Annotated in this window: 90 protein-coding genes, 6 tRNA genes and 1 pseudogene (1 of these 97 running past the window's edge); 34 read left to right on the top strand and 63 right to left on the bottom strand. The window is 41.7% G+C overall.

The window, feature by feature from the left end; translation table 11 throughout:
* The 7 genes from gltA to DW103_RS02230 form a co-directional block, all read right to left on the bottom strand.
* Positions 1 to 528 carry the beginning of an NADPH-dependent glutamate synthase gene (gltA, locus tag DW103_RS02260; RefSeq protein WP_122274049.1) on the bottom strand. It extends 945 nt beyond the left edge of the window, so 528 of the gene's 1,473 nt are visible here — the first part of the coding sequence; the start codon lies at positions 526 to 528; its stop codon lies off the left edge, out of view.
* 18 nt (positions 529 to 546) lie between these two features.
* Positions 547 to 1,344: a sulfide/dihydroorotate dehydrogenase-like FAD/NAD-binding protein gene (locus DW103_RS02255; protein ID WP_122274269.1), complete on the bottom strand. Its 798-nt coding sequence runs from the start codon at positions 1,342 to 1,344 to the stop codon at positions 547 to 549.
* A gap of 95 nt (positions 1,345 to 1,439) precedes the next feature.
* Positions 1,440 to 1,826, bottom strand: a complete 387-nt coding sequence (locus DW103_RS02250; RefSeq protein WP_122274048.1) for a co-chaperone GroES family protein — start codon at positions 1,824 to 1,826, stop codon at positions 1,440 to 1,442.
* Between the two features lie 207 nt (positions 1,827 to 2,033).
* Positions 2,034 to 2,627: a DUF4251 domain-containing protein gene (locus DW103_RS02245; protein WP_122274047.1), complete on the bottom strand. Its 594-nt coding sequence runs from the start codon at positions 2,625 to 2,627 to the stop codon at positions 2,034 to 2,036.
* 70 nt (positions 2,628 to 2,697) lie between these two features.
* Complete coding sequence (locus tag DW103_RS02240) at positions 2,698 to 4,050, bottom strand: MATE family efflux transporter (protein ID WP_122274046.1); 1,353 nt, start codon at positions 4,048 to 4,050, stop codon at positions 2,698 to 2,700.
* Positions 4,051 to 4,056: 6 nt separating this feature from the next.
* Positions 4,057 to 5,079, bottom strand: a complete 1,023-nt coding sequence (locus tag DW103_RS02235) for an ABC transporter ATP-binding protein (protein WP_122274045.1) — start codon at positions 5,077 to 5,079, stop codon at positions 4,057 to 4,059.
* A gap of 7 nt (positions 5,080 to 5,086) precedes the next feature.
* Positions 5,087 to 6,121, bottom strand: a complete 1,035-nt coding sequence (locus tag DW103_RS02230) for an iron ABC transporter permease (RefSeq protein ID WP_122274044.1) — start codon at positions 6,119 to 6,121, stop codon at positions 5,087 to 5,089.
* A 45-nt stretch (positions 6,122 to 6,166) separates the two neighbouring features.
* On the opposite strand from DW103_RS02230, the gene DW103_RS02225 reads away from it, so the two are divergent.
* Positions 6,167 to 7,429, top strand: a complete 1,263-nt coding sequence (locus DW103_RS02225; protein WP_233545588.1) for a DNA adenine methylase — start codon at positions 6,167 to 6,169, stop codon at positions 7,427 to 7,429.
* Between the two features lie 7 nt (positions 7,430 to 7,436).
* On the opposite strand, the gene DW103_RS02220 is transcribed toward DW103_RS02225, so the two are convergent.
* Complete coding sequence (locus DW103_RS02220) at positions 7,437 to 8,339, bottom strand: alkaline phosphatase (RefSeq protein ID WP_122274043.1); 903 nt, start codon at positions 8,337 to 8,339, stop codon at positions 7,437 to 7,439.
* Between the two features lie 166 nt (positions 8,340 to 8,505).
* Positions 8,506 to 11,043, bottom strand: a complete 2,538-nt coding sequence (locus DW103_RS02215; RefSeq protein WP_122274042.1) for an outer membrane beta-barrel family protein — start codon at positions 11,041 to 11,043, stop codon at positions 8,506 to 8,508.
* A 179-nt stretch (positions 11,044 to 11,222) separates the two neighbouring features.
* On the opposite strand from DW103_RS02215, the gene DW103_RS02210 reads away from it, so the two are divergent.
* The 4 genes from DW103_RS02210 (at position 11,223) to DW103_RS02195 (ending at position 15,644) form a co-directional block, all read left to right on the top strand.
* Positions 11,223 to 11,858, top strand: coding sequence for a SagB/ThcOx family dehydrogenase (locus tag DW103_RS02210; RefSeq protein ID WP_122274267.1), 636 nt, complete (start codon positions 11,223 to 11,225; stop codon positions 11,856 to 11,858).
* A gap of 231 nt (positions 11,859 to 12,089) precedes the next feature.
* Entirely contained in the window at positions 12,090 to 13,277 is a 1,188-nt protein-coding gene (locus tag DW103_RS02205) for a glycoside hydrolase family 130 protein (RefSeq protein WP_122274041.1), read from the top strand.
* Positions 13,278 to 13,416: 139 nt separating this feature from the next.
* Complete coding sequence (locus tag DW103_RS02200; protein ID WP_122274040.1) at positions 13,417 to 14,508, top strand: metallophosphoesterase; 1,092 nt, start codon at positions 13,417 to 13,419, stop codon at positions 14,506 to 14,508.
* Positions 14,509 to 14,513: 5 nt separating this feature from the next.
* The gene (locus tag DW103_RS02195; RefSeq protein ID WP_122274039.1) at positions 14,514 to 15,644 is read left to right on the top strand and encodes a metallophosphoesterase; all 1,131 of its coding nucleotides are present in this window, start codon (positions 14,514 to 14,516) and stop codon (positions 15,642 to 15,644) included.
* Between the two features lie 54 nt (positions 15,645 to 15,698).
* Here the strand turns inward: DW103_RS02195 and DW103_RS02190 are convergent, their stop codons facing one another.
* Together DW103_RS02190 and DW103_RS02185 are read right to left on the bottom strand one after the other, a co-directional pair.
* Positions 15,699 to 17,381, bottom strand: coding sequence for a S41 family peptidase (locus DW103_RS02190; RefSeq protein WP_122274266.1), 1,683 nt, complete (start codon positions 17,379 to 17,381; stop codon positions 15,699 to 15,701).
* A 47-nt stretch (positions 17,382 to 17,428) separates the two neighbouring features.
* The gene (locus DW103_RS02185) at positions 17,429 to 18,406 is read right to left on the bottom strand and encodes an adenosine kinase (protein ID WP_122274038.1); all 978 of its coding nucleotides are present in this window, start codon (positions 18,404 to 18,406) and stop codon (positions 17,429 to 17,431) included.
* 107 nt (positions 18,407 to 18,513) lie between these two features.
* On the opposite strand from DW103_RS02185, the gene DW103_RS02180 reads away from it, so the two are divergent.
* The 4 genes from DW103_RS02180 (at position 18,514) to DW103_RS02165 (ending at position 20,395) form a co-directional block, all read left to right on the top strand.
* Positions 18,514 to 18,587 (top strand) — tRNA-Asn (locus DW103_RS02180).
* Between the two features lie 38 nt (positions 18,588 to 18,625).
* Positions 18,626 to 18,699: transfer RNA gene (locus DW103_RS02175), tRNA-Asn, on the top strand.
* 38 nt (positions 18,700 to 18,737) lie between these two features.
* Positions 18,738 to 18,811, top strand: a tRNA-Asn gene (locus DW103_RS02170).
* A gap of 627 nt (positions 18,812 to 19,438) precedes the next feature.
* Positions 19,439 to 20,395 carry a TIGR02452 family protein gene (locus tag DW103_RS02165; RefSeq protein WP_122274037.1) on the top strand — a complete coding sequence of 319 codons (957 nt, stop codon included), beginning with the start codon at positions 19,439 to 19,441 and terminating at the stop codon, positions 20,393 to 20,395.
* 175 nt (positions 20,396 to 20,570) lie between these two features.
* Here the strand turns inward: DW103_RS02165 and DW103_RS02160 are convergent, their stop codons facing one another.
* Positions 20,571 to 21,509 carry a sugar phosphate isomerase/epimerase gene (locus tag DW103_RS02160; protein WP_122274036.1) on the bottom strand — a complete coding sequence of 313 codons (939 nt, stop codon included), beginning with the start codon at positions 21,507 to 21,509 and terminating at the stop codon, positions 20,571 to 20,573.
* Between the two features lie 171 nt (positions 21,510 to 21,680).
* Here DW103_RS02160 and trmB point away from each other — a divergent pair, with 171 nt between their 5' ends.
* A complete protein-coding gene (gene trmB / locus DW103_RS02155) occupies positions 21,681 to 22,439 on the top strand; it encodes a tRNA (guanosine(46)-N7)-methyltransferase TrmB (protein ID WP_122274035.1) in 759 nt (252 codons plus the stop codon).
* Between the two features lie 25 nt (positions 22,440 to 22,464).
* Positions 22,465 to 23,586, top strand: coding sequence for an Mrp/NBP35 family ATP-binding protein (locus DW103_RS02150; protein ID WP_122274034.1), 1,122 nt, complete (start codon positions 22,465 to 22,467; stop codon positions 23,584 to 23,586).
* Positions 23,587 to 23,640: 54 nt separating this feature from the next.
* Here DW103_RS02150 and DW103_RS02145 read toward each other — a convergent pair whose 3' ends face one another.
* From DW103_RS02145 to secDF, 3 genes are all read right to left on the bottom strand, one after another.
* The gene (locus DW103_RS02145; RefSeq protein ID WP_122274265.1) at positions 23,641 to 24,270 is read right to left on the bottom strand and encodes a cyclodeaminase/cyclohydrolase family protein; all 630 of its coding nucleotides are present in this window, start codon (positions 24,268 to 24,270) and stop codon (positions 23,641 to 23,643) included.
* 17 nt (positions 24,271 to 24,287) lie between these two features.
* The gene (gene hutI / locus DW103_RS02140) at positions 24,288 to 25,538 is read right to left on the bottom strand and encodes an imidazolonepropionase (RefSeq protein WP_122274033.1); all 1,251 of its coding nucleotides are present in this window, start codon (positions 25,536 to 25,538) and stop codon (positions 24,288 to 24,290) included.
* A 388-nt stretch (positions 25,539 to 25,926) separates the two neighbouring features.
* Positions 25,927 to 28,935 carry a protein translocase subunit SecDF gene (gene secDF / locus DW103_RS02135; protein WP_122274032.1) on the bottom strand — a complete coding sequence of 1,003 codons (3,009 nt, stop codon included), beginning with the start codon at positions 28,933 to 28,935 and terminating at the stop codon, positions 25,927 to 25,929.
* 162 nt (positions 28,936 to 29,097) lie between these two features.
* Between secDF and DW103_RS02130 the strand changes: the two genes are divergently transcribed.
* Positions 29,098 to 30,081: a DUF4468 domain-containing protein gene (locus tag DW103_RS02130; RefSeq protein WP_122274031.1), complete on the top strand. Its 984-nt coding sequence runs from the start codon at positions 29,098 to 29,100 to the stop codon at positions 30,079 to 30,081.
* Positions 30,082 to 30,088: 7 nt separating this feature from the next.
* Complete coding sequence (locus DW103_RS02125; protein ID WP_122274030.1) at positions 30,089 to 30,637, top strand: DUF4468 domain-containing protein; 549 nt, start codon at positions 30,089 to 30,091, stop codon at positions 30,635 to 30,637.
* 70 nt (positions 30,638 to 30,707) lie between these two features.
* On the opposite strand, the gene DW103_RS02120 is transcribed toward DW103_RS02125, so the two are convergent.
* From DW103_RS02120 to DW103_RS02100, 5 genes are all read right to left on the bottom strand, one after another.
* Positions 30,708 to 32,345, bottom strand: a complete 1,638-nt coding sequence (locus DW103_RS02120) for a flotillin family protein (protein WP_122274029.1) — start codon at positions 32,343 to 32,345, stop codon at positions 30,708 to 30,710.
* Between the two features lie 23 nt (positions 32,346 to 32,368).
* Entirely contained in the window at positions 32,369 to 32,863 is a 495-nt protein-coding gene (locus DW103_RS02115) for a hypothetical protein (protein WP_122274028.1), read from the bottom strand.
* A gap of 76 nt (positions 32,864 to 32,939) precedes the next feature.
* Positions 32,940 to 34,055 (bottom strand): endonuclease/exonuclease/phosphatase family protein, encoded by a 1,116-nt coding sequence (locus DW103_RS02110; RefSeq protein WP_122274027.1) that lies wholly within the window; start codon positions 34,053 to 34,055, stop codon positions 32,940 to 32,942.
* Positions 34,052 to 34,930 (bottom strand): rhomboid family intramembrane serine protease, encoded by an 879-nt coding sequence (locus DW103_RS02105; RefSeq protein ID WP_122274026.1) that lies wholly within the window; start codon positions 34,928 to 34,930, stop codon positions 34,052 to 34,054. Before DW103_RS02105 ends, DW103_RS02110 begins: the two co-directional genes overlap by 4 nt.
* Positions 34,911 to 35,621, bottom strand: a complete 711-nt coding sequence (locus DW103_RS02100) for a rhomboid family intramembrane serine protease (protein WP_122274025.1) — start codon at positions 35,619 to 35,621, stop codon at positions 34,911 to 34,913. The genes DW103_RS02105 and DW103_RS02100 overlap by 20 nt, the downstream gene beginning before the upstream one ends.
* A 186-nt stretch (positions 35,622 to 35,807) precedes the next feature.
* Between DW103_RS02100 and DW103_RS02095 the strand changes: the two genes are divergently transcribed.
* From DW103_RS02095 to DW103_RS02085, 3 genes are all read left to right on the top strand, one after another.
* Positions 35,808 to 36,080, top strand: coding sequence for an HU family DNA-binding protein (locus DW103_RS02095; protein WP_122274024.1), 273 nt, complete (start codon positions 35,808 to 35,810; stop codon positions 36,078 to 36,080).
* A 503-nt stretch (positions 36,081 to 36,583) separates the two neighbouring features.
* A complete protein-coding gene (gene argS / locus DW103_RS02090; RefSeq protein WP_122274023.1) occupies positions 36,584 to 38,377 on the top strand; it encodes an arginine--tRNA ligase in 1,794 nt (597 codons plus the stop codon).
* Positions 38,378 to 38,379: 2 nt separating this feature from the next.
* Positions 38,380 to 39,252 carry a VIT1/CCC1 transporter family protein gene (locus DW103_RS02085; protein WP_122274022.1) on the top strand — a complete coding sequence of 291 codons (873 nt, stop codon included), beginning with the start codon at positions 38,380 to 38,382 and terminating at the stop codon, positions 39,250 to 39,252.
* A gap of 9 nt (positions 39,253 to 39,261) precedes the next feature.
* Here DW103_RS02085 and DW103_RS02080 read toward each other — a convergent pair whose 3' ends face one another.
* The 8 genes from DW103_RS02080 to DW103_RS02045 form a co-directional block, all read right to left on the bottom strand.
* Positions 39,262 to 39,618 (bottom strand): DUF5056 domain-containing protein, encoded by a 357-nt coding sequence (locus DW103_RS02080; protein WP_122274021.1) that lies wholly within the window; start codon positions 39,616 to 39,618, stop codon positions 39,262 to 39,264.
* 2 nt (positions 39,619 to 39,620) lie between these two features.
* Positions 39,621 to 40,160, bottom strand: a complete 540-nt coding sequence (locus DW103_RS02075; protein WP_122274020.1) for an RNA polymerase sigma factor — start codon at positions 40,158 to 40,160, stop codon at positions 39,621 to 39,623.
* Positions 40,150 to 40,548: a DUF6249 domain-containing protein gene (locus DW103_RS02070; protein WP_147381163.1), complete on the bottom strand. Its 399-nt coding sequence runs from the start codon at positions 40,546 to 40,548 to the stop codon at positions 40,150 to 40,152. The genes DW103_RS02075 and DW103_RS02070 overlap by 11 nt, the downstream gene beginning before the upstream one ends.
* Positions 40,549 to 40,819: 271 nt before the next feature.
* Positions 40,820 to 41,632, bottom strand: coding sequence for a glucosamine-6-phosphate deaminase (gene nagB, locus DW103_RS02065; protein ID WP_122274018.1), 813 nt, complete (start codon positions 41,630 to 41,632; stop codon positions 40,820 to 40,822).
* A 17-nt stretch (positions 41,633 to 41,649) separates the two neighbouring features.
* Entirely contained in the window at positions 41,650 to 42,849 is a 1,200-nt protein-coding gene (locus tag DW103_RS02060; RefSeq protein ID WP_122274017.1) for an FprA family A-type flavoprotein, read from the bottom strand.
* A 37-nt stretch (positions 42,850 to 42,886) separates the two neighbouring features.
* Positions 42,887 to 43,729 (bottom strand): prolipoprotein diacylglyceryl transferase, encoded by an 843-nt coding sequence (gene lgt, locus DW103_RS02055; protein WP_122274016.1) that lies wholly within the window; start codon positions 43,727 to 43,729, stop codon positions 42,887 to 42,889.
* Positions 43,730 to 43,813: 84 nt separating this feature from the next.
* Complete coding sequence (locus DW103_RS02050; RefSeq protein ID WP_122274015.1) at positions 43,814 to 44,710, bottom strand: diaminopimelate dehydrogenase; 897 nt, start codon at positions 44,708 to 44,710, stop codon at positions 43,814 to 43,816.
* A gap of 339 nt (positions 44,711 to 45,049) precedes the next feature.
* Positions 45,050 to 46,042: a sugar phosphate isomerase/epimerase gene (locus DW103_RS02045; protein ID WP_122274014.1), complete on the bottom strand. Its 993-nt coding sequence runs from the start codon at positions 46,040 to 46,042 to the stop codon at positions 45,050 to 45,052.
* Between the two features lie 153 nt (positions 46,043 to 46,195).
* On the opposite strand from DW103_RS02045, the gene DW103_RS02040 reads away from it, so the two are divergent.
* A complete protein-coding gene (locus DW103_RS02040; RefSeq protein ID WP_122274013.1) occupies positions 46,196 to 47,137 on the top strand; it encodes a FimB/Mfa2 family fimbrial subunit in 942 nt (313 codons plus the stop codon).
* 79 nt (positions 47,138 to 47,216) lie between these two features.
* Entirely contained in the window at positions 47,217 to 47,606 is a 390-nt protein-coding gene (locus tag DW103_RS02035) for a hypothetical protein (protein WP_122274012.1), read from the top strand.
* 91 nt (positions 47,607 to 47,697) lie between these two features.
* On the opposite strand, the gene DW103_RS02030 is transcribed toward DW103_RS02035, so the two are convergent.
* Both DW103_RS02030 and DW103_RS02025 read right to left on the bottom strand, forming a co-directional pair.
* Positions 47,698 to 48,201: an outer membrane protein gene (locus DW103_RS02030; protein WP_122274011.1), complete on the bottom strand. Its 504-nt coding sequence runs from the start codon at positions 48,199 to 48,201 to the stop codon at positions 47,698 to 47,700.
* Between the two features lie 357 nt (positions 48,202 to 48,558).
* Positions 48,559 to 48,630 (bottom strand) — tRNA-Arg (locus DW103_RS02025).
* 165 nt (positions 48,631 to 48,795) lie between these two features.
* Between DW103_RS02025 and DW103_RS02020 the strand changes: the two genes are divergently transcribed.
* Positions 48,796 to 50,244 carry a glycoside hydrolase family 30 beta sandwich domain-containing protein gene (locus DW103_RS02020; RefSeq protein ID WP_122274010.1) on the top strand — a complete coding sequence of 483 codons (1,449 nt, stop codon included), beginning with the start codon at positions 48,796 to 48,798 and terminating at the stop codon, positions 50,242 to 50,244.
* A gap of 90 nt (positions 50,245 to 50,334) precedes the next feature.
* On the opposite strand, the gene DW103_RS02015 is transcribed toward DW103_RS02020, so the two are convergent.
* The 4 genes from DW103_RS02015 to recO form a co-directional block, all read right to left on the bottom strand.
* Positions 50,335 to 51,414: an Sb-PDE family phosphodiesterase gene (locus DW103_RS02015; RefSeq protein ID WP_122274009.1), complete on the bottom strand. Its 1,080-nt coding sequence runs from the start codon at positions 51,412 to 51,414 to the stop codon at positions 50,335 to 50,337.
* A gap of 45 nt (positions 51,415 to 51,459) precedes the next feature.
* Complete coding sequence (locus DW103_RS02010) at positions 51,460 to 53,217, bottom strand: RagB/SusD family nutrient uptake outer membrane protein (protein ID WP_122274008.1); 1,758 nt, start codon at positions 53,215 to 53,217, stop codon at positions 51,460 to 51,462.
* Between the two features lie 28 nt (positions 53,218 to 53,245).
* Positions 53,246 to 56,512, bottom strand: a complete 3,267-nt coding sequence (locus DW103_RS02005; RefSeq protein WP_122274007.1) for a TonB-dependent receptor — start codon at positions 56,510 to 56,512, stop codon at positions 53,246 to 53,248.
* Positions 56,513 to 56,664: 152 nt separating this feature from the next.
* Entirely contained in the window at positions 56,665 to 57,390 is a 726-nt protein-coding gene (recO, locus tag DW103_RS02000; RefSeq protein ID WP_122274006.1) for a DNA repair protein RecO, read from the bottom strand.
* Positions 57,391 to 57,854: 464 nt separating this feature from the next.
* Here recO and DW103_RS01995 point away from each other — a divergent pair, with 464 nt between their 5' ends.
* The 12 genes from DW103_RS01995 to DW103_RS01940 all read left to right on the top strand — a co-directional run bounded on the left by DW103_RS01995 (position 57,855) and on the right by DW103_RS01940 (position 74,915).
* Positions 57,855 to 58,481 (top strand): hypothetical protein, encoded by a 627-nt coding sequence (locus DW103_RS01995; RefSeq protein WP_122274005.1) that lies wholly within the window; start codon positions 57,855 to 57,857, stop codon positions 58,479 to 58,481.
* Positions 58,478 to 59,305, top strand: a complete 828-nt coding sequence (locus DW103_RS01990; RefSeq protein WP_122274004.1) for a nucleotidyl transferase AbiEii/AbiGii toxin family protein — start codon at positions 58,478 to 58,480, stop codon at positions 59,303 to 59,305. The genes DW103_RS01995 and DW103_RS01990 overlap by 4 nt, the downstream gene beginning before the upstream one ends.
* 820 nt (positions 59,306 to 60,125) lie before the next feature.
* Complete coding sequence (locus tag DW103_RS01985) at positions 60,126 to 66,521, top strand: YDG domain-containing protein (protein WP_122274003.1); 6,396 nt, start codon at positions 60,126 to 60,128, stop codon at positions 66,519 to 66,521.
* A gap of 139 nt (positions 66,522 to 66,660) precedes the next feature.
* Positions 66,661 to 68,286, top strand: coding sequence for a DUF4932 domain-containing protein (locus tag DW103_RS01980; protein ID WP_122274002.1), 1,626 nt, complete (start codon positions 66,661 to 66,663; stop codon positions 68,284 to 68,286).
* Between the two features lie 107 nt (positions 68,287 to 68,393).
* Complete coding sequence (locus tag DW103_RS01975; RefSeq protein WP_122274001.1) at positions 68,394 to 68,789, top strand: DUF2721 domain-containing protein; 396 nt, start codon at positions 68,394 to 68,396, stop codon at positions 68,787 to 68,789.
* 132 nt (positions 68,790 to 68,921) lie between these two features.
* Positions 68,922 to 68,993, top strand: a tRNA-Glu gene (locus DW103_RS01970).
* A 43-nt stretch (positions 68,994 to 69,036) separates the two neighbouring features.
* The gene (gene rpsT / locus DW103_RS01965; protein WP_122274000.1) at positions 69,037 to 69,291 is read left to right on the top strand and encodes a 30S ribosomal protein S20; all 255 of its coding nucleotides are present in this window, start codon (positions 69,037 to 69,039) and stop codon (positions 69,289 to 69,291) included.
* Between the two features lie 63 nt (positions 69,292 to 69,354).
* Positions 69,355 to 69,426: transfer RNA gene (locus DW103_RS01960), tRNA-Glu, on the top strand.
* A gap of 208 nt (positions 69,427 to 69,634) precedes the next feature.
* Positions 69,635 to 71,590: a DNA topoisomerase (ATP-hydrolyzing) subunit B gene (gyrB, locus tag DW103_RS01955; RefSeq protein WP_122273999.1), complete on the top strand. Its 1,956-nt coding sequence runs from the start codon at positions 69,635 to 69,637 to the stop codon at positions 71,588 to 71,590.
* 103 nt (positions 71,591 to 71,693) lie between these two features.
* Positions 71,694 to 73,472, top strand: a complete 1,779-nt coding sequence (locus DW103_RS01950) for a membrane dipeptidase (RefSeq protein WP_122273998.1) — start codon at positions 71,694 to 71,696, stop codon at positions 73,470 to 73,472.
* 11 nt (positions 73,473 to 73,483) lie between these two features.
* Positions 73,484 to 74,473 carry a M28 family peptidase gene (locus DW103_RS01945; RefSeq protein ID WP_122273997.1) on the top strand — a complete coding sequence of 330 codons (990 nt, stop codon included), beginning with the start codon at positions 73,484 to 73,486 and terminating at the stop codon, positions 74,471 to 74,473.
* Positions 74,474 to 74,486: 13 nt separating this feature from the next.
* The gene (locus tag DW103_RS01940) at positions 74,487 to 74,915 is read left to right on the top strand and encodes a SufE family protein (protein WP_122273996.1); all 429 of its coding nucleotides are present in this window, start codon (positions 74,487 to 74,489) and stop codon (positions 74,913 to 74,915) included.
* Here the strand turns inward: DW103_RS01940 and DW103_RS01935 are convergent.
* From DW103_RS01935 to DW103_RS01920, 4 genes are all read right to left on the bottom strand, one after another.
* Entirely contained in the window at positions 74,912 to 75,511 is a 600-nt protein-coding gene (locus DW103_RS01935; RefSeq protein WP_122273995.1) for a ribonuclease HII, read from the bottom strand. The two genes, DW103_RS01940 and DW103_RS01935, sit on opposite strands and share 4 nt — an antisense overlap.
* A 102-nt stretch (positions 75,512 to 75,613) precedes the next feature.
* On the bottom strand, positions 75,614 to 76,003 hold the full coding sequence (locus tag DW103_RS01930; protein WP_122274264.1) for a VanZ family protein: 390 nt from the start codon (positions 76,001 to 76,003) through the stop codon (positions 75,614 to 75,616).
* Positions 76,004 to 76,018: 15 nt separating this feature from the next.
* Positions 76,019 to 77,233, bottom strand: a complete 1,215-nt coding sequence (locus tag DW103_RS01925; RefSeq protein WP_122273994.1) for an aminotransferase class V-fold PLP-dependent enzyme — start codon at positions 77,231 to 77,233, stop codon at positions 76,019 to 76,021.
* A gap of 88 nt (positions 77,234 to 77,321) precedes the next feature.
* Positions 77,322 to 78,110, bottom strand: a complete 789-nt coding sequence (locus DW103_RS01920; protein ID WP_122273993.1) for a glycoside hydrolase family 16 protein — start codon at positions 78,108 to 78,110, stop codon at positions 77,322 to 77,324.
* Between the two features lie 187 nt (positions 78,111 to 78,297).
* Here DW103_RS01920 and DW103_RS01915 point away from each other — a divergent pair.
* Positions 78,298 to 80,125 (top strand): annotated as a pseudogene (locus tag DW103_RS01915) (glycoside hydrolase family 13 protein).
* Positions 80,126 to 80,177: 52 nt separating this feature from the next.
* Here DW103_RS01915 and DW103_RS01910 read toward each other — a convergent pair.
* The 8 genes from DW103_RS01910 to rimP all read right to left on the bottom strand — a co-directional run bounded on the left by DW103_RS01910 (position 80,178) and on the right by rimP (position 89,456).
* Positions 80,178 to 80,558, bottom strand: a complete 381-nt coding sequence (locus DW103_RS01910) for a VOC family protein (RefSeq protein WP_122273992.1) — start codon at positions 80,556 to 80,558, stop codon at positions 80,178 to 80,180.
* Between the two features lie 20 nt (positions 80,559 to 80,578).
* The gene (gene sufD / locus DW103_RS01905; RefSeq protein WP_122273991.1) at positions 80,579 to 81,922 is read right to left on the bottom strand and encodes a Fe-S cluster assembly protein SufD; all 1,344 of its coding nucleotides are present in this window, start codon (positions 81,920 to 81,922) and stop codon (positions 80,579 to 80,581) included.
* A 16-nt stretch (positions 81,923 to 81,938) separates the two neighbouring features.
* A complete protein-coding gene (gene sufC / locus DW103_RS01900; protein WP_122273990.1) occupies positions 81,939 to 82,691 on the bottom strand; it encodes a Fe-S cluster assembly ATPase SufC in 753 nt (250 codons plus the stop codon).
* Positions 82,692 to 82,756: 65 nt separating this feature from the next.
* Positions 82,757 to 84,202: a Fe-S cluster assembly protein SufB gene (gene sufB, locus DW103_RS01895; RefSeq protein WP_122273989.1), complete on the bottom strand. Its 1,446-nt coding sequence runs from the start codon at positions 84,200 to 84,202 to the stop codon at positions 82,757 to 82,759.
* Positions 84,203 to 84,244: 42 nt separating this feature from the next.
* Entirely contained in the window at positions 84,245 to 84,730 is a 486-nt protein-coding gene (locus DW103_RS01890; RefSeq protein ID WP_122273988.1) for a CvpA family protein, read from the bottom strand.
* A gap of 2 nt (positions 84,731 to 84,732) precedes the next feature.
* Positions 84,733 to 87,687 carry a translation initiation factor IF-2 gene (gene infB / locus DW103_RS01885; RefSeq protein ID WP_122273987.1) on the bottom strand — a complete coding sequence of 985 codons (2,955 nt, stop codon included), beginning with the start codon at positions 87,685 to 87,687 and terminating at the stop codon, positions 84,733 to 84,735.
* Between the two features lie 20 nt (positions 87,688 to 87,707).
* Positions 87,708 to 88,982 (bottom strand): transcription termination factor NusA, encoded by a 1,275-nt coding sequence (nusA, locus tag DW103_RS01880; protein ID WP_122273986.1) that lies wholly within the window; start codon positions 88,980 to 88,982, stop codon positions 87,708 to 87,710.
* A 6-nt stretch (positions 88,983 to 88,988) separates the two neighbouring features.
* On the bottom strand, positions 88,989 to 89,456 hold the full coding sequence (rimP, locus tag DW103_RS01875) for a ribosome assembly cofactor RimP (protein ID WP_199652942.1): 468 nt from the start codon (positions 89,454 to 89,456) through the stop codon (positions 88,989 to 88,991).
* A gap of 264 nt (positions 89,457 to 89,720) precedes the next feature.
* Here rimP and pnuC point away from each other — a divergent pair, with 264 nt between their 5' ends.
* The gene (gene pnuC, locus DW103_RS01870) at positions 89,721 to 90,311 is read left to right on the top strand and encodes a nicotinamide riboside transporter PnuC (protein ID WP_122273984.1); all 591 of its coding nucleotides are present in this window, start codon (positions 89,721 to 89,723) and stop codon (positions 90,309 to 90,311) included.
* Complete coding sequence (locus DW103_RS01865) at positions 90,295 to 90,933, top strand: thiamine diphosphokinase (protein WP_122273983.1); 639 nt, start codon at positions 90,295 to 90,297, stop codon at positions 90,931 to 90,933. The genes pnuC and DW103_RS01865 overlap by 17 nt, the downstream gene beginning before the upstream one ends.
* A 111-nt stretch (positions 90,934 to 91,044) precedes the next feature.
* Here the strand turns inward: DW103_RS01865 and DW103_RS01860 are convergent, their stop codons facing one another.
* The 17 genes from DW103_RS01860 to DW103_RS01785 all read right to left on the bottom strand — a co-directional run bounded on the left by DW103_RS01860 (position 91,045) and on the right by DW103_RS01785 (position 114,415).
* A complete protein-coding gene (locus DW103_RS01860; protein ID WP_122273982.1) occupies positions 91,045 to 91,389 on the bottom strand; it encodes a hypothetical protein in 345 nt (114 codons plus the stop codon).
* A 113-nt stretch (positions 91,390 to 91,502) separates the two neighbouring features.
* Entirely contained in the window at positions 91,503 to 92,981 is a 1,479-nt protein-coding gene (locus DW103_RS01855; protein WP_122273981.1) for a DUF3868 domain-containing protein, read from the bottom strand.
* An 8-nt stretch (positions 92,982 to 92,989) separates the two neighbouring features.
* Positions 92,990 to 93,547: a DUF3575 domain-containing protein gene (locus DW103_RS01850; RefSeq protein ID WP_122274263.1), complete on the bottom strand. Its 558-nt coding sequence runs from the start codon at positions 93,545 to 93,547 to the stop codon at positions 92,990 to 92,992.
* A 245-nt stretch (positions 93,548 to 93,792) separates the two neighbouring features.
* A complete protein-coding gene (locus DW103_RS01845) occupies positions 93,793 to 94,713 on the bottom strand; it encodes an Rpn family recombination-promoting nuclease/putative transposase (protein ID WP_122273980.1) in 921 nt (306 codons plus the stop codon).
* Between the two features lie 315 nt (positions 94,714 to 95,028).
* Entirely contained in the window at positions 95,029 to 97,587 is a 2,559-nt protein-coding gene (locus DW103_RS01840; protein WP_122273979.1) for a fimbrial protein, read from the bottom strand.
* A 57-nt stretch (positions 97,588 to 97,644) separates the two neighbouring features.
* A complete protein-coding gene (locus tag DW103_RS01835; protein WP_122273978.1) occupies positions 97,645 to 99,297 on the bottom strand; it encodes a hypothetical protein in 1,653 nt (550 codons plus the stop codon).
* Between the two features lie 25 nt (positions 99,298 to 99,322).
* On the bottom strand, positions 99,323 to 99,457 hold the full coding sequence (locus DW103_RS18580) for a hypothetical protein (protein ID WP_255418433.1): 135 nt from the start codon (positions 99,455 to 99,457) through the stop codon (positions 99,323 to 99,325).
* Between the two features lie 92 nt (positions 99,458 to 99,549).
* Positions 99,550 to 100,476, bottom strand: coding sequence for a hypothetical protein (locus tag DW103_RS01830; RefSeq protein WP_147381162.1), 927 nt, complete (start codon positions 100,474 to 100,476; stop codon positions 99,550 to 99,552).
* A gap of 238 nt (positions 100,477 to 100,714) precedes the next feature.
* Positions 100,715 to 102,184 (bottom strand): hypothetical protein, encoded by a 1,470-nt coding sequence (locus tag DW103_RS01825; RefSeq protein WP_122273976.1) that lies wholly within the window; start codon positions 102,182 to 102,184, stop codon positions 100,715 to 100,717.
* 15 nt (positions 102,185 to 102,199) lie between these two features.
* A complete protein-coding gene (locus tag DW103_RS01820) occupies positions 102,200 to 103,300 on the bottom strand; it encodes a hypothetical protein (protein ID WP_122273975.1) in 1,101 nt (366 codons plus the stop codon).
* A 225-nt stretch (positions 103,301 to 103,525) separates the two neighbouring features.
* On the bottom strand, positions 103,526 to 104,833 hold the full coding sequence (locus tag DW103_RS01815) for a fimbrial protein (protein WP_122273974.1): 1,308 nt from the start codon (positions 104,831 to 104,833) through the stop codon (positions 103,526 to 103,528).
* A 48-nt stretch (positions 104,834 to 104,881) separates the two neighbouring features.
* Positions 104,882 to 106,033, bottom strand: a complete 1,152-nt coding sequence (locus DW103_RS01810; protein ID WP_122273973.1) for a fimbrial protein — start codon at positions 106,031 to 106,033, stop codon at positions 104,882 to 104,884.
* A gap of 21 nt (positions 106,034 to 106,054) precedes the next feature.
* A complete protein-coding gene (locus DW103_RS01805) occupies positions 106,055 to 108,115 on the bottom strand; it encodes a DUF4906 domain-containing protein (protein WP_122273972.1) in 2,061 nt (686 codons plus the stop codon).
* Positions 108,116 to 108,133: 18 nt separating this feature from the next.
* On the bottom strand, positions 108,134 to 109,057 hold the full coding sequence (locus DW103_RS01800; RefSeq protein ID WP_122274262.1) for a FimB/Mfa2 family fimbrial subunit: 924 nt from the start codon (positions 109,055 to 109,057) through the stop codon (positions 108,134 to 108,136).
* Positions 109,058 to 109,091: 34 nt separating this feature from the next.
* Positions 109,092 to 110,399: a fimbrial protein gene (locus tag DW103_RS01795; protein ID WP_122273971.1), complete on the bottom strand. Its 1,308-nt coding sequence runs from the start codon at positions 110,397 to 110,399 to the stop codon at positions 109,092 to 109,094.
* Positions 110,400 to 110,737: 338 nt separating this feature from the next.
* Positions 110,738 to 112,003 carry a hypothetical protein gene (locus tag DW103_RS01790; RefSeq protein ID WP_122273970.1) on the bottom strand — a complete coding sequence of 422 codons (1,266 nt, stop codon included), beginning with the start codon at positions 112,001 to 112,003 and terminating at the stop codon, positions 110,738 to 110,740.
* Positions 112,004 to 112,411: 408 nt separating this feature from the next.
* Positions 112,412 to 114,415, bottom strand: coding sequence for a response regulator (locus tag DW103_RS01785; protein ID WP_370453450.1), 2,004 nt, complete (start codon positions 114,413 to 114,415; stop codon positions 112,412 to 112,414).
* Positions 114,416 to 115,343 lie beyond the last annotated feature (928 nt).

Genomic DNA, 115,343 nt, shown 5'->3' with positions numbered 1-115,343 from the left:
GGAACCGACAACTGCAACCTTGATTCCATTTTTCCGAGCCACTTCGGGTACGGAGATATTACCGCTTTCCCGTTCATAGTCGGCAGCGAAACGTTCCAGATAGCCGATTGCAACAGCAGGTTTCCCCATCTTCAGATGGATACACTTACTTTCGCATTGCTTTTCTTGCGGACATACACGACCGCAAACAGCCGGCAACGCACTTGTCTCTTTCAACACGCGGGCCGCTTCAAGAAATTCACCCCGTTCAATATTCTTAATAAATGTCGGAATACTGATATTAACCGGACAACCTTGCATGCAAGTCGGGTTCGGACAGTCCAGACAGCGCTGGGCTTCTTGTACGGCTTGTTCTTTTGTCAGACCCAAATTCACTTCTTCCAAACGGGTATGACTACGATATTCGGGGTCCAGTTCATTCATTGCCACACGGGGAATATCCGTGCGTTCTTTATTTTTTTTGCTCTTACGCAATGCTTCCCTCCAAGGTTCGGCACGACGAGCGGCGATTAATTCTTCTGTTGTCATTGATTTTCTGTGGCTTATTTACTTCTTTTCAATATCTTTATATGCTCCAAGACGCATCAGCATCTCATCGAAATCCACCTGATGGGCGTCAAATTCAGGGCCGTCCACACAGACAAATTTAGTCTTTCCGCCTACTGTAATACGGCAAGCTCCGCACATACCGGTTCCATCCACCATAATGGTATTCAAGGAAGCAACAGTCGGTATCTCGTATTTCTTTGTAAGAGCCGAAACAAATTTCATCATAACGGCAGGACCGATTGTTACGCAAAGATCGACTTTCTCACGATTGATTACGCTTTCCACTCCATTTGTCACCAGACCCTTTGTACCATAAGAACCATCATCCGTCATAACAATAACTTCATCCGAATGGGCACGCATTTGTTCTTCCAGAATTACGAGATCTTTCGTACGGGCTGCCAATACCACAATCACACGGTTTCCTGCCTTATGAAAAGCTTCGACGATAGGAAGTAACGGAGCAACCCCAACACCCCCACCGGCACAAACGACAGTTCCGACTTTTTCTATATGGGTGGCTTGTCCCAACGGACCTACCAAGTCTGTTATATAATCGCCTACGTTCAGTTCGCAGATTTTCTTGGAAGAACCTCCTACAGCCTGAATAACCAGCGTAATAGTCCCCTTTGTCGTATCCGCTCCCGCTATGGTAAGCGGGATACGTTCCCCTTTCTCGCCGACTTTTACAATAACAAAGTGACCAGCTTTGCGCGAACGGGCAATCAAAGGAGCCTCTACTTCCAGCTTCACTACGTTGGCAGAGAAATGTTCTTTACTTACAATCTTATTCATTATAATCGCTACTATTGATAGTTTATCTTGTTGATTGGTTTGCAAAAGTACATCAAAAAAGTAAATATTCTGGTATTTTGCCAAATAAAAAGCCTTTATTCGAACAATCCTTCGTCACGTATCAACATCAGCAAAGCCGAATGGGGAACAATCAAAAACTTCTCCTCATTAAAATTAATCTCATAAGCCGCACTCTGTAAAAAGACAGCCAAATCACCTTGACGAGCTTGTAAAGGCAAATAATGGACCGCCTCATCCTCTTTCTTCTCCCAAACCTCATGCTCCTCGCTTTGGGAAGGAAGCGGATAACCCGGACCAGCCTTGATAATATACCCGCTCTGAATTTTCTCACCTTGCTGAACCGTAGGCGGAAGATAAAGTCCTGATTTCGTCTGACTTTGCGGATTCTTTGGTTTGATAAGCACTTTATCGCCTACCATCAGAAATTTGTCTATGTCTTTTTGTTCTATCGTTAATTGCATGACTCCTTATATATGATTTATGAGAACAAATCTACAAAATATCTTTGTATCCGGGACAAATAAAAGAAAAACAGAATAGATTTTTACTATCCACAGACTTATTTCTAACAACCTACACCCAATTATTACAAAACCAAATGAAAACAAAAAAAAGAGTGCCAAAATTTTTTCAATCCCGACACTCTTTTCCCTTATTATCATTTTCTTTTAAAGGGGATGCCCTTTAAATACGTTTGACTGATCAGACGGATATAAGTAACCGGTGAATGAAACACGATTGCTGTTGAAATTCGGACTTACAGTTGCCGTACATTTATTCGTACCGTACACCATGCGAATCGTTACAGTTGCCGAAACAGCTACTCCCTGTACCATCATATTCAAAGTGACATTGCCTTTTTTGTCTGTCTTCATCACTACATTGGTAGCGGAACCATCCACTGTAATTCCTCCGATACCGTTAGGTCCGTTAACAACCCCGTTGAAAGCCAACTGGATGGTCGCTTTGTCTCCCTGCATCGATATAAAATTCGTACTGGGAGTAACATACGCAAAACGTCCGCGTTTAAACTCCACACGGTCTGCTTCCAACACAAAATCCTTATTGCTTAAGGCCTGTATACCTTGTTCAAACAATGCCATTTGTTCAGCCTCTTCCGCAAGCTTCTGTGCTTCTTTTGCTGCTTTCTTTGCAGCCTTCTCTGCGTCCTTCGCAGCCTTTTCGGCTGCTTTATCCTGCTGGGCCATCATTGTACCTGCACTAAAGAGCAGGACTGCCAGTAATAATAATACCTTTTTCATACATCATTATTCTTTTAGTTTTAACTTTTAGTCAACTATCATATAGAAGACAATCAAGCACTCAAAAGGTTCAATCCGACATCTTACTTTTCATGTTTTTAACATGATACCACAAAAATAACCAAGCAGTTGCAGCGGCTACAAAATCAGAGAATGGAGCTGCATACCAAACCCCGTCCAATCCCCAGAAATGAGGAAAAACCAAAATAGCCGGTATCAGGAATAACACCTGACGACTCAAACTCAAAAACATTGCTTTCCAAGCAATCCCGATACTCTGGAAAAACTGACTGATTGAAATCTGCGAACCAACCAATACGAATACAAACAAACTTATCCGCAAACCATTGGCTGTCACATCGAGCAATTCAGGGTCACCGGTAAATGCACGCGCTATTATTTTCGGAAACACGATACTGCACAAACAACCAATTCCCATAATAACCGTTGCCGTAACAATCACCAATCGAAGCGTCTCTTGTACCCGTTTGTACAGACCGGCACCGTAATTAAATCCGACAATCGGTTGCATTCCCTGCGCGATACCGATAATCAACATTACAAGCAACATGCCCACACTGGCGATGATACCATTTGCTCCAAGAGCCAAATCTCCCCCATGCTCCTTTAAAGCATAATTCTGGATAACGGTCACCAAGCTACCAGCCAGCTGCATGGCAAAAGGAGATACTCCAATCGTCAGAATAGTCCAAACGACATACCATTCCAGCTTAAAATATTTTACATGAAAACGGACAATACTTTCCTTGCTCACAAAATGGCTCATCACATACGTGGCACTGACAGCCATTGAAATAACCGTAGCAATTGCCGCCCCTTGAATCCCCATATCAAACCAGAAGATAAATATCGGATCGAGAATAACATTCATTACAGCACCAATCATCATTGTTATCATTGCCTTTTTCGGGTAACCGGAAGCACGCATAACGGCATTGAAGCCAAAACTTAGTGATGCTAATAAATTTCCCGGAATAGCAATATAAAGATAGTCTTCAGCATAAGGTATCGTCTGTTCACTTCCTCCAAACCAAAACAACATATCTTTCAGGAAAAGCATACTGGGGATAATGGTCAAAGCTGAAAAAATAAAAGTCAGCGTAAAAGCATTACCCAACACCTTTTCCGCCATTTCATTCTCTTTTCGCCCTAAATAAATGGAAACACGGGTCGCTGCACCAGCCCCGACAAGCATACCGAAAGCTTGTAGAAAAAACAAAATAGGAAATGTCAGCGTCAAACCGGCCATTGCCAAAGGCCCCACCCCCTGACCGATAAAGATACGGTCTACGATATTGTATAAGGAGTTTACCATCGTGCCTATTACGGCAGGTATCGCATAATGCAGCAATAACCGGCTAATTTTTTCATGTTCCAGTCGCGCAGTTATTTCGTTTGTCATAATCAATTATTCGTTTTTCTGTTTATTCATGCACTTTATTTCCTTTATCAACGCGGATACGTCCGGCATTACCTTCGTTTGCCCATCCGGAAATGTCATCTCCAGTTGACGAGCAGTCTGGCAATTGATATTCACCTGTCCGTCTTTTACGGGAGAAGGACGAAAACCGTTCCGTATCAGCGCATTCCCAACCCAATAAGAGACTATAAAATCCCCTTCCACTCCAATAGGTGAAGTTGGAGTTTCCGTATTCAGCTTTCCGGTCGACGGGTCGAACACAATTCCCTCTTTTCCGAAGAAAGATTCAAACGCACCACTCATAATAAGGTCTTCAGGTGTTCCGCAAGCCATCGGACGTCCCTTTTCCTGAAGCCACAAACAATCTCCCATTTGAATAGCTAAATCAAGGTCATGGGTTGACAACAAAATAGTTTTTCCCTGTTCCACTGCCAATTTATGCAGCAACACCATTGTTTCAATCCGGCTTGTCACATCCAGAAAAGCAGTCGGCTCATCCAGCAAAATAATCGGACACTGCTGAGCCAAAGCTTTAGCTATCATAGCTTTCTGCCGTTCTCCGTCGCTAAGTTCCGAGACATAGTTATGTGCTTTATGAGCAATTCCCGTCGCTTCCAGCGATTGCTCGACAATATCCCGATCTTGTTGCTTCAATTGACCGAAGAAACCCGTATAAGGATGACGTCCTAAAGAAACTAATTCGTAGACAGTTATACCGCCGGCATTCGTTTTTTCCGTTAACACAACACCTACAGTCAATGAAAAGTTGACTTGCGAATAATCCGACAAAGGTTTTCCCATCAAACATATCTCCCCGCCAAGAGGTGGCTGAAATCCGCATAAAGTCCGCAATAAAGTTGATTTTCCTGCCCCGTTTAATCCCAACAGGCAAGTCACCTCGCCGGAAAACAACCGTAAATTCAAACCTTCATGGACAGTCTTTCGTTTACCACCTTTCAACCGGTAACCGATACAAAGATTATTCGTTTCTATCACAGGTGTTTGCATCATAACCTCTTTAGTCAAAGTACTGAATATTTTTCCGGTTTACAATCACATAAATAATCACAGGAGCGCCCAACATTGGAGTAACCGCATTCAAAGGCAATATATTGTTCGTACCCGGCAGTACCATCAATAAGTTACAGAGTAAAGCAATGCAAGAACCGGTCAATAATGTAACCGGAACCAACATTTTATGATTGGAAGAACCGAGCATCAAACGTGCAATATGCGGAACAGCCAATCCGATAAAAGAAATCGGCCCACAAAAAGCAGTCGTTGTTGCAGTCAATAATCCGGTACACAACAAAATCAAGATACGGGTCCGTTTAATCTTAATACCCAAATTAGCCGCATACATTTCGCCCAGCAAAAGAGCATTCAGCGGTTTTATCAATAGGATGGCAAGAAACAGTCCTGCTAAAGTAAACAAAAGAAAATAAGGTAACTGTTGCAAAGAGACACCGGAGAAATTACCCAATCCCCACATCACAAAAGCATGAACCTTATCCGTCGACGCATAATAGTTCAAAACTGAAATAAGCGAAGAAGCCAAATATCCAATCATAATCCCGATAATCAGCAACATCACATTATTTTTCACTTTAGCCGAAAAGTAGATAATCAATCCCAATATGCAACCGGCCCCACAAAATGCAGCCATTATCACAGCCACATAACCGCTGATAGGCCAATCCGCAATCAAATTCATGGACCCGCCGAAATAGAGCAAAATAGCAGCCACTCCCAAGTTCGCCCCATCGCTAATTCCTAAAATAGAAGGCCCTGCCAGTGGATTACGGAATAACGTCTGCAATAATAAGCCACTGACAGCCAGCGAAGCTCCCGCCAAAAGAGCCGTTACTGCCTGTGGAAAACGAGACTGTAATACAATATTTTGCCAAGCCTGACGCTCCGTGTCATGCCCCATCAAAATATTGACAACACTCTCCACCGGTATGGAAACAGCTCCATATACCAAACCACCTGCAAACAAAACGAACAGGATACATACCAATAACGGATAAAAAAACAGGGCTTGTTTATTCATGACCGCAAAGATAATGCTTTTTAATTGTTCAATCGAATTGAACGTATGCAATCACTGATAAAACACCGGGAAGCTATTTCCAACGAAATTATCCGACAGGAAAATTTCTTGTATGGACGGTTCCAATATTATTGCTACATTTGCCGGGAAAAGAAACATCATTCACCTATGGCTAATCTTGCTGCTAATTTCAATCATCTGAAACCCCTCCTGAAATGGGCGGGTGGTAAAGAAAAAGAAATTAAATATATTGTTCCCTGCTTACCGGATACATTCACAAATTATTTCGAACCTTTTGTCGGAGGCGGTTCTGTTTATATGTCCCTGAATGCCGAACATTATTTTATCAACGACAAATCAGACGAACTGATTTCTTTATATCAGAACATAGCACAAGAGAATCCGGATTTCTACAAATATGTAGATGCCATTATCGATGCTTGGGACAATATGACGGATTATTTTCTGGCGCACAAGCATTTGGGAGAAACCTACAAATGCTATCGCTCCGACACCATTGCCCAAGAAGAGCTGAAGGAGACAATTAACTGGTATGTCAAGAAGGAAGATGGCTCTATTAAAGGGATTATCCCTTCGGACATCCTTTTCGACAAACAGGTTCTTATCAATGAATTCAAAAAAAACCTCGTACGGAAACTACTACGCATGAAGGTTATCGAAGAACAAAAGAACAAACTTCCCGATGAGGATTTATACAACAATATAGAGACTGCATTCAAAAGCGCCCTCTATATGTATTTCAGATACCTGTATAACCGGGAGGATATAAAAGAGAAATATCCGGAACTACACTCCGCCCTGTTCCTTTTCATCCGGAATTATTCCTATAGCGGAATGTTCCGTTACAATGACAAGGGAGAGTTCAACGTTCCTTATGGCGGTATCGGTTACAACGGCAAAACCCTCAAAAAGAAAAAGGAATATTACCAATCGAAACCATTACTCGACCACTTGCAGGATACAACCATCGAGAATCTGGATTTCGAAACTTTTCTAACCCGGCATAATCCGACGGAAAACGATTTCATCTTCCTGGACCCGCCTTACGACTCGGAGTTCAGTACCTATTCCCAAAACTCCTTTACCGAAAGAGAGCAGAGACGTCTGGCCAATTACCTGTACAACTGTCAGGCAAAATGGATGATGGTGATAAAAAACACCCCGCTCATCTCCTCTCTCTATTTCGATAGAGGACTAAACATTCAGGCTTTCGACAAAAAATACCTCGTCAGCTTTATGAACCGGAACGATAAAAATGCGGAACACCTCATTATTATGAATTACTAAGTATTTATCATTTAAATACCTGCTTCATCGGACGTCCAATCCAAACTTGCGGTTGTTTCAACCCAAAAATATAGGCGATAGTAGATGCACAATCAAATTGCATCATGCTTTCTGTAAATTCATATCCTTTCTTAACGCCCTTTCCGGAAATGATAAAAGCGGTTTCCATCTCGGCCATCGTTTTGCCTCCGTGCCCTTTATTAATACCACCATGGTCGGCCGTTACGATAAAGATTGTTTCATTCAGCATTCCGGCATCTTTGACAGCTTGGATAATCTCACCTATATAGCCGTCCAACTCAGTCAGCTTCCGGTAATAAGCCGGAGTATCATGCCCTTCGGAATGACCTACATGGTCCGGTTCGTCAAAAACAATATTGACTAATGTAGGATGTGCTTTCTTGATATAATCGACAGCATAACGGACTGTTGCTTTCGGATTTTCAGAAGCTTCGGCTACATGTTTGTCGTAATTCAGAGCCAACGTATCCACCACATACCGAATACCGTCCCATTCGCAAATACACCCGATTTCAGCTTTGGGTGCTGCTTGCCGGAGCAATCCGAATACGGTAGGGAAAATACCGTCTTTATCCACTACGCGCGAGGGCAATTCCGGTGTACGCGAACCCCATTCGGTATATCCGTGCAGTTCAGGTCCTGCTCCCATATACATTGAACCCCAATTGACAGCGCTCGAAGAGGGCAGAACCGAACGTTTTTTCAACGTATAAGAACCTTCGGCCATCAGCTTTTTCACATTCGGCATCTCGGCTTTTTCCACACTATAAGCGCCCCAACCGTCCAAACCAATCAAAACGACATGTTTAGCTTTCCACTTTGCGGCAAATGATGCATCGGCGCATAACATCAAACAAGCCAGAATCAAAATAAATTTTCCTGTTTTCATGTGTATCTCAAATAAAAGATTAATCTTTTTATCCCTTCTCGCTGAAGGGATAAACAAAAGTACACAAATTATTCCTTCACCACCCTACTTTTCTTGAAAATCAGCTAAACATAAAAAAATCCGGCGAAGATGTTTGCCGGATTTTCACATTTATCGATTTATATGTTTACATACTTTGTTCGCCACCGCTGCTGTCACTTTCGCCTCCCTTCATATCATCATTGCTAATGCCTCGGCGTACTTTCTTGATTTGTCCTTTCATCGAACCAAAACGATATGAGACGCTCAGACGGAATTCCCGGGCAGAACGCCAGTTGGTAGACTTATTCATAAAACCTACACCTTCAGTTGTATTCTCCCATTTCATATCTCGCCAGAAAGGGTTTTGCGCACTTAAGGAAACAGACAAATTCTTTTCCAGAAAATCTTTATTAATACTTAAACCTGCAAAATAAGAGGTGGAGCCTTTTCCCTGCAATTGTATCCAAGGGCTATAAGCCCCTCCATATCCGTTAATACGAAAATCTTTAGGCAAATTAAATTCCAATTGTGAAAATACATTTCCACTGAAACCACTGTTGGATATATTCAATTCCGGACTTTTCAAATCCGTGTAGTTTCCTCCACCGTTCACCGTTATTCGTATCAAAGGTATAGGATTCCAACTACCATAAAGATACAAGCCTATCTGCTGTCTCTTTCCGATGTTCCCATACGTACTCCAAAGAGCACCATTGTACTGAGAAAACGGATTATCAGAAGGGTAATCCGCTATCGTGGTATATTGATCTATCGCGTTATTCACAAATGTATAATTCAGACTCGCATTAAAATTGAGAGTCTGAGTAAAATTACCATAATTCAGGTTTACATTATTACTCTTTTCCGAATCCAAATTAGGATTACCCTGTGAAATATACTGCGGATTCACATCATTTATATAAGGGTTCAAGAACCATATACCGGGACGTTGAATACGCATATTATAACCTAAACGAAGCTGGGAAGCATCATCCAATTTGTAAGTCAAGACCGCATTGGGTACGACATCAAAATAACTTGTGCTGAAATCCATATCCGGTTTTTTAGCAAACTTCACGTTCAAACTTGTTCCTTCCGCGCGAACACCAGCCTTGACTCCAAACTTGTTGAAATTCAGGAGATAACCTAAATACACAGCATAAATATGCTGCGTATGGCGGAACTTACTATTATCACGTGAACGGTCTTCCCATATTTTCAAGGAATCATTATAAATTTGCTCTACCGTATTACTCTTGCTTTGCCGATTAATATATTTCACACCGGTTTCAAGCGTCTGATTTTTCCATATCGGAGTCGTATAATCAACCTGAGCGGTATGTTCCGTCGTGGAGGCATCATTTAGATTCAACTTCGGATATTCTTTTGCCAAATAATAATTTACTACATCGGATAATTCCGTCAAGCCTTCATTGTCATTCGGAGAAGTGCTGAAACGATAAGACAAGGTCAGCAATTCATCTTTTTTACTTGTAGAATGTTGGAAATCCACATTCATATCGGTCGAGCCGAAAGTTCTTTCAGAACTACTATTCCGCTTATATTTATAAAAAGGGTCCGACGAAATATGGCCGAACTCATCTATAGTGTTAAGCTCTGCCGAAAGTTCAGACAAGTTTGTCATGTTTCCGCGGAACAATCTACCGCTGACACTCAACAGGTTTAATGTATCAAATTCATAACTTGCTTGCAAATCGCCAAATTGGAAAGGCCCTTTATTTTTAGCACGTCCATTTTCTTTCAATAAAGTAGAAGACTGTGTCAAATTATCTTTATCCATCGTTCTCTCCGAGTAAGAATCATTCCAAGGAGAATTACGCTTATTATATCCATAATTGGCAGTAAGTCCCAGTTTGCCGGTTTTCAATGAGACATAGCCGCCACCACCGAAACTACCGAAAGTAGTGGCATTTGCACGTACAGTAGCAGTAAATCCTTCCAACGCATTTTTAGCTGTAATAATATTGATAATTCCACCTACACCTTCGGCATCATACTTGGAACCAGGGTCTGTGATGACTTCAATACTTTTGATTGAACTGGCCGGCATGCTCTTCAACACTTCGGAAGCATTCTCACCACTCAACAAATTGGAAGGTTTGCCGTTCATATGAATTTTATAATTAGAAGAACCTTTCAGCTGGATTTTCTCTTCCCCGTCAACCGTCAACATCGGAACCTTGCGGAACATATCCAAAGCGTTGCTGGTTGGAGTTTCGGGGTCATCTTCCAAACTATATGTCAGTTTATCAACTTCCACCTTCACCAAAGGTTTTTGAGCAATTACGGTTACTTCACCCAATTTCTGGGTATCGTCAGCCATAAAAATCTTACCGAAATCAAACGTTTTCTTGTTCTCGACCAGGGTAAATGTTTCATGTACCGTAATTTTACCCATCGATTCAATCGTCGCCACATACTTACCGGGTTTATCCATCGTGGCAGTGAATTTTCCATCCTCATCGCATGCCAGCAATTTCACAGAATTCTGCGGGTCAGACGCTAATACTATCCGCAAAGTAGCATAGGGAACAGACTCATTTATAAGAGAGTCGACTACTTGCCCCTTAATTGTAAAAGTAGCCGGAGCTGTACTACGCTGTGCAAAAACCGGCACAGACATAAACAGTATCAGCACAAAGTAAAGTAGTTTTTCTTTCATTGGAACTTGAGAATTTAGATATAATCAACTAAACAAATTAAAAACAGTGCAAATGTAAGCTTATCTATGAATCACCTGTTTATTTCCATTTTAAAGAATTGTAAAAGTTGTTTTTTGCTGTTTGTTTCCGACGTTTTTCTTCTAATTTTGCAAGATACCATCAAAAAGGAAAGATGTTTATGAGAAAATTAGTATTTATTTCCGTATCATTGTTTTTAATTATCACAATGCAAGCACAAGAATTAAAAGAAGTAAAGCTGAACGCACCGGATAAAAACCGGGGCACAGCTGTGATGAAAGCACTATCCGAGCGTCATTCGGACCGTGTATTCGACTCGAAGGAGTTAAGTCTGCAAGATTTGTCCGATTTGCTGTGGGCGGCAAACGGCATCAACCGTCCCGACGGGAAACGAACCGCACCTTCAGCCCTGAACAAGCAGGATGTAGATGTGTATGTAATCCTGAAAGAAGGAGCTTACTTATATAATGCACAATCGCACTCCCTGACTCCTATCGCACAAGGCGACCACCGAGCTGCCGTAGCCGGAGGGCAGGATTTCGTAAAAAGCGCACCGGTCTGTTTGGTACTGGTTTCCGACCTCTCCCGTTTCGGGGGTATCACGGAACAGAATAAACTGATGGGGGCCGTAGATGCCGGTGTTGTTTGTCAGAATATCAACTTGTTCTGTTCCGGAGTCGGACTGTCTACTGTTCCGCGTGCCAGTATGGACAAGGCTGCTTTAAAAACAATACTGAAATTATCCGACAGCCAGCAACCTATCATGAACAATCCGGTAGGATACCCGGAAAAATAAATAATCGTGTACCAATGTATATAAAAAATATCCTTGTCTATGCGCTTTTTCACCCTATGTTTTGCATCTTTAATGCCTACCTATTTACTGGCTGATAATTATCGGCCAGTTGGCTGACGATTATGAGCCAGCTGGCCGACGGTTATCAGCCAGTTGGCCGACAACTATCAACATATAAATAACAGCTATACTAATTACAAATAGTACCGTACTAAATAAAAAAAGCATTCCATGAAAAAAAGTATCTTATTCATTGGCCTGGCACTTCTGCCACTCGTTGGTTGTAACCAGGCTGCAAAAACGGCTGATGCCGGAACTCCGGCTGCCGCACCAAACGAAAACACAATCCCAGACTGGGCTTTTGGTGGTTTCGTCAGACCGGAAAAGGCAAATCCGATTATTACTCCCAATGCAGCCACCTTATTCGATTGTCCGATGAGAGGGGAAAAAATCGCCTGGGAAGAAAGTGATGTATTCAACCCGGCCGCAACCGTTAAAGACGGAAAGATTTACATTCTTTACCGGGCAGAAGACAATTCGGCCACCGGTATCGGCTCACGAACTTCACGTATCGGTCTGGCAGAATCGACAGACGGCATTCATGTTGAACGCCGGAGCACTCCTGTGATGTATCCGGGCAACGACAATATGAAAGAATACGAATGGCCCGGAGGATGCGAGGACCCGCGTGTGGCTGTCACGGAAGATGGGCTGTATGTTATGGCTTATACTTCCTGGAACCGAAAAGTAGCCCGCTTATGTATCGCCACATCGCGCGACCTGATTAATTGGGAAAAACACGGACCCGCTTTCGCAAAAGCATACGACGGACGTTTCAAAGACATGGGTTGTAAGTCCGGTTCGATGGTAACCAAAGTAGAAAACGGCAAACAAGTACTGACTAAAATAAACGGCAAATACTTCATGTACTGGGGAGAAGCACAGGTTTCGGCCGCAACATCCGACGATTTAATCAATTGGACTCCTGTCCTGAACGAACAAAATGAACTGGCAGCCGTTATCAAGCCGCGCGACAACTATTTCGACAGTGCCCTGACAGAATGTGGCCCGCCTGCAATCCTGACGGATAAAGGTATTCTGCTTTTTTATAACGGGAAAAACCAGAATGACGATAACAGACGGGATAAACGTTACACCGCCGGAGCTTATTGCGCCGGACAAATCCTGACGGATGCGCAAAATCCGATGAAATTACTTAAACGTCTGGATGTACCGTTCTTCCGTCCGATGGAGACATTTGAGAAAAGCGGACAATATGTGGATGGAACCGTATTCATTGAAGGATTGGTCTTCTTTAAAGACAAATGGTATCTTTATTACGGATGCGCAGACTCACAAGTGGGTGTAGCGGTTTATGACCCGGCAAAGAAAGTACCGGGAGATGTTATACCGGATTAAATTCCGCTTTACACGCAAAAAGAAAACAGATAAGCCGGCCTTTTCCTTATCAGAAGATAAGGCGGTTTATCTGTTTTTATTATTCAGACTGCCTTAAAACTAAATTTGTTTCCTTACTTTTGCGGAAAAATTAAAAACTATGCCAACATTTTTCGTTGTCCTTGCAGGCGTTTACCTGGCCGGAAACGTTTATATATTTACAAGAGGAGCGCAAGCTTTAGTCGCCCAACCTTTTGGAGTTAAAGTTTTGTTGACCGTTCTGTTCTGGAGTGGAGCTTTGTCATTATTCGGTAGCCTGATGGCCCGTAATGCAAAGATGCCGGTATTTCTGGCACATACGATGCATGAAATAGGGACAGGCTGGTTAATCTTTACCTTATACATGGTTTTATTCCTGATATTATTCGATTTACTCCGACTTGTCAACCTCCCGTGCAAATATGGGTTTTATTTATCTTTATTCCTGACACTTAGCCTATTAAGCTATGGATATTATCATTATCAACATCCTAAAACAGAAGTTTTCAACATAGTTATCAACAAGCAGCCGGAAGGAAATCAACAGCCTGTAAAAGTTGTAGCCATCAGTGATATACACCTGGGATATGGGACGGAAAAAGCGGAACTGAAACGATATGTGGATATGATAAACGCAGAAAAACCGGACCTGATATTGATTGGTGGCGACCTGATAGACAACAGTGTAGTTCCCCTTCACACGGAAAATATGAAAGAGGAACTGGCACAACTGAATGCACCGCTCGGCATTTATATGGTTCCGGGAAATCATGAATATATCAGCGGTATCCGCGCAAGCATGCAATTCATAAAAGAAACACCAATCTGCTTGTTACGCGACTCTGTCGTAACTTTACCGAACGGCATACAGCTAATTGGCCGGGACGACCGCAGCAACCGTTCACGTCGTTCCTTACAGGAATTAGCTGCGAACACAAATCCATCCAATGCTGTTATTCTATTGGATCATCAACCGTATAATCTCGGAGAAACACAGGCAGCCGGTGTCGATTTGCAGTTCAGCGGACATACACACCGCGGACAGGTATGGCCGCTTAGCCTGATTACCGACCATTTGTTCGAACAAAGCTACGGCTACCGGCAATGGGGCAACAGTCAGATATATGTATCCTCCGGATTATCGTTATGGGGACCACCTTTCCGCATCGGAACAAATAGCGAAATGGTTGTGTTCAATATTACATACAAATAGGATACATGAGAGTTTTTATTCAGTCCATAGTTGCACAATTATTACTGAATCCTTACATCTGTTGGCGGGGATATCAGGCAATACCGCCTAAAAAAGGCTGGCGTATCCCTTATCTCCTGTTTTTCATCATAGAACTGTCGGTTTTCCTTTTCGGCTTTTTCTTCCGTAACGTATTGCCGGACAAGGTGATGATTCCTATTCAATATTTCTGTAACACTTGGTATATCGCCTCTATTTATATCACACTTTCATTACTTGTATTGGAACTGTTACGCCTTGGAAACCGCTATTTCAACTGGTTCCCGAAATGGATAACGGCGCATTGGAAACAAACCAAGCTAACACTGTTTTTCCTGATTATCGCCGGAGTAACCGGACTGATGTTTCATGCTTATCATGTGGTTGAATATCCCCGTATAACCAACGTTTATCTGACATTGCCCAAGGGAAGCAGCAACCGCGACAGCATGACGATTGTAATGATGAGCGACCTGCATATCGGAGAAGTTATCGGTAAAAAGTTGGTACAACGATATGTACAAATGAGCAATGAACAACATCCGGATATGGTAGTATTGGTCGGCGATATCATCGATTATGAATCCCGCTTTGCAGAGAAAGCCCATATAGAAGAAGACCTGCAACAACTCAAAGCTCCATTGGGAGTTTACATTGTGTACGGAAATCACGAATACCGTGCCAACCGTCATGCCAAATACCGTTGGCTAAAGAAAACCGGAGCAACTCTCTTAGTAGATTCCGTTGCCATGCCGGATTCGTCTTTCTACCTTATCGGTCGCGACGATTATGTAAACAAAAGAAACCGGAAAGCACTTCACACATTGATGGCCGATTTGGATACAACCAAACCGGTAATCGTACTGGACCATCAACCCTGGTCGTTCGCTGAAATAGCAATGAATGGGGTAGACCTTGGACTTCATGGGCATACACACAACGGTCAATTATGGCCCTATCCCCTTCTGATGAAACTTATCTATGAATGCCCGTATGGTTACCATAAAAAAGGGCCGACACAATTTTACGTCTCTTCCGGCATCGGAATAGCCGGCCCCCCTTACCGGGTAGGGACGGTATCGGAGCTGGTGGTGCTACATATCAAGTTTGTCAACTAAATGACTCTAATCTTTATTTTTAAAGTTAACAATATGTGAAAAGCTCTCCTGAAGTCACTTTTCAGGAGAACTCAATGTTTTATTATATAAATCCGTATCACTCAAGACTTCCAATGCTTTATTCAATACTTTATCATCCTTCAGGCTTTCCAACAATACACCCTTCTGATAGTAATATCGTCTGACAATTTCGGAAGTCAACAGCTTCTTAATCTGCTCTTTATGACGGTCGAAGTCGCGTTCCAAGTCTGGTGTCAGTTTTTCTTCCAATGCTTTAAACATCGTGGAGTCGTTATCCATATATCCCTCAAACTCAGCCATTTCCTTCAAGCTCTTCAGCATCTTTTCACTCTGGCGGTCGTAGGTGAAATTTTTCTCTTTGGCAAACTGTTTGAAAGCCTCGAAATCCTCGTCCGTAACAGAAAATTCCTCTATAGCGGGAATCGTTTTATGATTCTGTGCCCAGTCGGAAATAAAATCCAACAGCACAAAGTCTGTCATCAGATAATACATGATAGTCGGAGTTTCCGGCTCTTCCACTTTGAAATCGGGTGTTATACCGCCCCCATCCCGTACGGGACGGCCTTTGGAAGTATAAAAAACAGAAGTCAGGCTATCGGGAATAGCTTCTACACGACCATCCGCCCTTCGGTGTGTATAATCCAGTTGTTGGATACAGCGACCACTGGGTATATAATATTTACTCATCGTAACCTTGATACTTCCGTTATAAGGCAATTCGCGCGGAGATTGTACCAATCCTTTTCCAAACGAACGTTCGCCAATCAATACGGCACGGTCCATATCTTGTAAAGAGCCGGATACGATTTCGGCAGCCGAAGCAGAGTTTCCGTTAATCAGTACAGCCATCGGCATCACGGTATCTATCGGTTCGTTAGAGGTACGGTACGTACGGTCCCATTGGCTAATCTTACCTTTGGTGGAAACGACTTCTTTCCCCTTCGGTACAAACATGCCGACAATCTGTGTAGCACTTTCCAGCAAACCGCCTCCATTATTCCTCAAATCGAGAATAAGCGATTTGATATGATGGTTATTCTTCAAGTCATCAAAGGCATTTTTCACCTCTTGGGCACTTTTATCGGTAAATCCTTTCAGATAAATATATCCGACGCCATCCCCCCGTACTCCATAATAAGTCACCTGGTTTTCCAAAATTTGCTTACGCATCAGTTCCACCTCACGGGGTTTCTTCTCGTACGGACGCTGTATTTTGAGCACCATTTTCGTGTTGGGGACACCTTTCAACAAGGCACTGACTTCGTCCGACGATTTATCCGTCACATCCACCGTATCGACAGCCAGAATGCGGTCGCCCGGTTTTAATCCAGCCAGAGCGGCCGGCATACCTTCAAAAGGTTCGATAATATATACTCCACCCTCTTTGCGTGCGCGGATATAGGAACCGATACCTCCATATTCGCCGGTAGTCATAAACTTCAGCTTATCCATTTCCTGCTCCGGATAATACTCCGTATAAGGGTCCAGCCCCTCCAACATGGCATCGATACCCCGGCGTACTGTCTTTTCCACATCTATGGAATCGACATAGAACATTTCTATTTCCTTTACGATGGCATTGAAAATATCCAGGTTTTTACTTACTTCAAAACGATTATCTTTTGAGACTTGCGCCTGCCCCGGCCGGATGTTTCCGAACAGAACAAAAAAACAAATCAGTGCTATAATTTTCTTTCCTTGCATTAGCTTACACATAGAATATTTAGTTAATTCACGACGTAAATGTATACAATAAACGGTTTTCAAGATAATATACGATTTACTTTTAACTTTATTTGTTCCCATTTATCATCCGGTATCTGTGCTCCAATTACCTCTATGATATATCCGGCCAGCAACGAACCGATACGGGCAGACTGTTCCAACGTCGCTCCGACAGACTGTCCATACAGGAAACCGGCAGCAAAATGGTCGCCTGCACCTGTCGTATCAACCGGCTTACCTCCTTCGGCAGGTACAGCTATAATTTTACCTTTACTTCCAACCAATGCGCCCTCTTTACCTAAAGTCACCAATGAAACTTCCACCTTTTCGGAAAGAACTTTGACAGCCTCTTGTGCTTTCAATCCGGTGAAAGCCTCCGCCTCGCTTTCGTTTGAGAAAAGAATGTCCACATATTCAGGAATAATCTCGTCCAGCAATCCCCGGAAAGCATTTACGATATTAAAATTAGACAAGTCTAAAGCCACCTTCAGTCCCAGCCTCTTCGCTTTCCGCATAGTAGAACGGACCAGTTCTTCATTCACCAACAGATAACCTTCTATATAAATACATTGATAGGAAGAAAGCATCTCATCCGTAATTTCATCCGGAGTAATAGTAGGAGCCGGCCCGAGGAAAGTACCCATCGTACGTTCTCCATCCGGTGAAATCAGTACCGTACAACTACCTGAAATACCGTCCGTATGAATAAAGTAGGGGATTACGCCCGCTTTACTCAACGCCTGTTCGTAATAGTCACCGACTGCATCGGTTCCTATTTTACCGATAAAACCGGTTTTAGCTCCCAAACAAGCCATCGCACGCATCGTATTACAAACGGAACCACCCGGAGCTTGGCTACGTTCCAGTCCTTCCTGTGTTTTGCGGATAGTAATCATCTGTTCCCGATTAATCATATCCATCGCTCCTTTTTCGATACCAACCTCGTTGAGCACCTTATCATTATCCAATTTCAACAACACATCAACCAATGCGTTTCCCAGACCTATCGTATTCATTTTTCTATTTTTTTTGACAAAGATATTGCATATTTCGAAAACATCCTGTACTTTTGCAGAGCAATTTCAGAAAGGGGTCTAAAACCTTCCAAATTGACAATAAATATTCTTCCTTAGCTCAGTTGGTTAGAGCATCTGACTGTTAATCAGAGGGTCCTTGGTTCAAGTCCAAGAGGAAGAGCAAAAGACATCGGGAAAGACTGAAAAAAGACATATTTTTCTTCCTTAGCTCAGTTGGTTAGAGCATCTGACTGTTAATCAGAGGGTCCTTGGTTCAAGTCCAAGAGGAAGAGCAAAAGACATCGGGAAAGACTGAAAAAAGACATATTTTTCTTCCTTAGCTCAGTTGGTTAGAGCATCTGACTGTTAATCAGAGGGTCCTTGGTTCAAGTCCAAGAGGAAGAGCGGTAAAAGAGATATTTCGAAAGAGGTATCTCTTTTTTTTCGCTATATCAGCACTCTATCGGTTGCTTATTAAACTTCTTTCGGAGCAGGAAGAGAACCGCTGTTTGATAGCGATAAAGAGCATTATAATCGAGAATACCGACGAATTCTTCGGCATGCGCCATTTCGTTCCAATAGGAGGAAACTTTTGTTCCCTGCTATGGAAACTTTTGTTCCAACAGAAGGAACATAGTGGAACATTTTTATATTTCTTCACATAGATGTGGCAGAAATGATAAAAATAATAAATCCTGTATTTCGAATGTTTTTGAAAAAGCAGAGGTGAATATAGCCGGCAGAAATCAAGGAATGTAATATTTCGTGGTAAGAAATGGGAAATAGTGGTAACAATGGTACCACTATTTGTAAACAAACAACTGCTACCACCACCAGCAAACAGCTTAATTACAGCAAAATAAAGAATAAGTGGCAGCAAAATAAAGTTTACCATAGAAAAAACTCTGTTGAATTTAAACGTTAAAACGATATTTGTCATGAAGCAGATTTTAGAAACCAATTTGTTACAAGAAGTGTATCATGTAATTAGAGAAACTGTATCTTTGTCTTTAACTTATAAATGTGAAAAAGATGAATACATTTGATAACGAAAAATGGAAAGCTGCATTTGCTTCATTATCTGAAGCTGTCAAAACACAGATGGATTATTCTGCGGCGATGAAAATACGTTCAATGCGGGCAGAAATATTCCAGCAAACAGTAGCAATCGTCAACGAAGGCAAGTATTTGGCTAAATCCGGGAAGTCAGTACATTTGCCCAATGATAGATTGATGATTGAAAGGACAGTGTTGTATTCATCTCCAATCCATCTGGATGAAAACAATTCACGACAAGAGAAAACGAAAGTGAAAGTTGAAAACTGTGACTGCCTACTTGCTGCCAAAGCATTGCTGGATGCCGGATATAACCCGGCAGTTCTGAATATGGCAAGTCGTCAAAATCCCGGAGGAGGAGTTTATAACGGAGCAGGTGCTCAAGAAGAAAACTTGTTCCGCCGAACCAATCTTTTCCGGTCAATGTTTCAATTCGCCCATTATGCCGCTCAATACGGGTTAAAGAAATCACCTTCTCAATATCCGCTGGATATGAATTTTGGCGGGGTATATACACCGGATGCAACCGTATTCCGAGGAACGGAACAAGATGGGTATCCACTATTGGATGAATATTTCCAAGTGTCATTTATTGCAGTTCCAGCAATGAACCGACCAGATTTAGACAAAAAGGGGCTCATAGCACCACACCTGACTGAGGGCGTAAAGAATAAGATGCGCACAATTTTTAGAATCGGATTGTTGATGGGACATGATGCCTTAATCCTTGGAGCTGCAGGATGCGGAGCTTTTAGAAATCCTCCAGTACATATTGCACGACTTTTTCATGAAGTGATGGAAGAGGAAGAATTCAAGGACAGATACAAACTGATTAGTTTTGCCATACTTGAAGATCATAATTCCGGGCATGAACATAATCCGGAAGGGAATTATATGCCATTCAAAATGGAATTTAGCAACAATGATTTGTAGGAAAGTAGAATGCAAAACATGAGATTTGATACTGAATAGCCATTGAACATACGAGTTTCTTTTCTTTTAAAATACAAGAAGGGGATATGTCGGATTTTGACACATCCCCTTATCCAAAACATGAAACTATTATAAAACTCTGATTATTTATGTTTCAGCAAATAATGATGAAAGATTACTTTTTCACAAACTTTGCATTGTTCAAGTATTCCGAGCTCTCACGTGCGGCCTTAAACACCTCCTCCATAATCTGGTCTTGTGTATATTTACTGCCGTCGGCATTCTTTTTCTCTCGCAAATATCCCGGAGTCTCGATTTCAACAACATAATCCTTCATTCCATTTTTGTAGAACTGATTGAAGATACCCTCGAAGTCGATTGTTCCGCTCGCACCAATAACGAAATCATCTTTTATGTGCAATAATTTTATACGTTTAGGATATTTCTTCAAATACTCCACGGGATTCTTATTGCCTTTTGTACACCAGTAAACATCCAGCTCGAAGCATACATATTTCGGATTCGTATTCTCAACGAGATATTCCCACATAACCTTGTCGCTATCTTTCAACTTGTTGAATTCACCGGAATGATTGTGGTATCCGAGTTTCAATCCGTACTCTGAAGCGATTTTACCCACGCGGTTGAAATAATCACACATACGTTGCACATCCTTCACTGTATAATCTACCCCGTAACTTGGAATGACAAAATACTTACCTCCGCACGCTTTCTGAATCTCAAAAAGCTGACGCCAGCGCTGCATAATTTCAGCTTCTTTAGATGCATCTTCCTGAATACCGGAGTGTGTAGAGATAATTTTAACACCATTCTTATCACAAAGAGCTTTAAACTCTTCAGCAGGAAGACCAAAGACCTTTGCGTCTCCACCCCACTGTACCAACTCAAAAACATTATAGCCCATACCGGCAAGACGTTCTACTGATGCTTTAGGATTCTTGTTCACTGCATCCATTACCGAATAAAGCTGAATACCGATTTTCTTATTGCTCTTTGCCGAAATCGTTTCGGGAGCTACAAACATGGCGATTGCTACAATCGCACAGGCAAAGGCCGTCAATGGTCTACAACACAGTCCAAATAATTTTCTCATAACTTTCTATTTATTAAATGAATAATGTAATTTCATGGTCTATTGAATCACCTGTTATATATTCTCTGCAAAGCTAACTCTTAATGGTCAAATATCAAAGATTAATTATAAACGAATACATCCTAAAGCGATTTATTTTTCCTTCGGATGTATTTGTTTTATCTTTGCAGCATGGGAAAGAATAAATTAGCAAAGTTTGACGATATGGCGGGGTATCCGCATGTCTTTCAATATCCGTTTGCCATACTTCAGGAGAAAGGTTTCGAACTGAAGGGGCATTGGCATGAACGTTTTTTTAAGAATGACAATCCGATTGTACTGGAACTGGGTTGTGGAAAAGGAGAATATACGGTAGGTTTGGGACGCCTGTTCCCGGAAAAGAATTTTATCGGTGTGGATATCAAGGGGGCACGTATGTGGACCGGAGCAAAAGAGTCGCTGGAAGCAGGGATGACAAACGTAGCTTTTTTGCGTACCAGCATCGAACTGATAGCCCAGTTCTTTGCTGCCGGAGAAGTGGCGGAGATATGGCTGACTTTCCCCGACCCGCAAATGAAGAAAGTAAACAAACGCCTCACTTCCACCCGCTTTATGAAAATGTATCGCGAAATCCTTGCCGGCGACGGTATTATCCATCTGAAAACGGACAGCAACTTCATGTACACCTACACCTGTGAAATGGTAAAAGCCAACCGATATCCGGTATTGTTCAGCACAGATGATTTATATCATTCAGACCTTGTAGACGATATCCTGTCCATCAAGACCTATTACGAACAACAGTGGTTGGACCGTGGGCTGAACATCAAATACATCAAGTTTGTTTGTGAAGAAAGAAAGGAACTGACCGAGCCGGATATAGAAATCGAACTGGATCCATATCGCAGCTTCAACCGCAGCAAACGTAGCGCATTGGCTTCAGGAAAATAGAAACAATATAAACACATAAATAACAATGGCAATTTATCCTAAACTAATCATGGACGCACTCGAAAAGGTGCGCTATCCCGGCACCGGAAAAAATCTGGTGGAAATGGGAATGGTAGAAGATAATATACGGATTGATGGCAACAAAGTGAGCTTTTCGCTTCTTTTTGAGAAACCGACCGATCCTTTTATCAAATCAGTAGTAAAATCAGCTGAAGCCGCCATTATCACTCATGCAGCCGAACTGGGAGAAAAAGGAATAGACATTAAAGGGAATATTGAAGTAAGAACCCGCCAGGCAGCCCGTCCGGAGCCGGACAAACTGCTACCTGAAGTGAAGAACATTATTGCCGTATCATCCGGAAAAGGAGGTGTCGGAAAAAGTACGGTTGCCGCCAACCTGGCTGTGGCACTGACTATGCAAGGCTACAAAGTGGGATTGCTGGATGCCGATATATTCGGTCCTTCTCAACCTAAAATGTTTCATCTGGAGGAAGCTCGTCCCTATATGGAAGAGGTGAATGGTCGGGAACTGATACAGCCTGCCGAAAACTATGGGGTAAAGGTGCTATCTATCGGCTTCTTTGTCAATAAGGAAGATGCCGTGCTCTGGCGCGGGGCCATGGCCAGCAACGCCTTGAAACAGCTCATAGCCGATGCCAACTGGGGCGATTTGGATTATTTTCTGATTGACCTGCCGCCGGGAACCAGCGATATTCATCTGACAATGGTACAGACATTGGCCATTACCGGAGCAATTGTAGTCAGTACCCCGCAAGAAGTAGCCCTTGCCGATGCCCGTAAAGGTATCAGCATGTTCTTGGGAGAGAAAATCAATGTGCCGGTCTTAGGACTGGTCGAAAATATGGCTTGGTTCACTCCCGCCGAACTACCGGAAAACAAATACTATATATTTGGCAAAGAAGGAGGTAAACGCCTGGCGGAAGAACTGAACATTCCGCTTCTCGGACAAATTCCCATCGTACAAAGTATCTGTGAAGGAGGCGACAACGGAAAACCTGTTGCGCTCAACCCGGACAGTATCACAGGCGCAGCGTTTCAAGCTTTAGCTGAAAATGTGGTAGACCAGATAGAATATCGGAATGAACACTTGGACCCGACTCGGCGAGTGGTTGTCTCTAAAAAATAAGGTTTATAGGAAAGGGGACACATGCCAGTCACGGTCCCTTTTCCTTAAAAAGATTCATTTTAGCAATACTGTTCTGGCCCAATCCAGCAACTTCCTTTCCACCCGGTTCGCCAGGGTTTCCAGTTCATCGGCTTTGCGCCTCATCCGCCTGACAAAATCCGTGTCATCGATAAAGCCTAAGTTTGTACGAACATCCAACAGTGACCCCAATACACAGGCACGGGCAGTCATCATCGCCACACAAGCATCGGCAGCAACATTCCGGTTGCCTTTATGTGCCACATAGATAATCGTTTCCATTACCGAGGCCACTTCCTCGGCTATATCCATCGGAAGTTGTACAGCTCCTTTGGTCGCATTCTGGATAGCCAGATTCCGTTGTGCCTCCTCTTTTTCTGTCTCCCGGGGAAGTTTAAATGCAGAAAAAAGACGATTGGATACTTCCGTATCACGTTCGATATAACGCATTAGCCGTTCCCGTATAGCGGCAGCTTCGATAGCAATCACCTTCATTTGTCCTTCCACTTCGGCATATTTCTTACGACCGATAGTCAGATTAGCCACCATTTCGGTCAATGCCGTTGCCAAAGCCCCATTAAGGGCTGAAACACTTCTACCCCCCGGAGCAGAGGGATTTCCCGCTGTTTCAGTCAGAAATTCTTTGATTGTCAGTTCTGTAAGCATAGTATTCATTTTTAAGATTAAACGATATAAAGTTCACCGTCTTTGATGACGGTGTCCACCACATTCATACCTATATGATAAGGGATAAATTTGTATGAGGGGAATTTAAGCAATACCATATCTGCTTTTTTACCCACATCTATACTCCCTATTTTCCCGGCACGTCCCAACGCGGCCGCACCATTGATGGTAAGTGCCGTCACTGCCTCTTCGGGAGAGAGTTTCATCTTGATACAGGCTAATGAAAACAACAAGGGAATAGAACAAGAGAAAGAACTGCCCGGATTAAAATCGGTAGCCAACGCCACTGCACAACCCGCATCAATCATTTCCCGTCCGCGGGCATAAGGTTCATCCAACGAAAAAGACGTCAGCGGCAATAAAGTAGCAACCACACAGGAACGGGCCAAGCGCTTAATTCCCGCATCCGAAGCATGCAAAAGATGGTCGGCACTGACAATTTTCAACTTCGCAGCCAACTCAGTTCCTCCGAAAGACCCTATTCCATCCGCGTGCATTTTCAGTTTAAAACGAAGACTGCGGGCCGCTCTTAGCAAGCGTTCACTTTGCTCAACAGAAAAGGCACCTTTCTCACAAAAGACATCACAAAATGTAACCGTACGCTCCGACCGGATATGGGGTAACACGTCTTTTATCACATAAGTTATATAATCGTCCGTGCGTCCTTCAAATTCAGGAGGGACAGCATGCGCCCCTAAAAAGGTAGAGACAACATCCATCGGATGTCTCTCATTCAAGTCATCCATCACCCGAAGCAAAGTAAGCTCGGTATAAAAATCCAAACCATAACCACTTTTCCCCTCAACAGTCGTAACCCCCATATTCAACATATCGTCCAAACGTTCGCAACCTAGATTGAGCAGCTTTTCATAAGCACATTTGCGGGTAGCATTCACAGTACTGACTATACCGCCTCCACGCGCCATAATAGACATATCACTATCGCCTTGCAGTCGCCAGGAAAACTCTTCTTCCCGATAACCATCGAACAGGAAATGAGTATGACTGTCTACAAAACCGGGCAGCAAAGCACGACCTTCCGCATCTATTTCCAGATATTCTTCCGTGTTTATTTGGCGAAGAACCTCTTTCGTCGTACCGACATGAGTAATAATGCCATTCGCAACCGCAACCGCCCCATCTTTTATAATATCCAATTCTGCCATTTCCGCACCTTTCTTAGCAGCAAAACCGGAACAGGTTACTACTTGCGAGGCATTTTTTATTAATAGTTTTTCCTCCTCCATATTTATCCATTATTCTTGCTTCCCACTACTGATTTATAAAAAAAACCTCCCACTACTGAAGGACAAGAGGCCTTATCAACTAAAGTCGCTCAGGAATCATCTTCTCTTCGTCTACCACCGAAAAGCCGTAATAACATACCTAAATCCAAGCTATCCCGAACGCATGATACAACACTATACGGATTACTAAGGCAAACCTCCATAGCACGACATTTTTTTAACAATGCTTACAATCTGTTACCAGATTAGCACTTAAAGAGGTCCACAAGTTATGACTTTCAGCCTGCATTAACAACTTCCTTTGTATGTTTAGAAGCATATCGTTATAAAACAAGAGAGGCTATCTCTTTACAGAAACAGCCTCCCCTTGTATTCGTTAATCACTTTTTTACTTAACAGATTCGGCAGCTTTTTTGTTTATTTTTCTCTTCTGCAATTCGTAAGCAATTGGAGTTGCCACAAATAATGTAGAATAAGTACCGATAATAATACCTAACAAAATAGCAAACGTAAAGCTACGGATTGTACTGCCACCAAGGATAAAGATACATAATACAACAACCAATGTTGTCAATGATGTATTAAATGTACGACAAAGAGTTGAGTTCAATGCGTCGTTGATAACTTGGTAACGGTCGCGCTTCGGATACATACCGATTGTTTCACGAATACGGTCAAATACAACCACCGTATCGTTGATAGAGTAACCGATAATTGTCAGGATAGCCGCAATAAATGTCTGGTCTACCTCCATTGAGAACGGAAGTATCTTCCACAATAATGTATAGAACGAAATAATACAGAAAGTTGTAGTAGCGACAGAAGCAAACGCTCCGACAGAGAACGATACGTCACGGAAACGAAGCAAAATGTATGCAGCCATACAAATCATGGAGAAGATAACAGCCAGAATAGCACTGTTCTTAATATCGTCTGCCATGCTCGGACCCACTTTCTGCGAACTCTGTATAAACTGACTGGTGAATTGCTCCAGCGTAGTACCCTGTGGTAACTGACTCTTCAAACCTTCAAACAATTTCGTTTCGATTTCCAAGTCTACAGAAGGCTCATTATCCTGAATTTTATAGTTAGTGGAAACACGAACCTGGTCGGGTGTACCAATCTGGATAACACTAACCGAACCATCCAGCTGTGCATCCAATAAGTTACGGATTTCATCCGTTTTCACCTCATGGTCGAAACGGATAACATAGTTACGTCCACCCGTGAAATCGATACCATTATTCAAACCGATAGTCGACATGGAGATAGCACCCAGTACGATAATAGCAGCCGGAATCAAATAACCGATTTTACGTGCAGCTAAGAAATTAATCTTCGGATTAGTCAACAAGTCCTTTGTGATAGAAGTAACGAATGTCACATTCTTCAATTTGTCTTTTGCCAATAATGCTTCGTAAACGATACGAGTCAGGAACACAGCTGTCAGGAATGATGCAACCAAACCGATAATCATCGTCGTTGCAAAACCACGGATAGGACCTGTACCGAAGTAGAACAATACAACACCTGTAATAATAGATGTCAGGTTGGAGTCGAAGATAGCGGAGAACGCATTGCTATAACCGTCGGCAATAGCTTTACCCAGCGACTTGCCGGCACGCAGTTCTTCTTTTGTACGTTCGTAAATCAACACGTTGGCATCGACCGCCATACCCAGTGTCAGCACCATACCGGCAATACCCGGCAAAGTAAGAACAGCCTGGAAAGAGGCAAGGATACCCATAGTGAAGAATATATTCAGGACCAAAGCACCGTCTGCAATCAAACCCGGAATAAGTCCGTAGAATGCACACATGTAGAACATCAACAGAACAAGTGCCAAAGCAAATGAAATAACACCGGAATTAATAGCTTCCTGACCCAGTGACGGACCCACAACATCTTCCTGTACAATATGAACGGAAGCAGCCATCTTACCGGATTTCAATACGTTTGCCAAGTCCTTTGCTTCTTCCGGAGTAAAGTGGCCGGTAATTTCAGAACGTCCGCCGGTAATTTCCACCTGCACGTTAGGAGCTGAATAAACCATATCATCCAAAACAATGGCTACCTGACGGCCAATATTTTCTTTTGTCAAACGAGCCCAAGCCTTAGCACCTTCGGCATTCATTACCATACTTACTACCTGTTCCGAACGACCACCCTTCTGAGTAAAGTCCGCATTGGCATCCGTAACCACGTCGCCACCCAGGGCAGGCGTACCGTCACGATTTGTCATTTTAAGAGCATACAAATAGAAGAATTGTTCTTTATCGTCGATTGCTTTCACACCCCATTTCAAAGAGAGATTGCGCGGAAGTACATCCTTCACTTGCTTCATCTCCAGGTATTCATTTATTTTCGCGATATCTTTAGTATGAGCGACACCGACAACTGAACCCGGAACCAACTGGCCGTTGTACTGATTAATCTGCAACAATGCGAACAGCGGATGCTGTTTTGCAAATTCTTCCCGGCTCTGGTTTGCCTGGTTTTCTGGTTTATCTTCGCCCAACTTTGCTAACAAAGAGTCAGCTTCAGAAGCCGGAGCGTCTGTTTTTTCAGCCGGAGTTGCCGTTTCAGGAGCTGCTTCGGTTGCCGTCGTATTATCTTCTTCCGGGCTGTCCGATTTCAGAATCGTAGCCAACACATTATCGGCTGCGATTAACTGTTGATAAATCTCCGGCAGGTTGTAAGTTTCCCAAAATTCCAAGTTGGCACTACCCTGCAACAATTTACGAACACGTTCCGGTTCTTTCACACCCGGAAGTTCAACTAAGATACGGCCGGCTGTTTCCAAACGTTGAATATTCGGAGATACCACACCGAAACGGTCGATACGAGTACGCAAAACGTTAAATGAATTATCGATAGCGCCCTTCAGTTCTTCTTTCAACACAGTAATAACCTGTGCATCTGAAGTCTGCGGAGTGATTTTATCTTTCAATTCGAAAGTACTGAAAATAGCGGATAAACGAGCACCATTATCTAACTTCTTATACTCTTCTGCGAATAAATCAATAAAATCCTTCTGACTTGTTGCCTGGTGCGCATAGGCTAAATCCAATGCTTTATTGAAGTTCTCATCCTGGTTATTGTTTGAAAGAGAGCGAATCACATCGGCTACATTCAATTCCAGAACGACGTTCATACCGCCCTTCAAGTCAAGACCTAAACTAATTTCCATTTCACGGCACTGCTTGAGCGTATAGCCCAACCATACCTTCTCAGTAGATAATGAGTCCAAATAAGTACTCTCTTTTACCGGATCTCCACCTGCATACTCAGCGGCTTTGCTGTTGTAATGTCTGGTCACAAACGAGAATGACAGATAAAACGCACAGACAAGCGTAAGTAACACCGCAAAGACCTTTACAAATCCTTTGTTTTGCATTTGAATCTTATGTTTATGTTATTATTCGTTTTTTCACAGGGTGCAAATATAGGCTTTTTTTCTTTGTCCAACAGTAATTAGATTAATTTATTTGTCACACTCTTAGTTTATTTCAAACACATTTATATATCTTTGCTCGTAAAAAACAAACAAACAACGACCATGAAACGACTTTTATTATTTGTATTTTTTATTCCTTCGCTTATTTGGGCACAGAATGATTCCAAATATCTGGCCGGAGCTGTACCTGTAGAAAACGATAAAGTGGTATTTACCAAAGAGATAAACGCGCCCGACCTTTCCAGTGATCAGATATATGACATCATGCACCAATGGGCAAACGACCGCTTTAACGGAGAAACCAACCGGGTTGTTTATGCAAACAAGGAGAAAGGTGACATCGCTGTTGTCGGCGAAGAGTATATTGTTTTCCAAAGTACAATGTTATCACTGGACCGCTCTTTGATAAATTATCGGCTCATGATAAAGGTCGAAGGCCATACTTGTAAAATGAGAATTATCAGTATCCGCTATGAATACAACGTGTCTTATAAGCGCGAACCCGAAAAGTTCATAGCCGAAGAATGGATAACCGATAAATATGCATTAAACAAAAGTAAGACAAAATTATCTCGCAACAACGGTAAATTCCGTAGGAAAACCATCGATTTAGTAGATGACATCTTCCAAAGTGCAACAGCCGCTTTAGGTATCCTGCCGACAACAAGTTTTGTAGCTGAGCAACCGAAGCAAGCCCTGCCGGAACCTTCCGTTAAACCCTCCACAACAGTGAAAGAAGGATATGTGGCTTTTGCAGCCGACAAAGTCCCTTCTACCGTATTGCAATTGTTGCCTGAAAGTAAAATGCAAGTTGCTTTCGGGAAAAATCAGTCTGTAAAAGAAAATTCGGCAAGCTGGAAAGGTTTCGGTAATATGTTCGATAAATCCGTTGCTTCCGTATCCTTCGATTCGGACAGTCAAGCGTATAAAACGATTGGTGAGAATGACGCTTACAATATTTCATTCTTCAAAGAAGGCGAAACCGATAACGCATGGATGATTATCGAATGCCGCAAAGTAGGCGAAACCAGTGACGGAATCAAAAAGACCGTTATGGGTGAAATCCTTAACATCTGGATAAAATAAAATCGATATGAAGAATTTAATAATCCTTTTACTTATCATATCTCCTGTGCTGGCAATGGCACAGGGGCATAAAGGTGACGTGGACGCATGTGCTCCGATGAAAAACGGAAAAGTCTGCTACACCGACAAGATAACAGTGGCAAAAATGAATAAAGATGCCATTTTCAATGCAATCAACGAATGGGCAAAGAAAAATTACGGAAAAGATGTTTTCTTATCAAATGTCTCATCCAGTAAATCCAAAGGGACTATTTCCGTAAACTCCAAAGTTGAACTCTTATTGAACGATACCGACAAGACTATCATTAAATATAAGATGAAAATAAACTGCCATGATGAAGGCTACGATATAGAAATGAGTAATATTACTTATCAGTACGACCCGAACAACGACAAAAAGTACAAGACGTATAAGGCGGAGGATGTTATTGCCAATGGAGGAAAAAGCAATGTTGTTGCAATCATAAAAGACCCGAAACTTTTCTGCAATGCAACTTTCTTTTTTGCCGAAAATCTTTTTGGTGAAGTTTTCGATGCTATACAAGAAGCAGAATAAGGAACATTACACTATCATAAAAAAGGCCGGAGAAACAAATAAATTCTCCGGCCCTTTTTGTATCTATCCCTTATTTCTTAGGAGATGTTTCTTTCTTTTCCCCGTCATTTTTCTCTTCGGGTTTCATAATATTCTTGACCGTTTCTCCTATAGGCAATTTATCCAATACACCTAAGCTGGGAGCAACTGTCTTAACCAGCTGGTTCAGGAAGTTGCCGGTAGCCCCGTTACCTCCGTCAAATACGGTAATATTACCCAAGTTAATATGTTCGAAAGCTTTCACCTGCTCGCCGGCAATTTCTTTCCACTGATCCACCATCTTATACTGGATAGCGATAGCCGGATTCGACTCGGCTGCTTCAACCATTGCGCGGAAACCATCTGCTTCAGCCAATAATGACTTCTTCTTACCATCGGCTTCAGCCTCCAGTTTCATGCGGATGGACTGCGCTTCAGCTTCAGCCTGTGCCAATAAAGCTTTTGCACGGGCTTCGGCCTCACGAATAGTCTTTTCGGCAACAGCATCAGCCTGCAAGATAGCTTCCTGTTTGGCAATTTCCGCCGGAACAATCTTCTGGGCTTTCAAAGCAGACTCTACTTTCTTGGCCTTGGCTTCTTCCACTTCCTTCTGGGCTATTTCGCGAGCTGTTTGGATAGAGGCTTCGGAACGTGCTGTAGCTTCACCGGCTTGTTTGTCGGCATTAGCTTGCGTCACAGCCAATTCGGAATTGGAAAGGGCTATATCTTTTCCGGCTTCATTCCGTCCGATAGCGGCCTTTTTCTCAGCATCCGCTTTTTTGATTTCCATATCGGAATTCAGTTCGGCAATCCGACTTTCCTTTTCCGTATTTGCTTTTTCAATATTAATATTCTTTTCGGCTTCCGCTTTTGCTACCTGTGATTCTTTTTGGGCATTGGCAATTGCAACTTGCGAAATACGGTCTTTATCGGCATTGGCCACAGATATTTCCTGCAACTTTTTAGTTTCGGCAATCGCAATATCCTGATCTTTCCGCGTTTCGGCAACTTTCGTTTCACGTTCTTTAATCTGGTTGGCAATCTTGATAGCTCCCAGCTTTTCCTGCTCTTCTATATTCGCTTGAGCTTCATTCAGGGCTTTACTTTCCGCTTCTTTACCCAGATTGACAATGTAGTTGGCGGCATCACGGATATCACTGATATTGATATTCATCAGATACAAACCGAATTTACGTAATTCCGTATCGATATTCTCACGGACTTTCGAGAGGAATTTATCACGGTCGGAATTCAATTCTTCTATTGTCATATCAGCTATGACCAGACGCATCTGACCGTAGACTACATCCGTAATTAAATTCTGTTTGTCTTCGGCTTGCAGGCCCAATAGACGTTCAGCTGCATTCTGCATCACATCCGGGTCGGTACTGATAGCAACCGTAATGGTTGTCGGCACATCCACACGGATATTTTGTGCGGACAAAGCACCGGTCAACTTGCAATCGATTTGAAGCGGTTTCATGGAAAGGAACTCATATCCTTGGATAATCGGCCATACGAAAGCGGCACCACCATGATAAAGTTTAGCCGACTTTTCACCGGCTGTCTTTCCATAAACGACCAGTACTTCATCACTCTTACATTTCCGATAACGAGAAAGGATACCAATGAAAGAAATAATGACAACTACTACCAAGATAGCCACCATAATCAACATTTCCTGTGTCATAATTTAAGTAGATTATTTATTTGTTATTGAATATACAAAACCCCGGCTTCAACCTTACTGATGACAGCCTTATCACCGGTCCGGTATTCTTTGCCGCCTATCGAACGGACATCCATCTCCCGCAAGGCGCCATTTACTGCGACTTGTACGACATAGCGTTCCCCGTCATGGGCATAAACCGTACACTCCCGCCCCACCAAAGCGTCCGGTTTCTCCGGTTTGTTTTCTTTCTGCAACTGGTAGGCTTTTTTGTAAAGAAACCAAAGTACAAAAACGAAGATAAGACCGACTGCTATACCAATCGCATACGAGGTTATATCAGTACCTTGGGTCAAATACATATACCAACCCATCCCAATACAGAAATGCGTCATTCCTTTAAAAGAGATGATACTTCCCAAATCCGCATCAACATCCGTATCGGTATCCATATCTCCGAAGAAAACAGAAAAAACGAACTGAAAAAGGAAAACAGCAGTAGCAACAGATGCCACCAGAAGGAAAACAGTGCTTGTCATGGCCTTACATTTATAATTAGGCGGGTAAGATATAAAAAATTTCTTTACCCACACTAACATTTATAATGTTTCTTACTTATTCTTCCATTTGAAGATAACACCACATAGGATAATGGTCGGAATAACGGACTTTATCGACCGTACAATTAAGCGCCTTCATGTTCGGGGAATGCAGGATATTATCGATACGGAACCAAAAGAAGTTCTCATTATAAGTAATCCCCGCCCCACGTCCGGAAGCAGCATAAGCATCCGTAAGCGGTCCTTGTATCGTCCGGTGAGCATACGAAATGGGAGTATCGTTAAAGTCACCGCAAACCAAGATATAATCCGTCTTGATATTTTTCACTTCCGCCGCAACCGTTTCTGCCTGGCGGGCACGGATACGGAAAGCCGGACCTAATTTTTGCTGGATTGCCCCTTTCAGCCCGTCGAATGTTTCGGAATTTATATTCTTGATAAAGGCCGAATAGCGGCTCCTATCCTCGGTCGTCAACTTAAATGATTCCAAATGGTTGTTAATCAGCGTCAGTTTCTTCCCGTTTATATCCACTTCATGAATAGACGAACCGTTGAAGGTACTTTCGTAATTGATTTTCCGGGATTTGGATAATGGGTATTTGGAAAAGACGGCAATATGGTAAGTCAGCGTACCAGACGAACCGGTCTGGACAATAGAGTTATACCGGTACATGCTGAACGCATCCAGTAGCTTTTGCGCAGTCAGAAACTTCTTGGATTTACCTATCGCATACTCTTGCAAGCAGACAATATCAGCACCGGAGTTGGCTATATATTTGACTATCGGATTGGGAAGTTCTTTCGTATGGTCCCGATACCCGAAGCCCATTACATTATAAGTCAAAACCTTAATGGTTTTTTCTTTCGGAATATCATCCACGCGGTTATGAAACGGGAAATAATTGCCGACAGGCCCCTTACAAATCAGGAAAGTAACCAATCCTATCAGGATACACCGCCATTCCCATAAGAACAGCCAGTAAATAACAAAGCAAAGGTTCAATATGCACAACACAGGAAAGCCCAGCCCGAGATAAGAGAGAAGCACACTCTTCTCTGGAGAGACTCTGTCTGAAAAAGCTGATGCAATCAAAAGCAAGGCCAATGCCACATTTGCTGTGACAAAGACTGATTTAAACAGAACTTTTACCGCTTTGAACCGTTCACTCATTTTTTACTTGCATCAAATAATTTCTTTTTTTCTTCTGCCGAAAGGCTTTCGTAACCGGAACGTTTCAACTTATCCAATATTGCATCCAGGTCCGCACTCTCCTGATGTTTACGGGCATTATATTCATAATCCGTTTCAGGCCGCCTATAAGTAACACGCATCTTCGGTTTACGCTTACCCAGATTGACCACCCAATCAAGCAGACGGTTCATCGGAACTGTCAAATCCATCCCTCTTTGAATACAGATGGCAAAACAGATACCGAACAGAGCGCCTCCTATATGGGCTATGTGTCCCCCGGCATTTGTCGAGGTTATCGCCAGCAAATCTATCACAAAGGTAAACAAGGCCAGATAAATCAACTTAATCCGTCCTATCAGGAAAAGCATTATTTCCAAGTCTTTCCGGTAAAAAGAAACGGCGAAGACAATTGCCATCACCGACGCGGAAGCTCCCATCAGGAAACTACGCGACGCCACGTTCGTGAAAAAAGGAAAGACATTATATACAATCATAAACAAAACACCTCCGGCAATACCTCCCAGCAAGTACAGCCCACCCAGTTGCCGTTCGCTGAAAAAAGAGAGGAACAGTCCGCCGAACCAATACAACCACAGCATATTAAAGAGAATATGCAAAAAGTCGAAATGGGTAAACATATAAGTAATAATCGTCCACGGACGATGCAAGAGCATTTCGGGAGATGCCGGCATCTGCAAATATTGCAGGAAAGGAAATTTATCCTGATTAATCAGTATCAGGATAACGCCGGTCAGACGAATCAACAGGAAAAGCCCTACATTAATATATATAAGCTTCGCCAAGATATTCCCCGAGCTGAACGTACGCTTCAGATTAGTAAAAATGCCGTCCATTGTTTATATCTTTCTTTTTCCAATACCTAACAAGGAAGAAACCGAACACCATACCGCCTAAATGAGCAAAGTGAGCCACCGAGTCGCCACTATAACTGGCAACTCCCATGAATAGTTCGGCCAATCCGTAAAATATCACAAAGTATTTCGCCTTAATGGGAATAGGAATGAACATCAGATAAAGAGGCACATTCGGGAACAACATGGCAAAAGCCAGCAAAATACCGAATACCGAGCCGGAAGCCCCGATTGTAATCAGGTTGTTCAACACGGGAACAGATGCCACCACTTGCGACAGGGTTGCGCCATTCTCACTTGCAAAAGAATAGATGCTTTGCAACCATACCAATTCCTGGGCGATACCAGCCCCGATTCCGGTCACCATGTAAAAGATAAGAAACCGTTTCGGCCCCCATACGGTTTCCAGCACACGCCCGAACATATAGACACCGAACATATTAAAAAATACGTGTGCGAACGAATGCGTATCATGCATGAACATATAGGTGACAAACTGGAATGGGTAAAAATCCTTTACACCGGGAAAATGTAAGCCCAGCAACTGGACTAAATCAATACCGACTCTGGGTAAAACAAGACTTGCTACCCAAAAAAGAAGGTTTATTATGATAAGGTTTTTCGTAACCACCGGGATACTGGCAAAGAACCCCGAGCTATTTTGATTCATCATATTTCATATCTATTTAAGGACAAAGGTAATATATTTTGGTAGTTTTTTGCTCCACGCACTCTAAAACATACGCGAATCGATAAAAAAACTCCTTTTTTCTTTGTAGAATATTAAATTACAATTACATTTGACACCAACTTTCAGGCTATCACAATATTTGTTTAATATATTAATTATCAAACCATCATGAACAAAACAGAATTTATCAGCGCTGTATCGGAAAAATCCGGTTTAAGCAAGGTTGATGCTAAAAAAGCTGTTGAAGCTTTCGTTGAAACAGTATCCAATGAATTAAAAGAAGGCGGAAAAGTTGCCCTTCTAGGTTTTGGCTCTTTCTCTGTAGCAGAAAAAGCTGCACGTAAAGGTGTTAACCCGAAAACTAAACAAGCCATTGAAATCCCGGCACGTAAATCAGTTAAATTTAAAGCTGGTGCTGAATTGGCAGAATTAGTAAAGTAAGTTTTTACTTACATTTCATATAAAAGAAGGTGTCCTTTGAACAAAAGAACACCTTTTTTTATGCCCGATGACAGGGGTAAATCTGTTATCTTGATTATTTTTGCAGCCAATCTGATCGGTCTGGTTAACCTCATTCATGGATAAGAGAGGAAAAGGTCAACCCTTATTATGTTTTAGTTTTAACCCAGTCAACCTGACTTATATATAAGACGGATAGTAGTCAACGATAATCGTTAACATACATACAAGCTTTTGCCAGTGCCACAGTATTGACACTCCAGTGCCATTATAGTGGCACTACTGTGCCATCCTATTGGCACTCAAGTGCCTTCGGCATGGCACTCAGATAGGTTCCCCGCATAACAAAAGTTTCGCTGGCGGAAGAGTATGGTTTTTACAAAATAAACATATAACTTTGCAGGCGCAAAACGGCGGTTCGCGAGCCGCCAGTTATAACATAAACCCGTAGTGGACAGTTCGCGAACTGTCCGGATAAAACGAATATGGTTATCGAACAACAGATTACCGGCGCCACAATAGCCGGCATTAAAGAACTGTATGGAGCAGATGTTGCCGCCAATCAGGTGCAATTGCAGAAGACAAAGAAAGAGTTTAAAGGGCATCTTACGCTGGTCGTTTTCCCATTTCTCCGCATGTCGAAGAAATCGCCCGAGCAGACGGCTCAGGAAATCGGGGAATACCTGCTTAAGAATGAACCTGCCATTGCCGGATTTAATGTCATCAAAGGGTTCCTCAACCTGACGGTTGCCGGCGCATGCTGGATTAACCTGCTGAACGATATAAACAAGCAGCCCAACTACGGTATCATCCCGACAACGGAACAATCTCCGCTGGTGATGATTGAATATTCTTCGCCCAACACCAACAAGCCGCTCCACTTAGGCCACGTACGCAATAACCTGTTAGGTTTCAGCTTATCCGAAATCATGAAGGCGAACGGAAACAGAGTGGTCAAGACGAATATCGTGAACGACCGGGGTATCCACATCTGCAAATCCATGTTGGCATGGCAGAAATGGGGCAATGGCGTCACACCCGAAACAGCCGGAAAAAAAGGCGACCATCTGATTGGCGATTTCTATGTCCTTTTCAGCAACAAACTGAAAGAAGAAACAGCCGCGCTCGAAGCAAAAGGGATGACCAAAGAGGAAGCAGAAGCAGCTTCTCCCTTGATGGCCGAAGCCCGTGAAATGCTTCGTAAATGGGAGGCCGGCGACAAGGAAGTTCGCGCCCTGTGGGAAATGATGAACAACTGGGTATATGCAGGTTTCGACGAAACCTATAAAACGATGGGAGTTAACTTCGACAAGATATATTACGAATCGCAAACCTATCTGGAAGGAAAATCAAAAGTACTGGAAGGACTGGACAAAGGCATCTTCTACCGCCGCGAAGACGGGTCTGTATGGGCAGACCTGACGGGTGAAGGGCTGGACGAGAAATTGTTGCTCCGTGCCGACGGGACCTCCGTTTACATGACTCAGGACATCGGTACTGCCAAACTGCGCTTCGACGATTATCCCATCAACAAGATGATTTATGTGGTCGGCAACGAACAAAACTACCACTTCCAAGTATTATCCATCCTGTTGGACAAATTAGGATTCGAATTCGGCAAAGGGCTGGTTCATTTCTCTTACGGCATGGTGGAACTGCCGGAAGGCAAGATGAAGAGCCGCGAAGGAACTGTTGTGGATGCCGACGATTTGATGGAAGAAATGGTTACTACCGCCCGTGAAATCTCTCAGGAACTGGGCAAACTGGACGAAATGACGCCGGATGAAGCTGAGAATATCGCCCGCATCGTCGGCCTCGGTTCCCTGAAATATTTCATCCTGAAAGTCGACCCACGCAAGAACATGACTTTCAATCCGAAGGAGTCTATCGACTTCAACGGCAATACCGGTCCGTTCATCCAATATACATACGCCCGTATCCGTTCTGTCCTGCGTAAAGCAGCCGAACAGGGAATTGTATTACCGGAAGTGCTTCCTACCACAACAGAAATATCCGAAAAGGAAGAAACGCTTATCCAGATGATTGCCGACTACGCCTCGACCGTACGTGAAGCCGGCAAGGAATACAGCCCGGCTTTCATCGCCAATTATATTTATGACTTGGTAAAAGAATACAACCAGTTCTATCACGACTTCTCTATCCTGCGGGAAGAAAACGAGGAAGTAAAGAAGTTCCGCCTGGTATTATCCGCCAACGTAGCGAAGATTGTTAAATCGGGTATGTCGTTGCTGGGTATCGAAGTGCCGGAAAGAATGTAAGAATGAATATAGACGAACAGACAAACAAGACTCTTCTCAGGTTTCAACAAAATGAAATCACGGAGAGCCTTGTTTATATGAAACTGGCAGCCATCGAAAAAGACGAAACGAACCGGGATGTTTTGTTGCAAATCGCTGCTGAAGAAAAAGGCCATTATGCAATCATAAAGAAATATACGGAGAAAGAGGTAACTCCCAACAAATGGAGGATTGCCAAATATTACTGGCTGGCCCGTATATTAGGCATCACCTTTGCTATCAAACTGATGGAAAAGAGTGAAGAAAATGCCAAAAACAATTATGCTGCTTACAAGAACTATCCGGAGCTGCAACAAATAGCCCGCGACGAAGAAGAACATGAAGAGAAACTGATAACACTTATCAATGAGGAACGCCTCGAATACATGGGTTCTGTCGTACTCGGATTAAATGATGCATTAGTGGAATTCACGGGAGCTTTGGCCGGTTTCACACTTGCCTTGAGCGACTCTAAACTTATTGCCCTGACGGGTAGTATCACCGGAATTGCCGCTGCCTTATCAATGGCTTCGTCCGAATATTTGTCCACAAAGTCGGAAGGGGGCGAAGGGAAAAAACCTGTAAAAGCCTCTGTTTATACAGGTATTGCCTACATCTTCACGGTTATCGCCCTTGTCGCGCCATTCATCTTTATCAGCAATGTGCTGATAGCCTTGGTAGTCATGCTCGCAGCCGCCTTGCTAATTATTGCATTGTTCAATTATTATTACTCGGTTGCCCGGAGTGAAAGTTTCCGCAAACGATTCACTGAAATGGCAGTTCTGAGCTTCAGCGTAGCCGCATTGAGCTTCCTGATAGGATATGCTTTAAAAGAATTCACAGGGATTGATGCGTAAGCATTCCGCTCAATCCCGCATATTCTTAAAGAAATACATACTGAGGCCGATGCTTCCAAATAAAAGCAAAACGATAAGATACTCGTTCAGAAGCACTATCGAAGGCATTTGGATATGGCTGAGTGAGAGAATCAAGTTGTGAATCCCTTCATAAATAGCCTGAAAACCCTGCAACCAGATTGTCAACAAGATACCCAACACCAGACTGACCAGGATGATGGCTTCCGGCAGCCGGTTACTCTTTTTAGGTAACCGTTTCATGACTCGCTCCGAAAAACCATTGTCAGCGAACTCCGTCTTATTCGATTTAAAAAGGTCGTATAATTGTTTATCGTCCAACATGATTGTTTTTATTACGTTACACATATTTACTTATCATACTCCGTACTTTTAAAGTACTCCGTCAGTTTCTTTTTCCCACGCGACAAATGCGACTTCACTGTTCCAACCGGCATGGCCATAATCCCGGCAATCGTTTCTACTGTTTTATCTTCCATATAAAACAACAGGACAACCGTCCGTTCCTCGGCACGCAACAATAAAAGCGCGCGGGCAAAATCAATCCCGAAATCCTTATCTTTCCCAGCTTCGGCACAAAGGTTGTTGCCTAGTGTTCCGACATCAACTTCAGCCGACAATTTCCGATTGCGAATATAATCATAAAACGTATTATATGCAATCCTGTAAAGCCAGGTTGAAAACGTGGAAACGGAACGGAATGAAGCCATATTGAGCCAAACCTTTACAAAAGTATCCTGTGCCAGATCTTTGCTTAATTCCTCATCGCCTCCTGTCAGGTTGAAGAAAAAGCGACGCAAGGGGGACTGATACTCCTTCACCAGTTGGTTGAAAGCATTCCGGTCTCCCAGCAATAAAATCCGCGATACAAGTAAAGAGTCATTCTTCATCTTCGATACCTTGTTTTTTCCAGATAAAATGAATGATAAGGAAACCGATGCCTAAACAAAGAGGTATCAAACCGGCAGACATATCCTGAAAAAGATTGCCCGAAGCAAAGGTGAACAACTGAAACAGCGAAATGCCAACTCCTATCGAAATCAGGATAATCGCAGTCTTAAGCGAATTAGACATCTTCTTATTCGGATTGTCAAACAAGTTGGTAGGCAAAGGTTCCCCTTTTTCAAGAGCTTTCATATACAAATCAGCTTTCAACTGATTGAGCCTATACTTTTCATTACTCTTAATCAATACCATACAGATAGCAAAGATAAAAGGAGCTACCAAAACAAGCATTACCACCGGTATAAAATTACCGTTCAACATACAAATCGACATAATCTTCAAATTTTAAATTAAACATACGAACTAATCTTTCTTATTAGACGGAACAAGATTGTCATTTGGATGCAAGCTTAAAAAATAAATTCTATTATTTCTAAAGTTTAAGCAGGCTTTTCTTACTATATCTGCAAGGGAGTGGAAAGAGTTATCCGCATCTTATTACTATTGATTTCATAATAAAAAAGGAGAAAGCATCCCTTCCGGATACCTTCTCCTTTTTGTAATACAAAATATATTTAGTCAACTTGTACCGATAAGCAATTGCTTACTTCAACAACGAGCAGGGGCACAAATGTTCCTTTTCAATATCTTTGAAATAATTGTAAGTACCTACCTTAATATCGGCACAAGCAGCTTCGTCCGCCACAATAATACCTTTCGGGTGAAGCTGAAGAGCCGTAATCGTCCACATTTGGTTGACACTGCCTTCAACAGCCTGCTGAAGCGCACGCGCCTTATTATGACCATTTACCATGATAAGCACTTCTTTGGCATCCAATACCGTACCGACTCCCACTGTAACGGAAGTTTTCGGAACCTTATTCACATCGTTATCGAAGAAACGGGAATTAGCAATGATAGTATCCGTAGTCAATGTTTTTACACGCGTACGAGACGACAAGGAAGAACCCGGTTCGTTGAAAGCGATATGACCGTCAGGGCCAATTCCTCCCAAGAATAAATCAACACCTCCGACTGCCTTCATTTTCGCTTCATAAGCGGCACATTCCGCTTCAAGGTCGGTAGCATTACCATTCAGGATATTGACATTTTCCGGTTTGATATCAATATGTTTGAAAAAGTTATTCCACATAAAAGAATGATAACTTTCAGGATGTTCCTTCGGCAAGCCTACATATTCGTCCATATTGAAAGTGATGACATTTTGGAAAGAAACGACACCCTGCTTATTCAATTCAATCAGATTTTTATACATTCCTAAAGGGGAAGAGCCGGTGGGAAGCCCCAGCACAAATGGTTTCTCTGCTGTCGGATTTGCTTTTTTAATCTTGGCAGCTACATAATTGGCAGCCCATTTTGAGAGTTGCTCGTAATCAGGTTCAATAATCAGTCTCATAACATTTGTATTTTAAATCAGTTATTAGTTATTTTTAGTTTGGCGGCCATTGCTTCACCGAGAGCACGGCATTCATCATATTTATCAGCTTTCAGACCTTGTTTCTGCTCAACGGGAACTCCAACTGTTTCCCATTTCATTTTTTCCCCGAAAGCAGCCAGACGTTTCACGGCAGCCCCCGCCCAAGTAAATGAGCCGAAATAACCATAGAAGCGATTCTTCACTTCACGCATTTCAATCTTACTCAAAATGGCTTCCACTTCGGGAAACAGACTGTTGCTATAAGTAGGACTGCCAATAATCAGACCTTTATATTTAAACACATCTTTCAGGACATAGGAGGCAGGGCTCTTACTTACATTGTGCATAACAATGTTTTTCACACCACTGTCCGCCAACGAAGATGCAATTGCTTCTGCCATCTGTTCGGTATTCCCATACATGCTACCATACACGATAGTGACCCCTTCCTCACCTTCATACCGGCTCATGCGGTCGTAGATATCGATAGCTTTGGCGGCATATTCACGCCAGACAGGTCCGTGCGTCGAACAAATAGTCTGAATATCCAATACCGAAAGTTTTTGCAAAGCCCGTTGTACCGGATTTCCGTATTTCCCGACAATATTGGAATAGTAACGAAGCATCTCTTCCCAAAAATGCTCTACATTCATTTCAGAATCGATTACGCCTCCGTCCAGTGTCCCGTATGTACCGAACGCATCGGCAGAGAAAAGAATCTTATCCGTCATATCATAGGTGACCATTACCTCAGGCCAATGCACCATCGGGGCCATATAGAAAGCCAGTTTATGACGCCCCAATTCCAAGGTATCCCCTTCTTTCACCTCATGCAAACCGGTAGTGATGCCATGATAGCCGTCCAACATTCCGAAAGTTTGCTTATTCCCGATGATTTGCACATCCGGGTATTGTTGACGCAACAGGCGGATACTTCCCGCATGGTCGGGTTCCATGTGATTCACTACCAGATAGTCGAGAGTACGACCACCGAGCGCATCTGCTATTTTTTTCAGGAATATATCAGAGTAACAAACATCTACGGTATCAATCAGGACAGTCTTTTCGTCCACAATCAAATAGGAGTTGTAAGATACACCGTAAGGCAACGGCCACATATTCTCAAAAAGAGATTTCTGACGGTCATTCACCCCTACATAATACACATTGTCTGCTATTTCTTTTAATTTGTACATCTTAATTTATTAATAATTGAAAGTTGAAAATGGTAAATCAAGACCGGGATGCCAAGGTGTCGGAACTTTTTTTCTTCTGCGCTCTCCAAACAAAGAAACATCCGGCCAAAACAAACGGTATGCTTAGCCACTGTCCCATATTCAACATCATATTCGCCTCAAATGCTTCCTGGTCATTTTTCAGGAACTCGATGAAGAAACGGGAGCCAAAGACACAAATCATAAACACACCAAAGATAAAACCTTCTTTTTTCCAAGCATTTTTCTTGAAATACAACCACATACAGATTGCAAATGTCAACAAATAACTGGCTGCCTCATATAATTGCGTAGGATGGCAAGGAGCCGTAAAGATGGGTTCGGCCCCTCTCTTCCAGGCATGCAAGTTTTCAATAAACCGGAATCCCCAAGGCTTGTCGGTAGGATGCCCGTATATCTCATGATTCATCAGATTTCCCAAACGAATCAAGGCGGCAACAAGACCGGTAGGGACTACCAATTTGTCGAATGTCCACAACATGCTGCGATGGCTAACACGTTTGGAATAAAAATAAATCGCGATAATTATGCCTAATGTTCCCCCGTGGCTTGCCAAGCCTCCTTCCCAAACTTTTAAGATTTCAACGGGATGAGCCAGGTAATAGTCCGGCGCATAAAAAAGGACATGTCCCAGACGAGCACCAACAACCGTACCTATTATCGTATAGAATAACAAAGAATCAATCCATGCAGGATCAAGTTTCTCTCTCTTCCACATTCGTTCCACAATCTTATAACCAATCAGGAAACCTATGGCAAAAGCCAATCCGTACCAGCGTATTTCACGCGAACCGATAGTAAAAATAGCAGGATCGGCCGTCCAGGTAATAAAATCAAGCATAATTTTTATAATTGACAATCGGCAATTGACAACGGACAAAGAAAAGAGCGATAAAGCAATTGTCCCTTGTCAATCGACAATTAATTAAACGAGTCTGCGAATCAAATTTTCTCTTTCACCGTAAAGCATGTCGATAACCGGCAATTCAATCATCGTATAAGCACCGGGCTGTTGCCGGAAACTTGCACGGGCCACCGATACCAGGATTTGCGCCGTAAGAGCCGGATTGTTGATTTTCATGTCAAATTCAATCAACTGATTTTGCGTTTTGCCGGAGACGCCTTTACGAACCAGGTTCACGCCATGCCCCATATCCAACAGGTTATCCACACATTCCACTTGCATGACATGTGTTTCATCGTGAGCAAAATAATCGTCCGCTTTAATGGCAGCAGCCACCTTGTTAAAATCGTATCCATCTTTTACTTCGATATAAACCATGCGGCGATGTACACCTGTTCCCAGAGGTATGGTCATGGACAAAGCAGCTTTTACACCTTCGATAGCCTTAACTGCCACCGTATGTCCCATACTCATACCGGGACCGAAGTTGGTATAGGTAATCCCTTTCGGAACTATTGCTTCCAGAAGGGCCCGCACTACAGAGTCACTTCCCGGGTCCCATCCTGCCGAAATCACGGCAACCGTATTATGAGCTTTTGCTACGGCATCCAAAGAGCGGCGCAGGTCGGCGATACCTCCATGAATATCAAAACTATCCACTGTATTAATGCCCAACGAAAGTATTTCCTTCGCGTATCCTTCTACGCTACGTGTCGGAGTAGCCAGCACAGCCACGTCTACTTTATCCAACTTGGTGATATTGTCTGTTACGGTATAAGCTTTCAGTTCGTCCGGAATGTCATTCGGGTTCCGACGCACAACACCTGCTACCTCGAAATCGGGAGCAGCTTCCAAAGCCTCCAACACATACTTTCCTATATTGCCATATCCAACAATGGCAGCTCTAATCTTTTTCATACTTTAGTTTTTACTTTTTCTTCAAATGCAAAAGTAATTATAATTAAGGTATTGACAAGAAAGAGGATGTTGTTTTTGCTTAAATTAGTGAGAAGAGGGGAAACGTGGCAACCAACCGAAACAAAGCTTTCTATAGGGAATAAGTGTTTAATCCAAAAGCCTTACGGTTTTCCGGCAAAAGCCGTAAGACTTTTCAAGATAATTCTATAGACTTTTTCCTGTCATCCTATAGGATATATTTTTAGCTTCAAGAGGATATTTGCGGGACGGATACCATTTAAAACAAAATAGCTTACGGGCTTCCAATAAAACCCGTAAGCTATTGTATATAAAAATGATTTACTTCTTATCAAAAAATGCGTCGAAAGCATGCCCCGAAGGCTGGAAATCGACCTGTTTCACCAAAGCGCACGATTCGCGGGCCCCATGTTCGCGATCCATCGCGCTGTCTTCCCATTCTACAGAAAGTGGTCCCTGATAACCGATATCGTTTAAAGCGCGGATAATCTCTTCGAAACGGATTTTACCACGTCCGAGGCTACGGAAATTCCAATAACGGCGGGAGTCGCCAAAAGTCATATGACCGCCAAATACACCGACCTGCTTAGGAGTATCGCTCCAATACACATCTTTCATGTGCACATGGAAGATACGGTCCGAAAATTCGTAGATAAAGTCCACATAATCCACGCCTTGATAACCCAAATGGCTCGGGTCGTAATTAAAACCGAATGCCGGATGATTATTCACTGCTTTCAATGCTTGTTTGGCCGAATAGGTATCGAAAGCAATTTCGGAAGGGTGAACCTCCAGGGCAAAACGGACACCTATCTTCTGGAATTCATCCAAAATAGGGATAAAACGACGGGCGAAATCAGCATATCCTTCCGCCACCATCTCTTCCGTTACCGGAGGAAATGAATACAGCCATTGCCAGATGGAACTACCCGTAAATCCGACTACCGTATCCAGTCCCAGTGCTTTGGCGGCACGGGCGGTACTAATCAAATGTTCGGCTGCACGCTGCCGTACGCCTTCCGGCTCGCCGTCTCCCCAAACATAATCGGGCAGGATGGCCTGATGCCGTTGGTCTATATTGTCGCATACTGCCTGGCTAATCAGATGATTCGAGATACAAAACAGTTTTAAACCGTATTTATCCAGCAACGCTTTTATTCCGGCGTAATAGGCCGGATCCGTAGACCGGACATCCAAATGCGCGGGTAAACCCAGTTCCAACCCATCGTATCCGAAGGCTTTTGCTTTCTCACAAACTGTTTCAAGGGGTAAATCTCCCCACTGAAGTGTACATAATGTTACAGGACGTGCCATATTTCTTTTAATTTTAAGGTTATTACACTGTGTGTTCTCTACAAAGCTAAAAAATATTATGCTGATTGTCTGCAAATTTATCCCTTAATATTTTTTAATTCAATAAATATACATTTTCTTTGTGTCAAGTTTAATATAAACAAATCCGTAACTATGGAAATAAGAGAATTTTGCGCACTAGCTTGTGCACTTTGCTTTACAGCATGCAGCAATCCCTCCCGGGATGAAGTAGAAATTGTAAATAATTTGTATCCTTTACAATTCAGTCTCGAATTAAAAAAAGAGATTATTCCGTTCCCCTCTACCCGAAGTATGCCGGAGAACGACATCTCCGAACCGACATCCGGTTCCTCCGGTTCTTCTTCAGACACGGATGTGGAAAGTTTATGCCGGTACATTGAATATTTCGTTTACTTGGAAACAGAAAACGAGCAAACATTAATCAAACACAAACATTACACGTCGAATGACGGGGACTTCAGTATCGTTTACGATACCTTGCCCAAGGGGAATTATCTGTTTTGCTTCCTGGCACACAACTCACAGAAGGCAATAATTGAGAATAATATGCTGTCGGTGGATACAGTTTCCGACTCTTTTTACAATCATCTCCAACTGAATATCAATAGCATCGAAATAGTCAACCGGGACATTCCTCTCCAACGTGCCGTCGGCCGTATAGAATTCCGGGCTACGGATGCTTTACCCTCAAAAGCCGCCCGGTTGGATATGACAATCAGTAACTATCCGAACTGCCTGAATCCGTTAACCGGTGAAGGTATCAGCAATGCGGAAATACAAACTATCTCCTATATTTTCAAACCGGAGGAAGTTGGCAAAAAAGAGTTGGTTCATGCCTTCTACACCTTTATTCCGGTAGAAGAAGTCCCACTGACAGCGATAGTTTCGACAGTCGATTCGGAAAACAATGTATTGCGCGAACGAACCGTATCCGATATTCTTCCGCAACTCAACCGGATTATCCGTTACAGCGGAATACTATATGGCCCTTCAGATTCTGACGATACTTTCCGGCTTACCATCTCTGGAAACGGTGATTGGGAAAGTAGCGAGAATAAAGATTTGCCTGATTAGCGTCAAACAAAAAAGAAAAACTCAAGCTAAATTATTTTAAATTTTTATCTTTGCGCTACGAATAATAAAAGTTGGATTCATGAAAAAGAAAAGTATACGCGAATTAATTTTCCTTCTCTCATTTATATTAGGCAGCTTCAGTAGTTGTGAAAACGAGGATGCGGAATACTGGCTTTGCAATAGCGTGTGGCTCGACATCTTCGATTATGCCCCGCATACAGTCTGCTATCAGGATTTGACATTCAATCCAGACGGCACGGGTGTCGACCATCGGGAATATTATTACTTTGATGCACCCGACGGTGTAGAAATATATGCTTTTTACTGGAAGTGGAACCCAAAACATTCCCATTCCATCATCATGGATTATCCGGACGGTCGAAGCTATTTCAACAACGTATGGGTAGACCGTTATACATTAAAAGGCGACTTGGATGGAGTTAGTGTCACTTTTGAGGCGGCTAAATAAAACTAAAGTCCGGTCAAATGATTTTATGACCGGACTTTATTATCATAAATTCGAATGTCTAAAAAAATTCGATTGTAATGTAAATTACTTATTAAAAATGATACGCTACTCCTAAAGTCAACAAAGAACGGTTCATGTCTGAACAAATTCTATACTTGTATTCAAAATTTACAGAAACGTTGGAGGTGAGCATATATTCGGCACCTGCTCCTAAATTGACCATAAATTTCGTAGCACTATCTTTATATTCGTTACCATATCCGTCATCATATGAAAGTTTAGCCCCCATAACACCGAGACCAACTATGGGATAAAAATTCAACTTATCTCCGACAGAAAAAAGATAATGAGCATTAACTCCTAAATCCCACATACTCGTGTAATCTTTTTTGAAATAATAATTTACGGTTGGCTCCAAACGCAAATTGTCAATTACGTTGTATTGGAATTTTGCACCTAAACCAAAATTCGTATAACTATCACCAAAACCGATACTGAGATTTCCTCCTGCTGCCATATCTCCTTTTTCAGTCTGAGCTTGTACACCTACAGTACAAAAAATGGCAGTCATGACCATAAATAAAAACTTTTTCATACAATAAAATTTTAAACAATTACTAAAATACTGTTTCTTTTTGCAAAAGAACCTATTTCTTGATAACGCTTTTTCTTTTTCAGCCTATTTAATTTTGTAATATGTTTTTTAACGATACTTAATTAATAGATATGCGGTAATATTTTAATGATAACAGGATTGATTAACGGATAATTTAGCAAAAAGGCTTTTTTCAACTTCAAACCGGAGAAAGATAAAATACTTTAAAGGCAAAGATTTTCCTGCCTTCCGAGAAGATTAGACAGATACCGCAATTTATTAAAAATGAAGACAGGTATTAGTTTATCAGTAACAATTCTTATTTATAGACAATCCAGAGGTATTAAATAATATAAGTAGTCTCGCCGGGAATCGAACCCGGATCTAAAGTTTAGGAAACTTCTATTCTATCCATTGAACTACAAGACCAACTTCTGCTTAAGTGGGGCAAAAGTATAATCTTTTCTGCAAACTGGCAAGTATTCGGGGAGGGAATAGGAAGGAGGCATGCGAATTATAACGATTTAAGAGACCTATTTTTTGATTTCCACGAAAAACGACTTACTTTTGTTTGATACAAATCTATCTATTACCATGAAAATAAGAACAACATGTATTTCCTCCGGACTCATCCTATTTCTCGCTATCACAGGATGCTCCCTTTTTGCTGCAGACAAAGTGGATGTATATACCACGACTTCCGACAGAACCGAAGATTTCTCGCACAGGCAAATAAACTTTGTAAAAAACGCCTCACAAACAGGAGTTATCGAAATCAATAAAAGCAAACATTTTCAAGAGATGGACGGCTTCGGAGCTGCCGTCACCGGTTCGACCGCTTACAATCTGATGCAAATGAAACCGGATGAACGAACCAAATTCCTGCAGGAAACGTTCTCTCCCCGGAAAGGTATGGGATATAGTTACATACGTGTTTCCATTGGCTGTTCCGATTTTTCCTTAAGCGAATATACCTGTTGCGACCAAAAAGGAATCGAGCACTTCTCCCTCCAGCAAGAAGAAAAGGAATACGTCATACCCATCCTAAAAGAAATATTACAAATAAATCCGAAGCTGAAAATCCTAGGCTCACCGTGGACTTGCCCTAAATGGATGAAAGTAAACAATCTCGACGAAAGAAAACCTTTCGACTCATGGACTAGCGGACAATTGAACCCTGCCTACTACAACGACTATGCCACCTATTTCGTAAAATGGATACAGGCATTCGAAAAAGAAGGTATCCCCATCTATTCCGTCACCCTTCAGAACGAGCCCTTAAACAGAGGCAATTCAGCTTCTTTATACATGGGTTGGAGGGAGCAAAAGGAATTTATAAAAACCGCACTTGGACCACAAATAAAAAAGGCCGGACTGCAAACCCGGATTTATGCGTTCGACCACAATTACAATTACGACCGAATACAAGAAGAGCAGGATTATCCCCTGCATTTATATGAGGACAAGGAAACAGCCGCTTACTTGGCCGGTGCCGCCTATCATAATTATTCCGGCGATGTGGAAGAACTGAATAAAATCCACAACGCATATCCCGACAAAGAACTCCTCTTCACCGAAGCTTCCATCGGAGAATGGAATGACGGACGAAACCTGCAGGCAAGACTAATCGACGATATGGTGTATCTCGGACTAAAAAACGTGCAAAACTGGTGCAAAGGGGTTATCGTATGGAACCTGATGCTCGATTCCGAGCGCGGCCCTAACCGGGAAAAAGGTTGCCGGAGCTGTTACGGAGCTGTAGATATCGATAAAAGTAATTATAAAACAATCACACGCAATTCACACTACTATATAATCGCCCACTTGGCAAAAGTTGTCAAGCCGGGAGCCGTTCGCATTGAAAGCAAAGGAAGTAAGACTCCGGAACTGGAATATTGTGCATTCCAAAACCCGGACGGTTCAATCGCTTTCGTCGTTGCAAACAGTTCAAAACAACCGCAAAACATCACATTGCATGATGGGAAAAAATACATTTCCCATATACTGCCGGCTGAAGCTGTGGCATCCTTTTGCTGGAAATAGGATATTCCAAGAGAACAAAAAGGGAAGAATGTTGTAAAGATTGAATTTCTTCACAACATCTTCCCTAAGACTAACCTACCTTACCCCTATTCAAATAGCAAAACTATAAGCCAATCCTTTGCCCGGTTGTACCCATAAATTAGTCACCTCAAAGTTTAAACTTCCACGGGTCGTTCCGTTCAGCAACTTCACTACTATTGTATGTTTGCAATGCGGCTGGATGGTGTAATCGCGGAAATATTGCAAATTCGGGTTTTGTTCCGTCTTTTTAAGGACGAACTTCAAGTCGGAATCATTGAAGAGGGTGATGTGGACCTCCTTGTCTGTCTTTTTCACGTTCTCTATCCGAATGGAGTTCTCAAACAATTCCTTGAGATAAACCGGTTCGCCAATCAGGTTTTCTTTGAAATAAACAGCAGTCCGCCTGTTTTCAAGCGCTTCCCGGATACCTTCGACACTGCGTTCTTTTGCAAAGACTAATGTCATTGTACGATGTTCGCCTTTACCGAAATCCACATTCACCTGAATCGGCTGGTGGACATCCGAATTGCCCAGCATGGTCATTTTCTTATCCAGACACCACTGATGGGCTTCGGGGAAGTATTTGCCGTTTACCACTTCAATCCCCTTCAGGCAACCATCTTCCAACAACTCCGTATGCTCTTTCCACCATAAAGTGGTATCCGGCTGCTGCGCATCCCAACCCGGATGATTCCAGAAGATAAAAGCACCCTGATTTTTTGCGGCTTTGAAAGCATCTCTATAATCTTCCTGTTCCAAAGCGTCAGCATCCTTCAAAAAAATCGCATTCGAATGTCCGGGAGGCATGGAACGGGTTATCTCACTTCCCTTAATCAAGAGAATGTTCTTACTTTTAGCCGCACTTTCTGCTATCTCGAAAGAGCGGTTGTGGGAAGCCTTGATGTCCTTCTTATGCGGCCGGTATTCGATATGTTCGGTCAGGGAGATGGCATCCAATCCTTCCCGGTAAGCCTCATCGATACGGACTGTCGGCCAGACTGTTCCGTCGGAGAAGACCGTATGGATGTGGAAATCACACTTCAACGTTTGATACCCCTTCAAATCAGGGATATGCACTTCATTCCTTACCTGTGCCTGCGCACTCAGGCATAAGGCTAATATAAAAATCGATACTAATACTTTTTTCATACTTACTCTATTGTTTATTCTTTTGTCTAAAAATTATACCTTTCATTACTTCCAGCCCTCGTTTTGCTTCAATTGCGTATTCAAGACCATATCTGCATTGGAGATAGGATGATAATACTTCTTGTCATCGAACGAACGTTCCTCATCGTCGCGCCAGGTAACAAAACCTTTATTTCCTTCCGTCAACCGGGAAGCCTCTCCGTCAATCACATAATAAATAACACCCGGTATCTTTTCTGCCGGAACCTCATCCACAAAAGCAACATCCGGAGTTCCGTTTCCATCCAAATCCATCGGCAGGTTCTTGGCCGGTACATAAATTCCTTTCCACTGCATTTCCAACAGTTTGCCTTTCTTCCAGCGCAACAAATCGCTGTATCTTAAACCTTCATATACCAGTTCGATACCTCTTTCCCGCCTGATTTCCAGCAAATATTTATCCGATATTTCAGGGAAATACACAGACTGCAAATAAGCATCGGGCACAGCAGGCACAAGCGTATTTACATTCGCGCGCCGGCGCAAGAGAGCAATTGTTTCATTCCAGATTGCATCATTCATTTCGCCCAGTTCAGCTTTCGCTTCGGCATAATTGAGCAATACTTCGGCATAACGGAGCAAAGGTATAGAATTATATGATTCTGCCACACCATCCAAACGTTTATCGTCCAAACTGAATTTCAGGATATGATAGCCCGTGAAAGTATATCCGAAATTAGGGGGAGCAGCACTTCCGTCACTACGTTTATATCCCAGCGAACGGATGGTTTGTGCCAAACGGCAATCCCGGTCTTTCATCTCCCGGACAAACTGAATGGTATCATATCCCAATTTGTCGGTAAAACGGCTCCCGTCATTCATCAGATAAGTATTGACAAACTGCTTATTCAGTCCCCAACGCGAACCATAAGTCGCACTGTTGAATTTCCAGGTCACTTCATGCCAACGGCGCAATGCGTTATTATAAACGACAGCCAGCATCACCTCTTCCGAAACCGGATTTTCCGATGTAAACAACGTGCGGTAGTCTTTTTCGGGATTACCCGTATCATAAACGGCATACTTCTTATTGTCCATTACGGAACGAGCGGCATCCGCAGCCTCTTTCAGCCAAGCATTTACAGAATTCTGCAAGCCCAGTTCCGTATGATATTTACGGAATGTCCCTTCAAAAAGGCAGATTCTCGACTTCATGGCCAATGCAACCTGGCGGGTAATAATGGAAGCTGTTTCATCTTTCGTGTCCCGGATATTCGTACAGGCGAAATTCAGGTCGGCAAGAACCGAGTCCATCACATTCACGCGCGGATCACGGGGTTTGTATAAATCAGGGTCATCCGTGGAAAGCGTTTTGCTATACCAAGGCACATCGCCGAACCTTTGCACCATACCGAAATAAAAGGTAGCACGGAAATAGCGGGCAATACCGATATAATGATTACGGGCTTCTTCGGGAATATCCGGATTGTTACACTGTTCAAGGAAATAATTGATGTTTCGCAAATCCGTCCAGTTCCAACTTCCTTCATTCACGGAAGTATAAGCACCAGCTATGAACATCGGCGACTGATTCTTGGAGGTGTAATCAGCCATCTCGTCATCCGTAGTTACCGTCAACGCACTCGGCATCATCCGCTGATAAAACGAGTTGCTATACAAAGCCAAGTCCGCTTCCGTCTTAAAGAAAGAGGAAGGCACCAATTTATCCATCGGCTCCTTATCGAAAAACGAATCGCAGGAAGTGCCGAGCAGGGCCAGTAAGGATACGGCTCCCAATACATATATATTCTTTAATGTTTTCATTTAATTTATATGACTGAATGATTAAATTTTAGAATGTAAGATTAATACCCACCGTATAGGATTTAAGCATCGGATAAGCATATCCCTGCCCGCTTCCGTTGGTCAGGTCTCCCTGTGGATTTTCTATAACTTCCGGGTCGAAATTATCAGTATGTTTAAACAATCCCGAAGCCGTCCAAAGATTTTGTCCGGTAAGGAAAATCTTGGCATTGGCCAAGCCGGCTTTAGCAATCAACGCTTTCGGCAGGGTATAATCGATTGTCAGGCTTTTCAGACGGATGTAACTTACATCTTGCAGATAACGGGTCTGCGGAGCACCCAACGAACGATTGGCATTCAAAGCCGTATATCCTCTGAAACGCGGAAAGTATCCATCCGGATTGTCCTCCGTCCACATATCTTCCATCATCTTCACCGGTTGATAACCATAAGGCCGGTTGTACGGTCCCCAGAAAAGTCCGGCTTCACCGGCAAAATACCAATCCCGTTTACCGACACCCTGGAAAAAAGCCGACAAACCGAAATCGCCCCAGGAAGCTCCCAGCGTAAATCCGAACTGATAGCGGGGAGAAGTATTACCGATAATACGGCGGTCGCCCGGATCGTCTACCGTATTCTTACCGGAGTTAATCACATGGTCGTCGTTCAGGTCGGCAAATTTCAAGTCACCGGGCAGATATACCTTATTATTCGAGTTTTGCAGGAAACTTTGGTCGGCATGACTCGCAATATCCGCATCATCGATAAAGAAGCCTTCGGTCACATATCCCCAAATTTCGCCTACTTCGCATCCTTCATAATAAGTGGCGCTCAACGTTTTCGTCGGGTTATTGAAGCGGGTAATATGCGAACGGCTGTCCCACAGCGAACCTGTGAAATTGTAGCGGAACGGTTTGCCCGCCAGGTCGAACTGGTCTTTCCAAGTCAGCGTTACTTCCCAACCTTTCGTATTCATATCCGCATAGTTTCCATAAGGGACGGTTGCACCGAAAACATTCGGCAGCGGTTGTCCCAATGTAAACATATCGGTTGTATTACGGTTATACCAGTCGAAAACAAAGCCAAGGCGATTGTTCAGGAAATTAGCGTCCAGACCGACATCGAACGTAGTGGACTTTTCCCAAGTCAGCCCGTCAGGGATAACAGCCGGCAGCGAAGTATACGTTTTCTGCACACCTTCCAGAATAACGGAAGTTTTAGCAACACTCATCGTTTCCATATACCGGTAAGGAGATACGTTACCATTTCCCAACGAACCGAAAGAGGCCCTCAATTTCAGGTTATCCAGCCAAGTACGGGTTGAAGCCATAAATCCTTCCTCCGAAATACGCCATCCGCCGGAAAGAGAAGGGAAGAAACCGAAACGTTGGTTTTCCGGGAATTTGGAGGAACCGTCATAACGACCGTTAAACTCAAGTAAATAACGGTCGTTGTAAGCATAAGTCAACCGGGAGAAAACACCTAAGAAAGCCCATTCGTTTCCTCCTCCGGTAATCGAATAATTCAATCCGTCCATCAGATTAAAGTCCGGCTTGTTTTCCGTCAACAACCCATCGCGGCTTGTATTCAAGTTGTGAGTGGCGGACGTCTCGACATTATATCCCACCAAAGCATGGAAATCATGTTTGCCGGCAAAGACATTCGCATATTCGGCTGTGATATTCGAACTGTAGTAAGTAATATCCTGGTTATATTTACGCAACTGGCTCTTTCCGAAACGGGCTGTCTCGCCGGGAGCAATACTGTAATTAATGTAGTTATTCCGGCGGGTTTCCTCTTGTGCCGTTCTCGAATACGTAAAATCACCCTTAAATGTCAGCGTGTTGTTCAAAGCTTTTGCTTCCAAGCCGACGGTATTCCGTATCTGGTAGTTCGACAGGTCAGAGCCGCTGGTTCCTTCTTTATATACAGCCACACCGGTATAAACGGCGGTGTGCGTATAAGTCCCGTCCGGGTTTGTCATCACAGCCATCGGATAGCCCTGATGCTCGAACTGGCGCCAGATATTCCCGTCGCCATCGGCAAACATCGGGTATTTATAAGTATAACTGTTATATTCGAAGTTTTCCTGCAATTTCAACCAATCGGTTATCTGCAAATCCCCCTTCGCCCGCAAGTTATACTTGTTGTACTTATCCGAATTGTAATTGAAAATACCATCCTGATAATAATAACGTCCCGAAAGCATGAAGTTCACCTTTTCCGAACCGCCGGATACACTGACCGACTGCTCCGTAGAAGGGATATTCTTCTTATTGATTACTTCGTACCAGTTCGTATTTCCGAAATACTCATACCGTCCTTTTTCCTCATTGAAAACAACCTCCGGCAACGAAGGGTCCTCACTGTGACGTTTCAATTCGTCGAGATATTCCATCGAGAACGGGAAAATGTTGTTCACTGAAATCGGATGCGATTTGTAATCGTACCAGGCATTAAACGCTTCATCAAAGTTCTTCGCCCATTCATATCCGGAAGTAATCACGTTCGGAGTTACCGTACGCTGGTTTACAGTAAAGTTACTGCTCACGTCCACCCGGATTTTATCCTTCTGCGGCTTTTTCGTCGTAATCAATACGACCCCGAATGCCGCTCTCGAACCATAAATGGCAGCCGAAGAAGCATCCTTCAGTACGGAAACACTTTCCACATCGTTCGGGTTAATCATATTCGGGTCGCCTTCCACCCCGTCAATCAGGACAAGGGCACTTCCACCGGCTCCGATAGAAGTTGTTCCACGCACGTTATAACTGGCTTTCCGCGTCGGGCTACCGTCAACCATCGTAATATTCAAGTTCGGGATTGTCCCCTGCAAACCGCGTGTCAGGTTCGGGACCGGACGGTTTTCCAACGTCTCATTTGTAATCTGCGATACGGCGCCCGTCAGGTTTACCTTTTTCTGCGTACCATATCCTACGACTACCACTTCTTCCAAACTCTGCGAATTATCCTGAAGCACAATCTTCAACTCCTTCTCGCCTTTCAACTTGATTTCCTTCGGCTCATAACCGATATACGAAACCTGCAAAACCGAATTAGGAAACACATCCAACAAGAAATAACCATCCACGTCCGTAACCGCCCCGTTTACCGTTCCTTTCTCCACGACATTAGCCCCGATAACAGGTTCCCCCTGACCATCGAGCACTCGTCCTTTCACAAAATAAGTTCCTTGCTGCGGCGATACAATATCTACCCTGCTGGCTCCAGCAGAGTAGATTACAGGATTCCCCTGCAGTAAGCCGATAAGGCCCAACAGACCACCTAACCTCACAATCTTTGATTCAATCTCCATACACTTAAATTCTTTTTATTAAAATACTTTTTTTGTAAAAAAAACCCGAGTGCAAAAGAAGATAGAAGAGATTAAAAATAGATTTACGGCAAGTTACGATTGCATGAAGAGTTTATTTCATCAAATTACAGATATTGAAACCGGCGGGAAGTTCAATCAAACAGGTCTTGCATCACGGCAAGCGACTTTATTTCAGGGAAGTCAGGAAGATGAAGGCGGTAGTATTCCAGGATTCGATTAATAATTTTCACCCTGTCTTGACGGGAAAAGGTGTAAAGCGACATATTTTCAAAACTGATTCGCAACAACCGGGCAAAGATTGCACTCTCTTCCCGGTTTAAATAATGCCGGTGCATCGGGATACAATCCGCAAATACGCCATTCAGCATATCGAAATACGTGCCTGCCGTATACGAATCCGCATTGGGATAAATACCCATATAATGCAGCAATCGAAGCAAAAACACCAGATGAAAATTGGCAACACCTTCATCGGCAAACTCCAACAAACGGATGGCTTCATATAGATACTCGAAAAGACGGGCATCCGGTTCCGTATCCTTCACCACCCGGAAAAGAACTTCGGAAAGGAAAAGTGCCAGGACGTTTTTCAACGGATTGCAGAACAGGTCGGTCAGGGGATAGCAAAGTTTTGTTTCGCGGATACGATGCAAATCGCGTTTGTTCAGATGTTCCACTTCCATTTCCACGACAGAAAGCGGCATAAACAGTGCTTTCGCCACCGGCGACTTCTTGCCCCGTCCGCGTGCCACCAGATAGGATACGCGCCCGAAAGCCTCCGTATACATATATATAATGGAATATTTATCATTATAAGGAATAGCATGCAACACTATTCCGCGTGTCTTACACAACATAACGCATCCTGTATTTACAAGCAAAGATACGAATAAAATAAAAAGCGATAAAAAAACACCCCTGAACAGTTGCATATTTCCCCTTTCAAATCTACCTTTACAGCGAAGAGTCGCCCGATTCTTCCCCTTCGAATTTGCCTTTCGACAATTGTCGCAAGGCCTTACCACAATTATCAAAAGGTCTTACCACAACTGTCGAAAGGCCTTACCATAATTATCGAAAGGCAATTACCTGCGCATGTATTTCGGATTAGTTGCTTTACGAAATATCCATCATCAAATACAATATATTGAACGATAGGGAATTTTCGCATTTATGTTACAGAACGCTTGTTGAATACAAAGGTCGGCTTTCTTTTGGAATTCCTTTGTTTTGCAATATGGTTTTATCAAAATAGCAATATTTTGAATAGAAAAATGTATCAAATATGTTTTAGTGTTCAAATAATTGCTACATTTACATCATGAACAACCCATTACAGAGATTAGGCAATATACCTGTAACGGCTTCCGCATTGGAATCCTTTTTCCCTCACATTAAAAGAGGAAACCAAAAAATCAGGTTGCTTGAGCGAGATAAGCAAATCATTCGTCTCAAGAGGGGACTTTATGTATGTAGCTCTGAAATTACGGGCAAGACGCTATCTACAGAATTGATAGCCAATCATCTTTATGCACCTTCGTATGTATCCATGTCATCGGCTTTGCGCTATTATGGATTGATACCGGAAGAGGTCTACATCAAGCAATCCATGACCTTGAAGCATTCCAGAGATTTTGATACGCCGCTAGGAAGATTTGAATATACCAATATGTCGAAAAAGGCGTTTTCTATTGGCTTGACCAGTATTCAGAAGGATGATTATGCTTTTGTGATGGCAACTCCCGAAAAGGCATTGTGTGATTTGATTGCCAACTCACCCAAAGTAAACCTTCGTTATATGAAGGATGCTGAAGTCTATTTGACAGAGGATATTCGAATGGAGTGGGAGGATTTCAAACAGATGAACACCGAAATACTTGAGGAGTATATCGAGGTGGGTAAGAAAGCTGATTCTATACGAACATTACTAAAATTGCTGAAGAGATGAAGAATGCGATTTACGACAATATGCTTACAGCATACAATTTGTCAACGGAACAACAGAAACGGAATGCCATTTTTGAAGTGAACCAGCAGGTGATACTTGCCGGGCTATATAATGGTGGCTTCTTTGATGTGGCAGCTTTCTATGGCGGTACTTGTCTGCGAATTTTTCACGGTCTCCAGCGTTTTAGTGAAGATATGGATTTCTCTCTTCTTGCCCCAGATGACAAGTTTGACTTCACAAAGTACTTTCAACCGATAATCGATGAGTTCGCTATCGTAGGTAGGGAAGTGGAGATTAAGAAGAAGGATAAAAAGAATTTTGGCAAAGTGGAATCCGCTTTCCTGAAAGACAATACAGACGTTTACGATGTATCTTTCCAAACGGACAAGTCTATTAGAATAAAAATAGAGGTTGATATTCAACCACCCTTAAACTTCAGAACAGAACAGAAACTGTTGTTGCAACCTCATTCCTTTATGACCCGTTGCTTCACTCTGCCCGATTTATTTGCTGGAAAGATGCACGCATTGGTTTATCGGGCATGGAAGAATCGGGTAAAAGGTCGTGATTGGTACGATTTTGAATGGTACATCCGTCACAATATACCGCTCGGCTTTATACATCTTGCCGAACGTGCCCTTCAGTTCAACAATGAAGTGATTGAGCGCGATACGTTCTTGACTATACTAAAGGATAAATTGGCTTTGGCAAATATGAATCAAGTAAAAAGCGATGTATTGCCTTTCGTCAAGAATCCCAAAGAGTTGGATATCTGGTCAAATGACTACTTTGTTCAATTGGTGGACATGATGAGATTTGAATAAATATTCTCCACAAGAATAAAATATGCTACATACTACAGGATGTGTAAATCAAACTTTGTCCGCATAGTTTTTATACTTCTAAGATTCAATTTCCGGTTATGGATAAACCACACGAACGTTTTTTAACAAACCGGGACGCGCTTTTTCGTAAAAACGAAGACTTTACGTCCAAAAGCTTATTTCGCTCTCAGAAAACGTAATGAGATAAACGCTCAAAAAATAAAGAATATAAAGATTATCATAAAACCATACTACCTATAATCATCAGAGGTTCAAGAGATAATATAAAAAGATAGGATAAAATACAACAATGTGGACATTCGGATTTTTCAGCTTCCCGCCTTTCCCGAACAGGCGTGAAATATTTATTTTATAAAAATACATTTAGAAAGGCGAATGGCACTTTTACGTAAAAAACGTAAGCCATTTATATCAAATAAGAGAAATGTTTTAAAAATCAAAGGTTATTTTCATTCTATCTGTTCACAAAAAAAATGACTAAAATAAACGTTCGTTTTTTTTAGTCATTATTTCGAGACAAAAATCAACATTAATTTTTAAATGGCAAAATTTTTTCCAATAAAAAACTAATTAATTATCAAGGCATAAGCCACATTTTGCAAATCAACTCCCCAGAAGCCTCATCCAGCGATAAAATGACTAAAAAAAACGAACGTTTATTTTAGTCATTATACGAAAAGACACACTCGTTGACTTTTATTGATGAATTGTTGATTATAAATTGTAAAAAGTAACTGGGGTAAAAAATGAAAGTATCGGACATAATTCACTTACTATTAATAATTTAATTTTTTTGATTATGAAGAAAAGATTACTCATGTTGTTATCTGTCTTTATGACGATAACAAGTGTAGGGTGGCTGCACGCGCAAGGCGGCACTAACGAAGGCTACACAAAAGAAGGCAACGATTACAAGGTAACCACAGCCAAAGGGTTGCAAGCGGTATTTGCGGAGTTAAACAAAGCTAATACCAAGCAAACTACCACAATCACGTTGGATAATGATTTGGATATTTCCGAATTGAATGTAATGGGAGGTAATGCCCCAGAGGGTGAATTCCAAGGTATGTTTTTTGGGAATGGGACGTTGACCACCAATGTTACATTAACAATTGATGGAAATGGTAAAAGGATTTCCGGAACGAATATAATTCAGGGAACCGAAAATTCCAATAAACATGCTGCAATTGAAAATTATCAGGATAAAACCTACGTTTTCTATCTCCATGGAAATGGTGGTGCTAAAATCACTTTTAAGAACCTGACTATTGGCGGAACCAATATTGTTGGTTTCAATCTGTATGATATGAAAAACGTTGCTTTCGAGGACGTTACCGTATCAGATAATGAGGCAGGCGGTATCCACCTGAATTCTACAATTGCTTCAGCTACGGGATTGAAAACTTCCGGAAATGGAAATTTTGCTATCAAATTATCCCGCGAAACAACGAACATGCCGAAGCTTACACTGGTAAGCGGAACAATTAGCGAAGAAAATGTTCCGCAAATCGCTTTCTTCGACAGACATGCTTACCTTGAGGCTTGGCCTAAAAGTCCTCAAAGTTCTATTGAAGATATTTCAAATGCAGTGGTAACTCCTACCGGAGAAAGCTGGTATCGTTCTTTGCAGTATGCTAAAATGCACACTACCAACAACAGCTGGTTAGCATACGTTTGGACAAAAGGCAATGAAAGCGTATCAGTCAGCACAGCCGGACAGCTCGACTCTACTTTCAGTGTAGGTTTTGCTACTGTTACAAAAGTAATGTTGGAAGCTAAGGCTTATACATTAACTTCTGCCTTATCAATCGGAAGACCGGTTACAATTACCGGTGCTGAAGGTTCTATCCTCACCACTACTAATGTGGATGCGAACTTAGTAACCATCCTGTCTACAAAGGACGTTACATTAAATAATCTGACAATCAAAGGTTCCAAAAAATCAGGTTTGCATGTATATAAATCCACAAATGTTACTTTAGACAAAGTAGCTTTGACGGATAACGCAAATGCCGGTTTGATTGTAAACGGTTCTGCCGTAAATGCTAAAACATTATCAACAAGTAATAATGGTTGGGGAGGTGTGAATATCGATAAAGGTAAAGATGTTACTGAAACCCTTTCCTTTACCTTCGACCCAACATCTTCCTTCACTGAAAACAAAGCGCAGATTTGGGGAGAAAAAGAGAATATCACAACGGACGTTATTGCAAACCTGCCAACAGGCTGGAGAGTTATTGAAGGCAAAGGCGGTGATAATAATGCAGTCGATATGTATTATTGGACAAATAAGGCTTTGACTACGGAATATTATGAGACTTATCCGAATAAAAGCTGGGAGGGCGGTTATACCTTTATTTATGCCAATGGTAATCCGATTACTATCCAGAAAGGTACTGATGACAAGACTGTCAAAATCACAGTAGATGGTACTGATGAAGAAATGACATTTACAGAAGCAGATAAAAAACTTGTAGTCTTTGGTGGAGCTAAGAATGAGACTGTTGAATCTTCCAAGATTACAATGTTGAGCGGTAAGGTAATGAACATCTTCGGAGGTGGTTATGGCGAAATAGCCACAAAAAAGAATGCTGTCGTGAAAGGCACAACTACAATTATTGCAAAAGGTGGCGAAGCTCACAATATATTTGGTGGCGGTTTGTATTATTCTACATCCAATAGTGTTGATATTACAATCAGTGACATAACAATGGATGCCGGTGCATGGGTATTCTGCGGTGGTCAGGAAAGCGGTGTAACAGCCGGTAAAAATTATCCTACATTCGAAGAAGCAGCCAATACACTTCAGAAAGGTAAACTGACGATTACCGGCGGTACATTTGGTTATATTGCTATTGGTGGTACTGATGGTGCAAAAGGATATACCCAAGATGTAGAAGCTTCAATTTCAGGAGCTACAATATTAGGAGGTGTATTTGGCAATGGCTCTAACGGTGGTTCAGATAAAGTGGTAGGTACTGTTACAAACTGTAAATTCACCGGAACAAATATGGAAATCGCTGCTGTAAACCGTGGTATTGCTAAAAATGTTTCATTGACATTCAAAGATTGTACTTTCCCGGCATCTATTTATGCTAATTTAGGTGCTACATATAAATGGGCTAAAAATTATGGAGGTTCGGATAGTAAAATTGACGGTGTCCCGGGCAGTGTAGCATTTACTTTCATCAATTGTGGAGCAAACACTCCGGTAGTTGGTATTAGTGATGGTTTGGCTACAGCAAATGTAACTTTGACCGGAGCAAAAGCAAAGATTGCCAAATTTACTTATGATGAGAATAAGACAACAGATAAGTTTACTATCGGAGAGGGTAAAACTTGGAAATTCGACGATGGTTTTGAGACTGTTGCCAGTGGAGATGCAGCTACTCTGTCTAACCTCGGAACACTTGTTATCCCGGCTTCCGACATCATGACTACAGGTATTGCAGCCGGTGGCGCTCTTCAGGTAGATACCACTTCTACAGCGGTTATTGAAGCCATGAATGCTGCAACAACCAAAGAAGACCTTTCAAACAAAAATATTACTATTGCTTGTAAAGACGGTGTCATTGCAACTAATAAGGAAACAGCCAAAGAATTGCTGAAAGCAGGCAAGAATGCGTTAACATTGGCGTATGAAAATAGCGTATACTCAACGAAAGTTTACATGCAGCAACTGGCTGCTATCACCAATCTTCCTGCAACTCTTGTATATGGAGCCAAGCCGGTTGAATTGGCATTCAATATGGAAGGGGTTACTGCTACTGTAAAAGAAGGAAGTACTGATGTAGTGAAAATCGAAACAGTAGATGGCAAGACTACTTTGACAGTTCTGAAACCGGGTACGGTAACAATTGACTTGACAGTAACGGACAATGCAGAGGCCAGCTCTACACAAGACCTGACTGTAAAACCGCGTACTATAAAACTGACAAAAGGTATCACTGCTACTGGAAAAAATTATGACGGAAATACCACTATTTCTGTCGCTGCAAGTGCTCTTGAATTTGAAGGAACAGTTAGTGAACAGACCGACTTATCATTAAACAATCTTCAAGGAAAACTGGCCGATGCAAATGCTGGTGACAAGCAGGTAATTGTAACAGCTGAATTGGCAGGAACTTCAAAAGATTACTATGAACTGGCTCCGATTACATTCGTAACAGCAAAGGTTGATCCGAAAGCAATCACGATTGCTGCCCAGGCGGTAAGCCGCAACTACGGTGAAGAAAAAGCATTCTCTGTAACCGATTATGCTTCTTCCTTGGTTTCAGGCGATGTACTCGATGGAAGCTTGAAATTCGATTGTGCAGCAACAGCGACTTCTCCGGAAGGAACTTATGATATTATTCCTTACGGTCTGAGTAATCCGAATTATGCGATTACATATACAAAGGGAACTTTGACAGTCAAAGCTGTTAAACCGACAGTCAAGATGGTAAGCACTAAAGTAGCTGTTAACGGTCAGCAACGTGACATCACGGTTACTGCTCAGATTACAGATTTGGGTGGTGCCAAGAATGCAGAAGCTGTAACAGAAGCTGTTACAATTACAGGTTATCCCAATATCGGAGAGTTGACTGCTACCAAGAATACGGATGGTACTTATTCCGCAATCGCAACAGTTCAAGCTAGTGAACAGACCTACAACTTTACTGCAATAGCAACCGTTACCGGTTCCGCTGCACTGACCAGCGATGCAAGTGCTCCTATTACAGTAGCTATCGACGGTTTGACACCGCAGAACATTGCTTTTGCTCCTTCCGTACTGCCGACATTGACTTACGGACAGACAATGCAACTTTCCGCAACAGGTTCACCGATTGCAGATGCTGCATATACATATCAAATAACAGATGGTAGTGATTATGCATCGCTTTCTGATGGTGTACTGACTGCCAAGAAGGTAGGTACGGTAACCATCGTTGCCAAACAGGCCGGAAATGAAACGATTTCTGCTGCAACTGCAACAAAAACGATTGAAATCACTCCGAAACCGATTACTGTTGAGGTCGGTGCAATAACAAAGACTTATGACGGAACAACTGCCATTACCGCTTTGCCTTCATTTACATTGAAGGGCATCGAGAGCGGTGCAAAAGTTTCTGTAAAAGCACCGAAGATTACGGATTTTGCTTTCGCAAACAAGAACGTAGGTACATCTCTGGTATCATGCCCGACACTGACATTGGACAGTTTGGATGCTGACAACTATGCCCTGATACAGCCAGCTAAGGAAGATGTAAAAGGTACTATCACGAAAGCTCCGCTGACAGTGAAGGTTGATGATGTAAACCGCATGTGGAACGACCGTTACACGAAATATTCTTTCAGTGTTGTCAAGGGTGAGTTGTTCAAAGGCGAAACTTTGACCTCTGTTTATAGCGGGACATTCGATGTGAAGGAAAACGGTGAAACATTGGAATTGACTGTAAATCCGGCACTCTGCCCGAACTATGCCCTGGAGGCACAGAACGGTAAACTGACAGTTTCCCTGGGAACTCCGGCTGCTGTTGTATACGGTAGTGGTAGTAACCTAAATGCTATGTTGGTGGATGCAGCAGGTTATGCTGAAAAAGATTTGACAGTAACAGTAGCCGATGGTTCTGCTGTCATTACCGATAATAAAGGTAATTCTATTGGCCGTAGTGTTAATAAGATTACAATCACTGACCCCTCTACAACTTCAAGCGCTGCAAAATCTCGTTTAGTGACAAAAGCCGCTTCCAATTTGATTTGGGATAGCGAAGATTCGAATCTCAAAACATTCGGAAACGCAACATTCGAGGCTAAACATAATACTGCTACCGCCTATCTATCCAGTAATACTGACATCCTGCTTGTTGATAAGGATGGTATGGTTACTATCACCGGTACCGGAGACGCTGCTATCGTAGCGATGAAAGGAAGTGCAGAGGCACACGTTATCAAATATAAAGTAGATGCTCAAAAGTTGGAAGTAACGGTTGCCAATATGGACAAGACCTATGACGGTACGACTCAAGCATCCGGAACGATAGCATTAGATGAAAAGATGAAAGATGTGGACGTTGCTCTCGATATTTCAGGAGTTTCTTTCAACTATGCTTCAAAAGATGCAGCCGAAGGCATAAAAGTTAATCCGTCACAGGCAATAATCCTGACCGGTAGCGAAGCGAACAATTACGACCTGCAAGTCGCCCTGAGCGGTAAGATTGAAAAGAAAGACCTGAATATTACCAGCGTAAGCAAATATTACGATGGTCTGCCTACAGCAACTCTGACTGATTACGCTACAACCGACTTGGTAAATGGTGATATCGTTCCGGCAACAGTTACATTTAATGATGCCAATGTTGGTGCTGCTCTGAAAAGCGTAACAGTTAATCACAAGAACTATGAGTTGAAATCTTCAGTGGCAACGAATAGTGGTGGTACTGTTACTACCGGTTCCATCCTGAAGTCAAACATCATTGCTACACTGCCTACGGAAGGAAGCAGCGTATCCAACGTGAAAAACAACATCACGCTGAAGGTGAAGGAAACAGGTGCTGATATTACAAACGCATCTGCCGTAGCTACTATCAAAAATGCTATCCAGGTAAAAGCCAACGGTAACAATGCCTTCTTTATCAGTGCCGATGCCAACGATAACTTCACTATCCTGTTCGATGGTAACCAACAGATAGGCAAGAGCAGCAGTGTTCCTCCTGTTGTTAATCCGTCAGTTGACGTAACAGGCATTACCCTGGATGTAACGGCTAAGACACTGGCTGTCGGCGAATCATTCACGCTCGTGGCTACCGTTACTCCGACAAATGCCGACGACACGAGTGTAAGTTGGAGCAGCAGCGACCCGACAATCGCAAGCGTGGATGCCGAGGGTAAAGTGACTGCCCTGAAAGCAGGCAAAGCTACAATCACAGCCACTTCAAACGATAATCCGAACTTCACTGCCACTTGTAAAGTGAGCGTGGAAGCTCCTACAGGCATTGAAGAAGCATTGGCTGATTCACGGGTGTATGCGAAAGAAGGATACATCTATATCGAACCGATGGCTGAAATGCAGGCTGTTGTAGCAAGCATGTCTGGTAAAGTTATATACAACAACCGCATAAGCGGTCAAAAACAAATACCGGCTACCCCAGGCGTTTACGTTGTGAAACTGATAAGCGCCAATAAATCAATAACAATTAAAGTCGGTATATTTTAATCCTATTCTTAAATAATTAATTCAAGAATAGTAAGTCAAGAAGAAAGGGGTGTCCGTGAGGATGCCCCTTTTATATTTTCAGGAAAAGACAATAGGGAAATGCTTTTTTCACTATCTTGCACAAAATTATGACTGATAAATGAAACAACTATATAAAAAAACAAGCTTACTTCTGATTCTAATAATCACAATTGGGGGATATAAAATTTATTTCGATTCCTTACCCCTCACCCCTGTTCAGAAACAAATCGGGAAATTAAATCTATCCATCGATCCCAGGGTTGAACTATTAAGCGTGATTCAAAGTCTTTCCTTTTATCCAAGAATTCAAAGAGACAATCCTTATTATAACACCATTCAAACACACTTCCAAGCTTTTAAGAACTCAGACGCCGTATTATTGACCAACAAACTGAGTAAAATAGGATTTTCATACGATGCTCCTATCGAATTTGTATTACACCTCACCCAACCGAATGAGTGCAAACGCTCTTTAGCATACTCTGAAAACTCAATAAACAGGGCAGAAGGTTATACCAATTTAAATAATTACCAAAAGGCCCTCCATCAATTTGCTACAAAAACAGATTTCGATAAATTTTGGAAACACAATAAAGCATTTTATCATCAGATAATCGACGCCTGCATTCCAGAATTATCTGATATAGATTATATCACAACATTAGAAAGATATCTCAAACTATCGAACAATTCTTATAATATCATCATTTCGCCTCTTGCAATAGGAGGATATGGTCCTTCTTTATCAAGAGAAGACGGGACAACAGATTTTTACGCTTGTGTTCCACTAAACTGGGGACAGAGCAACGAAATACCCTATTTGAAAAAGGAAGATTTTCAAGTCTATCTTTGGCACGAGTTCTGCCATTCGTTTATAAATCCGGAAACCCAAAAATATACTCGCATGATAGAAAAGAGTGCCATACTATTTAATCCTATCAAAGACGAAATGTCCAAGCAAGCCTATACAAACTGGCAAACATGTGTGAATGAGCATATTATCCGAGCAATCAACATCCGACTTACAGAAATACACATCGGTCGGGCAAAAGCCGAAGAAATTTTAAACAATGAACTAAAGAATCATTTCATTTATATCAAGCCAATCATTGAAAAATTAAAACAATACGAGACTCTGGAGAAATTCAAGCATGCAACCTTCTTAGATTTTCTGCCTGAGCTTCTTACTATTTTTGAAACTATTCCGGCAAACAGTCCTACTTCAATCACAAAAGACGACTTTTTTTCAGGCCCTATCAATCAGGTCATACAAGCTAAAAAAACAGCAATCATCTATCCTACTAACCATTCGGAGAAAGAATCTCTGAACAAAATAAAAGAATATACAGAGAAAATCCATCAACTGTTTTTCAAGGAAGGCATACTAATCCCAGATACGACTGCACTAAAAATGGATTTATCCCAATACGGACTAATTATATATGGAACCGTTCCAAGTAATCTTTTTCTGGAAAAACAAAAAACACACTTACCCTTTCAGATAAAAGGACAAACAATCATAACAGACCGAGAATACACCGGAGTCGGTCTGAAATTTATAACCTGTTTGCCCAACCCGCAAAATAACGCATTGGGAATGCTCATCTATACAGCAACAAACAACAAAGACATTCCAGACATAAACAATGTTTTTCATGGTCCAGAAGATTACGTCCTATCCGACAGTAAAAACCGGATTATAAAAAAAGGGTTTTATAAAAAACAGTATAAATGGGAATTTTAACAAGAATGGGAAGTAGAAATATTTTCTCCTTACATAGCAGGTGAACATATCCTCCTTTACATTGTTATATATAATAACAAACTTTCCAAATCAATAAAATAAGATTTATGCAAGAACTTACACTTACTACCCCGTCACTGCTTTTCTCAGCCGTTTCACTGATATTGCTGGCTTATACAAACCGCTTCATATCGTATGCAAGCCTCGTACGTACATTAAAGGAGAAACACCAACAAACACATAATCCGAAAGAGATGGCGCAAATAAACAATCTGCGGAAACGATTATATCTGACTCGTTCCATGCAAATCCTGGGGTTGCTCAGCTTGCTTTTTTGCGTAGTATCCATGTTCTTCATTTATATCTCGTGGCAGATAATAGCCGCCTGGATATTCGGAATAGGACTTTTGCTACTTGCGGCATCTCTTTGCGTATGTATTTGGGAAATAAATATTTCCGTCAAAGCACTGGAGATACACCTACAGGACATGGGTTCTAAATAGAAGTTAAAACGATACATTCTATTAAATTTTCCTTCTAAATGTTTTGGTAGTTCACCAAGAAGGTCTATCTTTGCACTCGCAATCGGGAAAGCCATATTTCCAGAGCGCTCAAAGTGAGGACTTTGACAAGATGGCCCGTTCGTCTATCGGTTAGGACGCAAGATTTTCATTCTTGAAAGGGGGGTTCGATTCCCCCACGGGCTACAATAAACAGGATTAAAAAATCAATAAAGAGAATAGCTAAGAAATGGCAAATCACAAGTCATCAATTAAGAGAATCAGACAGACCGACGCAAGACGTCTGCATAACAGATATTATGCAAAGACTGCTAGAAACGCAATGAGAGTTTTGCGCGCTACTGAAGACAAGAACGAAGCTCAGGCTCTATACCCGAAGGTATGCTCTATGTTGGATAAGCTTGCTAAGAAAAACATTATTCACAAGAATAAGGCTGGCAATCTGAAATCCAAACTGGCCAAGCACGTTAACGGACTCGCATAAGGTTCTATACTTTATATAGTATAAAGGCCGGACTCAATAAGCCCGGCTTTTTTAAAGCCCTGCGGCCCGTTCGTCTATCGGTTAGGACGCAAGATTTTCATTCTTGAAAGGGGGGTTCGATTCCCCCACGGGCTACGCAAAAAAGGAAAAGAGACAAGGTGTTTTTTACTTTGCCTCTTTTGTTGTATCCGTACATTTCAACCCCAGACAGGAAAACCGTCTTTTTCTCTACTAAATTTGTCTATTTTCACACTATCTATACCACCTAAGTCAATTATTTTCATTACATTTGTTAGCTTTTTTAGACAGACAGATAATTACTGATTTTAAACGATAAAGACTCATGAGTGAAGAAATTAAGAATACTTCTACAGAGTACTCTGCGGATAGTATTCAGGTACTTGAAGGGTTAGAGGCAGTGCGAAAAAGACCGTCCATGTATATTGGCGATACCAGCGAAAAAGGTCTCCACCACTTAGTATACGAAGTTGTTGACAACTCTATTGACGAAGCATTAGCCGGTTTTTGTACCCAAATTGACGTAGTAATAAACGAAGATAATTCCATATCGGTCACGGATGATGGTCGTGGTATTCCCGTCGATATTCATGAGAAAGAAGGTGTATCAGCCCTTGAAGTCGTGCTGACGGTTCTTCATGCCGGTGGTAAGTTCGACAAAGATTCTTACAAAGTATCCGGAGGTTTGCACGGTGTAGGTGTATCCTGTGTAAATGCACTTTCAACTTATTTGAAAGCGGAAGTTCGTCGCGACGGTAAAATCCACATGCAGGATTTCTCTTGTGGCAAGCCGCTCCATCCGATAAAAGTTATCGGCGAAAGCGATACTACCGGTACAACTATCATGTTCAAACCGGATGGTAGTATCTTTTCCGTAACCGAATACAAATATGACATTCTGGCAAGCCGCCTTCGGGAGCTTGCCTTCCTGAATGCCGGTATCACCCTCAGACTGACCGACAAACGCGTCGTAAAAGAGGACGGTACTTTTAAAGGAGAAGTTTTTCATTCTGAAGAAGGATTGAAAGAATTCGTCCGCTACGTAGACCGCTCAAAAGAATCTTTAATTCCCGACGTAATCCATATCGTAACGGAAAAGCAAGGCATTCCGGTTGAAGTAGCCATGACTTACAACACCTCATTCAACGAAAGTGTATTCTCATACGTAAACGATATCAACACGATAGAAGGCGGTACGCACCTGTCCGGGTTCCGCCGAGGTCTGACACGCACATTGAAGAAATATGCCGAAGACTCCAAATTGCTGGAAAAGGCAAAAGTTGAAATTCAGGGAGACGACTTCCGGGAAGGTCTGACTGCTGTTATTTCCATTAAAGTACAGGAGCCACAGTTTGAAGGACAGACAAAGACTAAACTGGGAAACAACGAAGTGACCGGTGCTGTCGACCAAGCTATCGGCGAAGCGCTCGGTTATTATCTGGAAGAACATCCGAAGGAAGCAAAAACGATAGTGGACAAAGTCGTCCTGGCTGCCCAGGCACGCCAAGCTGCCCGGAAAGCACGCGAATTAGTACAGCGCAAATCACCGATGACCGGTGGCGGCTTGCCCGGCAAGTTGGCTGACTGTTCTTCGAAAGATGCTGCTCTCTGCGAGTTGTTCTTAGTCGAAGGGGACTCTGCAGGCGGTACGGCAAAACAGGGCCGTGATCGTAATTTTCAGGCTATCCTGCCGTTGCGCGGTAAAATCCTGAACGTAGAGAAAGCAATGGACCATAAGATTTTCGAAAGTGAAGAAATTCAAAATATTTTCCGTGCAATGGGTGTGACCATCGGAACTGAAGAGGACCCGAAGGAACTGAACTTAAGCAAACTACGTTATCACAAGGTAATCATCATGACCGATGCCGATGTGGACGGAAGCCACATTGCCACACTGATTCTGACATTCTTCTTCCGCCGTATGCGTGCATTGATTGAAAACGGATATGTGTATTTGGCCACTCCTCCGCTTTATCTTTGCAAGAAAGGTAAAATTGAAGAATACTGCTGGACAGACCAACAACGTCAGGCATTCATCGATAAATATGGTGGCGGTAATGAGAATCAGATTCATACCCAACGCTACAAAGGTTTGGGAGAAATGAACGACCATCAATTGTGGGATACAACAATGAATCCGGAAAACCGTACATTGAAACAAATCACGATTGACAGTGCAGCCGAAGCCGACCAGATTTTCGCGATGTTGATGGGAGAAGACGTTGGTCCGCGCCGTGAGTTCATCGAAGAGAATGCAACGTATGCCAATATTGATGCATAAAGAATTATGAATTGTGGATTTTGAATTATCCCGTTACACATAATTGAAAATTCACAATTCTTCGCTTCTACCTAAAATTCATAATTCAAAATTCATAATCCGTATGAAAGTCCGCCATCCGAGTTTAGAGGCCCTGTTCAGAGAAGTTGATAGTTATATACAACCAAAAGAAAGTTTACAACCTCCCCGAATAGGAATATCTGCAAACCGGAAAGACGGGCTTTCCTGTATAGCTGAGACTTATGTACAAGCGGTATTAAAAGCCGGAGGTGCTCCTGTATTAATTCCTGTCATTACGGATATTGAAGCATTGACTGCAATAGTAAACGGGCTTGACGGACTTGTAATGAGCGGAGGTGCCGATATTAACCCACTCTATCTGGAAGAAGAACCTATCCCCGGATTGCAGGATGTGGATACTTATCGCGATGAATTTGATTTACTTTTACTCCGTCTGGCTGCAAACCGGCAACTACCGATTATGGGAATATGCCGCGGGCATCAAATATTGAATGTAGCATTCGGAGGTGATTTATTCCAAGACATTTATTCCCAAAACGAAGATAAAATACTGAAACACAGTCAAACAATGCCTCGCGAACAGGTCTCGCACAGTGTCCGGATAACCGATAAGGCATCCAAGCTCTATTCCATACTGGAAAAAGAAGACACGATATGGGTTAATTCCTTCCACCATCAGGCTGTTAAAGAAACTGCCCCCGAATTTATAACTTCGGCAATAGCCTCCGATGGTATTAATGAGGCGATGGAACATCCTGAAAAAGAGATATTCAGCATACAATGGCATCCCGAAGCAATGGCTTCGAACGACGATGAACAAATGCTGAAATTGTTTCAGTATCAAGTAGAAGCTTCACGCCTGTTTAAAGAAGCAAAACGTATCCATCACCGTAACGTCACACTTGATTCCCATACGGATACACCCATGATTTTCCCCGGTGAATTTAATATCGGAAAGAAAGAAGGCGGAAAAGTAAATCTTCCTTTTATGGAAGAGGGATTGATAGATGCAGCCATTATGGTTGCTTATATTCCACAAGGCCCCAGAGATGATATTTCCTTGCAGAAAGCAACCGATTTTGCCATGAACCGTTTACAGGAAATCCATCGGCAAAAGGAGTTGAACCGTTCGCGCATGTGTATTGCTTATACGCCTCAAGAAGTGCATGTCCTGAAGGCTGCCGGGAAAAAGGCCATCATGCTGGGTGTAGAAAACGGATATGCACTCGGTAAAGATTTGAACAATATTGCCCGTTTCAAAGAAATGGGAGTTACTTATATCACTCTTTGCCACAACGGAGATAATGATATCTGCGACTCGGCAAGAGGTAAAGGCGAATGGAACGGATTGAGTCCCTTCGGGAAAGAGGTTGTCCGCAAAATGAATGAGTTGGGTATCATGGTTGATATTTCGCATGCTGCCGAAAGTACATTCTATGATGCGCTGGAAATCAGTAAACAACCAATCATAGCCTCCCATTCCTCCGCGCGTGCTCTCTGTAATCATCCGCGCAACCTGACCGACGAACAACTGAAGGCTCTGGCTGCGAAAGGTGGTGTGATACAAATTTGCCTGTACAAAGGATTTATCAATGAGGAGGCGGAAAAAGCATCTTTGAGTGATGCCATCCGGCATATCAACCATATCGTAGAGCTGGTGGGTATCAATCATGTCGGCATAGGTTCCGATTTCGACGGTGACGGTGAATTGATTGGTTGCCGGGCCAGTAACGAACTGATAAACATTACGGTCAGACTGCTGAAAGAGGGATACACCGAAAACGATATAGCAAAAATATGGGGCGGAAATCTGTTGCGTGTCCTGGCAACCGTACAGAATACTGCTACAATAAACAAGTAAACGATAGGATCATGACAAAACTAATTTATCTCGCACTAAGCATTATCTTGTTTTCTTGTGGGGCAAAAAGCTCGAGTGAGACAAAAGATATAACTGTTACAGAAGTAAAAAAAACTCCGGTTAACACACCGGTTTTCGATGCCGATAGCGCTTATACGTATGTTGCCCGCCAGGTAGCTTTCGGACCTCGTGTACCCAACACGGAAAGCCACAAAAACTGCGGTGATTATCTGGCCTCCGAATTGACCCGTTTCGGAGCTAAAGTGTACCAGCAAGAGGCTACACTCACAGCCTATGATGGCACAAAGTTGGAAGCTCGTAATATTATCGGTTCATATAATCCGGACAACAAGAAACGCATCCTGCTTTTTGCTCATTGGGACACTCGCCCTTACTCAGATGAAGATCCGAACCCCGATAATTATAAAAAGCCAATTGATGGAGCCGACGATGGAGCTAGCGGTGTCGGTGCCTTATTGGAAATAGCCCGCCAGATTAATTTAAAGAATCCGGGAATCGGTATCGATATAATTTTCTTCGATGCTGAAGATTACGGTGTTCCGGGATTTGCAAGAGATAAATATAATGACACAAGCGAAAGCTGGTGTCTGGGAACGCAATTCTGGGCAAAGAACCCGCATATCCCGAACTACAGGGCGGAATTCGGTATTTTACTCGACATGGTAGGTGCCAAGAACGCTGTTTTTTATAAAGAATTCACATCCATGCGTTATGCCGCACGCTATGTAGACGAAATATGGGAAACTGCACGCAATCTGGGTTATGGTAAATACTTCATCAACGCAAACGGAGGTGGAGTTACCGACGACCATGAATTTGTCATCAAAGGTCTCGGAATTCCTTGCCTGGATATTATAAATTATGACGAAAATGGTTTTGGAGACCACTGGCATACCCAAAACGACAATATGGACAATATCAGCCGGGAAACTCTGAAAGCTGTCGGTCAAACAGTATTGGAAGTTGTATATAATAGATAAAAGATAAATAACAATGACAATTAATGAACTTCAAGACAATATCATCGAGGAATTTTCAGCCTTCGATGACTGGATGGATAAGTATGCATTGCTCATTGACCTGGGTAATTCACTTCCTCCTTTGGATGAAAAGTATAAAACAGAAAGTAATCTGATTGAGGGTTGCCAAAGCCGCGTATGGTTACAAGCTGATTACGAAAACGGTAAACTTCTATTCAAAGGCGAAAGCGATGCAGTTATCGTTAAAGGAATCGTCTCTCTTCTTATTAGTATCCTTTCCGACCATACTCCGCAAGAAATCCTGGATACAGATTTATACTTCATCGAAAAAATAGGCCTGAAGGAACATCTTTCCCCCACTCGTTCAAACGGATTGGTAGCAATGGTCAAGCAAATGCGTATGTATGCTCTGGCTTTCAGGACAAAAGAGATGGAAGCCTAAAACGATAATTCCAGTTGTTTCGGCAATAAAGTAAACGTTTTACGATGATAAGGAGTTATTCCACAGGCCCGGATGGCTTCACGATGGGCTTTGGTGGGATAACCTTTATTTTCTTTCCAATGATAAGCCGGATATTCTTCAGCCAAAAGGTTCATATAATCATCCCGATAAGTTTTTGCCAGAATAGAAGCAGCTGCAATACTTAAATATTTACCGTCTCCTTTCACTATTGTAGTGTGAGAAATACCCGGATATGGGGTAAAACGATTACCATCTATCAACAAATGTTCCGGTTTTACTTTCAGCTGTTCGATAGCCCGGTGCATAGCAAGGAAAGAGGCTTTCAATATATTTATTTTATCAATCTCTTCCGGAGTCACAATGCCGACAGCCCATGCCAGAGCTTCTTTTTCAATAACAGGACGTAAAGCATAGCGCTTCTTTTCACTCAATTGTTTACTGTCATTCAAATCCTCATTATAAAAATCAGAAGGTAAAATAACGGCTGCGGCAAATACCGAACCTGCAAGACAGCCTCTTCCTGCCTCATCACAACCGGCTTCTATACGATTTGCTTGTAGATAGGGGAGTAACATATTAATCTGCTTTAGTAACTGAATCCTTTAATCTTTCAGGGATTTGTCTGCAATCCCATAACAAATGTAACGTTCTTTTTTCACAAAAGTCTCAAAGAATCATTATTTCTTCATTATTCGGGGCCGGATGATGAAATAGGCAATCAGTGTTGCTACTGCTACACCAAAAGTATTGGCTGCAAAGTCCAGCCAGTCTCCTCCCCGGTATGTAGTACAATATTCCTGCAACAACTCGATAATACCGCTCATGACAATCGGACAAACAACAGCACCAATCCAAGCATGCCACAATACATTATCGTAACGGCGGTGGTTCAATAGAAACTCGAGCCACAACATTCCCGACAGACCACCATACATACAAAAGTGTATAATCTTATCAAACCCCGGTATCCTGCCGACTTCAATCGTTGGAGGCTTAAAGAATGACAAATAGATGATGACCAACATCATGACCAGTGAAACCGGATATTTCTTCAGATAATAGAACATCATTCCCATCCTTATTTAAAACATTTTCCGTACCCGCTCTATACCAGCAGCAAACGCATCAATCTCCTCTTTCGTATTATAGAAAGAAAAAGAAGCACGAACCGTCCCTTCTATGCCTAATGCCTGCATCAAAGGTTGAGCACAATGATGTCCGGTCCGGACAGCAATTCCCAGACGATCGAGCAACATTCCCATATCATAATGATGAATATTACCGACTAAAAACGACAGTACCCCACTTTTATGGTCGGCATGCCCAAAAATACGCATGTCTTCAATGGACTCCAACTTAGTGGTTGCATAATGCAATAGTTCCTCTTCGTATGCAGCGATATTATCCATACCCAAGCTGTTCACATAGCGTAAAGCCTCCGCCAGAGCCGTACTACCGATATAATCGGGCGTACCTGCTTCAAACTTAAAAGGTAATTCATTGAAAACCGTTTTCTCAAAAGAGACGGTAGCAATCATCTCTCCTCCACCTTGATAAGGAGGTAATTTATCTAACCATTCCTCTTTTCCATACAACACACCGATTCCCGTCGGTCCATAGACTTTATGACCGGAAAAAACATAAAATTCAGCATTCAGCTCCTGTACATCTACTTTCAGGTGTGGAACCGCTTGTGCGCCATCTATCAGTACAGGCACGTCATATCCGTGGGCAATATCGGTCATTTCCTTGACCGGATTGACCGTTCCCAACACATTCGAAACATGTGTCACGGAAACCAGCCTAGTTCGTTCAGAAAATAAATTACGATAATCATCCAGGCAAAGTTCCCCCCTTTCATTCATCGGTATCACTTTCAGGGTAATTCCTTTGCGGGCGGCTTGTATTTGCCAGGGAACAATGTTGGAATGATGTTCCATTACCGACACAATCACCTCATCTCCGGGCGACATGCAAGCATCCGTAAAACTGGAGGCTATCAGATTAATCGACTCCGTCGTTCCACGTGTAAAAATTATCTCGTTGGATGAACGGGCATTCAGGAATTGTTGCACCGTGCGACGAGCCTCTTCATGGGCTTCCGTAGCCGCCTGGCTCAAAAAATGTACGCCACGATGAATATTGGCATTTACATTATAGTAGCCACTTTCTATCTTTTCGACTACGCAACGAGGCTTTTGGGTCGTCGCTCCATTATCAAAATAAATAAGAGGTTTGTCGTATATCTTATGTTCCAGAATCGGAAAGTCCTTTCGTATAGATTGTACATCTAACATAACTGTATCTTTTTGTTTTTATAACAAGAGCCAAAGATACTATGTTTATAAGGTATTCCTATATTACAAATAATAAAAAAGCTTTTCCTTATTTCCTTTTCTTATAAAAACGAACCCAATCGACCTCCATCTCGACAGGCAAATCATTCGGTTCCACACGGCCGACCCAACCTCCACCCAATTGCATATCTATCAGCAAATAGAACTGCTTGTCTGTAAAAGGAAATTGCCCTTCCTTATCAGTCCGGATACGCGGATAAGCAAATGTTCGATTGTCATTGATAAAAAAGACCAAACTATCCCGGTACATCTCGACACTGTAAACATTATATTCATCCTTATTGATGACACCGGTACTCCCCTGCTTAGGATTATCTCTGATGCCTAAAGTATGCGTATAAGCAGAATGAACCGTTTGATAAGCGATGGTATCATCATTCAATCGTTCCATAATATCTATTTCTCCACCATTCGGCCACCCTTCCCCTTCCGGCAACATCCAGATGGCCGGCCAAGCTCCCGTCGCACCATGCAATCTGGCACGAATAGAAATACGACCGTCCGAAAAACCGACTTTTCCTTTCGTATATACACCTCCGGTAAGATAAGGAGCAGTATCCGCAGGTAAACTGTGATTGACTAATCCGCGCAAAATCAAATTCCCCTTTCGCATGGCAAAACAAGAATCCAAATCTGTCATATAATTATTCCAGTCTGAAAATCCACGGGGAATCTTACTCCACGATGCCTCATCAAAACTATTTTTCTGATTAAAATTCTCTTCCCAAACCAATCGCCATCCATATGCAGGTTTTCCACAGGAAAATAACATCGATACCAATAATCCGAACAATAAACTAATGAATCCGATTCTCATAATTTTACTTCTTTTAAGGCACAAATTCTTTCGTACAGGACAAATATACATCTTTTAAGGAGATAAAAATAAACTTTCGCATAAAACAATATACACTTCTTCAAGATAAAGAGAGAACTTTCAGCATTTTCTTTCCGAAAATACTTAATAATGATGTATATTTGGAGAAATCTAAATAACAATCCATATGGACAGACATTTATTTCTCAGCCTGCTTCTTGCACTATTCACGCCTAGCTTCTTATCAGCCGGAGACATAAAAGTAGAACCGGCTTTTTGGTGGAGCGGCATGAAGAATACGGAACTGCAATTAATGGTTTATGGCGAAAATATATCCGCTTACCGACCGACGGTTGATTATCCGGATGTACGTATCACCAGTTCCGTCAGCCTGGATAGTCCCAACTATCAAATCATTTATCTAGATTTATCGGGGGCCAAACCAGGGACATTCGACATCAGATTTTCCAAAGAGGGAAAAAGTTTTGTCTACCCTTACGAACTGAAAGTTAGAAAACCGGATGCTTCAGCTATCAAAGGTTTCGACTCATCCGATGTCCTTTACTTGGTAATGCCGGATCGTTTCGCTAACGGGAATCCCGAAAATGACAACATACCGATGCGTACCCCGTACAAAGTGGATCGCAATAATCCGAATGCCCGCCATGGTGGTGACTTGGCCGGTATCGAGCAACATCTGGATTATATAGAGGATTTGGGGGTAACGGCTATCTGGCTCAATCCTGTATTGGAGAATGATATGAAAGGAGGTTCCTATCATGGATATGCAACAACAGATTATTACCGCGTCGATCCGCGTTTCGGTACAAATGAAGAATATGTACGCCTTATCAATAAAGCACACCAAAAAGGAATGCGTGTTGTGATGGACATGATATTCAATCATTGTGGCAGCGACCATCCGTGGATGAAGGAGATTCCCTCCCACGACTGGTTTAACAACTTGGATAACTATGTACAAACCAATCACGACAAAGAGGCCTATTTCGACCCATATGTCTCAGACTATGACCGCAAAACAATGATTAACGGCTGGTTTGTCCCTTCTATGCCGGACTTGAACCAGAAGAATCCGCACGTTGCAAAATATTTGATACAAAATTCTATCTGGTGGATTGAATATAGCGGAGTAGACGGTATCCGCCAAGATACTTATCCTTATGCCGATATGGACATGATGCGTAACTGGTGCTTGGCAGTCATGAATGAATATCCGGACTACAATATTGTTGGTGAAGCTTGGATGAATTACACCATTGGTTCCGCATACTGGCAAAAAGGCAGTAAGTTGAATTTCGGCAAAGATACTGAACTAAAATCCGTTATGGATTTCAACCTGATGGGTATTGCCGGTAAAGCATTCCATAAAGAGGCTGGCTTGCAAACCATCTTCGAACACATGTGCTACGATTATGTTTATCCGGATATTTACCATGTGCTACGTTTTCTGGAAAACCACGACACCGACCGTTTCCTTCCGGAAATGCCGACTAATCTGGACGCATTCAAACAAGCGATTACCTTCCTGCTGACCATACCGGGCATTCCGCAGCTTTATTACGGTCAGGAATTATTGATGAACGGCAGTAAGGAAAAAAGGAGACGGCTATGTTCGCCGGGATGTTCCCGGAGGTTGGCCCGGTGACGAAGTAAACCAATTCGAGGCATCCGGTCGTACCGATATTCAGAATGAAGCTTGGAATTTTATACAAACTTTGTTGAAATGGCGCAAAGGGAATGACATCATCGCTAAAGGAAAAATGAAACATTTCATGATAAACCAAGGCGTATATGTTTATGAGCGGAGCCTAAACGGTAAAAGTGTTCTCATCTTTATGAACGGCAGCAGTAAAGAGGTAAATCTGCCGTTGGAACGTTACGCGGAAGTTTTACATGACAAAGTCAGCGGTAAGAATATTATTACAGGCAAAACTATCAGTCTCGACAAAGAACTAAAGTTGACACCTAAAGATATTCTGGTTCTGGAACTATAATTCAGTATCAAAAACAGACATGGATTCTTACATAAACCCATGTCTGTTTTTTTCAAGCTACAATTTCCACAATATTTCCATCCGGGTCCATAAAAGCAGCTTCATAAAAGCCATCGCCTGTTATACGAGGTTCACTAAAAATCTGATACTTATCACGGCGAAGTATTTCTGTCATTTCATCCACTTTCTCTTTTGTCCCCACAGAGAAAGCAAAATGAGCCAAGCCGATATAAGAACCGGTTTTCACATCTGTAATATCCAAACGTTTCATAATTTCAAGTGAAGCACCTCCTTCAAAAACAACAAAATAAGAACTAAATCCTTTCTTCAGATTTACATATTTGTCATTACTCTTTCCGTTGAAATACTTTACATAAAAATCCCGGGAACGCTCCAAGTCATTCGTCCATAGCGCAATATGTATCAACCGCATGATTGTATCTATCTATTTTATTATTTGCAAATCCGACAACCGGCACAACGAGCCAATTCTCCACGGAAACGTTTATTGACCAACTTATGCAGACGATCTTTCAACGCATCCACCCGTACATAGTCAATCACATCGGAAGTGAAAGCTACACTCAGCAACATGCGGGCTTCATCGCGAGGAATCCCACGGCTCTGCATATAAAACAGGGCATTTTCGTCCAACTGTCCTGTAGTCATACCATGTGAACATTTTACATCATCAGCATAAATCTCCAACTGAGGTTTGCTGTACATACGAGCTTCACGAGTAGCACAGAGATTACGGTTTGTCTGATAAGCTACCGTTTTCTGTGCATCTTCTTTTACCAAGATACGTCCGCTGAATGCACCTATTGCATGGTCGTCCAATACATTTTTAAACAATTCATTACTGGTACATCGTGGTACGGCATGCGTGATATGGCTATAAGTATCGACTTGTTGTTCTTTATCAAGGATAGACATGCCGCAAAGGGTCGTCTCTGCCTGTTCGCCATTCAACTCAATATAATAGTTATTACGGGTAAGGCCATTATTCAATGTAATACCATTCACCAGGACATTGCTCAAAGCCTCTTGTTTTACATGGACTGACGAGAAGCGGGTAGTAGACACACTACTCTCTTCCAGGTCGTAATAATCGAAGAAAGCGGCCTCTCCCGCAAATATCTCGACAACCTGGGTTGCCAGAAATTTCACATCATCTATACTATGGTCGCAAACCAATAACTTCGCTTCCGCATGAGCTTCCATTATGACAAGAATACGACGATTCGCCATCATGTCCACATCACTACGAAAAATATTTACCAACTGGATAGGACGTTCCACTACGACATCTTTCGGCACATAAAGAACAAATCCATCTTGTGCCAACATCGTATTCAAAGCTACAATACTATCATGGCCGGTCGGCGCAGCCTTCCCATAATAACGTGCAGCCACCTCCGGATACTGTTCGGCAAAAGCTCTCATACCTCCGGCATATACCCCTTCCGGCAGATGGGCTTTCGGCAACATCTTATCATAAAAAGTATCATTCACGACAAAATACAGCGAAGTACTGAGACTGGGAACATCACAACGAAACACGTCATACGGATTAACCGGAATGGACAAACGATTGATATTCACACCATAATCCGGAGCAAATGCTTGTGCCACATCCGTATATTTATAATCTTCACTTTTCACTGATGGGAAGCCCAAACGCTCGAAATCGGCCAATGCTTCAGCTCGAGGAGCATTCATCACATTCACCGCATGCTGGCAAATCACATCTTCATACCGGGTGAAAAGATCGATATATTGTTGTTCACTTTTCATACATTCTATTAATTATTTATTCCCCCATCTCTTTCTTAATCCAATCATAGCCCTTTTCTTCCAATTCGAGGGCCAATTCCGGACCAGCCGTTTTTACGATACGCCCCTTATAAAGGACATGCACTACATCCGGCTTGATATAATCCAGCAAACGCTGATAGTGGGTAATAACAATAGCAGCATTCTCAGGTGTGCGCAACTGGTTCACCCCGTTGGCAACAATACGGAGGGCATCAATATCCAGTCCGCTATCCGTTTCGTCCAAAATAGCCAGTTTCGGTTCCAGCATTGCCATCTGAAAGATTTCGTTCCGTTTTTTTTCTCCACCGGAAAAACCTTCGTTTACACTACGGCTTGCCAGTTTATTGTCCAGTTCGACAATTGCACGCTTTTCGCGCATCAATTTCAGGAAATCGGTAGCCGACACCGGTTCCAGTCCTTTATACCTACGATGCTCATTCAAAGCTGCACGCATAAAATTAACCATGCTCACGCCCGGTATTTCCACCGGATACTGGAAACTCAGAAAAATACCTTCCCTGCTCCTATCTTCCGGTTCAAGTTCCAACAAATTTTTACCGTTGAAAATAACTTCTCCTTCTGTCACTTCAAAAGCCGGATTACCGACCAACACACTACTCAAAGTACTTTTCCCGGATCCATTCGGTCCCATAATAGCATGTACCTCACCGGCCTTTACAGAAAGATTAATCCCTTTCAATATCTCTTTGCCATTGACATTGGCATGTAAGTTCTTTATCTCTAACATATCTATGGTTATTGCTTATTATATATAACTACTTTTCGCTTCTACCCGCAAAGTTTATAAGGGACCTACCCCACACTTCCTTCGAGGGAGATAGTCAACAACTTCTGCGCTTCAACAGCAAATTCCATCGGGAGTTTGTTCATTACCTCACGAGCATAGCCGTTCACTATCAAGCCTACAGCTTCTTCGACCGAAATTCCACGTTGCCGGCAATAAAACAGTTGTTCCTCGCTAATCTTACTGGTAGTAGCTTCATGTTCCACCACAGCTGTCTCGTTCTGAATATCGGCATACGGAAAAGTATGTGCTCCACAAGTCGAACTAAGCAGTAAGCTATCGCACTGGCTATGATTGCGTGCCCCTTCGGCACGAGGAGAAACTTTCACCAAACCACGATAACTATTTTGACTATGCCCGGCCGAAATACCTTTCGATACAATTGTACTGCGAGTATTTCTCCCAAGATGAATCATCTTTGTTCCCGTATCCGCCTGCTGGTAATTATTGGTGACGGCTACAGAATAAAATTCACCCACAGAATTATCACCGGCCAAAATACAACTCGGATATTTCCAAGTAATGGCCGAACCCGTTTCTACTTGTGTCCAGGATATTTTACTGCCTTCACCTTTACATAAACCACGCTTGGTCACAAAATTATAGATACCACCTTTTCCTTCTTTATCGCCGGGATACCAGTTCTGGACAGTCGAATATTTAACTTCGGCATGTTCTTTGGCTACAATCTCCACTATCGCAGCATGAAGCTGATTCTCATCACGCATCGGGGCGGTACAACCTTCCAGATAACTTACGTATGCCTCGTCGTCAGCTACAATAAGTGTCCGCTCGAACTGACCGGTATTGGCCGCATTGATACGGAAATAAGTTGAAAGTTCCATCGGACAACGTACACCTTTCGGAATATAAACGAATGAACCGTCTGAAAATACAGCAGAATTTAAAGCGGCAAAGAAATTATCGCGATAACTGACAACACTTCCCAGATATTGTTGTACCAAGTCCGGATGATGCTGGACAGCTTCGCTGAACGAACAAAAAATAATACCTTTCTCAGCCAATGTTTCCTTAAAAGTCGTCTTTACGGACACACTATCCATCACTGCATCTACGGCCATCCCGCTTAATTGGGCACGTTCATGCAAAGGGATGCCCAACTTATCAAATGTTTTCATCAATTCCGGATCCACCTCATCAAGACTCTTCGGTCCATCTTTCTTTTTCGGAGCTGCGTAATAAATGATATCTTGGTAATCGATAAATGGAATATCCAAGTGAGGCCAGGTCGGCATCTCCAAAGTCTGCCAATGGCGAAAAGCCTTCAAACGGAATTCGAGCAACCATTCCGGCTCATTTTTTTTGGCAGAAATAATACGGACAGTCCCTTCATCCAAACCGCGATGAATGACTTCCGTATCGATATCGGTGACAAAACCGTATTTATAATCACCGGTCGTTACCTCGTTTAATATGTCGTTTGACTCCTGCATATATCTATCAATATTATATACTTGTTAAATGATGAACAATGTCTATCTTGTAAACAAATTGCCGGGATAAATAGTTGGAATTATCTCTATGACCGAATTATACAACCGGGATTCCACTTTTGCCTGCCGAGGTATCAACACCGAACCCCTGTCTATTATCTCCATTGCGTTAAACAGCAAACTGACAAACAAGAGCATCATACACAACCCGAACACCCCGCCGGCCAAATGGTTTAACACACTGAGCGGCGTAGCACCAACCAGCCGATGGACAATTTCACCCGCCAACAGTACAATTCCTACTATTAACAGAAAACCGACCACATAACTAATAATTGTCACACCCTCTGCCGGAAACCAGCCCAATTCCACAATATAACTTCGCAACCAATCTGCCGCCTTCGCGCAAAAAAAGATTGCCAATAAAAGGGCTATAAGCGAAACAACCTGTTTGATGACTCCATCAAACAGGCCTTTCATAAATCCTATCCCCGCCAGACATAGCAATGTAATGTCCAACCAGTTCATGTTTACAATGTCTTCTTAATTTCTGTTTCTTCGTACGCCTCGACAATATCACCCACCTGAATATCGTTGAAGTTCTCAATATTCAGACCACAATCCAGACCAGAAACAACCTCCTTCACATCATCCTTAAAGCGTTTCAGAGAACCTAACAATCCGGAATGAATAACGATACCGTCACGAATCACACGTACCTTATTGCTCCGCTTAATCTTACCCTCACGTACCATACAACCGGCAATCGTACCCACTTTCGTAATTTTGAATACCTGAAGTACTTCTACATTCGCTGTAATTTCTTCTTTGATTTCCGGAGAAAGCATACCTTCCATAGCACTCTTCACCTCTTCGATTGCATCGTAAATAATAGAGTACAAACGGATTTCAACACCTTCTTTTTCAGCCATACGCCGTGCCGGCAAAGCTGGACGAACCTGGAAACCGATGATAATCGCATTCGATGCAGCCGCCAAAACAACATCCGATTCGGAAATCTGACCTACTGCTTTGTGAATGACATTCACCTGAATTTCTTCAGTAGACAAACGTATCAATGAATCGGACAAGGCTTCTACCGAACCATCCACGTCACCTTTCACAATTACATTCAGTTCCTGGAAGTTACCTACAGCAATGCGGCGACCGATATCATCCAACGTAAGCATCTTCTGCGTACGCAGCCCTAATTCGCGCTGCAACTGTTCGCGGCGTGTCGCAATTTCACGCGCTTCCTGTTCCGTTTCCAGTACATTGAATGTATCGCCGGCCTGAGGAGCACCGTTCAAACCTAAAATCAATACAGGTTCCGAAGGTCCGGCCTTTTCAACACGCTGGTTACGTTCGTTAAACATTGCCTTGATACGACCATGGTGAGTTCCGGCCAACACGATATCACCGATATGCAATGTACCATTTTCAACCAGAATAGTCGATACATATCCGCGTCCCTTATCCAAAGAGGATTCGATGATAGAACCTACCGCACGTCTTTTCGGGTTGGCCTTCAAGTCCAATAAGTCGGCTTCGAGTAATACCTTTTCCAGTAATTCTTCCACACCCAGACCTTTCTTGGCGGAAATTTCCTGACTCTGATATTTACCGCCCCAATCCTCAACCAGATAGTTCATATTGGCCAATTCCTCCTTAATCTTGTCAGGATTAGCATGGGGCTTATCTATTTTATTGATGGCGAAAACGATAGGCACACCTGCTGCCGAAGCATGATTGATAGCCTCGACGGTCTGCGGCATGACATTATCGTCGGCTGCCACTATAATAATTGCGATGTCCGTAACTTTGGCACCACGAGCACGCATGGCTGTAAAAGCTTCGTGCCCCGGAGTATCCAGGAATGTAATACGACGTCCACTTGCCAACTTCACATTGTAAGCACCTATATGCTGTGTGATACCACCGGCTTCACCGGCAATTACGTTCGCATTACGGATATTATCCAGCAACGAAGTTTTACCGTGGTCTACGTGTCCCATCACCGTTACAATAGGTGGACGGGCTACCCAATCCTCTTCATTATCATCTTCTTCGTCAGCTTTAATCGCCTCCACCACTTCAGCACTCACATATTCGGTTTTAAACCCGAACTCTTCTGCCACAATATTGATTGTTTCTGCATCCAAACGCTGATTGATAGAAACCATAATACCGATACTCATACAAGTCGCGATAACCTGCGTGACAGGTACATCCATCATATTCGCAAGGTCGTTGGCAGTCACAAACTCCGTCAGTTTCAGGATTTTGCTATCCATTTCCTCCTGTTCCTGCAGCTCATGTTCCCGCTTCTGGACAGCATCACGTTTATCACGACGATATTTAGCACCTTTATTATTCTTATTCCCTTTATTAGTCAGGCGAGCCAGTGTTTCTTTTACTTGCTTCTGTACATCTTCCTCGCTAATTTCAGCTTTTACCGGTTTACGCAAACGAGGTTTCCGCTCATCGTTCGGACGAGTCGGACGTGCATTAGTTCCCGGAGTATTATTAACATCCACGCGATCCTTCTTGATGCGTTTACGTTTTTTCCGGACATCACTTTCCTCTGCCGGTTTAGCAGTAGCGTCCTTCGGTTTATTGGAGGCATTCCCACCAGGTTGCCCCGGTCTGTTTACAAATTTTTCACGTTTATCATCCCGCTCTTTCTTCCGTTCCTCCTTGGTCTTTTTCTTCGGACGGGTAGACTGGTTCAATGCGTTGAGGTCAATCTTTCCGGTCACTTTTATCTTCGACTCGAACTTCGGAGTATTCAAACGGAACAGTTCTTCATCTCCGCCGTTTTCAGCAGAGACACCGGAAGCCTCCGTTTCAGGAGCTACAGGTTCTGTTTTTGCAGCTTGCTCAACTTGCTCAGCCTGTACAGATACTACTTTTTTCTCTTCAGCTGGTTCCTTTTCCACTACTATAACTTTTTCTTCTTTTTTCTCCTCTGGTTGCGGAGCAGGTTCCACAATCTTAACCTCAGGAATTTTCGTTTCCTGCACAGGTGCGACCTCCTTCTCCGGAGAAGTCTCTACAGGTTTCTCTTGTTTTTTCTCAACAGGTGCAGAAATAACTGCCGGCTTGGGCGGCTGTTCAACCACCGGTTTTTCTTTTTCTACAGGAGCCTCCTGTGGTTTTTTATGCGGTCTGTCCAAATCAATCCGGCCTTTCGTTACAATCTTCGGCTTAAATTCATCCGGAATTACAGTTTTAATTTCCGAGCTCTTTTCTTCTTTCACAGAAGGAGTTTCTCTATGCGGACGTTCCGGCACGACACGTTGACGTTCGCGACCACCATCCGGTAAATCTTTTCCAAACTCTTTTACGAGCAAAGCATACTGTTCATCACTGATTCGCGTGTTGGGATTATCCTCAACCGTGAATCCTTTCTTGCGGAGGAATTCAACAACCGTGTTAATTCCTACATTTAATTTTCTTTGTACTTGTATTAATTTTATGGGCATATCAAACTTTGTCGTAATACTTATTCCTGGGGTTCGTCATCTTCTTCTTCAAATTCGGCAGATAAAATAGCAAGCACCTCATCAACTGTTTGTTCTTCGAGGTCGGCACGTTCCACAATCTCATCACGGCTCATAGCCAATACACTTTTAGCCGTATAGCAACCGATATTCTTCAGTGCTTCAATTACCCAAGCATCTATTTCATCTGTAAATTCATCCAGATAGATATCTTCCTCATCAGCACCATCCACATCACGGAATACGTCGATTGTATATTCGGTCAACATACAGGCCAGTTTAATATTCAAACCGCCTTTACCGATTGCCAATGAAACTTCTTCAGGACGAAGATAAACCTCTGCCTTATGTTCTTCTTCGTTCACTCGTATAGAGGAAATCTTAGCCGGGCTTAATGCACGCTGAATAAACAGCGACACATTAGATGTATAATTAATTACATCGATGTTCTCATTCCGCAGCTCCCGTACAATGCCGTGAATACGCGAACCTTTCATTCCGACACAAGCACCTACCGGATCAATACGGTCATCATACGACTCGACCGCCACTTTGGCACGTTCACCGGGGATACGGGCGATAGCCTTGATAGTAATCAAGCCATCGTTGATTTCCGGGACTTCGAGTTCGAACAGGCGTTGCAGGAACATTTTGTCGATACGGGAAAGGATGATTTTCGGATTATTGTTATAATTATCCACCCGTTGTACGATAGCACGTACCGTCTCACCTTTACGGTAGAAGTCGGACGGTATCTGTTCTGTCTTCGGGAGCAGCAACTCATTACCCTCATCATCCAGCAACAGGATTTCCTTTTTCCATACCTGATATACATCGGCCGCAATGATGTTACCGATTTTATCTTTATATTTAGCAAACAAACTGTCCTTCTGCAATTCAAGTATTTTAGAAGCCAGTGTCTGACGTAAGTTCAGAATTGCACGACGGCCGAAATCCGCAAAATGCACTTCATCGGTCACCTCCTCACCCACTTCACAGTCGGCATCAATCTTACGGGCCTCAGTCAAAGTAAGCTGAAGGTTCGCATCTTCCAGTTCATCATCGGCCACAACCGTACGGTTCCTCCAAATTTCGAAGTCCCCTTTTTCAGGATTGATAATAACGTCATAATTCTCATCCGTTCCGAACATTTTAGCAATCACGTTACGGAACGAATCTTCCAACACGCTGATCATCGTATCCTTATCTATATTTTTCAACTCCTTGAACTCAGCAAGTGTGTCAATCATACTGATTGTTTCCTCTTTCTTGGCCATAATCTTTTACTTGAATCTTATTAGGTATTTTGTATATTTTATCTCATCGAATGTATAGGATTGTTCTTCCTCTACAGTCACTTTACGTTTCGCACCTTCGGGCTTCACCTGCTTTTCAACAGTGACTACAACACCGTTTTCGTCTGCAGATTTCAATACACCCGTCAATTTTGTTCCGTTCTTCAGCAACATTTCCACTTCATTGCCTATATTTTTCACATATTGGCGAAGCACCTTAAACGGAGAGGTTATCCCGGCCGATCCGACTTCAAGTTCGAAGTCTTCCACATCCCGGTCCAGATGCGCCTCCACATAGCGACTCAACTCCACACAATCATCAATACAGACGCCCTCATCATTATCTATTTCTATGATAATCAAGTTACCGGGTTTAATCACCACATCTACCAAAAAATTGTCGGATGAAGCTAATTTTTCTTCCACCCACTGACTTATCAGACCCTTTTCAATCATATATATACAGTTAAGAACAAAAGAAGGGGACTGCCCGCCCCCTCCTCATCTTCGCTTAATCGCCCGCAAATATACAAAAAATCAGTGAGTTTTCAAATAAATATAATATTTTTTTGTTCCTTCACCCTCCGAATACAAGATATGCCTGCCGGAATGTGTATGGATAATAATCATTCGATATTGCAATAAATAATATCTTTACCAAGCAATCTGAGACAAATACACAGGTTTGCACGGCAATCATAACATTCTAACTAGAGAAAAATGGAACAAGTTTTAGAATATTTCGGTGTCCTGACAGGACTACTTTATCTTTTTTTAGAAATCAAACAACACCGGAGCATGTGGATAGTTGGATTTCTAACTTCTCTACTTTATGTATTCATTTTCTTCTTTTCAAAAATTTATGCGGATATGGGATTGAATATCTATTATGTTATTATCAGCATATACGGTTTCCGGAAATGGACATCCTCGAATAAAGTACCGGAAACCACATCTGAAATTATCCTATACCGCCACCTCACTCCACTCCTTTTTGCAGGTATCAGCTCATCCATATTCTGCATATTCGGATTTTTATATTATATCCTCTACAATTTCACAGATTCCCCCATTCCGGTAGGAGATGCTTTTACCACAGCAGTCGGTATTGTTGCCACATGGATGCTGGCCAGACGTATCATCGAACACTGGATTTTCTGGATTATTGTGAATTTTGTTTCTGTTTATCTTTATTATTTACGGGACTTATATCCCACCATGGTTCTGTATCTTTGCTATGCCGTACTGGCCGTAGTAGGACTATATACATGGAAAAAGAAAGGCATTAATACAAATGATAGCACCTTATAACTGCGTAATCGTTGCCAACGGGAGTTTTCCCCGGACCGCACTTCCGCTCGATTTATTACAGAAAGCATCCGTTATCATCGCATGTGACGGAGCCGTTGAAGCGCTCCATCATGTCGGCTTGGAGCCCGATGCTATTGTCGGCGACTTGGATAGTATTCCATCCTCTTTTCGTCAACAATACATAGACCGAATCCATATCGTTAAAGACCAAGAGATAAACGACCTCACAAAAGCAGTCCGTTTTGCGTACCAGGCCGGACATAAGGAAATACTGATTCTCGGAGCTACCGGATTACGCGAAGATCACGCTATAGGCAATATTTCCCTCCTGATGGAATATGCCCCGATGTTCGAACGGGTAGAAATGCTATCGGACTACGGCTTATTTATTCCCCTTCTCCACACAAGAACACTACAAAGCATACCGGGACAACAAGTTTCCATTTTCTCCATAAATCCGGAAGGCGAGATAAGCACGGAAGGTCTTCGCTGGCCTATCTTCCACCGCAGATTGACAGCATGGTGGCAAGGCACATTAAACGAAGCAACCGGTACAGAATTCACCATAAACTTATTCAATAATGCAAAAGTTATTATCTATAAAAGCCATGAACAAAAATAACACAAAAAAAGTCCGGGAAAATCTTTTCAGACTTATCTCCCGGACTAAATACACCCTCAATTTTACAACTTAGTAATAGTTGGGCCTCACGGCTTCATTTAATAATGCATTTTACGCAGGTAATTTACTTAACTGCGAAGCTTTCCATTCTGGAAATCCCTCAATATTTTGATGCACCTGAAACTGTAGATTATTATCTGCCACCTTTTTCAACTCAGTTTTTGGAGCCAAAGGTAAGCACATATCATCTACGGCAAAAAATGCTTTCAGCAAAACGACATCATAGCCTTCGCCAACGACCTCCTTTTTTAATACTACCGGAACCCTTAAAGACGCCAAATAGTAAGCTGACCGCTCATAAGCACACCATGCATTTCCTTCAAGATACAAATAAACACCATTCTGGTTGTCTATTTCATTCATCAGGACTTTTTCTACATCCGATGCTCGTTCCATAATCGTTAATTTTAAGTTCTCAATTTTCTATATGCAATGCAAATATAAAGGCTATAAACCAGATAAATAGGTTGTAAACTTATCATTTATCCAGCTTAAAGCTATCAATCATGCTAGTTGAAACTATCAAATAACGCATTATCCTCTTGTTTCTTATGCAATTCCTCCAAATTAGCGTCAGCCTCCTTCACTCCGGCCGATTTTGCCTGTTTCAGATACTTTTCAGCTTCTCCTAAGTTACCTTCAATCAGGTTCAGGACACCACGTGCATGAATAGCTTGCGGACTGTTTCCGGCTTTTGCCAGATAAGAACGTGCAGCACTCAAATCATTTTTCGACATTGCTATATTGGCTGCATTCAAGTTTGCAACCGGATCATCGCTAAACATACGGACAGCAATTTCAAATACATCATTATATTCCTTGCTTCCCACTTCATAACTATTAGCGACAGCAAACATCTCGCTCAGGCTCAACTGTTGCGGACGTGTCTTGATTATTTCACGACCTTCTTCTACCGTAAATTCACGAACCGTATAATTCACGCGATAGTCGGAACGACGGAGAGACGGATAAATATTCTTCAATACATATTGATAAGGTGCTCCACCATCCAATTTTGCCAACTGAACATCCTTTTTGTCCGGATCCTCATCGCTATTAATAATAGCCAGGACACTGCTCCGAGATGGTACGTTCGCATCGGCTTCCACCTTCGCTTTCAGTCCTTCCCAATCCTCCGAACCGTTTTCCAGAGTAAACAGGCTTTCTTTAAACGCATGCTGTTTACGGATATATCCGGCCAAAGCCTTTACACGGTTTCCGGCCAATGCCGTATTCGATTTATAGGAACCTTCCGGTGAAGCAAAACCCTTCAGCAAAATACCTTCCAGTGTAATATTTTTATCATTTACTATTGTATGAATCGTATTATCGATTTTAGCCAGCTCGGCGGCATTGTTACGGAAATCAGGCAGAATGACATATTTCCCAACCTGGAAATCCAGATAGGCAGTTCCCACCTCCGCACGATGTTTTACCGTTTCAGCTTCCGGTGTAATATAAGCCAAAGCAGGATGTACTTCATACCGTTTATCCGGGCGAGTCAATACCTTATCAGAAATCAACAACGGTTCTCCCACCTCTGTATTACCGCAGCCACACATATTCGGAACCAATACAAACCGTGCATCCTTCATCCAAGCTTCGAAAGGGATTGTTTTCTTATAATTAACCACAGTCACGCCTTTTACAGCTTTCATAACTAAGAAACGCGGTTCATCGTCTTTCAAATTGTTCAAAGCCACCTCACGGTCATACACTTTTTGGCTGATCCGGCCGTTAATCAAAACAGAAGGCAGCCCCTCTTTCTGCGAAGCCGACTCCAGCACCGGAGTCAACGACAAACTCTCCCGGGATTTAATCTGTTCGCCGTCTATCGTGATAACAGCATCAATCACCAATTCTTTTCCCTGCTGTTTCAGTTCATTACAAACCACCTTTACCGGACTATTCGCAGACTGTGCTTGCGTAGCCGGTGCAATAACCAACAGCAAAGCTGCGGCCACATATAATTTTATATTCATCTTCATAGTCCCGATTATTTAATAAAGTAAATAATTGAAATAGCCGCTTTCGTTACCCCAAAATAATCCTTGGTATCACTTTTATTCACAGTACCACAAGAGGCACAGGGATATTTGTCATAATCCAGATGAGCCCATCCAATTCCGATTTCGGCTTCCATGCTCCAACGATTGCTCAGCAACCACTGGTAACCATATCCGATACCGGCGCCATACAGATTACCCTGATAACGATAGTTCTTCATATTGTCACTCAGAAATTTTATACCTCCGACATTATAATCGGCATACATGGCATGAAGTCCAAAGAAATGGCCGTTAAACTTCTCGCACAACCAGTAACGCGCTTCCGGCTGCACCATCCAATGTTTCCAGCGGGTATCGTCACCAAACTTCCATCCGTTATAATTACCGGACAAATCCAGCGTCCACTTCTTGCTTAGCCCCAGTTCAACCCCCAAATTGATTGTAGCCGTAGCATCATAAAGCAAGTTTGACTTCACCGCAAACTCCTGTCCATAGACATTTGTCATGCCAGCCAGAAGTAAAAAGAGGAAAAGTACTTTTTTCATACACATCATTTTTAAATTATATTTTATATCCTTACCTAATCGGAACAATAAGTTTTTAGGAACAGTTTATTTCGTTACAAAAATATAACAACTTACAGCGGGAAACAATAGGTATAACTTTCAAGTTTAATTGGCAAAGCTACCAAGAAGAAGGGTGAATGATATAAATACCTATCGTCAGATAGGAATACAAAGAGAAAACGGTATCCGGATGCCTCAAAGTGTGAAAATGCGTTGTTTGGAACTTACAACGCCGACACGGTCTCTTCATCCAATCCCGTACAAGCCATGATAGATGCGGTATCGATTCCTTGTTTTTTCATATTCCGGGCAACCAAAAGGACGCCCTCCGCCAAACCTTCTGCCTTGCCTTCTGCCAAACCCTCCGCCTTGCCTTCCGCCAAACCTTCTGCCTTACCTTCCATCAGGCCTTCCAGTTTGGCTGTGCCTAACACATCATTTTGAATCATTATCGCATTGATATGTTCATCATAGGCATAACGTTCGGCATCCGACATGCTGTAATACAATAGTTTCTCGCGTGCTTCCTGCAGACCGGGAGCCTGGGTCTCGGCATTGATTACTCCGTTTTTCAGGTACTGTATCCACTCCTCAAGCGGCGTTACAGCCACCTTGTTGAATTCGTTGACACGTATCAGGAAATATTCGGGAAAGATTTCTTCTGGAGCCTTACGGACAATCACGTCCTTCTCCTTGGTATTTATGATTAGCTTGTCGCCGGTATGCACACCCGTGAACACATTCTGTCCATGATACAGATAATCGTCGCCGATACCCAAGTCGAAGTACAGGATACTGATGGAATATATCTTCTTCACATCCGCATAAATGCTTCCCAAACTGATATGCTCGGTTATCGCCTTCGCCACACCGTAAAGGATACGTTCCAGGTAATACAATTCCCGCGTATTCTGTATTTCAACGATGATTATCTCGTCTTTGCTGTTTTTAGCCTTGACATCCACACGATTGAACTTATCCGTCTCGTTTGCCTGGTTGCTTTCGCTTTCCAGTATCTCGATTATACGGATTTCCTCTCCGATAAGGACCATCAGAAAACCCTCCAGCACCCCGAAGTTTGCCTTATTGCGCAGCAAACGCTTTGCTGCCCAGTCGAAACGGATATATTTATTCTGTGCTTCCATCGTACCTACTTATTTATTATTCCTCTTCATTCACAGTCGGTTCTCCTTTCTGCAAATTTCTTCTACAATTATCACAAAGATAACGCATAGAGGTTATAATCCGCTATATTTTCCGCTAATATTTACAAACAAAATCTCTTATGGTTTTATGCACACTATAGTTCAATATCTTACAAACAGCAACAGCAAATAATAAAAAACATAACTGGACCAACACACGGCAATAAAAAAATGCCCCCAAAGTTTTTATCAAACCTTAGGGGCCATCTCGAAAATCCAATATCCTTACATTCTAATATAATTTTCTATCACATATTATTTTTTCACACAACGAACGAACATTCCATTCTGACCACCAATATCTGCCACTACATAACTAGAAGTAGTTCCATCCGATTGAGAGGTCATGTCATACCAAAAGTCCGCAGCTAAATAATTATCAGTATTTAAATTACCAATCGTTCCTGTCCAATACATTGCACCATATCTGTGATGTTTAGTACTCCCTGCAACTCCATAATTCAAAAATCCACCATTATTCGAATTCCTAAAGCCTACTCCTATTTCATCCAATTCAATATCAGAAGGATCTTGACCTGCCTCAACATGCTTATAATCTAAATCATGTTCTGTCATTACTCCCTTTCCATAAGAAAAAAATAAATTCCTGAAATCTTCACCTTCTTTAACATCAACAATAAGAGTTCCCTTTGCCGGATTACAATTATTATTCAATTTATTTAAAATGATTTCGCCTGTCGATGAATCTCGATACCAACCAGCATCCAAAGTGCCTGGCGTTGAACTATCATCATATACAAACCCTTGGTACATGCGATAACCATTATTTGAGAATGCTATCTTGGCATATTCATCTCTCGTCGGCAACCTGTAACCACTTGGACATGGATTCGATTTTTCCGTCCAACTACGACTACCAGAAAGATTAGACCATTTTCTTGATTGCTTATCCGAATAATACTCATTACTATTTTTGGTCATAGAAGTCATATCGTTATATCCCGGATTAAACGGATTCATAGCCACACTATTTCCTGCTTTAAATAACCATCCTGTTTGAGTCGGGTATTCAGTCCAGGCATAGATATTATTCTGCTGCTTTCCTAAACAATTAAATACAGACCATGTAGCATCTCCCATTTGTGTATCGGCATACCCTTGCCGTAAAAAGATACGATGCTCACAATTCTTATTATTATATTTAATCAAAATTACCCCAAAACGATTTTTGCTATTATCGATTGTCCCTTCAGGCTTATATTTAAACGTAATTTCTCCCTCCGCTCTTTCAAAAAATTGACCTGCTCCTTTGATTCCATCTTTACCATCAGCACTTTCCAACATGAACCAATCCCCAGACTCAATCATTACCTGATATGAACCCACAGAAGCCAGTGTTTCATAATCTTTTGCACCTCTCTTAAATTCCCGTACTGTAATCGTCTCTTCCGCATCATTATTAGCTCTTCGATAAATAGCAATGGGATCTACTAAGCGAGCAACTTGATAAACATTTACATCTTTCGTTCCAGTTTTTCCACTACTATATCGAACAGTAATTGTATATATCGCATGTTTATAAGAATCACAACTGACATTAGTCAATAACGAAGAAACAGGAATTCCCTTCTTTTGTGCATCATAAGAGGTATTTACAAAAATATTTTCAGAATCACCCGACTTTCTTGAAATTCCGGTTACAGTAGCACCACTCGGTAAAGAAACAGGAATAATTCCTGTAGAACCGCCCAAATAGCCAATGTAAACATCGGAAACCGTAAAATCCTCCATCAAATCGGTATTAACCCTCCAAGTTCCTTCATCAATGCCTCCTTTTCCTTTCAACACCAATGTTATACTATAATGTACATTACGTTCCACATCAAAAGATGTTTTCGCATTTTTCCCCAAGAAAAAACGATAAGTAACAGTCCCTGTTCCAGGTTTACCCGCCTCTGTACCAGTAGGACGATAGTTAGCAGTCACCTCTATATAAGAACATGTTTGATTTTCTGAAACTATAGTAGGATCTGTTTGAATTCCACTATATTTTTGATATATATCCAAAGGCGTTTTATCTATACCCGTATTTGTAAGACTATATCCATCCGGTTGTCTATTTTCATAAAGATAAAGAGCCGGTGCATTCTCATGTGCGGTAAGGCCTTGGATAGAAACATACCCTCCGGATTCAAACATACCATCTTTATCCGTTATTTTATTATTCCCTACCAACGAACCTTTCAAAGGTACATGTTTTAATTCCACACGCTGAGGTTCTATAATAGCACCTTCTACTTGGCTGGCATCAACAACAACCGTAACCATCGAGTATATCCTTTTCAATTCTGCGGAAACCTCTGAACTTTCCGGCTGGCTGACATCAAAAGGCTCTCCTTCGGCAAACATCACTAAATTCGGAGTACCTCCAGAAGTCAAACCAAAAGAATACCCATCTATCGCACTTGTTGATATCAGTATATCTCTCATATCGCCGGCATTAGCTATCACATAAACTGTTTTTTCACCCGGCTGGACAGTTAAATCGAAAGTAGCATTCTTATTTTCCGACAATCCCTGCAGAGATCCCTCTTCAAGATATTCAGACTCTTCCTTTATTAGATTTCCATCGCTATTATATATCAATATATTCAAATCAGAAACTGATTTAGAATCATTTTGATTCGCCTTCGTGAGCGGATTAATGACTGTAGTCTTCGGACTCGTTAAGCAGATACGAAGAGTCTTCCCATCTCCCACGAATCCTCTCTCAGTACCAGCATCATCCGTGCAAGAAAATACCCCCATAACGAAGGAAGCCAGAAATAATATCTTTATTATATTTGATTTCATAATCTTTATGCTTTTTATTATTGTACTTCAATTTATAGCAAAGTCCTTGTCTTCTTCTTATTTAGTTTCTTCACCATAAATAACATCGAACTTCGCATTACTCCAAGAAGCAACCGATACAACCAAATGGGCTTTATTTTGCTTCAATTGAACACTGTTCAACTTATAACGTTTTCCCCGTTGCAATGTTACTGCATTACCTTTGGCATCCGTTACATCTTCCGACCATTTCACCACATAATAGACATCATCCGTCGAAGCACTCTTCAAAGAAGAAATCTCCGGTGCTTTTGTTGCGATAGGGGTTTTTAACCCTTTATCACCATACCATGTCACACTTCTCGAAATTCCTGTTAAATCAGAAGAGACATTCCATGTCCCGTCAGTACTCGTTTGTTCCCAAATACCATATTCCCAATATTCTTCTACAAGCGTTTTATCTTCGCTCGTAGATTCGGAGCCACCGGAGGAAGCCTCTTCAAAATGCCCATGTAATGTAATTGTCAAATCCTCATTAGCAGGAAACTCATAGGTATAAAACGAAGTATTTTGAGCAATACCATCGACTGACACACCCGCATAAGCATTATTACCACTTGTTTCGAAAATTGTATTTATTTTTCCATTTACCACACCGGATATAGTACCGACAAAACCACCTGTATATTCTTCATCGGGAGAAGTAGTAGAAGTTACTTTGTAATGCGAAACTTTTCGACGAACAAGCAAAATACGCTTTCCGTAATAAGCACTACGATATCGATACCAAAGCCTAGAAGACATATCAGATTTCCACTCACCATAAATAACTGAATAAAAATATCCTCCAAGCTTGTTCTCTATAGTTTTCCATTGGTTATAATGTTTCCAAGTATAATACCACGCCTCATCATCACACTTTACCTGATAATCAGACAGACCATAAGAAATCTCCTCCTTTTTATTACTCTTAGGCTCCCATGTCCCATCACTAGCATTAGCTTTTGCTTCAGCTCTACTCCTTAAGTCATTCCAGATAGTATCATCTATTGTTCCTTGTAAAGCCACTATTCCCCAATCAGAATATGAATATTCATCTTTTGAACTTGTTTCTCCGTTTGTACCGGCCTTTGTTTCAGCTGCAGAAATCGTTCCGAAATCAATTCGGGCAGTAAGCTGAGTTAGAGGAACAGTTAAAGTTAGATTCGTTCCGGAAGTTAAAGTTTCAGTGCTTGATACTCCGGATTTCGCTAAATTACCAGCTTCGAATATTGAAGTCTCAATCACATTGTCATTATTAATATTTGTGTATTGAGAATAGTTCGTATAGCCCTCAAAAGTACTATATAACTTATTATCGCTTGCGTTAGCGACAACTAACGCAAACACTTTTTTATGTCTGACATAAACATCTTGGAAAGACACCTGATAACCCGGCAATTCACCGACCTTAACCGAAGTTGCATCAGCAACATCGCTCACAGTAGCGTCGTCAATCTTTGTCCCATCTCCTGCAAATATAGCTACATAGAAATTATTAATCTTAATTTCATCAGTTGTTGCTATCTTATAGCCCTCTGCCAGTGTCGCTTTTGTTGTAGCATCTCCTACGGAAAAAACTACAGACAAGGAAGCGTTACCCTTTGCCGGCCCTATCTCTTCTTCCGAGGTACAAGAGAATAACCCAACGGCCAACAAACAAATTCCACTTATTAAATTTAGTATTTTCATCTTATATAAATTTTACCCGTTAGCATTAATTATTCGTAGAAGGTTTTACCACAGCCGACAAATCTCCGCCTTCTTTCCAGTCATTCGTATAGCATTGTACGTCTACATCTACCACTTCATTGGTAATTGTTACATTCAGTTTGTATAAATGATTGGCCAAAACCTTTTCCTCATAACCAAGTTGATTATCAACAGGAGTTTTAATTGTAAAAGTAGCATTTTTTTGAACACCGCCAACTGTATAGACTACTTTTAATGAAGTTTTTGTAGTACTTGTATTTTCGTAAGCGTAAAATCGTATTTGGTCATAAGTGCCATAAGCATGGCCTGTTCTTGTATTAATATCATTCGGAGAATGTTTCTCATCCCCAAATAATCCAGCTTGAGACCCTCATATTCAGAAGCAACCCTTGTCATTTGTTTTCCATTTAACAAAGCTACAGAATCGACAGTGAAGTCTAAATCTTCATAAGTATCACCTTTCTTTGTACGAACTTTAAATTTAGCCAATTCGACTGCAACAGCCCGTTGAGAAAGATTTATTTTTACATTATTACATTTATCAACGCCATCCTCCATAATACGGTCTTCAGTATATCCATTTCCGTCAGTAACAGGAGTATGAAGTAGTTTGGAAGTCGTTTTATAGCCACTCAAATCATAAGAACCCTCTTTAGGTAAAATGTTTGCCTGTTCGGAAAGAAGCACATTCTTTATCGCTGTCAGAGTTGTCTGAGCTGACAAATCTGCTACTTCAGTTCCTCGAACATTTGCTACAGCATAACAAGTCAATGTCGGTTTCCCTGCAGGAACCTTAACAAACATATGACCTTTCAATTGGAAGGAATAGGAATCACTCAAAGCCACAATTTCATTCTTTTCAGAAGAGTAGTAATAAGAAGTCAGTACCTTATCCCCATACGTTATTGCCACAAAAACACCCCAAACAGAAGATTCCGTACTATTTACATCATCCGGATTTTCAGTGCCGCCATCAGTTGCTGATGAAGTTTTTGTTGCAATATCTCCCCCATTCATACCTATATTAAAATAAGCGTAAGATTCAAGGCTGTTCTGAATCTCTTTATCCATATCATTAAAGACAGTTTCATCATCCATGGAGCAGGAAATCGTTACTGCCAGAAGGACAAAAATCGAGAGTATATTCGTTAGTTTCATAACTTAAATATTTTTTCGTTTGACTTACGATACAAAAGTATGGGATATATGATTTTGAGAGGATAGGCGTGAATTTCATCTTTAAGGGGTAAATGTAACAGAGAGCAAAATTGAGAGACATGCCTTTAAACACGATAGAAACACCAGCAAGAAAAGTATTTTAAGAGAACATACACAAAAAAAATTAGTCCCTCTTAAAAAAGAGAGACTAATCTGAAAGTTCTTATTTCACTTTGAATTAATTAAATCCGAAGTCTACATTCACCGTACCATAGGATTTTATTTCGACATCCAAAGAATTCTCTGTCGGTATCGGTGGCATTTTCACCATTTTTGCATTTACGTCATACAGATTACCGTGAATTACACCATCGGTATGACAAGTTTCAGGAATACCTTTTTTCGGTTCTATCGTAAAAGAAAGCTTATCTACTACAGCCTTCAATTCTTTTTCTCCATCATCTACAATAGTCTCACCGCCTTCAACTTCTTGCCAGTTATCACCTTTGCTTTCCGCAAAAAAATACGTTTCGCTGAATCCCCACCCTGTTTCAACGCTTAGTTCATCACTACCTTTATAATCTAATGAAACTTTATTTTTTGCATTAAATATCCACCAATCAGTAGTCACCAATGTCTTTTCTTTCACATTTGCCTGATATAAATCTCCTGAAATCACTACCGTCAAAGGAGAGGAGGTCTGGTCTACACGCTCGTAAGTATAAAATACATATTGCCCCAAAAGGCTATTTAATGTAGGTTCATACCCCATTATCAAATAAGTATTCTCGTCTTGAGCCGGTTCTACAGCGATTGCTCGTGTTCGTATATTATCAATTTTTAAAGTTTTTATCTCCAAAACATATTTTCTATACTCATGTATTTTATATGCTTGATAATTAGGGATCTTATATCCTTTATAGCCATTACTCATCTTCCCTGCTGTAACCTTTCTATTCCCATAATAAAATTCTCCATTTTTTATGCTTTCACCGGATATATTCTGCTGTTTCTCAGCTCCAGGGAAAAGTCTCTCAATTTCAGCATCAGTCAAAGTCTTTACCAAAGAATCTAATTCTATTTTACCATCCAACGATTCATAATAAGGTCCTTTAACTAAGGTCTTTCCCGGCAATTCCGTTGTAACCCTCAAATTAATACGGGCTGCCACCTGGGTAAGAGGAACGGTTATTACCGGATTAGCTGCTTCCGTTATTGTTGCATCCAATTCACCGAATTTAAGCAAGTTTGAAGGATCAAACGCGTATGTATCCTTTCCTTCCCATATCTCCTTAAAAGCAGCTTTGGTTGTACAACTTTCGTAGCTGCTAACCAAGTTTGCACCCGGATTACCTATCACCATTACATGGTAAGGAGTATTCATGTCCAACTCTATCTCTCCCGCCTCGATTCGATATAATGGAGTTGAAACTTCAGAAGTTCCTATTTCAGACAAATCTCCATAATACTTCACAAGCACTTTATCATCTCCTTTGAATATAGCTAAAATACAATCGTTTACCGATAATTCTTCGTTAGTAGCCCACTGTGTCGTACCGTCTCCCGCCTTCATGATAATAGCCGAAGGCTGTAATGCGATAGACACTTTAGCGGTAGACGTTGTCGGCTCTATAATATTTTCATCCGTACAAGAAGAAAATATAGCCAAAGCTATTGCTATTGATGATATTAAATTTCTTAGTTTCATAAAACTTACCCTTAATTAAAATTCGACATTCCATTCGTTGTGAATCCAATCGTTTGTATAACAATTGATTGAACTTTTTACCCAATCTTTAGACACGGTAATATTTACAGTCAGCCGATAAATATAACCGGCTCTTACATACTCGTTTCCCTTTCCTACACTATTTGTAAAATCTCCATCTGCATAACTTCCTGTCGGACGGTTAACAACATACTGTTTCGTATAATTTCTGCCGTCGACAGAAAAAACTACTTCCAAAGCAACAGCTTTATCAGAATTTGTATTTGCATAAGAATAAGAACGCAAACCCGGTTGAATAGCCACTCCATTCTCCAGAGAAGTCATACAACTTGTAGAAGTAACTTTTCCGTCAATGCCCGATTTATCGCGGGCTTCTTCCGAGAGAAGCAAACTTTTCTTGTTGACATTCACAAATCTGGCACTCAATAGTTTCACTGATGGATTCTTTATAAGAGAATTTTCATCCACAGTATATTTAAAATTAGCAAATTCCAAGCGGGCAGCCAGATGATGAACCGGTATGTTTATTGTTTGTACATTAGCATCATTTGCAGCCTCTATAGCAGATGGGTAATGTTGGGAAACATTACCCTGAGGGCCAAAAGTAATTACTTTTTCGCCTATTTTCACTAATTTATCAGCTTCCAATAAATCCTGAACAGGTTTGTCCAAATCATCTCTATCCACACAACCACTTAAATCAACACCTTCCGCATTAATGATTGCCATTGCTGTCAGTTTACGTCCTTCCCAATATTTTGTCAAAAACTTAATATTACCCACTTTATAAACGTCACCCGCTTGTGTGGTAGTCCCGGTCAATATATCCAGGATTTTATTATTTTCCAAAATAACGATACGGCATGAATTAATTTTCTTTTCATCATCTGAAAGGCCTTGAGTATCATTCCCCACAGCAGTTCCCGATTTTGTCTGCGGGTTATTTAAATCGATACCAAAATTAATCAAGGAATATTGTTCGGAAGCATTTGTTATTTCTTTACCCATATCATCCATTACGTTCTCATCATCCATCGAACAGGAGACAGCCGCAAACATAAAGCAAATTGCAAAAAGTATATTTTTGATCTTCATGACTAAAAAGTTTTTCGTTTGAACTTACAGTCACAAAAGTAAAGCAGTAAATAATAAGCAAGGATAGGTGGTAATTTCAAGTTTAAGCGGTAAATGTAACAGGATCTCAGATTGATAGGCATACCCGTAGATGCGATAGGATTGCCTTGTTCGAATACAATATATAAAAAACTGGAGCAGTAATGATAACTACTCCAGTCCCTGATATTTAGATACAATTTATTTTTAATTTATATCTTCTTCCGTCTGATCTACAACTTGCCAGTTTGCAACAGTAATAGTGAAGTTGATACAAGCATTATCCAAAATCTGATCTGGTTCCGGATTACCTTCACCTGTAATGGTTGCTGTTATCTTATAAATCTTATTATTAACAACATTTCCCGCGTCTCCAACATCTTTCAATGGTATATGGAAATATTTACGTCCCATAGCTGTACCATTCTGAAGTTTCAAATCTCCAGCAATAATCAAACGTGTCTGAGAACCGGTCAAACCATTTGGACTATTTACATTGATATACGATTTAAAGGTATTAAAAGTGGCATTTGGGCTAGAAGATAAAATATTATTCTCTGTATATTTTTTCCACAAACTACAAGGTTCTGTCTTCGATACACTGTTTTCATCAATCAACTTATCTAAAACAGTATAATCTTGCAATCCACCTCTGTAATAAATAGCATCTGCATTTTCTTGTCGCATGATTGTCTCCGTTGCACGTACATTTACCAAATAAATTGCATCTACTGTAAAGGTAGCACCCTTATATTGTCCCTGAAAATTCGTATTCAGACTTTCTATCTGGACACGAGAGATTGCACGTATCAATGTCGCAGCAGTTCCTACAGTTGTTGCTCCAGTATTATCCGTACCATTTTCTATGGTAACAGGCGTTTGACTATCACCATTAAACCAATTCTGAATATGCTTCTCTGTTGTATAAGGTGTAAGAGAGTTAATTGTCAAGGGTTCGCTCGACATGGGTAAATAAGAAGTACCTACTCCCCCAAACGAAAGAATATCAGGAGTTAGTTTTGTCTTCAAATCTTTTACACTTGTTGCGGACAAATCTTTGCAATTGGCAACCAATACCACTTTAAATTGAGTCTTTGATGTTGTAGTAGCACCTTCCGGAGCTGCTACTTTAACATGAATTCCTTTGATTGCAGTAATTGTTCTTTCATCTCCAACCTTGCCTACGATAGCATCTTTACTATCGCCAACTTCACTAGTTCCTATTGCAACGGTCTTACTGATAACGAATGTCTGTAAGCTTTCATCAGTTATAGGTGCATCCGTTTCACCTGCCTTAAAAACAAAAGCTGTTAATGTGTTTACAACTTGTTCTTTTGTTTCACCGAGTTCTTCCTCGCCTTTTTCAGAAGCTTTTGCAACCAAATCACCCGGTACAGCAGCTATCGACAGATATGCGTCCACTTCCTGAGGAATAGATGGACCGTCTTCGTCTTTCGAGCAGGAGGCCATTGTGCAGATAGCCAGCGACGCTAAAAATAAATTCCTTAATTTCATAATTGTAATATTTTTATTATTTCTTTTTCTATTATTTTGACTTACAAATTAAATTTCCACATCTTGAGAGACAGGTCCCCAGCTTACCACTTCAACTTGTACATCCAAATCACCGGTTGTCGGAGTCGGAGGCGTTGGAGGATCCTCGGGATCAGGATCAGGATCGGGATCCGGGTCAGTCGGTTTCTCAAGGGTTCCGTCGAAACTGGTATCGCCAAATGTGATATTCAGGCGATAGACGTAGTTTCGCTTGATATAATTATGGTCGAAACCGTTCAGTATCCCGTTTTTATTGATATCGGCAGTAAAGGTTTTCACTTCCGCATAATGAGTATCTGTTTCCAGCAAAGTCGCTTTCACGACAATCTGTGTAGCATTTTCCGAAGCATCGTTTTCCATTACATAATGTACATAAGGAGTATCTTCTATGGGAGAGCCGTTCGACAGATTACGGTTGAAAGCTTCTACCGGGCTGTCAGCCAAATAACCCTTCACCATCACTGCTCCCCAATAATTTTCGCTGAAGAAACGGGAGGCCGTGTTTTCATTGACTATCGAGACTTCATCGATACGTACCGTACGGTTTACCAAAGCTGTTCTTGTAAAAGTAGTTTTCAGGCTTACCATATCGATACGGGCTGCCAAACGGGTTATTTCTACAGGCGAATCAATACCGTTGATATTTGTTATCGCATTTTCATAGCCGAGATAATTATCTCCCGCAACCAATGTGTTGTTTGAAACAATCACCGGACTACTCATCACCAAATTATCTTGTGTCTGGTCAGCCAAACGCGCCAAACGTGCCTCGAAATCGGAATAATTCGTCACATTCGCAAACGTATTTTCCTCCACATTCGAAACGATTACGATACGAGCTTTCACTGCCTTCGTTTGGACGCTGGGAATAGTAGCTTCACCTTCCGAACCGGTCGTGTTCTGCCATCCGTAACCAACCACGTCGGCACTCTCATCATCGAAGACAAGCACCGCCAGACTGTTTACTTTGGCTTCGCCTGCTAACTCATTTTCATCGTTCGGATGAAAACCTTTCGTTTTCGCTGTCCCTGCAGCTTTCACCATAACGCTCAAAGACGCGTCCGCTTTATCTCTCCAAGATGAAGATGAATTCTCATCCTTGGAACAGGCAGTACACACAAGAACTGCCAAGGCTGATAGAAATATGTTTTTTAGTTTCATATGCTGTTTCTTATTTTAGTTTCATTCAAGCTTACCATTGTTATCCATTTTCATTATACATCTGACATGTCCTTGCATATTGGATAGACTACTTGATATTTCATCTCCTTGAGTATTTATCAACTTATAAGTAGTTCCATCCATAATCCAATAATATCCACTATGTAATGGAAACATTAAATCTTTATACTTATCATCTATCATTATTTTAAATTCAGCAGATGTTGGCAAACGCCAAGTATAAGTACCACTACTATTCCCATTTGCCTTAAGACAGAAATTATCCAACTCTGAATAATTCACGATTTCTTTCTCCTCAATACGCTCAACATATGGACCTTTCTTTGCATCTACCCCACTTATAGGTACCAACAATAATGGAAATTGACGTATTACCAAACGATCATATTCTATTTCTTTTTTGTCTCTACCAGAGCCTATGTAACCAACTGCACGATTTACCTGTTCACGATAAACACTTCCTTCCCTTATATGATCAAAATGGCTATTACTATACTCAGTAGGAAGAAGATTCACAGATACAGATGTAAGTGGCACATCATTCTCACCTTCTTGATGATATTTAAAACGACTCTGACCTTGCCCACTCAAAGCAGCACCAGCAACAGCCAATTCCGAAGTAAAAATTCCAAAATCTTTGTAACCAACATTTGACACCCCCGACAAACTTCCAGACTCATAATTTTCACTCCATTCACTTCCATCCCATGGAACTATCATAAATGGACTTTCACCAACAGTAGGTACATCTATTTTAACCTCTGCGCCGGAATTATTAATAACACTAAATGGATAATATTTCTTTTGCTCACCATCCATAACAACTGTCCGATAAGAAAAACCAATCTCATGCAAATCCGCTCCAACACGCCATTCTGCAACAATTTCATCACTTCCGGCTTTATTTGAAAGATTCAAAGATACTATATACTTTGTATTTCTCTTTACATCCAAACTTGAATAATTGTTTTCCCCTAAGAAAAAGCGATACTTAATAGTTCCCACAGTCTTCTTATCATTAATAGTAGCGGCAGCATCTTTCTTTCCTAATGCATATTTGCCGGACACTTCAATATAAGTACAAGAATTACCTTGCCATAATTTTTCCCATTCATTCAATGTATAACCATTACCACCCGTTGGTGCAGCTGTACCTATTGGCCTTTTTAAATCTTGCTGTCCTTCAAATACCGAGCTATTTACCCCTTGAGCATTCTCATACAAATAAAACTCCGTTCCATCTAAAGACAATTCATTCATACTCCTTACCAATTTAGCATCTGCAACAACCTCGTCATTAGACCAAGCCTTTGGAAAAAGTGAATACTTCGTTGGAACATTGCGTACCAAAATCGTATCAATCACCACAGTTATTTTATAATCATTCTCCAATTCTTTATTTATACATTGATTATTAATCTTAAATGTAACATGAGAATAAGGAGGATAAACACTTGCACAATAAGATACGGTTGAATTATCTGTTACTGTTAGCCCAGGTGCTTTAACCGGTTGTCTGTCAGCAGGTGTATTTTCAGAATAATTAGTCTGATAGTAATTACTACTTTTAGCAAAGTCATTTCCTTCAACCAAATATCCAATCATAGCTTCATCCCCCGTAGGCAACAAAGGGTCTGAAACACTTATATCTCCATAATTTGCAAGAAAATCACTCTCCTTTTGAAAATTGCTCTCCAATTCGCTTTTAGAATAAGCGGAATTAACCAGAACATAAGTTCTACGTACACCTGTACGGGTCTCAAATTTCATAGGAGAACCTGCTGCATAGTCTGGACAAGACACAACTAAATCTTCACCTTTATCATTATAAGACAATATCGAAACTGAATTAATTTCACCAAATGTTTTTCCATCATCTATCGCTTTCGTCTCCACCACCGGAGCATCCGGCGTGCTGAGATTCAGCGTTAGTATAACAGGCAATCCTTCTTTGACTGCACCTTCCCCTTTACGGTCGATATAATCGTCCGTACAAGAGACTGCCAAAGCAGTAATCCAGCCAAACAGGAATAGCTTGTATATATTATTCTTTACTTTCATAATGCACCCTTTCTTGATTTACCAATCAATATTATCGTCCACTACGCCCCACGGGGTCACTTTTATTTTTGCACCCAAGAAAGCACCGTCATCGCCCCATTCCAGTTGGATAAGGGTGTTTCGTTGCGCTTGAACAGTGATAGGGCCTCTTGTACCATCTTCGTATACTCCATCTTCCACGCTTTGCAGCAACTGGCCGTTGTAATAGATAGAACCTTGCAGGTTTTCATTGTCGTACATATTGGTCCGGTCAGGAGTTATCCATTCCCGGGAATTATCGAGTTCTCCGTCCGGATTGTAATGTACCGTACTACCAGCTTGCGTACCGCTATAATCCAAACTTTCTTTTAGACGGTCTACCTGGAATTGATAGGTAACATCTTCGCCTGCTTTTAGGCCGCTCAGCGGAGCTTTCGGCAAGTTTACGGTCCGCATGGTAACGGTTCCTGTTCGCGGATGAATGACAATTTCCTGATTGCCACCCACGTATCCGCCTACACCAAAGGTAACCACTTCTTTATTTCCATAGAAGATGGAATCGGGTGAAAAAGCCTGTCCGTCATCGGTCTTTTTCACCGAGACGAGCAAATCTTCTGCTTTCGTACCTGTTTTCACTTCCTGATTGCCACCGGACAAGTTACCGTAAGCTACCAATGTCAATTTTGTGCCCTCCGGATAATTCAATAGAATTTCTTTCCGGTTCACGATAAAATCTTTATCCAACTGCACTGTTTCCAACAAAGTCTTGTTTTCGTCGAACACATACAGCGATACGTCTTTCACATCTCCCAGCGGTGTAATATCGTCATTCTGGTAGTTCACCACTTTCAATGTCAACTTAGAACATTCGTCCAAATCGTCCTTGATACAGCCGGCAGTTAACATGGTCACAGCTAACAGGACCAAGGATAATGCCTTTTTTGTAAATAATATCGATTTCATACTCATTCGTTTTTTCTCTGTTATTTACCCTATATTATTCCAATGTCTCATTCATGTTAACAACTCCCCATTTCTCAACATCGATACTCACGTTTATACATGCCATCGCATCTTTGTCGTAAGCTTTTGAAGAACCGTCACCGGAGATTGTCAGGTTGATATTATACTGGACATTGCGTTTGATACCTTTATGAACTCCAACACCTGTATAATTTTCATCACCTATTATGTTCCCATCAAAATCCTGATTGACAGGGATTGTATAATAACGGTCATACACTGTAATTTCCTCCGTCCCTCCAGTTGGGATATAAGTATAATCACCGCGGACAATTAATAAAGTCTGATAACCTTCAGCTCCCGTATTTTCGTAAACTTGAAAAATATTGTCCATAAGTTGAGGTTGATTGTCAGCATTAATTGTTACATTATCTTCAGGGACTTTCAAAAGAAGGTCACTCTTTTTAGTTCCCCCCTCGATTTTTTTGTATTCACCTGTCTGATCTTCAACAGCACCATACCACCAATCAGCAGACTTAGACAAGGTCATTTCCAAAGCTCCTCCCCAATTAGAGGCTGTAGAGTTTGCAGCTAATAATGACTGGCTTTTCACATTTGCCACAAAAACAGCGTCAAGAACAAATTTAACAGGTTTTCCTATATTATTTTTTGTAGTTTTACTTACTTTCAAATTACCTAATCTCACATTAGCAATACTGCGGTATAATTTCACAGCCTTATTAACATCTTGTTCCTGGAATATGGATACCCCATTCGTTTTATCTGAAACTTCAGTATCCGTATATCCCATGCAGTTTGTTTTGCCTACAGCAATAGAGACATTCATTATACGACTGCTCATGGTGTAAGAACCCGGTTCTTCAGTATCCAAAGTTGTTGCTTTAGTTTCACTGCAAAGAGTTGCCAGAGTTCCATTGTACCCTTCTGCATTCACTCCTCCATTCGCAACAACCAAAACTTGAGCATTTCCGGAAACGACAGGGATATCCAATACCTGATTGGCCGTTTTATACTTCTTATTTCCGGTAGCTTCACTCACTTCGTTCAAATCATCACCTGCCAATGTAGAATCCTTTCCGGCAATACACTTGCCATCCGTATCAAACACAAATACATGCAATGATTGTATACGTTCGTCTAAAGTAACAAGACCCGTATTAACGTCATCTGCTTTAGTAGAAAGCTTTCCATCCACATCTATGGCTAACGAAAGCATGGCATCCGGTACCCTAACTGCCGGAACATCAGGAAGGTCTTCAGTAGAACAAGCTACGGCTGCCCCTACCACTATACTCAGTAAAAAATAATTTCTTAATTTCATAAATATGATTATTTTTCGTTTTTTATTTTATTTCATGTTACAAAAGTATCTAAATCAGTAGCTTCGAAGAATAGGTGCTTCTCTCTTTATTAATAGACAAATCTATCATAGGTGTGAATTGATAGATTCGCATAGGTTTATGCAACAGATACCGCAAAGATAGATGTTTTTAATGATAAAGACCGGTTTCTAAGGTTTTTATGTTTAAACATTTCTTATTTAAATTATGAAGACACTTTTATTGCTTTTCCTACCGTAAAGTCAAGACCGTGTACGTGGTGTAATAAAAAAAAGACCAACCGATAATCGATTGGTCTTTTTTTAATATAGAGGGATGATTAAATTTCAACTTCCTGACTAACTTGTCCATACGCTACAACTTCAACCATAGCATCCAGAACCGTAGCATCCCCACCACCAGTTGGACGTTGATAACCAGGTCCTACAGCTTTAATCTTAACATTATATTGCAAGTTACGATAAACCCCCTTAGGTGTTGTTATTTCTCTCAAACCTAATAATTCTTGAGTTTGGGTTGCACTCCAAACAGCTCCGTCTACACCGATTGCTACGGGATAAAAACGATCGCTGTCTGTATGTCTTTTAGGCATTCCATCTTCATTCAAATCTTTTGTATCATAAGAGAAATCACCTTTTACCACTAACAAAGTATAATTTGTCGCATCTGTATTTTCATACACATAGAAAGGAGTCGCAGTCGTGTATTTTACCTCACTTGTAGAAGTTTTACTAACTAAAAATCCATCAGTAATAGATTTCAGATAAGCATCATAGCTTTCTGCCCCAGCAGCTACAGTATACTTATCACCATCTAAAGAGGCAGAAGTATTACCTGTTAAATAACCTGCATCAGCAAGCTCATTAGTCATTGTTGCTCCGTATTCAGCACCTTCAGCTCCAAATAAATAAGTTTTTTGCTTTCCCTGCATAATAAAAATCTCTTTAATATTCAAAGAAGGATTCGGATACACCTCATTCGCTAAACCCGTTTTCTTATCTACAGCAACTTCCGTAAGAACAACTTTTGCAACATTACGATACAGTTTAACTTTCGACGTAGCATCACTAATTCCAGTAACAACAACACTATCTCCTCCAGGAGTCCAACCTAAGCAGTTTACTTTATTAACAGCAATATTCACATTTGTATAAAGCTTGCTATTCATAGTTAAAGCACCATCACCTTCTGCAGTAGTAGCTTCTAACGCCTTCACATTTTTCAAGACATCATCCAATGCTTGATTTTTCCAAGACTCAGGAACATTATAATTAGCAAGAAGAATAACATCTCTTTGCCCTGCGTCAGTTAATGTCACCTCTGAAATGTTTTTATCAGCAACTTTTGCACCTATAGCTTCCAATTTTCCATCTTTGAAAACCAAAAGACTCAATGTGTTAATTTGTTCATTCGGATCTGTTGACAAAGCCTTTGTTACAGCCGGAGAATTCACCTCGGCAATCAATTTTGTTGAACCATCAACATTACCCTGACCGCCACCATTGTCAATACCATCTTCGTCCTTAGAACAAGAAGCGAACGCACATGCAATCATAGTTGCATACATTAAATTTCTTAGTTTCATAATCTTCTAATTTAAAATGTTAATATAATTTTCGTTATTTAGTTCATTGTATTATCATCATTACCCTATAGCTTATTCAGTAATTTTCAGGATGTCAACTGTATTGAAATATTTCTATACCATAATTACTTAATTCGCTTATCATCTTTCGACATTGCAAAGATATATCGGGGATTCACGATAGGTTATTGGTATATGTCTCAATTGTAATCGGTAAAACTCTAAGTACTCATTTTGATTTATTTGCACCTATTTTTGAGATTCTTTGAAAAAAATATGACGCTTTTTCTATAGAAATCAGAAAAATGAAAAGATGAGAACTGTGACAAATTGTATATTGTGACAAATTAGCAATCGGGAGGAATAATGGATGTCACTCATTATCACCTCCCTATCCCCAATTCTTGATTAATTCGGTACTCCATATTGCGATGGTGTTACACCATATTGTTCCGTAAAACGCTTACGGAACGTGGCCGTATCGTTGAAACCGACCATCTCGGCTACTTCCTGCACGGAATATTGCTGGCTGGCAAGCAGTTCGGATGCTTTCTTCAAACGGATATTACGGGTCAGTTCCAGAATACTCAAGTCTGAATATTGCTTGATTTTACGATACAATGTGGGCAGACTCATATTCAGATGGTCGGCCAACACTTTCGCTTCGAAGGTCGAATCATCCAAATGTTTTTCAATATTCTTTATAACGGCATCCATAAACGGGTTAACCGGAGCAGTCCCGTTTACTGAAGAATCAGCATTGGAAGAACTATTTTCTTTTATAAAATAACGCTTCATCTCTTCCTGCTTCTTCATCAAACTGTTTATTTTGCTATGCAGGATTTCGACATCAAATGGTTTGGTGATATAATCGTCCGCACCGGCCTCGATACCGGTTATCACATCTTCACTCTCTACCTTGGCCGTCAGCATCACAACGGGTATTTGTCCCATCTCCGGATCGCTTTTTATCTCCCTACAAGTAGCGTAACCGTCTTTCACCGGCATCATCACATCACACAAAATCAGGTCGGGCGACTCTTTGCGGGCAACATCTATCCCCTCCTGTCCGTTTCGAGCTTCCAGTATCTGGTATTCCTTCGTAAACACATGTTTCAGGAACCAGCGTATTTGGTCGCTATCGTCAATCACCAACAATTTTTTGCCCGTCTCCTTGTTTTGAGGAATTACCTGGATGAACTCGGCAATTTCTTCCTTCTGGCGGTCATTCAACTTAACCAAGTCTGATTCCGGCTCGACAAATTCGACGCGGCGTTCCAACAAATGCTGCTTTCCGAGCGGTATCATAATCGTGTAAGTGGTTCCATTCTTATTGGAATCACTTACATATTTACCACCGATGTCATCGGTCATATCGATAATCTGCTTCAAGCCGCGACGGGCGCTTTCGTCTTCATCCAATCCTTCATCGGAAACAGACAAGGAACAGTAGGCTTTACCATCCTCACGAACAACGGATATGTCGAGTGTCACTTTGCCGTAAGCAAAAGTGTTTTTGAAAGCGTTCGACAACAACATACGCAGAGCAAACTCCATCTTACGGCGGTCCATCCAGACCCAGAGCGCCGGTGCTTGCGTGTTGATACGGAAATCGACATTATTCATAGCCACCCAGTCGACAAAGATATCGCAAATCTGACGCGAGATTTCGACTATATCATAACGGGCGACACGCAAATAATTCGCAACATCGTTGGAACGGCGTGTTCCGATTAACTGGTCAGCCAAGTCTTGCATGGCCAGTGTGTTACGATAAGCGGAAAGTAATTGGGTCGACATATCCTTCTCCGGGTCGTCATTTTGTACGACCAGTGCCAGCGACCCCAATACGAGTGAAAGCGGGGTACGCATTTCATGGATGGTTTCGATAAAGAAATTATCTTGGATATCGTCTGCATTTTTCAGGCGTTCTTCGGCAATCGCCAACTTTTCGGCAGCTTCTCGCTGAATATTGTCATTCTCTTTTATCTTTACGACCAGCAACTGCTCGAGTTCTTTCTTATTATTATTCAATGTAGAAACTTCCGTTTCCAATTCTGCCGCTTTTTGGTTTAACCCGCCATAGGCTTCATTGAGTTCGGTATTTTTCTGTTCCAAATTCCGAACTTCCTGTTCAAGTGCCTGCTTTTGAGCAAGAAGTTCCCGCTCACGGGCTTCCAATGCTTTATTTTGTTCCTCGAATTCCTTGTTTTGTTTCTCAAGTGTTACATTTTCTTTAATAATACTGTCGGAGTGACTGTTCAAATTCGAATGTAGCTTCCGCATATACAAAAGCAACGGAATAAAAAGTATTAAAACGATGAGCAGGACAATCAATGTCTCACTCCCAAACAACGGACTACTTTCGTCTGCAGCAAAAGCAAAATGGTTACAGAATAAAATGTAGGCCATTAATAAAGTCCATTTTCTAAACAGACATCTCAGATTCATATTTATCTTGTATTTTGATAGTTTAATCCTTCCCCCTAAAATATCAGAGAGACAACAGAAGCTCCATCTATCATACGCTCTATGGTTCTTCATTGTTTTTCATTCGTTTATATCTATTGCAAATATGAGAATTTTTTTCCGTTTATGACATCTTTATCTTCGTTAATTTTGAAAAAAAAGTTTTACCAATCATTGCTTTTGGGCTTTATTCCATGATTTTAAAGGGATATATCGAATAAAGCGAAGGATACTTGACAGTTAAAAAGCAAGAAGGAGTATTTTATAAGAAAAAATGCCGCAGCTATAATTTTTCCCGATTATCAAAATGTCACTATCATAGCGACTAAATGGGATTAGTATAGCAGGTAAAAATAATTACCCGCACATGTAACCCTTTTTAACGTATCAATACAATAGCGAACCGGTTCAAAAGACGAACATTTTGTCAATCGGCAACCATAGCATAAAGCCCCCCTGTCAGTCCCAATCCCTATACATTATATATAGAACACCTCAACATATACATAGACACCTCAAAAAGCTACTTATTTGTGCATGTCATGTGCATCGTGTGTCATACATGCCATATATGCGTTTCGAAAGCTACCCTTTCCCCTTTCCTGAAAAGAAAGAAATCACCCAAATGATAGAAATACATATCATAACAATATAAACACCTCCTATATTTTCCACCTTCCCCACCCTACTAACTACCAACTACTAACTACTAACTACCACTTACACGATACTTTTAACCCTCATTTGTGATATTTTCACCCACAATCATGATACTTTTTCCAACTATTTTGATGCGTTTAACATTTATTATGCACAAAACTATTGCACGGTCGAAATACCCGCCGTATATTTGCAATGTCAAAGAGAGACA

This window comes from Parabacteroides sp. AM08-6, assembly GCF_003473295.1.
Taxonomy (GTDB): Bacteria; Bacteroidota; Bacteroidia; order Bacteroidales; family Tannerellaceae; genus Parabacteroides.
Note: the sequence above shows the minus strand (reverse complement) of the source record. Positions and strands in the feature narration are given on the sequence as shown.

Excerpts from the sequence above, each read along its gene's own strand:
- DW103_RS02190 (WP_122274266.1), bottom strand. The coding sequence starts at position 17,381 with ATGTGTAAGCTAATGCAAGGAAAGAAAATTATAGCACTGATTTGTTTT.
- recO (WP_122274006.1), bottom strand. The coding sequence starts at position 57,390 with ATGTTGTGTAAGACACGCGGAATAGTGTTGCATGCTATTCCTTATAAT.
- DW103_RS02250 (WP_122274048.1), bottom strand. The coding sequence starts at position 1,826 with ATGCAATTAACGATAGAACAAAAAGACATAGACAAATTTCTGATGGTA.
- sufD (WP_122273991.1), bottom strand. The coding sequence starts at position 81,922 with ATGAAAAGTGAACAACAATATATCGATCTTTTCACCCGGTATGAAGAT.
- DW103_RS01820 (WP_122273975.1), bottom strand. The coding sequence starts at position 103,300 with ATGAAGATCAAAAATATACTTTTTGCAATTTGCTTTATGTTTGCGGCT.
- nagB (WP_122274018.1), bottom strand. The coding sequence starts at position 41,632 with ATGAGACTGATTATTGAACCTGATTACGAGCAACTCTCAAAATGGGCT.
- DW103_RS02205 (WP_122274041.1), top strand. The coding sequence starts at position 12,090 with ATGAAAAAAAGTATCTTATTCATTGGCCTGGCACTTCTGCCACTCGTT.
- DW103_RS01930 (WP_122274264.1), bottom strand. The coding sequence starts at position 76,003 with ATGTTCTATTATCTGAAGAAATATCCGGTTTCACTGGTCATGATGTTG.
- DW103_RS02110 (WP_122274027.1), bottom strand. The coding sequence starts at position 34,055 with ATGAGTGAACGGTTCAAAGCGGTAAAAGTTCTGTTTAAATCAGTCTTT.
- DW103_RS02085 (WP_122274022.1), top strand. The coding sequence starts at position 38,380 with ATGAATATAGACGAACAGACAAACAAGACTCTTCTCAGGTTTCAACAA.
- DW103_RS02020 (WP_122274010.1), top strand. The coding sequence starts at position 48,796 with ATGAAAATAAGAACAACATGTATTTCCTCCGGACTCATCCTATTTCTC.
- DW103_RS02100 (WP_122274025.1), bottom strand. The coding sequence starts at position 35,621 with ATGATGAATCAAAATAGCTCGGGGTTCTTTGCCAGTATCCCGGTGGTT.
- DW103_RS01835 (WP_122273978.1), bottom strand. The coding sequence starts at position 99,297 with ATGAAAATACTAAATTTAATAAGTGGAATTTGTTTGTTGGCCGTTGGG.
- DW103_RS02185 (WP_122274038.1), bottom strand. The coding sequence starts at position 18,406 with ATGAATACGATAGGTCTGGGAAACGCATTGGTTGATGTGTTGTTGAAA.
- DW103_RS01995 (WP_122274005.1), top strand. The coding sequence starts at position 57,855 with ATGAACAACCCATTACAGAGATTAGGCAATATACCTGTAACGGCTTCC.
- DW103_RS01945 (WP_122273997.1), top strand. The coding sequence starts at position 73,484 with ATGACAAAACTAATTTATCTCGCACTAAGCATTATCTTGTTTTCTTGT.
- DW103_RS02115 (WP_122274028.1), bottom strand. The coding sequence starts at position 32,863 with ATGACAAGCACTGTTTTCCTTCTGGTGGCATCTGTTGCTACTGCTGTT.
- DW103_RS02240 (WP_122274046.1), bottom strand. The coding sequence starts at position 4,050 with ATGACAAACGAAATAACTGCGCGACTGGAACATGAAAAAATTAGCCGG.
- DW103_RS02095 (WP_122274024.1), top strand. The coding sequence starts at position 35,808 with ATGAACAAAACAGAATTTATCAGCGCTGTATCGGAAAAATCCGGTTTA.
- lgt (WP_122274016.1), bottom strand. The coding sequence starts at position 43,729 with ATGCTTGATTTTATTACCTGGACGGCCGATCCTGCTATTTTTACTATC.
- DW103_RS02080 (WP_122274021.1), bottom strand. The coding sequence starts at position 39,618 with ATGTGTAACGTAATAAAAACAATCATGTTGGACGATAAACAATTATAC.
- DW103_RS01975 (WP_122274001.1), top strand. The coding sequence starts at position 68,394 with ATGCAAGAACTTACACTTACTACCCCGTCACTGCTTTTCTCAGCCGTT.
- DW103_RS02030 (WP_122274011.1), bottom strand. The coding sequence starts at position 48,201 with ATGAAAAAGTTTTTATTTATGGTCATGACTGCCATTTTTTGTACTGTA.
- DW103_RS02245 (WP_122274047.1), bottom strand. The coding sequence starts at position 2,627 with ATGAAAAAGGTATTATTATTACTGGCAGTCCTGCTCTTTAGTGCAGGT.
- DW103_RS01940 (WP_122273996.1), top strand. The coding sequence starts at position 74,487 with ATGACAATTAATGAACTTCAAGACAATATCATCGAGGAATTTTCAGCC.
- DW103_RS02225 (WP_233545588.1), top strand. The coding sequence starts at position 6,167 with ATGCAATCACTGATAAAACACCGGGAAGCTATTTCCAACGAAATTATC.
- DW103_RS02235 (WP_122274045.1), bottom strand. The coding sequence starts at position 5,079 with ATGATGCAAACACCTGTGATAGAAACGAATAATCTTTGTATCGGTTAC.
- DW103_RS02060 (WP_122274017.1), bottom strand. The coding sequence starts at position 42,849 with ATGTACAAATTAAAAGAAATAGCAGACAATGTGTATTATGTAGGGGTG.
- DW103_RS01825 (WP_122273976.1), bottom strand. The coding sequence starts at position 102,184 with ATGAAACTAAGAAATTTAATATCATCAATAGCAATAGCTTTGGCTATA.
- DW103_RS02150 (WP_122274034.1), top strand. The coding sequence starts at position 22,465 with ATGGCAATTTATCCTAAACTAATCATGGACGCACTCGAAAAGGTGCGC.
- DW103_RS01920 (WP_122273993.1), bottom strand. The coding sequence starts at position 78,110 with ATGAGAATCGGATTCATTAGTTTATTGTTCGGATTATTGGTATCGATG.
- argS (WP_122274023.1), top strand. The coding sequence starts at position 36,584 with ATGGTTATCGAACAACAGATTACCGGCGCCACAATAGCCGGCATTAAA.
- DW103_RS02145 (WP_122274265.1), bottom strand. The coding sequence starts at position 24,270 with ATGCTTACAGAACTGACAATCAAAGAATTTCTGACTGAAACAGCGGGA.
- DW103_RS02010 (WP_122274008.1), bottom strand. The coding sequence starts at position 53,217 with ATGAAAACATTAAAGAATATATATGTATTGGGAGCCGTATCCTTACTG.
- gyrB (WP_122273999.1), top strand. The coding sequence starts at position 69,635 with ATGAGTGAAGAAATTAAGAATACTTCTACAGAGTACTCTGCGGATAGT.
- DW103_RS01925 (WP_122273994.1), bottom strand. The coding sequence starts at position 77,233 with ATGTTAGATGTACAATCTATACGAAAGGACTTTCCGATTCTGGAACAT.
- DW103_RS02040 (WP_122274013.1), top strand. The coding sequence starts at position 46,196 with ATGGAAATAAGAGAATTTTGCGCACTAGCTTGTGCACTTTGCTTTACA.
- DW103_RS01855 (WP_122273981.1), bottom strand. The coding sequence starts at position 92,981 with ATGAAGATGAATATAAAATTATATGTGGCCGCAGCTTTGCTGTTGGTT.
- DW103_RS02050 (WP_122274015.1), bottom strand. The coding sequence starts at position 44,710 with ATGAAAAAGATTAGAGCTGCCATTGTTGGATATGGCAATATAGGAAAG.
- DW103_RS01810 (WP_122273973.1), bottom strand. The coding sequence starts at position 106,033 with ATGAAACTAAAAAACATATTTCTATCAGCCTTGGCAGTTCTTGTGTGT.
- DW103_RS01795 (WP_122273971.1), bottom strand. The coding sequence starts at position 110,399 with ATGAAATTAAGAAATTATTTTTTACTGAGTATAGTGGTAGGGGCAGCC.
- DW103_RS02045 (WP_122274014.1), bottom strand. The coding sequence starts at position 46,042 with ATGGCACGTCCTGTAACATTATGTACACTTCAGTGGGGAGATTTACCC.
- DW103_RS02075 (WP_122274020.1), bottom strand. The coding sequence starts at position 40,160 with ATGAAGAATGACTCTTTACTTGTATCGCGGATTTTATTGCTGGGAGAC.
- DW103_RS01800 (WP_122274262.1), bottom strand. The coding sequence starts at position 109,057 with ATGAAATCGATATTATTTACAAAAAAGGCATTATCCTTGGTCCTGTTA.
- secDF (WP_122274032.1), bottom strand. The coding sequence starts at position 28,935 with ATGCAAAACAAAGGATTTGTAAAGGTCTTTGCGGTGTTACTTACGCTT.
- DW103_RS01990 (WP_122274004.1), top strand. The coding sequence starts at position 58,478 with ATGAAGAATGCGATTTACGACAATATGCTTACAGCATACAATTTGTCA.
- DW103_RS01950 (WP_122273998.1), top strand. The coding sequence starts at position 71,694 with ATGAAAGTCCGCCATCCGAGTTTAGAGGCCCTGTTCAGAGAAGTTGAT.
- DW103_RS02005 (WP_122274007.1), bottom strand. The coding sequence starts at position 56,512 with ATGGAGATTGAATCAAAGATTGTGAGGTTAGGTGGTCTGTTGGGCCTT.
- infB (WP_122273987.1), bottom strand. The coding sequence starts at position 87,687 with ATGCCCATAAAATTAATACAAGTACAAAGAAAATTAAATGTAGGAATT.
- DW103_RS02195 (WP_122274039.1), top strand. The coding sequence starts at position 14,514 with ATGAGAGTTTTTATTCAGTCCATAGTTGCACAATTATTACTGAATCCT.
- DW103_RS01850 (WP_122274263.1), bottom strand. The coding sequence starts at position 93,547 with ATGAAAAAAGTACTTTTCCTCTTTTTACTTCTGGCTGGCATGACAAAT.
- DW103_RS01980 (WP_122274002.1), top strand. The coding sequence starts at position 66,661 with ATGAAACAACTATATAAAAAAACAAGCTTACTTCTGATTCTAATAATC.
- rimP (WP_199652942.1), bottom strand. The coding sequence starts at position 89,456 with ATGATTGAAAAGGGTCTGATAAGTCAGTGGGTGGAAGAAAAATTAGCT.
- nusA (WP_122273986.1), bottom strand. The coding sequence starts at position 88,982 with ATGGCCAAGAAAGAGGAAACAATCAGTATGATTGACACACTTGCTGAG.
- DW103_RS02210 (WP_122274267.1), top strand. The coding sequence starts at position 11,223 with ATGAGAAAATTAGTATTTATTTCCGTATCATTGTTTTTAATTATCACA.
- DW103_RS01890 (WP_122273988.1), bottom strand. The coding sequence starts at position 84,730 with ATGAACTGGTTGGACATTACATTGCTATGTCTGGCGGGGATAGGATTT.
- rpsT (WP_122274000.1), top strand. The coding sequence starts at position 69,037 with ATGGCAAATCACAAGTCATCAATTAAGAGAATCAGACAGACCGACGCA.
- DW103_RS02200 (WP_122274040.1), top strand. The coding sequence starts at position 13,417 with ATGCCAACATTTTTCGTTGTCCTTGCAGGCGTTTACCTGGCCGGAAAC.
- hutI (WP_122274033.1), bottom strand. The coding sequence starts at position 25,538 with ATGGAGGAGGAAAAACTATTAATAAAAAATGCCTCGCAAGTAGTAACC.
- DW103_RS01935 (WP_122273995.1), bottom strand. The coding sequence starts at position 75,511 with ATGTTACTCCCCTATCTACAAGCAAATCGTATAGAAGCCGGTTGTGAT.
- DW103_RS01830 (WP_147381162.1), bottom strand. The coding sequence starts at position 100,476 with ATGAAACTAACGAATATACTCTCGATTTTTGTCCTTCTGGCAGTAACG.
- DW103_RS01805 (WP_122273972.1), bottom strand. The coding sequence starts at position 108,115 with ATGAAAGTAAAGAATAATATATACAAGCTATTCCTGTTTGGCTGGATT.
- DW103_RS02230 (WP_122274044.1), bottom strand. The coding sequence starts at position 6,121 with ATGAATAAACAAGCCCTGTTTTTTTATCCGTTATTGGTATGTATCCTG.
- DW103_RS01790 (WP_122273970.1), bottom strand. The coding sequence starts at position 112,003 with ATGAAACTAAGAAATTTAATGTATGCAACTATGATTGCATGTGCGTTC.
- DW103_RS02035 (WP_122274012.1), top strand. The coding sequence starts at position 47,217 with ATGAAAAAGAAAAGTATACGCGAATTAATTTTCCTTCTCTCATTTATA.
- DW103_RS01985 (WP_122274003.1), top strand. The coding sequence starts at position 60,126 with ATGAAGAAAAGATTACTCATGTTGTTATCTGTCTTTATGACGATAACA.
- DW103_RS01785 (WP_370453450.1), bottom strand. The coding sequence starts at position 114,415 with ATGGCCTACATTTTATTCTGTAACCATTTTGCTTTTGCTGCAGACGAA.
- DW103_RS01865 (WP_122273983.1), top strand. The coding sequence starts at position 90,295 with ATGATAGCACCTTATAACTGCGTAATCGTTGCCAACGGGAGTTTTCCC.
- trmB (WP_122274035.1), top strand. The coding sequence starts at position 21,681 with ATGGGAAAGAATAAATTAGCAAAGTTTGACGATATGGCGGGGTATCCG.
- DW103_RS02215 (WP_122274042.1), bottom strand. The coding sequence starts at position 11,043 with ATGAAAGAAAAACTACTTTACTTTGTGCTGATACTGTTTATGTCTGTG.
- DW103_RS01815 (WP_122273974.1), bottom strand. The coding sequence starts at position 104,833 with ATGAAATTAAGGAATTTATTTTTAGCGTCGCTGGCTATCTGCACAATG.
- sufC (WP_122273990.1), bottom strand. The coding sequence starts at position 82,691 with ATGTTAGAGATAAAGAACTTACATGCCAATGTCAATGGCAAAGAGATA.
- DW103_RS02220 (WP_122274043.1), bottom strand. The coding sequence starts at position 8,339 with ATGAAAACAGGAAAATTTATTTTGATTCTGGCTTGTTTGATGTTATGC.
- DW103_RS02160 (WP_122274036.1), bottom strand. The coding sequence starts at position 21,509 with ATGAGAAAATTATTTGGACTGTGTTGTAGACCATTGACGGCCTTTGCC.
- DW103_RS02120 (WP_122274029.1), bottom strand. The coding sequence starts at position 32,345 with ATGACACAGGAAATGTTGATTATGGTGGCTATCTTGGTAGTAGTTGTC.
- DW103_RS01845 (WP_122273980.1), bottom strand. The coding sequence starts at position 94,713 with ATGGAAGCACAGAATAAATATATCCGTTTCGACTGGGCAGCAAAGCGT.
- sufB (WP_122273989.1), bottom strand. The coding sequence starts at position 84,202 with ATGCAGGAGTCAAACGACATATTAAACGAGGTAACGACCGGTGATTAT.
- pnuC (WP_122273984.1), top strand. The coding sequence starts at position 89,721 with ATGGAACAAGTTTTAGAATATTTCGGTGTCCTGACAGGACTACTTTAT.
- DW103_RS02015 (WP_122274009.1), bottom strand. The coding sequence starts at position 51,414 with ATGAAAAAAGTATTAGTATCGATTTTTATATTAGCCTTATGCCTGAGT.
- DW103_RS02255 (WP_122274269.1), bottom strand. The coding sequence starts at position 1,344 with ATGAATAAGATTGTAAGTAAAGAACATTTCTCTGCCAACGTAGTGAAG.
- DW103_RS02165 (WP_122274037.1), top strand. The coding sequence starts at position 19,439 with ATGAATACATTTGATAACGAAAAATGGAAAGCTGCATTTGCTTCATTA.
- DW103_RS02105 (WP_122274026.1), bottom strand. The coding sequence starts at position 34,930 with ATGGACGGCATTTTTACTAATCTGAAGCGTACGTTCAGCTCGGGGAAT.
- DW103_RS02125 (WP_122274030.1), top strand. The coding sequence starts at position 30,089 with ATGAAGAATTTAATAATCCTTTTACTTATCATATCTCCTGTGCTGGCA.
- DW103_RS02070 (WP_147381163.1), bottom strand. The coding sequence starts at position 40,548 with ATGTCGATTTGTATGTTGAACGGTAATTTTATACCGGTGGTAATGCTT.
- DW103_RS01910 (WP_122273992.1), bottom strand. The coding sequence starts at position 80,558 with ATGCGGTTGATACATATTGCGCTATGGACGAATGACTTGGAGCGTTCC.
- DW103_RS02130 (WP_122274031.1), top strand. The coding sequence starts at position 29,098 with ATGAAACGACTTTTATTATTTGTATTTTTTATTCCTTCGCTTATTTGG.
- DW103_RS01860 (WP_122273982.1), bottom strand. The coding sequence starts at position 91,389 with ATGGAACGAGCATCGGATGTAGAAAAAGTCCTGATGAATGAAATAGAC.
- DW103_RS01840 (WP_122273979.1), bottom strand. The coding sequence starts at position 97,587 with ATGAAATCAAATATAATAAAGATATTATTTCTGGCTTCCTTCGTTATG.